At 69.9% G+C, this 109,146-nt stretch carries 117 protein-coding genes, 3 tRNA genes and 2 pseudogenes (2 of these 122 running past the window's edge); 50 read left to right on the forward strand and 72 right to left on the reverse strand.

All coding sequences use genetic code 11. From position 1 onward, the window contains the following. The 3 genes from Adu01nite_RS33435 to moaA all read right to left on the reverse strand — a co-directional run. A protein-coding gene (locus tag Adu01nite_RS33435; RefSeq protein ID WP_203733330.1) for a metallophosphoesterase crosses the window boundary here: on the reverse strand, window positions 1-1,058 show its 5' portion. Its footprint begins 280 nt before the window's first position; the window shows 1,058 of its 1,338 coding nt (coding positions 1-1,058); its start codon is at window positions 1,056-1,058; the stop codon falls past the left edge of the window. Between the two features lie 382 nt (window positions 1,059-1,440). Then, a complete protein-coding gene (locus Adu01nite_RS33440) occupies window positions 1,441-1,695 on the reverse strand; it encodes a MoaD/ThiS family protein (RefSeq protein ID WP_379138305.1) in 255 nt (84 codons plus the stop codon). After that, window positions 1,695-2,702: a GTP 3',8-cyclase MoaA gene (gene moaA / locus Adu01nite_RS33445; protein WP_239132883.1), complete on the reverse strand. Its 1,008-nt coding sequence runs from the start codon at window positions 2,700-2,702 to the stop codon at window positions 1,695-1,697. Before moaA ends, Adu01nite_RS33440 begins: the two co-directional genes overlap by 1 nt. A 236-nt stretch (window positions 2,703-2,938) precedes the next feature. Here moaA and Adu01nite_RS33450 point away from each other — a divergent pair, with 236 nt between their 5' ends. Then, entirely contained in the window at window positions 2,939-3,697 is a 759-nt protein-coding gene (locus Adu01nite_RS33450) for a class I SAM-dependent methyltransferase (protein WP_203733023.1), read from the forward strand. 27 nt (window positions 3,698-3,724) lie between these two features. On the opposite strand, the gene Adu01nite_RS33455 is transcribed toward Adu01nite_RS33450, so the two are convergent. Then, window positions 3,725-4,606: a fructosamine kinase family protein gene (locus Adu01nite_RS33455; RefSeq protein ID WP_203733031.1), complete on the reverse strand. Its 882-nt coding sequence runs from the start codon at window positions 4,604-4,606 to the stop codon at window positions 3,725-3,727. A gap of 56 nt (window positions 4,607-4,662) precedes the next feature. Between Adu01nite_RS33455 and Adu01nite_RS33460 the strand changes: the two genes are divergently transcribed. Together Adu01nite_RS33460 and Adu01nite_RS33465 are read left to right on the forward strand one after the other, a co-directional pair. After that, complete coding sequence (locus Adu01nite_RS33460; protein ID WP_203733032.1) at window positions 4,663-5,166, forward strand: GNAT family N-acetyltransferase; 504 nt, start codon at window positions 4,663-4,665, stop codon at window positions 5,164-5,166. 99 nt (window positions 5,167-5,265) lie between these two features. After that, the gene (locus Adu01nite_RS33465) at window positions 5,266-6,306 is read left to right on the forward strand and encodes a DUF4192 domain-containing protein (protein ID WP_203733034.1); all 1,041 of its coding nucleotides are present in this window, start codon (window positions 5,266-5,268) and stop codon (window positions 6,304-6,306) included. A gap of 17 nt (window positions 6,307-6,323) precedes the next feature. Here the strand turns inward: Adu01nite_RS33465 and Adu01nite_RS33470 are convergent, their stop codons facing one another. Together Adu01nite_RS33470 and fdhD are read right to left on the reverse strand one after the other, a co-directional pair. Beyond that, on the reverse strand, window positions 6,324-7,982 hold the full coding sequence (locus Adu01nite_RS33470) for an alkaline phosphatase D family protein (protein WP_203733036.1): 1,659 nt from the start codon (window positions 7,980-7,982) through the stop codon (window positions 6,324-6,326). A 70-nt stretch (window positions 7,983-8,052) separates the two neighbouring features. Then, window positions 8,053-8,880, reverse strand: coding sequence for a formate dehydrogenase accessory sulfurtransferase FdhD (gene fdhD / locus Adu01nite_RS33475; RefSeq protein ID WP_203733038.1), 828 nt, complete (start codon window positions 8,878-8,880; stop codon window positions 8,053-8,055). A gap of 139 nt (window positions 8,881-9,019) precedes the next feature. Here fdhD and mobA point away from each other — a divergent pair, with 139 nt between their 5' ends. The 3 genes from mobA to Adu01nite_RS33490 all read left to right on the forward strand — a co-directional run bounded on the left by mobA (window position 9,020) and on the right by Adu01nite_RS33490 (window position 11,031). Further along, window positions 9,020-9,601 (forward strand): molybdenum cofactor guanylyltransferase, encoded by a 582-nt coding sequence (gene mobA, locus Adu01nite_RS33480; protein WP_203733331.1) that lies wholly within the window; start codon window positions 9,020-9,022, stop codon window positions 9,599-9,601. A gap of 66 nt (window positions 9,602-9,667) precedes the next feature. Then, entirely contained in the window at window positions 9,668-9,907 is a 240-nt protein-coding gene (locus tag Adu01nite_RS33485; protein ID WP_203733040.1) for a DUF6457 domain-containing protein, read from the forward strand. A gap of 38 nt (window positions 9,908-9,945) precedes the next feature. Further along, window positions 9,946-11,031, forward strand: a complete 1,086-nt coding sequence (locus tag Adu01nite_RS33490) for a T3SS (YopN, CesT) and YbjN peptide-binding chaperone 1 (protein WP_203733042.1) — start codon at window positions 9,946-9,948, stop codon at window positions 11,029-11,031. Here the strand turns inward: Adu01nite_RS33490 and Adu01nite_RS33495 are convergent. Continuing rightward, the gene (locus Adu01nite_RS33495) at window positions 11,028-12,818 is read right to left on the reverse strand and encodes a beta-propeller domain-containing protein (RefSeq protein WP_203733044.1); all 1,791 of its coding nucleotides are present in this window, start codon (window positions 12,816-12,818) and stop codon (window positions 11,028-11,030) included. The genes Adu01nite_RS33490 and Adu01nite_RS33495 overlap by 4 nt on opposite strands. 43 nt (window positions 12,819-12,861) lie before the next feature. Continuing rightward, window positions 12,862-13,320, reverse strand: a complete 459-nt coding sequence (locus Adu01nite_RS33500; RefSeq protein ID WP_203733046.1) for an Lrp/AsnC family transcriptional regulator — start codon at window positions 13,318-13,320, stop codon at window positions 12,862-12,864. A gap of 67 nt (window positions 13,321-13,387) precedes the next feature. Here Adu01nite_RS33500 and ddaH point away from each other — a divergent pair, with 67 nt between their 5' ends. Both ddaH and Adu01nite_RS33510 read left to right on the forward strand, forming a co-directional pair. Then, window positions 13,388-14,215, forward strand: a complete 828-nt coding sequence (gene ddaH, locus Adu01nite_RS33505) for a dimethylargininase (RefSeq protein ID WP_203733048.1) — start codon at window positions 13,388-13,390, stop codon at window positions 14,213-14,215. A 35-nt stretch (window positions 14,216-14,250) separates the two neighbouring features. Next, window positions 14,251-14,826, forward strand: coding sequence for a bacterial proteasome activator family protein (locus Adu01nite_RS33510; RefSeq protein WP_203733050.1), 576 nt, complete (start codon window positions 14,251-14,253; stop codon window positions 14,824-14,826). On the opposite strand, the gene Adu01nite_RS33515 is transcribed toward Adu01nite_RS33510, so the two are convergent. The 4 genes from Adu01nite_RS33515 to Adu01nite_RS33530 all read right to left on the reverse strand — a co-directional run bounded on the left by Adu01nite_RS33515 (window position 14,823) and on the right by Adu01nite_RS33530 (window position 18,594). Beyond that, entirely contained in the window at window positions 14,823-15,620 is a 798-nt protein-coding gene (locus tag Adu01nite_RS33515) for an HAD family hydrolase (protein ID WP_203733052.1), read from the reverse strand. The two genes, Adu01nite_RS33510 and Adu01nite_RS33515, sit on opposite strands and share 4 nt — an antisense overlap. Beyond that, window positions 15,620-16,432, reverse strand: coding sequence for an HAD family hydrolase (locus Adu01nite_RS33520; protein WP_203733054.1), 813 nt, complete (start codon window positions 16,430-16,432; stop codon window positions 15,620-15,622). Before Adu01nite_RS33520 ends, Adu01nite_RS33515 begins: the two co-directional genes overlap by 1 nt. Before the next feature lie 109 nt (window positions 16,433-16,541). Further along, window positions 16,542-17,804: a serine--tRNA ligase gene (gene serS, locus Adu01nite_RS33525; RefSeq protein ID WP_203733056.1), complete on the reverse strand. Its 1,263-nt coding sequence runs from the start codon at window positions 17,802-17,804 to the stop codon at window positions 16,542-16,544. A gap of 61 nt (window positions 17,805-17,865) precedes the next feature. Beyond that, entirely contained in the window at window positions 17,866-18,594 is a 729-nt protein-coding gene (locus tag Adu01nite_RS33530) for a hypothetical protein (protein WP_203733058.1), read from the reverse strand. A gap of 66 nt (window positions 18,595-18,660) precedes the next feature. On the opposite strand from Adu01nite_RS33530, the gene Adu01nite_RS33535 reads away from it, so the two are divergent. The 3 genes from Adu01nite_RS33535 to Adu01nite_RS33545 all read left to right on the forward strand — a co-directional run bounded on the left by Adu01nite_RS33535 (window position 18,661) and on the right by Adu01nite_RS33545 (window position 20,376). Beyond that, window positions 18,661-19,089: an OsmC family protein gene (locus Adu01nite_RS33535; RefSeq protein ID WP_203733060.1), complete on the forward strand. Its 429-nt coding sequence runs from the start codon at window positions 18,661-18,663 to the stop codon at window positions 19,087-19,089. 111 nt (window positions 19,090-19,200) lie between these two features. After that, the gene (locus Adu01nite_RS33540; protein WP_203733062.1) at window positions 19,201-19,563 is read left to right on the forward strand and encodes a metallopeptidase family protein; all 363 of its coding nucleotides are present in this window, start codon (window positions 19,201-19,203) and stop codon (window positions 19,561-19,563) included. 75 nt (window positions 19,564-19,638) lie between these two features. After that, complete coding sequence (locus Adu01nite_RS33545; protein WP_203733064.1) at window positions 19,639-20,376, forward strand: AIM24 family protein; 738 nt, start codon at window positions 19,639-19,641, stop codon at window positions 20,374-20,376. Window positions 20,377-20,386: 10 nt separating this feature from the next. Here the strand turns inward: Adu01nite_RS33545 and pheA are convergent, their stop codons facing one another. From pheA to Adu01nite_RS33570, 5 genes are all read right to left on the reverse strand, one after another. After that, window positions 20,387-21,331 carry a prephenate dehydratase gene (gene pheA / locus Adu01nite_RS33550; RefSeq protein ID WP_203733071.1) on the reverse strand — a complete coding sequence of 315 codons (945 nt, stop codon included), beginning with the start codon at window positions 21,329-21,331 and terminating at the stop codon, window positions 20,387-20,389. 30 nt (window positions 21,332-21,361) lie between these two features. Then, window positions 21,362-21,955, reverse strand: coding sequence for a hypothetical protein (locus Adu01nite_RS33555; protein WP_203733072.1), 594 nt, complete (start codon window positions 21,953-21,955; stop codon window positions 21,362-21,364). A 25-nt stretch (window positions 21,956-21,980) separates the two neighbouring features. Continuing rightward, entirely contained in the window at window positions 21,981-22,370 is a 390-nt protein-coding gene (locus Adu01nite_RS33560; RefSeq protein ID WP_203733080.1) for an ACT domain-containing protein, read from the reverse strand. A gap of 73 nt (window positions 22,371-22,443) precedes the next feature. Continuing rightward, a complete protein-coding gene (locus Adu01nite_RS33565; RefSeq protein ID WP_203733082.1) occupies window positions 22,444-22,902 on the reverse strand; it encodes a hypothetical protein in 459 nt (152 codons plus the stop codon). Between the two features lie 91 nt (window positions 22,903-22,993). Continuing rightward, window positions 22,994-23,722, reverse strand: a complete 729-nt coding sequence (locus Adu01nite_RS33570) for a hypothetical protein (RefSeq protein ID WP_203733083.1) — start codon at window positions 23,720-23,722, stop codon at window positions 22,994-22,996. Window positions 23,723-23,996: 274 nt separating this feature from the next. On the opposite strand from Adu01nite_RS33570, the gene Adu01nite_RS33575 reads away from it, so the two are divergent. Next, window positions 23,997-25,193 carry an arginine deiminase gene (locus Adu01nite_RS33575; RefSeq protein WP_203733085.1) on the forward strand — a complete coding sequence of 399 codons (1,197 nt, stop codon included), beginning with the start codon at window positions 23,997-23,999 and terminating at the stop codon, window positions 25,191-25,193. Here Adu01nite_RS33575 and Adu01nite_RS33580 read toward each other — a convergent pair. From Adu01nite_RS33580 to Adu01nite_RS33620, 9 genes are all read right to left on the reverse strand, one after another. Beyond that, window positions 25,186-25,917: a glycoside hydrolase family 16 protein gene (locus Adu01nite_RS33580; RefSeq protein ID WP_203733087.1), complete on the reverse strand. Its 732-nt coding sequence runs from the start codon at window positions 25,915-25,917 to the stop codon at window positions 25,186-25,188. The genes Adu01nite_RS33575 and Adu01nite_RS33580 overlap by 8 nt on opposite strands. A 5-nt stretch (window positions 25,918-25,922) precedes the next feature. Then, on the reverse strand, window positions 25,923-26,801 hold the full coding sequence (locus Adu01nite_RS33585; protein WP_203733089.1) for a DUF5926 family protein: 879 nt from the start codon (window positions 26,799-26,801) through the stop codon (window positions 25,923-25,925). A 38-nt stretch (window positions 26,802-26,839) separates the two neighbouring features. Further along, the gene (locus Adu01nite_RS33590; protein ID WP_203733091.1) at window positions 26,840-27,976 is read right to left on the reverse strand and encodes a sensor histidine kinase; all 1,137 of its coding nucleotides are present in this window, start codon (window positions 27,974-27,976) and stop codon (window positions 26,840-26,842) included. An 84-nt stretch (window positions 27,977-28,060) separates the two neighbouring features. Next, complete coding sequence (locus Adu01nite_RS33595; RefSeq protein WP_203733093.1) at window positions 28,061-28,843, reverse strand: glycerophosphodiester phosphodiesterase; 783 nt, start codon at window positions 28,841-28,843, stop codon at window positions 28,061-28,063. Beyond that, complete coding sequence (locus Adu01nite_RS33600) at window positions 28,840-29,175, reverse strand: rhodanese-like domain-containing protein (RefSeq protein WP_203733095.1); 336 nt, start codon at window positions 29,173-29,175, stop codon at window positions 28,840-28,842. The genes Adu01nite_RS33595 and Adu01nite_RS33600 overlap by 4 nt, the downstream gene beginning before the upstream one ends. 22 nt (window positions 29,176-29,197) lie before the next feature. After that, a complete protein-coding gene (locus Adu01nite_RS33605; protein WP_203733097.1) occupies window positions 29,198-30,298 on the reverse strand; it encodes an LCP family protein in 1,101 nt (366 codons plus the stop codon). 101 nt (window positions 30,299-30,399) lie between these two features. Then, window positions 30,400-32,076 (reverse strand): monocarboxylic acid transporter, encoded by a 1,677-nt coding sequence (locus Adu01nite_RS33610; RefSeq protein ID WP_203733099.1) that lies wholly within the window; start codon window positions 32,074-32,076, stop codon window positions 30,400-30,402. After that, entirely contained in the window at window positions 32,076-32,420 is a 345-nt protein-coding gene (locus Adu01nite_RS33615; protein ID WP_239132886.1) for a DUF485 domain-containing protein, read from the reverse strand. Before Adu01nite_RS33615 ends, Adu01nite_RS33610 begins: the two co-directional genes overlap by 1 nt. Before the next feature lie 121 nt (window positions 32,421-32,541). Next, the gene (locus Adu01nite_RS33620) at window positions 32,542-33,027 is read right to left on the reverse strand and encodes a flavin reductase family protein (RefSeq protein ID WP_203733333.1); all 486 of its coding nucleotides are present in this window, start codon (window positions 33,025-33,027) and stop codon (window positions 32,542-32,544) included. 145 nt (window positions 33,028-33,172) lie between these two features. Here Adu01nite_RS33620 and Adu01nite_RS33625 point away from each other — a divergent pair, with 145 nt between their 5' ends. The 4 genes from Adu01nite_RS33625 to Adu01nite_RS33640 all read left to right on the forward strand — a co-directional run bounded on the left by Adu01nite_RS33625 (window position 33,173) and on the right by Adu01nite_RS33640 (window position 34,843). After that, entirely contained in the window at window positions 33,173-33,400 is a 228-nt protein-coding gene (locus tag Adu01nite_RS33625; RefSeq protein WP_203733107.1) for a hypothetical protein, read from the forward strand. 122 nt (window positions 33,401-33,522) lie between these two features. Then, window positions 33,523-33,912, forward strand: coding sequence for a VOC family protein (locus tag Adu01nite_RS33630; RefSeq protein ID WP_203733113.1), 390 nt, complete (start codon window positions 33,523-33,525; stop codon window positions 33,910-33,912). Continuing rightward, the gene (locus Adu01nite_RS33635; protein WP_203733115.1) at window positions 33,906-34,184 is read left to right on the forward strand and encodes a DUF433 domain-containing protein; all 279 of its coding nucleotides are present in this window, start codon (window positions 33,906-33,908) and stop codon (window positions 34,182-34,184) included. The genes Adu01nite_RS33630 and Adu01nite_RS33635 overlap by 7 nt, the downstream gene beginning before the upstream one ends. Next, window positions 34,181-34,843: an HAD family hydrolase gene (locus Adu01nite_RS33640; protein WP_203733117.1), complete on the forward strand. Its 663-nt coding sequence runs from the start codon at window positions 34,181-34,183 to the stop codon at window positions 34,841-34,843. Before Adu01nite_RS33635 ends, Adu01nite_RS33640 begins: the two co-directional genes overlap by 4 nt. 195 nt (window positions 34,844-35,038) lie before the next feature. Here Adu01nite_RS33640 and Adu01nite_RS33645 read toward each other — a convergent pair whose 3' ends face one another. The 10 genes from Adu01nite_RS33645 to Adu01nite_RS33690 all read right to left on the reverse strand — a co-directional run bounded on the left by Adu01nite_RS33645 (window position 35,039) and on the right by Adu01nite_RS33690 (window position 46,122). After that, window positions 35,039-36,640, reverse strand: coding sequence for an ABC transporter permease (locus Adu01nite_RS33645; protein WP_239132887.1), 1,602 nt, complete (start codon window positions 36,638-36,640; stop codon window positions 35,039-35,041). Further along, the gene (locus tag Adu01nite_RS33650; RefSeq protein WP_203733121.1) at window positions 36,637-37,416 is read right to left on the reverse strand and encodes an ABC transporter ATP-binding protein; all 780 of its coding nucleotides are present in this window, start codon (window positions 37,414-37,416) and stop codon (window positions 36,637-36,639) included. The genes Adu01nite_RS33645 and Adu01nite_RS33650 overlap by 4 nt, the downstream gene beginning before the upstream one ends. 71 nt (window positions 37,417-37,487) lie before the next feature. Further along, window positions 37,488-38,144, reverse strand: a complete 657-nt coding sequence (locus Adu01nite_RS33655; protein WP_203733123.1) for an SCO2207 family protein — start codon at window positions 38,142-38,144, stop codon at window positions 37,488-37,490. Window positions 38,145-38,225: 81 nt separating this feature from the next. Beyond that, window positions 38,226-39,851: a sodium/solute symporter gene (locus Adu01nite_RS33660; protein ID WP_203733125.1), complete on the reverse strand. Its 1,626-nt coding sequence runs from the start codon at window positions 39,849-39,851 to the stop codon at window positions 38,226-38,228. Continuing rightward, window positions 39,848-40,231, reverse strand: coding sequence for a DUF485 domain-containing protein (locus Adu01nite_RS33665; RefSeq protein WP_203733127.1), 384 nt, complete (start codon window positions 40,229-40,231; stop codon window positions 39,848-39,850). Before Adu01nite_RS33665 ends, Adu01nite_RS33660 begins: the two co-directional genes overlap by 4 nt. A gap of 30 nt (window positions 40,232-40,261) precedes the next feature. After that, window positions 40,262-41,815, reverse strand: a complete 1,554-nt coding sequence (locus Adu01nite_RS33670; protein ID WP_203733129.1) for a DUF4153 domain-containing protein — start codon at window positions 41,813-41,815, stop codon at window positions 40,262-40,264. A 309-nt stretch (window positions 41,816-42,124) separates the two neighbouring features. Then, window positions 42,125-43,135: a HAMP domain-containing sensor histidine kinase gene (locus Adu01nite_RS33675; protein WP_438871109.1), complete on the reverse strand. Its 1,011-nt coding sequence runs from the start codon at window positions 43,133-43,135 to the stop codon at window positions 42,125-42,127. Then, window positions 43,132-43,812, reverse strand: coding sequence for a response regulator transcription factor (locus tag Adu01nite_RS33680; protein ID WP_239132888.1), 681 nt, complete (start codon window positions 43,810-43,812; stop codon window positions 43,132-43,134). Before Adu01nite_RS33680 ends, Adu01nite_RS33675 begins: the two co-directional genes overlap by 4 nt. A gap of 219 nt (window positions 43,813-44,031) precedes the next feature. Then, entirely contained in the window at window positions 44,032-44,775 is a 744-nt protein-coding gene (locus tag Adu01nite_RS33685) for a LytR/AlgR family response regulator transcription factor (protein ID WP_203733131.1), read from the reverse strand. A 153-nt stretch (window positions 44,776-44,928) separates the two neighbouring features. Continuing rightward, window positions 44,929-46,122: a sensor histidine kinase gene (locus tag Adu01nite_RS33690; protein ID WP_203733133.1), complete on the reverse strand. Its 1,194-nt coding sequence runs from the start codon at window positions 46,120-46,122 to the stop codon at window positions 44,929-44,931. Window positions 46,123-46,290: 168 nt separating this feature from the next. Between Adu01nite_RS33690 and Adu01nite_RS33695 the strand changes: the two genes are divergently transcribed. Next, entirely contained in the window at window positions 46,291-47,178 is an 888-nt protein-coding gene (locus Adu01nite_RS33695; protein WP_203733135.1) for an alpha/beta hydrolase family protein, read from the forward strand. 127 nt (window positions 47,179-47,305) lie between these two features. Here the strand turns inward: Adu01nite_RS33695 and Adu01nite_RS33705 are convergent, their stop codons facing one another. After that, window positions 47,306-48,895 (reverse strand): sugar transferase, encoded by a 1,590-nt coding sequence (locus Adu01nite_RS33705; protein ID WP_203733137.1) that lies wholly within the window; start codon window positions 48,893-48,895, stop codon window positions 47,306-47,308. A 182-nt stretch (window positions 48,896-49,077) separates the two neighbouring features. Further along, window positions 49,078-49,938, reverse strand: a complete 861-nt coding sequence (locus Adu01nite_RS33710; protein WP_203733144.1) for an Fpg/Nei family DNA glycosylase — start codon at window positions 49,936-49,938, stop codon at window positions 49,078-49,080. A gap of 66 nt (window positions 49,939-50,004) precedes the next feature. Between Adu01nite_RS33710 and Adu01nite_RS33715 the strand changes: the two genes are divergently transcribed. After that, on the forward strand, window positions 50,005-51,174 hold the full coding sequence (locus Adu01nite_RS33715; RefSeq protein WP_203733146.1) for a glycosyltransferase family 4 protein: 1,170 nt from the start codon (window positions 50,005-50,007) through the stop codon (window positions 51,172-51,174). A 7-nt stretch (window positions 51,175-51,181) separates the two neighbouring features. Here Adu01nite_RS33715 and Adu01nite_RS33720 read toward each other — a convergent pair whose 3' ends face one another. The 4 genes from Adu01nite_RS33720 to Adu01nite_RS33735 form a co-directional block, all read right to left on the reverse strand. After that, entirely contained in the window at window positions 51,182-51,352 is a 171-nt protein-coding gene (locus tag Adu01nite_RS33720) for a hypothetical protein (RefSeq protein ID WP_203733148.1), read from the reverse strand. 95 nt (window positions 51,353-51,447) lie between these two features. After that, the gene (locus Adu01nite_RS33725; protein ID WP_239132889.1) at window positions 51,448-52,206 is read right to left on the reverse strand and encodes a CDP-alcohol phosphatidyltransferase family protein; all 759 of its coding nucleotides are present in this window, start codon (window positions 52,204-52,206) and stop codon (window positions 51,448-51,450) included. Between the two features lie 4 nt (window positions 52,207-52,210). Next, window positions 52,211-53,272, reverse strand: a complete 1,062-nt coding sequence (locus Adu01nite_RS33730) for an iron-containing alcohol dehydrogenase family protein (RefSeq protein ID WP_203733157.1) — start codon at window positions 53,270-53,272, stop codon at window positions 52,211-52,213. Then, window positions 53,260-53,991 (reverse strand): phosphocholine cytidylyltransferase family protein, encoded by a 732-nt coding sequence (locus tag Adu01nite_RS33735; protein ID WP_203733337.1) that lies wholly within the window; start codon window positions 53,989-53,991, stop codon window positions 53,260-53,262. The genes Adu01nite_RS33730 and Adu01nite_RS33735 overlap by 13 nt, the downstream gene beginning before the upstream one ends. Window positions 53,992-54,115: 124 nt before the next feature. Here Adu01nite_RS33735 and Adu01nite_RS33740 point away from each other — a divergent pair, with 124 nt between their 5' ends. The 3 genes from Adu01nite_RS33740 to eccB all read left to right on the forward strand — a co-directional run bounded on the left by Adu01nite_RS33740 (window position 54,116) and on the right by eccB (window position 57,898). Next, complete coding sequence (locus Adu01nite_RS33740) at window positions 54,116-55,210, forward strand: aminotransferase-like domain-containing protein (protein WP_203733159.1); 1,095 nt, start codon at window positions 54,116-54,118, stop codon at window positions 55,208-55,210. A 102-nt stretch (window positions 55,211-55,312) separates the two neighbouring features. Then, a complete protein-coding gene (locus Adu01nite_RS33745; protein WP_203733161.1) occupies window positions 55,313-56,440 on the forward strand; it encodes a magnesium and cobalt transport protein CorA in 1,128 nt (375 codons plus the stop codon). A gap of 45 nt (window positions 56,441-56,485) precedes the next feature. Continuing rightward, the gene (gene eccB, locus Adu01nite_RS33750; protein ID WP_203733173.1) at window positions 56,486-57,898 is read left to right on the forward strand and encodes a type VII secretion protein EccB; all 1,413 of its coding nucleotides are present in this window, start codon (window positions 56,486-56,488) and stop codon (window positions 57,896-57,898) included. Between the two features lie 55 nt (window positions 57,899-57,953). Here the strand turns inward: eccB and Adu01nite_RS33755 are convergent, their stop codons facing one another. Further along, the gene (locus Adu01nite_RS33755; RefSeq protein WP_239132890.1) at window positions 57,954-58,550 is read right to left on the reverse strand and encodes a hypothetical protein; all 597 of its coding nucleotides are present in this window, start codon (window positions 58,548-58,550) and stop codon (window positions 57,954-57,956) included. Window positions 58,551-58,714: 164 nt separating this feature from the next. On the opposite strand from Adu01nite_RS33755, the gene Adu01nite_RS33760 reads away from it, so the two are divergent. Next, window positions 58,715-59,248, forward strand: coding sequence for a peptidylprolyl isomerase (locus Adu01nite_RS33760; RefSeq protein ID WP_203733175.1), 534 nt, complete (start codon window positions 58,715-58,717; stop codon window positions 59,246-59,248). 14 nt (window positions 59,249-59,262) lie between these two features. Continuing rightward, window positions 59,263-60,174: a rhomboid family intramembrane serine protease gene (locus tag Adu01nite_RS33765; protein ID WP_203733177.1), complete on the forward strand. Its 912-nt coding sequence runs from the start codon at window positions 59,263-59,265 to the stop codon at window positions 60,172-60,174. On the opposite strand, the gene Adu01nite_RS33770 is transcribed toward Adu01nite_RS33765, so the two are convergent. Next, window positions 60,171-60,578 carry a PH domain-containing protein gene (locus Adu01nite_RS33770; RefSeq protein ID WP_203733179.1) on the reverse strand — a complete coding sequence of 136 codons (408 nt, stop codon included), beginning with the start codon at window positions 60,576-60,578 and terminating at the stop codon, window positions 60,171-60,173. The two genes, Adu01nite_RS33765 and Adu01nite_RS33770, sit on opposite strands and share 4 nt — an antisense overlap. Window positions 60,579-60,689: 111 nt before the next feature. Here Adu01nite_RS33770 and Adu01nite_RS33775 point away from each other — a divergent pair, with 111 nt between their 5' ends. Further along, a complete protein-coding gene (locus Adu01nite_RS33775) occupies window positions 60,690-61,124 on the forward strand; it encodes a hypothetical protein (protein ID WP_203733181.1) in 435 nt (144 codons plus the stop codon). Between the two features lie 3 nt (window positions 61,125-61,127). Here Adu01nite_RS33775 and Adu01nite_RS33780 read toward each other — a convergent pair whose 3' ends face one another. Next, a complete protein-coding gene (locus tag Adu01nite_RS33780; RefSeq protein ID WP_203733339.1) occupies window positions 61,128-61,997 on the reverse strand; it encodes a transketolase family protein in 870 nt (289 codons plus the stop codon). Then, window positions 61,997-62,683, reverse strand: coding sequence for a thiamine pyrophosphate-binding protein (locus Adu01nite_RS33785; RefSeq protein WP_203733183.1), 687 nt, complete (start codon window positions 62,681-62,683; stop codon window positions 61,997-61,999). Before Adu01nite_RS33785 ends, Adu01nite_RS33780 begins: the two co-directional genes overlap by 1 nt. Before the next feature lie 46 nt (window positions 62,684-62,729). Between Adu01nite_RS33785 and soxR the strand changes: the two genes are divergently transcribed. After that, a complete protein-coding gene (soxR, locus tag Adu01nite_RS33790) occupies window positions 62,730-63,170 on the forward strand; it encodes a redox-sensitive transcriptional activator SoxR (protein ID WP_379130285.1) in 441 nt (146 codons plus the stop codon). Here the strand turns inward: soxR and Adu01nite_RS33795 are convergent. Both Adu01nite_RS33795 and Adu01nite_RS33800 read right to left on the reverse strand, forming a co-directional pair. Then, window positions 63,154-64,341, reverse strand: a complete 1,188-nt coding sequence (locus Adu01nite_RS33795; protein WP_239132891.1) for a sensor histidine kinase — start codon at window positions 64,339-64,341, stop codon at window positions 63,154-63,156. The two genes, soxR and Adu01nite_RS33795, sit on opposite strands and share 17 nt — an antisense overlap. Before the next feature lie 30 nt (window positions 64,342-64,371). Next, a tRNA-Ser gene (locus tag Adu01nite_RS33800) sits at window positions 64,372-64,456 on the reverse strand. A 217-nt stretch (window positions 64,457-64,673) separates the two neighbouring features. On the opposite strand from Adu01nite_RS33800, the gene Adu01nite_RS33805 reads away from it, so the two are divergent. The 6 genes from Adu01nite_RS33805 to Adu01nite_RS33830 all read left to right on the forward strand — a co-directional run bounded on the left by Adu01nite_RS33805 (window position 64,674) and on the right by Adu01nite_RS33830 (window position 71,531). Then, window positions 64,674-66,533, forward strand: a complete 1,860-nt coding sequence (locus Adu01nite_RS33805) for a ricin-type beta-trefoil lectin domain protein (protein WP_203733186.1) — start codon at window positions 64,674-64,676, stop codon at window positions 66,531-66,533. Then, window positions 66,530-67,933 (forward strand): ricin-type beta-trefoil lectin domain protein, encoded by a 1,404-nt coding sequence (locus Adu01nite_RS33810; RefSeq protein WP_203733188.1) that lies wholly within the window; start codon window positions 66,530-66,532, stop codon window positions 67,931-67,933. The genes Adu01nite_RS33805 and Adu01nite_RS33810 overlap by 4 nt, the downstream gene beginning before the upstream one ends. Before the next feature lie 92 nt (window positions 67,934-68,025). Continuing rightward, window positions 68,026-68,988: an NAD(P)H-quinone oxidoreductase gene (locus tag Adu01nite_RS33815; protein ID WP_203733190.1), complete on the forward strand. Its 963-nt coding sequence runs from the start codon at window positions 68,026-68,028 to the stop codon at window positions 68,986-68,988. Between the two features lie 176 nt (window positions 68,989-69,164). Next, window positions 69,165-69,728: a DUF4352 domain-containing protein gene (locus Adu01nite_RS33820; protein WP_203733192.1), complete on the forward strand. Its 564-nt coding sequence runs from the start codon at window positions 69,165-69,167 to the stop codon at window positions 69,726-69,728. A gap of 462 nt (window positions 69,729-70,190) precedes the next feature. Beyond that, window positions 70,191-70,847, forward strand: coding sequence for a C40 family peptidase (locus Adu01nite_RS48090; protein ID WP_239132892.1), 657 nt, complete (start codon window positions 70,191-70,193; stop codon window positions 70,845-70,847). Between the two features lie 42 nt (window positions 70,848-70,889). Next, window positions 70,890-71,531 carry a GNAT family N-acetyltransferase gene (locus Adu01nite_RS33830; RefSeq protein ID WP_203733194.1) on the forward strand — a complete coding sequence of 214 codons (642 nt, stop codon included), beginning with the start codon at window positions 70,890-70,892 and terminating at the stop codon, window positions 71,529-71,531. On the opposite strand, the gene Adu01nite_RS33835 is transcribed toward Adu01nite_RS33830, so the two are convergent. After that, window positions 71,521-72,717 carry a GAF domain-containing sensor histidine kinase gene (locus Adu01nite_RS33835; protein WP_203733202.1) on the reverse strand — a complete coding sequence of 399 codons (1,197 nt, stop codon included), beginning with the start codon at window positions 72,715-72,717 and terminating at the stop codon, window positions 71,521-71,523. The genes Adu01nite_RS33830 and Adu01nite_RS33835 overlap by 11 nt on opposite strands. Window positions 72,718-73,058: 341 nt before the next feature. Between Adu01nite_RS33835 and Adu01nite_RS33840 the strand changes: the two genes are divergently transcribed. Next, window positions 73,059-73,589, forward strand: a complete 531-nt coding sequence (locus Adu01nite_RS33840) for a YbhB/YbcL family Raf kinase inhibitor-like protein (protein WP_203733209.1) — start codon at window positions 73,059-73,061, stop codon at window positions 73,587-73,589. 71 nt (window positions 73,590-73,660) lie between these two features. Here Adu01nite_RS33840 and Adu01nite_RS33845 read toward each other — a convergent pair whose 3' ends face one another. Then, window positions 73,661-74,374 carry a class I SAM-dependent methyltransferase gene (locus Adu01nite_RS33845; RefSeq protein ID WP_203733211.1) on the reverse strand — a complete coding sequence of 238 codons (714 nt, stop codon included), beginning with the start codon at window positions 74,372-74,374 and terminating at the stop codon, window positions 73,661-73,663. A 265-nt stretch (window positions 74,375-74,639) separates the two neighbouring features. Between Adu01nite_RS33845 and Adu01nite_RS33850 the strand changes: the two genes are divergently transcribed. Beyond that, window positions 74,640-76,628, forward strand: coding sequence for a DUF6311 domain-containing protein (locus Adu01nite_RS33850; protein ID WP_203733213.1), 1,989 nt, complete (start codon window positions 74,640-74,642; stop codon window positions 76,626-76,628). Between the two features lie 4 nt (window positions 76,629-76,632). Here the strand turns inward: Adu01nite_RS33850 and Adu01nite_RS33855 are convergent, their stop codons facing one another. Continuing rightward, the gene (locus Adu01nite_RS33855) at window positions 76,633-77,166 is read right to left on the reverse strand and encodes a hypothetical protein (RefSeq protein ID WP_203733215.1); all 534 of its coding nucleotides are present in this window, start codon (window positions 77,164-77,166) and stop codon (window positions 76,633-76,635) included. Window positions 77,167-77,308: 142 nt separating this feature from the next. Here Adu01nite_RS33855 and Adu01nite_RS33860 point away from each other — a divergent pair, with 142 nt between their 5' ends. Continuing rightward, window positions 77,309-78,289: an aldo/keto reductase gene (locus Adu01nite_RS33860; RefSeq protein WP_203733217.1), complete on the forward strand. Its 981-nt coding sequence runs from the start codon at window positions 77,309-77,311 to the stop codon at window positions 78,287-78,289. Between the two features lie 91 nt (window positions 78,290-78,380). Here Adu01nite_RS33860 and Adu01nite_RS33865 read toward each other — a convergent pair whose 3' ends face one another. Further along, window positions 78,381-79,097 (reverse strand): IucA/IucC family C-terminal-domain containing protein, encoded by a 717-nt coding sequence (locus Adu01nite_RS33865; RefSeq protein WP_203733342.1) that lies wholly within the window; start codon window positions 79,095-79,097, stop codon window positions 78,381-78,383. A 366-nt stretch (window positions 79,098-79,463) separates the two neighbouring features. On the opposite strand from Adu01nite_RS33865, the gene Adu01nite_RS33870 reads away from it, so the two are divergent. Further along, entirely contained in the window at window positions 79,464-80,999 is a 1,536-nt protein-coding gene (locus Adu01nite_RS33870; RefSeq protein ID WP_203733343.1) for a peptide deformylase, read from the forward strand. Here the strand turns inward: Adu01nite_RS33870 and Adu01nite_RS33875 are convergent. Beyond that, complete coding sequence (locus Adu01nite_RS33875; protein WP_203733219.1) at window positions 80,996-82,111, reverse strand: globin domain-containing protein; 1,116 nt, start codon at window positions 82,109-82,111, stop codon at window positions 80,996-80,998. The genes Adu01nite_RS33870 and Adu01nite_RS33875 overlap by 4 nt on opposite strands. Window positions 82,112-82,242: 131 nt before the next feature. Between Adu01nite_RS33875 and Adu01nite_RS33880 the strand changes: the two genes are divergently transcribed. After that, window positions 82,243-83,010 carry a CPBP family intramembrane glutamic endopeptidase gene (locus Adu01nite_RS33880; RefSeq protein ID WP_203733221.1) on the forward strand — a complete coding sequence of 256 codons (768 nt, stop codon included), beginning with the start codon at window positions 82,243-82,245 and terminating at the stop codon, window positions 83,008-83,010. 101 nt (window positions 83,011-83,111) lie between these two features. Here Adu01nite_RS33880 and Adu01nite_RS33885 read toward each other — a convergent pair whose 3' ends face one another. Then, window positions 83,112-83,735, reverse strand: a complete 624-nt coding sequence (locus Adu01nite_RS33885; RefSeq protein WP_203733223.1) for a hypothetical protein — start codon at window positions 83,733-83,735, stop codon at window positions 83,112-83,114. Between the two features lie 1,355 nt (window positions 83,736-85,090). Here Adu01nite_RS33885 and Adu01nite_RS33890 point away from each other — a divergent pair. Both Adu01nite_RS33890 and Adu01nite_RS33895 read left to right on the forward strand, forming a co-directional pair. Further along, a tRNA-Ser gene (locus Adu01nite_RS33890) sits at window positions 85,091-85,181 on the forward strand. A gap of 35 nt (window positions 85,182-85,216) precedes the next feature. Further along, window positions 85,217-85,289: transfer RNA gene (locus tag Adu01nite_RS33895), tRNA-Arg, on the forward strand. Between the two features lie 77 nt (window positions 85,290-85,366). Here Adu01nite_RS33895 and Adu01nite_RS48095 read toward each other — a convergent pair. The 5 genes and pseudogenes from Adu01nite_RS48095 to Adu01nite_RS33915 all read right to left on the reverse strand — a co-directional run bounded on the left by Adu01nite_RS48095 (window position 85,367) and on the right by Adu01nite_RS33915 (window position 89,286). Beyond that, window positions 85,367-86,104, reverse strand: a complete 738-nt coding sequence (locus Adu01nite_RS48095) for a site-specific integrase (RefSeq protein ID WP_307836669.1) — start codon at window positions 86,102-86,104, stop codon at window positions 85,367-85,369. A 21-nt stretch (window positions 86,105-86,125) separates the two neighbouring features. Further along, window positions 86,126-86,836 (reverse strand): site-specific integrase, encoded by a 711-nt coding sequence (locus Adu01nite_RS48100; RefSeq protein WP_239132893.1) that lies wholly within the window; start codon window positions 86,834-86,836, stop codon window positions 86,126-86,128. A gap of 473 nt (window positions 86,837-87,309) precedes the next feature. Beyond that, window positions 87,310-88,023 carry a DUF4386 domain-containing protein gene (locus Adu01nite_RS33905; RefSeq protein WP_203733225.1) on the reverse strand — a complete coding sequence of 238 codons (714 nt, stop codon included), beginning with the start codon at window positions 88,021-88,023 and terminating at the stop codon, window positions 87,310-87,312. 27 nt (window positions 88,024-88,050) lie between these two features. After that, window positions 88,051-88,311: a putative antibiotic biosynthesis monooxygenase gene (locus Adu01nite_RS33910; RefSeq protein ID WP_203733227.1), complete on the reverse strand. Its 261-nt coding sequence runs from the start codon at window positions 88,309-88,311 to the stop codon at window positions 88,051-88,053. 48 nt (window positions 88,312-88,359) lie between these two features. Continuing rightward, a pseudogene (locus tag Adu01nite_RS33915) lies at window positions 88,360-89,286 on the reverse strand (NAD(P)/FAD-dependent oxidoreductase). A gap of 69 nt (window positions 89,287-89,355) precedes the next feature. Between Adu01nite_RS33915 and Adu01nite_RS33920 the strand changes: the two are divergent. Further along, complete coding sequence (locus tag Adu01nite_RS33920; RefSeq protein ID WP_203733229.1) at window positions 89,356-89,949, forward strand: helix-turn-helix domain-containing protein; 594 nt, start codon at window positions 89,356-89,358, stop codon at window positions 89,947-89,949. 45 nt (window positions 89,950-89,994) lie between these two features. Here Adu01nite_RS33920 and Adu01nite_RS33925 read toward each other — a convergent pair whose 3' ends face one another. Together Adu01nite_RS33925 and Adu01nite_RS33930 are read right to left on the reverse strand one after the other, a co-directional pair. Next, entirely contained in the window at window positions 89,995-90,771 is a 777-nt protein-coding gene (locus tag Adu01nite_RS33925; RefSeq protein WP_203733231.1) for a sulfite exporter TauE/SafE family protein, read from the reverse strand. A 178-nt stretch (window positions 90,772-90,949) separates the two neighbouring features. Next, window positions 90,950-91,324 carry a thioredoxin family protein gene (locus tag Adu01nite_RS33930; protein WP_203733233.1) on the reverse strand — a complete coding sequence of 125 codons (375 nt, stop codon included), beginning with the start codon at window positions 91,322-91,324 and terminating at the stop codon, window positions 90,950-90,952. Between the two features lie 231 nt (window positions 91,325-91,555). On the opposite strand from Adu01nite_RS33930, the gene Adu01nite_RS33935 reads away from it, so the two are divergent. After that, on the forward strand, window positions 91,556-91,927 hold the full coding sequence (locus tag Adu01nite_RS33935) for a rhodanese-like domain-containing protein (RefSeq protein ID WP_203733235.1): 372 nt from the start codon (window positions 91,556-91,558) through the stop codon (window positions 91,925-91,927). 57 nt (window positions 91,928-91,984) lie between these two features. Here the strand turns inward: Adu01nite_RS33935 and Adu01nite_RS33940 are convergent, their stop codons facing one another. From Adu01nite_RS33940 to Adu01nite_RS33955, 4 genes are all read right to left on the reverse strand, one after another. Continuing rightward, window positions 91,985-93,121 carry a methyltransferase domain-containing protein gene (locus tag Adu01nite_RS33940; RefSeq protein WP_203733237.1) on the reverse strand — a complete coding sequence of 379 codons (1,137 nt, stop codon included), beginning with the start codon at window positions 93,119-93,121 and terminating at the stop codon, window positions 91,985-91,987. A gap of 103 nt (window positions 93,122-93,224) precedes the next feature. Then, window positions 93,225-93,830: a rhodanese-like domain-containing protein gene (locus tag Adu01nite_RS33945; RefSeq protein WP_203733239.1), complete on the reverse strand. Its 606-nt coding sequence runs from the start codon at window positions 93,828-93,830 to the stop codon at window positions 93,225-93,227. A 108-nt stretch (window positions 93,831-93,938) separates the two neighbouring features. Further along, on the reverse strand, window positions 93,939-95,303 hold the full coding sequence (locus tag Adu01nite_RS33950) for an MBL fold metallo-hydrolase (protein ID WP_203733241.1): 1,365 nt from the start codon (window positions 95,301-95,303) through the stop codon (window positions 93,939-93,941). A gap of 31 nt (window positions 95,304-95,334) precedes the next feature. Continuing rightward, on the reverse strand, window positions 95,335-95,658 hold the full coding sequence (locus Adu01nite_RS33955) for a rhodanese-like domain-containing protein (protein ID WP_239132894.1): 324 nt from the start codon (window positions 95,656-95,658) through the stop codon (window positions 95,335-95,337). Between the two features lie 172 nt (window positions 95,659-95,830). On the opposite strand from Adu01nite_RS33955, the gene trxA reads away from it, so the two are divergent. The 3 genes from trxA to Adu01nite_RS33975 all read left to right on the forward strand — a co-directional run bounded on the left by trxA (window position 95,831) and on the right by Adu01nite_RS33975 (window position 97,444). Further along, window positions 95,831-96,202: a thioredoxin gene (gene trxA, locus Adu01nite_RS33960; RefSeq protein ID WP_203733245.1), complete on the forward strand. Its 372-nt coding sequence runs from the start codon at window positions 95,831-95,833 to the stop codon at window positions 96,200-96,202. A 73-nt stretch (window positions 96,203-96,275) separates the two neighbouring features. After that, window positions 96,276-97,103 carry a response regulator gene (locus Adu01nite_RS48105; protein WP_239132900.1) on the forward strand — a complete coding sequence of 276 codons (828 nt, stop codon included), beginning with the start codon at window positions 96,276-96,278 and terminating at the stop codon, window positions 97,101-97,103. A 71-nt stretch (window positions 97,104-97,174) separates the two neighbouring features. Further along, entirely contained in the window at window positions 97,175-97,444 is a 270-nt protein-coding gene (locus Adu01nite_RS33975; protein WP_203733247.1) for a metal-sensitive transcriptional regulator, read from the forward strand. Window positions 97,445-97,499: 55 nt separating this feature from the next. Here the strand turns inward: Adu01nite_RS33975 and Adu01nite_RS33980 are convergent, their stop codons facing one another. From Adu01nite_RS33980 to Adu01nite_RS48985, 3 genes and pseudogenes are all read right to left on the reverse strand, one after another. Further along, on the reverse strand, window positions 97,500-97,922 hold the full coding sequence (locus Adu01nite_RS33980; protein ID WP_203733249.1) for a DUF302 domain-containing protein: 423 nt from the start codon (window positions 97,920-97,922) through the stop codon (window positions 97,500-97,502). A 46-nt stretch (window positions 97,923-97,968) separates the two neighbouring features. Continuing rightward, window positions 97,969-98,655: a ferritin-like domain-containing protein gene (locus Adu01nite_RS33985; protein WP_203733251.1), complete on the reverse strand. Its 687-nt coding sequence runs from the start codon at window positions 98,653-98,655 to the stop codon at window positions 97,969-97,971. Window positions 98,656-98,896: 241 nt separating this feature from the next. After that, window positions 98,897-99,583, reverse strand: a pseudogene (locus Adu01nite_RS48985) (NAD(P)/FAD-dependent oxidoreductase); the annotation flags it as partial. A 265-nt stretch (window positions 99,584-99,848) separates the two neighbouring features. Between Adu01nite_RS48985 and Adu01nite_RS33995 the strand changes: the two are divergent. Both Adu01nite_RS33995 and lgt read left to right on the forward strand, forming a co-directional pair. Beyond that, on the forward strand, window positions 99,849-100,292 hold the full coding sequence (locus tag Adu01nite_RS33995) for an OsmC family protein (RefSeq protein WP_203733258.1): 444 nt from the start codon (window positions 99,849-99,851) through the stop codon (window positions 100,290-100,292). A 316-nt stretch (window positions 100,293-100,608) separates the two neighbouring features. Continuing rightward, window positions 100,609-101,505 (forward strand): prolipoprotein diacylglyceryl transferase, encoded by an 897-nt coding sequence (lgt, locus tag Adu01nite_RS34000; RefSeq protein WP_203733261.1) that lies wholly within the window; start codon window positions 100,609-100,611, stop codon window positions 101,503-101,505. A 123-nt stretch (window positions 101,506-101,628) separates the two neighbouring features. Here lgt and Adu01nite_RS34005 read toward each other — a convergent pair whose 3' ends face one another. Further along, complete coding sequence (locus tag Adu01nite_RS34005; protein WP_203733263.1) at window positions 101,629-102,897, reverse strand: MFS transporter; 1,269 nt, start codon at window positions 102,895-102,897, stop codon at window positions 101,629-101,631. Further along, window positions 102,894-104,645 (reverse strand): FAD-dependent oxidoreductase, encoded by a 1,752-nt coding sequence (locus Adu01nite_RS34010; protein ID WP_203733265.1) that lies wholly within the window; start codon window positions 104,643-104,645, stop codon window positions 102,894-102,896. The genes Adu01nite_RS34005 and Adu01nite_RS34010 overlap by 4 nt, the downstream gene beginning before the upstream one ends. A 139-nt stretch (window positions 104,646-104,784) precedes the next feature. On the opposite strand from Adu01nite_RS34010, the gene Adu01nite_RS34015 reads away from it, so the two are divergent. The 5 genes from Adu01nite_RS34015 to trxB all read left to right on the forward strand — a co-directional run bounded on the left by Adu01nite_RS34015 (window position 104,785) and on the right by trxB (window position 108,193). Next, entirely contained in the window at window positions 104,785-105,156 is a 372-nt protein-coding gene (locus Adu01nite_RS34015; protein WP_203733267.1) for an ArsR/SmtB family transcription factor, read from the forward strand. Between the two features lie 77 nt (window positions 105,157-105,233). Next, the gene (locus Adu01nite_RS34020; protein WP_203733269.1) at window positions 105,234-105,923 is read left to right on the forward strand and encodes an arsenate reductase/protein-tyrosine-phosphatase family protein; all 690 of its coding nucleotides are present in this window, start codon (window positions 105,234-105,236) and stop codon (window positions 105,921-105,923) included. A gap of 96 nt (window positions 105,924-106,019) precedes the next feature. Continuing rightward, window positions 106,020-106,772, forward strand: a complete 753-nt coding sequence (locus Adu01nite_RS34025; protein WP_203733271.1) for an aquaporin — start codon at window positions 106,020-106,022, stop codon at window positions 106,770-106,772. Window positions 106,773-106,823: 51 nt separating this feature from the next. Beyond that, on the forward strand, window positions 106,824-107,237 hold the full coding sequence (locus Adu01nite_RS34030) for an arsenate reductase ArsC (protein WP_203733273.1): 414 nt from the start codon (window positions 106,824-106,826) through the stop codon (window positions 107,235-107,237). Then, window positions 107,234-108,193, forward strand: a complete 960-nt coding sequence (gene trxB, locus Adu01nite_RS34035) for a thioredoxin-disulfide reductase (protein WP_203733275.1) — start codon at window positions 107,234-107,236, stop codon at window positions 108,191-108,193. The genes Adu01nite_RS34030 and trxB overlap by 4 nt, the downstream gene beginning before the upstream one ends. Before the next feature lie 234 nt (window positions 108,194-108,427). On the opposite strand, the gene Adu01nite_RS34040 is transcribed toward trxB, so the two are convergent. Continuing rightward, entirely contained in the window at window positions 108,428-108,676 is a 249-nt protein-coding gene (locus Adu01nite_RS34040) for a thioredoxin family protein (RefSeq protein WP_203733277.1), read from the reverse strand. A gap of 69 nt (window positions 108,677-108,745) precedes the next feature. After that, window positions 108,746-109,146, reverse strand: partial view of a permease gene (locus tag Adu01nite_RS34045; RefSeq protein ID WP_203733279.1) — the 3' end only. The gene runs 685 nt beyond the window's last position; the window shows 401 of its 1,086 coding nt (coding positions 686-1,086); the start codon falls outside the window, past its right edge; the stop codon is at window positions 108,746-108,748.

The following is a 109,146-nucleotide window of genomic DNA, read 5'->3' on the forward strand; positions in this document are numbered from 1 at the left end:
TCGCCGAGCGCCTTCGCGAAGTCCGGCCCGTCCCCGTATTGCGTACCGCCAAGGTCGTTGACCCCGGCCAGATCCAGCCCGTTGATCTCAACCCGCTCGTTGCGCAGCGGCCGCACACCCAGCCGCGACACCTCCTCCACCCACGGCTCGTACCCCGAGTAGTACTCGTGGTTCCCGGTCACGAAGTACGCCCCGTGCCGCGACTCGATGTCGGCGAGCGGCGCCGCGAACCGCCCCAGTTCCGCAACGCTGCCGTCAACCAGATCACCGACGACGCACACGATGTCCGCCTGTACCGAATTGATCAGGTCGACGATCCGCTCCAGATGCCGGGTCCCGGTGAGCGGCCCGAGGTGGATGTCGGACACCACGGCGAGGCGCGTCTGGTCCATGCCGCGGGGCAGCTTCGCCAGCGGCAACGAGAACCGATCAAGCTGAGGCGCCCCCAGCGCGGTCTTGACGCCATATCCCGTGATCCCCGCGGCCGTGAGCCCCGCAAAGATCGCCATCCCCCGAGCCAGAACCAGCCGCCGATCCACTCCGTCGGCGCGCTGTTCGCCGTCCGCATTGCCCGGTTGATCCGCAGGCCGGTCCTGCACCCCGACCGGGTTGCTCTCCGCGGTCGCGCCGGCCATTTCGGCCGCATTCCCAAAGCCTTCTCGGTGGCCCGAAATCCCGGCTTTCAGCGCGACGGAGTCGCGCATATCGCTTTGCGTAGCCGCTCGGTCACCGTCGGTCTCATTCCGAGCGTTTTCTTGCGTACGCGACCGCAGCTTCCACCAACGCAAAACGACAGCTCGCGGAATCTCCAACAAAATGAGCGTGACGAGCAGATAGAACATCAACGCCAGCCAGAGATATCCCGGCCAGGCCAACCACTCAGCGTGACCGGTCCGGGTCCCGATCAGCGTCGCCGGGACAAGCAGCGCAAGCGTCGGTGCCACCACGGCAGCCGCCCGCCGCCCCCACCGCGACCGGATCGGATCTTTGAGGAGCCGCTTCCAGAGATAAAAATGGATCAGCCCAATGACGATAAAGACCAAACCGACAAAAACGATCAAAACGTCCTCCTAGCCACCACCGAGACGCTAAGTCTCCCCGCCCCAACCACACGCCGCGCCGCCCACCGCAAGATCCGGCCCTCCCGAGCGCACGGCCCCACCCGGTCTGCCCGCCCCGACCACACGCCGCGCCGCCCACCGCAAGATCCGGCCCTCCCGAGCGCACGCCCCATCCGGCGACGAGGCCGCCGGATACCGCCGCAGCCGAGGCCGACCATTGCCCGGTTGGCTGCCGTCCGGCCTTAGCTGGCTTCCGGCACTTCCAGCTGACATGCGGAAGCTTGCAGCCGCGCCGCTCGAGGCGGCGGGTCCTTCCTGCTCGGCTGGGATCGGCCGAGAAGACGTGCCTCCGGCTGCAGTTGGAGGCGCAGCGGACGGGTCAGCCGCCGGCGAAGGGTGGGAGGACGTCGATCGTTGCGCCCGCCGGGAGCGGAGCACGGCGGTCATGGCAGGACAGGCCGTCCACCAGGAAGCTGGCCGACTTCAGGACCAGGCCGAGCCGTTCGCCGTGGCGGTCGGTCAGGTGCTGGGTGAGCTCTTCGAGCGACGTGGCCTCGGCGGGCTCGGCGGAGACACCGCCGGCCGCGGCGCGGGCACCGGCGAAAAACCGGACGGTCAGGCGGGCGGGCACGATCACCCTCCGATCGCGGACATCGGGCGGGCGGGCTGCAGGAAGCTGGGATCGTCGATGCCGTGGCCGGCCCGCTTGCCGCGCATGGCGATCTGCCAGGCCTCGGCGATCTCCTGGTCGGGCGCGCCGGTGCGGAGCAGCTTGCGTAGATCGCTCTCGTCGGTGGCGAACAGGCAGTTGCGGATCTGGCCGTCCGCGGTCAGGCGGGTGCGGTCGCAGTCACCGCAGAACGGCCTGGTCACGCTGCCGATCACGCCAACCCGGGCGGGCTCGCCGGCCGCATCCAGATGACCGGGAACGAGCCAGGTCTCGGCCGGCGCTGTTCCACGTGAAACCGGATCTGCCTGCAGGTTGAACGGCTCCAGCGTCGCGAGGATCTCCTCGGCGGTAACCATCGAGTGCCGATCCCACCGATGCTGCGCGTCCAGCGGCATCTGCTCGATGATCCGCAACTGATAGCCGTGCGCCAGCGCAAAACGCAACAGAGCCGGCGCCTCGTCGTCGTTGATCCCCCGCATCAGCACTGTATTGATCTTCACCGGAGTCAGCCCCGCGGCAGCCGAGGCCGCGAGCCCACGCAGCACGTCGGGAAGCCGGTCGCGACGGCTCAGCGCCCGGAACCGCTCCGGATCCAGCGTGTCCAGCGAGACGTTGACCCGATCGAGCCCGGCGTCACGCAGCGGCGCGGCCAGTCGCTCGAGACCGATCCCATTGGTGGTCAGCATCAGCCGGGGACGCGGCGAAAGAGCAGCCGCCGCCCGCACGATGCCGAGCAGCCCGCGCCGCAGAAGCGGTTCGCCGCCCGTGAACCGCACCTCGGTGATGCCCAGCTGGGTCACCCCGATCCGAACGAGCCGCCCCACCTCGTCATCGGTGAGCTGCTCCTCCCGGGGAAGCCAGGCCAGCCCTTCTTCAGGCATGCAGTAGGTGCACCGAAGGTTGCACCGGTCGGTCAGCGACACCCGAAGATCAGTGGCCACCCGCCCGAACCGATCAGCGAGCTCAATCACGGGCGACACCTACCGCCACGGATCTTCTAGGCTCGCTCATGTACCGACCCTAGCTGCTGATCGTGACAGTTGCCCTGGTGGATTTCGGGCTGTGGACAACGCACTCGCGCTGGGCTCCCCGGCCCGACCGGTCTCGCGTGCGCCGGCGCCCCGATGCGCCGTAGCTTGCGGGTGACCTCCCGCGCGATGAGGGAATCCGGTTGATCGAGTCCGGGGCCGGCTGCAAAGGTCGGCGGATGGCGTCGTTCGAGGAGTTGGTGGCCGAGGGTGAGTCCGTCCCGGTGGAGGGATGGGACTTCTCGTGGTTCGCCGGACGGGCCACCGAGCAGCGTCCGTCGTGGAGATACGCCCGGCTGATGGGCGACCGGATGGCGCAGGCGGAACGAGCCCTCGACCTGCAGACCGGCGGCGGCGAGGTGCTGGCCGGCATCCCCAAGGCCCCGCCGGTGCTGATGGCCACCGAGGGCTGGCCACCGAACGCGGCCCTGGCCCGCACCCGACTCGCCCCGCTGGGCGGCCAGGTGGTCGAGGTCGGCGAGAGCGACGACCTGCCCTTCGACGACGGCTCGTTCGACCTGGTGGTCAGCCGCCACCCGGTCACGATCCGATGGGACGAGGTGGCCCGGGTGCTCGCCCCCGGCGGCACCTACTTCTCTCAGCAGGTAGGCGCCGGCTCCGTTCACGAGCTGACCGACTTCATCATGGGCCCGCAGCCCATCAGCCAGGTCCGAGACCCTGAGCGTGCCCGCAGTGCCGCCACCGCCGCCGGCCTGACCGTCCAAGAGCTGCGCTCCGAGGCACTGCGAATGGAGTTCTTCGACGTCGCGGCGGTCATCGTCTTCCTCCGCAAGGTCATCTGGACCGTCCCGAGCTTCACGGTCCGCGCCTACTACGACCACCTGCAGGCCATGCACGCGCACATCGGCAACCACGGCCCCTTCGTGGCGCACTCCCAGCGCTTCTTGATCGAGGCCCAACGCCCATCCCGTCGATAGCGAGCCAACTCGGCGCCGCCTCGTCGGTCAGAGCGCTTGCAGGGCGTTCGTCGCGGCCGTGACCACCGCGGTCCGGTAGGAGGCGCCGAAGGCCGCCGTGTGCACCAGCAACAGGTGGAGCTGGTGCAGGGGGATCCGCGCGCGCCAGCCGTCGGCGAGCGGATGCACCTCTTGATAGGCCGCCAAGATGCTGTCGAGGTGGGGCGCGCCGCCGAAGAGGTGGAGGTTGGCCAGGTCGGTTTCGCGGTGGGCGCCGTGGGCCGCGGGGTCGATCAGGTAGGGCCGGCCGTCGTCGGACCACAGGATGTTGCCGGGCCACAGGTCGCCGTGGGTGCGGCAGGGCGGCTCGTCGTCGGTGGCGTGGGCGAGTCTGTCGAGAACGCGGCCGACGTGGACGGCGTCCGGTGGGGTCAGGGCGCCGTTGTCGGTCGACGCCTTCAGGTAGGGCAGTAGGCGACGCTCGGCGAACCAGGCCGGCCACGGGCCGCGGTGCGGCGTGTTGTCCAGCGGCAGGGGGCCGATGAAGCCGGGCCACGGTGCGCCGAAGGTGTCGGCGGGGGTGTCGTGGAGGGCGGCCAGGGCCCGGCCGAGACGCTCGGCGGCCTGCGGAGTCGCCGGGCCGGTGTCGATCCATTCCAGCGCGAGGATCTGGGGGAGCGCCACCAGCAGCTCGGGGGTGGGGATGCCGGCCTCGGCCAGCCAGCGCAGGCCGCTCGCCTCGGCCTCGAAGAATCCCGGCGGTGGGTCGCCGGCCGACCAGGTCTTGGCGAACAGCGAAGTGCCGTCGTCCAAGGTCAGGCGGCTCGCGGTGGAGACGCTGCCGCCGCCCACCGGCGTCTCCCGGATGCGCTGGTGGGTGAGAAATGTCGGGAGATGCTCGGGGTGCGCGCGCAAGTACGCCTGGTCCACGGGGTTATCTTCCACTTCGGCTTACGGACGCCCGGAATCGGAGTCAAAATGTCGGCATGAGCCCTGTCACTGTGCGTTCGTACCGTCCAGGTGACCACGCCGCAGGTCGACGACTGTGGTCCGAGCTGACCAACCAGCACAACCGGATGTACGGAGAGCCGACCGACGACGGGGGCGAAGGGTTCGAGGAATATCTGACCCGGCTCGATCTGAGCGGGCTCTGGGTGGCCGACCACGCGGACGACGGGGTGATCGGGCTGGTCGGCATCATCATGAGGGGCCGGGCCGGCGTGGTGGAGCCGATCGTCGTCACGATCTCTCACCGGCACAAGGGCGTGGGGCGCAAGCTGCTGCGACACGTTGCGAGCGAGGCCAAGAGGCGGAACATGACCGCTCTGACGATCTCGCCGGACTCGCGGAACGTGGACGCCATCCGCAGCCTGCACGCTGCCGGCTACGACGTTCTTACCTCTATTGAGTTGACGCTCGACCTGGGCCGCAATGCGCATGAGCGGCACCAGGAGGGGCTTGAACTGCACGATATGCAGTTCCGCTCGTAGGCTGCGCAACTTTCTTCGAGCCTGTGGATAACGAGCGGTTGTCCACAGGCTCAGCTTTTGGCACTTCCCCGGTCGGCCCGCCCCGCCAAGCTCTGCGGCATGACCCCGGATTGCACGATCACCGTCCGTTCCCCGGCCGAAGCCGTCGCCTACACGCCCTACGTGCTCGGCTTCCACCCGACCGAAAGCCTGGTCGTGCTCGGCCTGGCCGGGAAGCTGGTTCTCGTCGGCATGCGCTACGACCTGCCGCCCCCGGTCGCCGCCTACGAGGATGTGGCGGAGCTGATCGCCCAGCAGGGGGTGCCCGAGGTGATGGTGCTCGGCTACGGGCCACCCGGCCTGGTCACCCCGGCGGTGCTCGGCCTGGTGGGGGCGCTCAGGTCGGCGGGTGTCCGGGTGCAGGACGCGCTGCGGGTCTTCGACGGGCGCTGGTGGTCCTACACCTGTTCCGACGCGGCGTGCTGCCCGGCCGAGGGCACGCTGTGCCGCCCCGACCTGGCCGCCGAGGCGGTCTTCCGCGGCATGGTGGCGCTGCCCGACCGTAAGGCCCTGGTCGCCAAGGTGGCTCCGGCCGAGGGCGCGGTTCGGCGGGAGATGGTGGCCGCCACCGAGCGGGCTCGCGCCCGATTCACCGACCTCTCCGCGGAGGATGTCGTGGCCGCGCGTGGCGGCCGGTGGGTGCGCAAGGCCGGCCGGCAGGCGATCCGGGAGGCGGAGCGGGTCGCGCGGGCCGGCGGGGTGCCGTCGCACGACGAGATCGCGTGGCTGGGTGTGCTGCTCCTCGAGCCGGTGGTGCTCGACTACGCGCTGGATCGCTGGGGGCCGGACGAGTGGCGCCTGCGGCTGTGGACCGAGGTGCTGCGCCTGGTCGAGCCCCTCTTCGCACCGGGGCCGGCGTGCCTGCTGGGGTTCGCGGCATGGCGGTCCGGCGACGGGGCGCTCGCCCGGGTGGCGCTCGACCGTGCGCTGAGGTCAAACCCGGGGCACCGGACGGCGGGGGTGCTCGACCGGGTGCTGAGCGCGGGGATCGGCCCGCATGCGCTGGTGGCACTGACTCCACCGACAGCGGCGGGGCATCGGCGGCGGGGGACCGACGGCGGGCGGCGGATACGTCGCGGCACCCGCCGCCGGTCGCTGTGACCGCGGCTGGGCACCGGTCAGGGACGTTCCGTCTCCTGACGCACGGTGTCCGAGCCGTCCCCGGCCGTCGAGCGGAGAGCCGGAGCCGGAGCTGGGGTCGGGGTCGGGGTGTCCGCGGTCTGCTGCAGGCCGGGCACCCGGTCCTCGACGACGAAGGTGGCCCGGGTGTGGGCCGCGGCGCCGGGCGTGGTGACGAAGGGCAGCACCCGGAAGTCCGCGGTCATCGCGCTCGGCGTGATCCGGGTGCGGACGTAACCCCGCTGGTTGCTGTAGAAGCGCAGGTGGGGGTTCCAGGCCGCCCACGGGTGCGTCGCCGGCGCGCTGTCGGCACCGTTACCGCCGGAGGTGATCGACGAGCAGACCAGCTCGGTGCCGACCGTGCGGGTGGTCGGGTCCCGATAGTCGAGCTTCAACTCGTCGGCCCAGTGCGCGTGCACGTCACCGGTCAGCACGACCGGGTTGCGCACCCCGGCGTCCACCCAGCCGCGGGTGATCCGCTCGCGCGACGCCACGTAGCCGTCCCAGGAGTCCATGCTGGTCACCACGGCCGGGCCGGCGTTGTTGTCCCGCTGGCCGAAGAAAACCTGCTGGCCGAGGATGTCCCACTGGGCGGTCGACCGGCGGAAACCGTCGAGCAGCCACCGCTCCTGCTCGGCGCCGGTGATCGAGCGACCCGGGGCGTAGGCGTCGGCGCATTCCTTGTGGCCGTCGCCGCAGGCCTGGTCGTCGCGGAACTGCCGAGTGTCGAGCATGTGGAAGGTGGCCAGCCGTCCCCACTGGATCCGGCGGTACAACTGCATGTCGATGCCGCGCGGGATCGAGGTCCGGCGCAGCGGCATGTTCTCGTAGTAGGCCTGGAAGGCCGCGGCCCGCCGGGCCAGGAAATCGGGGTCGGGTCGCTCGGGCGTCTCGTCCGCCCAGTTGTTCTCGACCTCGTGGTCGTCGAAGACCACCGCCCATGGCGCGACGGCGTGCGCGGCCTGCAGGTCCGGGTCGGCCTTGTACTGGGCGTGGCGCTGGCGGTAATTGGCCAGCGTCACGGTCTCCGGCCCGAGGTGGTCACGCGGGTTCCCGCCGGGGATGACGTAGTCGCCGGCCTTGTATTCGTACTGGTAATCGCCCAGGTGCAGGATCAGCTCCGGCTCGTCCTCGGCCACCCGACGGTAGGCGGTGAAGTAGCCATGCTCGTACTGCGAGCAGGAGACGAAGGACATGGCCAGGCTGTCGCACCGGGCCCAGCGCGCGGGTGCGGTGCGGGTGCGGCCGACCCGGGAGACATAGCGCTCGGCCCGGAAGCGGTAGAAGTATTCGCGCCCGGCGAGCAGGTGGGTGAGCTCGACGTGGACCGTGTGCGCGGCGGCGGCCCGGGCGATCGTGACGCCCCGGCGCACCACGCGGCGGAAGCGTTCGTCGGCGGCGATCTCCCACTCGACCGGGACGTCGCGCGACGGCATGCCGCCGAGTCCGTCCTCGGCGAGCGGGGTCGGTGCGAGCCGGGTCCAGAGCACGAATCCGTCCGGCTCCGGGTCGCCGGACGCGACACCGAGCGTGAACGGGTCCGAGCGCAGCGGCCCACGGTAGGCAGTCGCGGCGGCGGACAGCGGCAGGGTGGTGGCCGCACCGGCGGCGCCGACGGCCGCGGAGCTGAGCAGCAGGGTGCGTCTCGTGAGAGCCATGCGGGCAGCCTCGCGACCATAGATGGCCGTAGATCGCGGCGAGGCTTACGGGCCGCGGAAGCTCACGTGTTCAGACGGTTACGCGGTGTGCCGAAGAGTAGACGTTCATGGTGGCGCCACGAAGAAATCCGACAAGCGTCATGCCGGCCTCGTCGGCCAGCTCGGCGGCCAGCGTGCTGGGTGCCGAAACGGCCGCGAGCAACGGGATGCCGGCCATCCACGCCTTCTGGGTCAGCTCGAAGCTGGCCCGGCCGGACACCAGCAACAGGTGGCCGGCGAGCGGCAGCCGGCCCTCGCGCGCGGCCCAGCCGATCACCTTGTCGACCGCGTTGTGCCGGCCGACATCTTCGCGCAGCACCAGCAACTCGCCGGCCGCCGTGAACAGTCCGGCCGCGTGCAGGCCGCCGGTGCGCTCGAAGGTTCGCTGCGCCGCCCGCAGCCGGTCGGGCAGCTCGGCCAGCGTGGCGGCCGGCACCGTCATCGGGTCGCCGGCCACGTCGAAGCGGGACCTGGTGCGCACCGCGTCGATGCTCGCCTTTCCGCACACACCGCAGGAGCTGGTGGTGTAGAAGTTCCGGCTCAGGTCGGTGACCGGCGGTGGCACATCAGCGCCGAGGACCACGTCGACCACGTTGTACGTGTTCGGGGTGTCGGTGCCCGCGCACAGCTGGGCGGTCACCACGTCGTCGGCCGCGCGGATGATTCCCTCGGTGAGCAGGAACCCGATGGCCAGGTCGATGTCCTGGCCGGGAGTGCGCATGGTGACCGCGAGCGGCTGCTTGCGCAGCCGGATCTCCAGCGGCTCCTCGGCAGCTAGCTCGTCGGGACCGCGCCGCGGATCGCCGGCCGAGTCCAGGTTGATCTTCAGGACCGGTCGTCGGATCGACGTGCGCGCCATGTCCCGAGCGTAGGCCGCAACCGCCGAAGGGTGGATCGGCGAGCGGTCAACCGATAGTGATCTACGACCGCGAAGTGAGCGCGCGGTCACGCTCGACACGCGCTCGGGATACGGTACGTACGTGGGAGGGTTTGCGGCGGTGGTTCTGGCCGGTGGCGCGGCACGGCGGATGGGCGGCGCGGATAAGCCGACTCTGCCAGTCGGCGGTCAATCCATGCTGACTCGTGTCCTGGCCGCGGTGCATGATGCCGACCCCAGGATCGTGGTCGGCCCGGTGCCGCCCGACCTGCCGGTTCCCGTGCATTCCACCCGGGAGCAACCGCCTGGTGGCGGTCCGGTCGCGGCCACCGCGGCCGGTCTCGCGCTGGTGCCGGAGGGCGTCACGTTCACCGCGTTGCTCGCCGCCGACCTGCCGCTGCTGACCGGCGAAGCCATCGATGTGCTGCGGCTGACCGCGGAATCGGCGCCGATGCAGGGCGCCGTCTACCGCGACGCCGAAGGCCGCCGGCAACTGCTGTGCGGGGTGTGGCGGACCGCGGCGCTGCGCGAGGCGGTGGAGCGGCTCCGGGAAGCGCGTGGCGATCTGCACGGTGCGTCCGTCCGCGAGCTGATGGAATACCTGCGCGTGGCCGAGGTGTCCTGGCGACGCCCGGGCCCGCCGCCATGGTTCGACTGCGACACCGACGACGACCTGCGCACGGCCGAGGAATGGGCCCGATGAGCGACCTGTGCACGGCCGAGGAGCGGGCCCGATGAGCGACCTGTGCACGGCCGAGGAGCGGGCCCGATGAGCGACCTCGCGGCCTGGGTCGAGGCGGCCGGGCGGGAGCTCGGCCTGGACCCGGCTGACGTGCCGGTCACGGCGGTTCTCGACCTGGCGAAGGACGTCGCGCACGGTGTCGTACGCCCGGGAGCGCCCGTCTCGGCATACCTCATGGGTGTCGCGGTAGGCCGCGGAGCGGACCCCGCGGACGTGGCCGGACGACTCAGTCAGCTCGCGCTCTCGTGGTCGAAACCCACCGCCTGAAGTCTCTCGATAGGGTGGCGGAGACGGAGGTGCCGATCATGACGGTAGACAGCGCCGCAGGCGAGTCGAACGACAACATCCTGCTCGACGAGCCGACCACGGCTGACCTGCGGGCCAAGGTGACTGAGGCCTGGCGGGAGTTCGCCGGCGCGCTGGCCGCGCTGTTGCCGACGCTCGCCCCGGGCGGGCATATCGATGTCACGCTCGACCCGACCGCCTCGGGCACCGGCCTGGCGGTCTATTCGGTGAGCATCCGCGTGCTGCCCGACGGCGTCGTGGAGGCGCTCGCGGTCGGCAACGCCGAACTGCCCGAGGGTTTCCGGATGGATCGGGCCGCGGTCGCCGACCTGGTCGCGCTCGGCTGGTCGCCGCCGGGTGTGCTGCCGGGCTCGGGCGATTCGTTCGGTCTGCGCTCGTCCGTCGACAAGTCGAGCAGCCTGGCCGCGATCGTCAGCCGCACGCTGCGTGACGTCTACGGCGCGCCGCACCCGGCCTTCCTGGTCTACCTGGTGCACGACGAGGACGACGAGCCGATCGAGACCGCCCCGCTGGCCACCGCCCGGCACGAGCCGGGCATCGGCAAGGTGCTCGACCTGGATGACCTCGACGAGGACGGCGAGTTGTCGGCGGCGCTGGCGAGCGCGGCCGACGAGGTGGTGCCGCTCGAGGAGCGGGTGCGCACGGTGGTCGCCACGATGTCCAAGACGACGATCGACCAGCTGCAGGTCGACACGGACGGTGACATCGGCATCCGGGCCGGCTCGGCGATGGTCTTCGTCCGGGTTCGCGACAATCCGCCCCTGGTGGATGTCTTCTCGCCGATCCTGACCGAGGTGGAGCCGACCGAGGAGCTCTACGTCAAGCTGTCCGAGCTGACCAACCGCATGCCGATCGGCCGCCTCTACTGCGCGCAGGACACGGTGTGGGCGTCGATCCCGGTCTTCGGCCGCAACTTCCAGGCCACCCACCTCATGCTGGCCGTGCAGGTGATGACCGGCCTGGCCGACGAGCTGGACGACCGGCTGCACGGCGAGTTCGGCGGCAAGCGCTTCTTCGTCGAGGGCGACAAGCCCGCGCCCGCGAAGCAGCCCACCGACGACCACCGCCCGGGCATGTATCTCTAGAAAGCCACCGACCCGATCGGCTCCAGGGTGGACAGCGCGGCGACGTTCATGCCGTTCTCGCCCAGGGTCCACAGGTCGTCGCCGATCACCAACGATCGGTTCACGTAGCCGTTGATGCGCCCGGCGGCCTTGAGGCCGCCGGCGTCGACCCGGAAGGCGAGCGCGCCGTCGAAGGCGCCCTTCACGGGTACGACGAGGAGCTTGGTCGCCGGCCACCACAGCAGCGCGTGCGGATCGAACTCGGCGTTCGACACAGCGTCCGCGAGCACCCGTTGATCGAGCCGGCTCGGCCGAGCAGGGTCAGCAACATCAAAGAGCGAAACCTGCAGCCCTTGCCGTACGCCCCTGGTGCTGGCCTCCTGTCCGACGCCGACCAGAAGGTCGTCGCCGACCTGTTGCAGGTGTGCCGAGTAGCCGGTGATCTTCAGCTCGCCGGTGACCCGCGGGGCGGCCGGATCGCTGAGGTCGAGGCTGTAGAGCGGATCGGTCTGCCGGAAGGTCACCACATAACCGCGCGACCCGAGGAACCGTACGGAGTAGATCCGCTCGCCCTTCCCGAGCCCGTCGACCACCCCGGTCTGCACGAGTTTCCCGCCGGTGGCGCTCAGCACCCGCACGGCCGACGACGAAGACGAAGCGGTGGTGGTGGTCGCGACCCGCAACCGACCGTCCCATTCGGACATCGAGTACTGGTTGAGAAGCGTCCCGGGCACGTTCCCGGAGGCGGTCAGCACCGGTTTGCCGGCGCTGGTCAGGGCGAACTGGAAGATCTCGGTGCTGAGGTCGCCGGCACCGGTCATGGCGTTGAGCCGCCACTGCTGGTCGTTGGCGACGTAGAGGCTGCTCGGCGTGCCGTAGACGATGTCGCCGTCGCTGACCACCGCGACCGGATCGCCATCGGTCAGCGCCGGCGCGGTCACATCGAAGGTGAGCACGGTGAGCATCCCGGCCCCGGAGAACGATTGGGGCCGGCTCACCGCACCGCAGTCCAGGCGCCCCGAGGAGACGGACGTGCCGGTGGTGACCTGCCAGGACGGCAGCCAGGCGTCGAGCGGCGCCGCGGTGACCGCCTGCCGGTTGTCGCGCAGCAGGTCGTCGGTGTCGGTCGCGGCGGACGGGAAGTCGATCCGCGGGGTGGAGCTGAGAACCACGCGGGCGATGTTGCCGGTCTGCCGGGCGTCCACCACCCGGCCGATGCCCTGGTAGCGGCTGATGATGCGGGGCGGGCCACTCAGGTCGACCAGGATGAGGTCGGCGTCGCCGCCCGATGGCCGGAACGAGGCCATGCGCCCGTACAACTGCGGATACGAGGACGAGAGCACGAGCGCGTGATCGCCGGCGAGCAGCAGCTGACCGTCGGCGGGAGTGCCCAGCTCGAGCTGCCCGGTCTGGGTGCGGGTGGCAGGGTCGATGACCCGGAGAACGCCGCGGTCGACGGTGACGATCCGCCGGCCGTCGGTCTTGATGATGTCGGGCTCGTCGGCACCGACCTCGTGCACGTTGGTGCCGGAGTAGGCGGTGGCGGGGGCGGCCATGCCGGCGTCGGCCCGGCTCCCGGCGATCGACGCGTTGGCGGGCACGGCCCCGGACAGGCCGTACGGGCTGATGCTTCGCCGGGTGGCCGCCCGTAACTCGGTCAGCAGCCGGTCACAGGACTCGAAGGAGACGAGACCGAGTTTGGCCGCCGGCACCGTGACCGGCGACTCGAGGATCTTGGTGGGCGGCCGCTCGGTGCAGCCGGCGAGGGCGAGGGCGGCGACGGCACAGAGCAGGATTCGACGGCGCATGTGCGCTTGGACGCCGCCCTCTGACGGTCGGTTCCGGGAAGGGCTATTCCGGGGCGGGCACCACGGTCGGGGTCTCGACCAGCCGGGACAGCACGATCATGCTCCGGGTCGAGGTGATGAACGGTTCGGCCCGCAGCCGTTCGAGGGCCTGTTCGAGGTGTCCGATGTCGGCGGCCCGCAGATGCACGAGCGCGTCGGCCTGGCCGGACACCGTGTAGGCGCCGATCACCTCGGGGTGCCGCCGGGTGGCCACGGTGATCTGCGCGGGGGTGGTGCGCCCGGTGCAGAACAGCTCGACGAACGCCTCGGTGGTCCAGCCGACCGCGGCCGGGTCGATGACCGCGGTGAAGCCCTTGATCACCCCGGTGGCGCGGAGCCGGTCCACCCGGCGCTTCACGGCCGGGGCGGAAAGAGCGACCTTAGACCCTATCTCCGCGTACGACGCGCGTGCATCGGCGACCAGCAACGCAATGATTCGCTGATCAACCGGGTCCATCTGCAACGATTCGCCTCCAGCACACAAGATTTATCGCTGTTTCGTAAGCCCGAGCCTACCTACGCTTTACCTCATGAGCCAGACGGAGCGCTTGCCGCGAACCAGGACATATCTCATGTGTCCGCCGCAGCATTTCACGGTCGAGTACGCCATCAACCCGTGGATGGACACCACCGCCCCGGTCGATGCCGCGCTGGCCGTCGAGCAGTGGGACCTGCTGCGCACCACCCTTGTCGATCTCGGCCACACCGTGCACGTGCTCGACCCGGTCGCCGGCCTGCCCGACATGGTCTACGCGGCCAACGGCGCGTTCTCGGTGGACGGCACCGTCTACGGCGCTCGCTTCCGCTACCCGCAGCGCGCCGACGAGGCCGTCGCCCACCGCGCGTTCTATCAGGACCCGGCCTGGCGCTTCGCCGATCCGGAGCACGTCAACGAGGGCGAGGGCGACTTCGCCTACCTGCCCGGCGCGCACGGCGGCGTGATCCTGGCCGGCTACGGCTTCCGCACCGAGCCGGCCGCTCACGCCGAGGCCCAGGAGATGCTCGGCCGCCCGGTCGTCTCGCTCCGCCTGGTCGACCCCGCCTTCTACCACCTGGACACGGCCCTGGCCGCACTCGACGACCACAACGTCACCTACTACCCGGCGGCGTTCTCGGCGTCCGCGCAGCGGGTTCTCGCCCAGCTCTTCCCGGACGCGGTGCTCGCCGACCGGGCCGACGCCGAGGCGTTCGGGCTCAATCTGGTCAGTGACGGCCGGCACGTGGTGCTCAACACCGAGGCGATCGCGATGGCCGAGAAGGTGCGGGCGGCCGGTTATCACCCGGTGCACGTCGAGCTGACCGAGCTCAAGCGCGGCGGCGGCAGCGTGAAGTGTGCGGTGGCCGAGCTACGCCGGTGACGAGTCACTGGAAGCGGTGCGGGAAGATGGAACACATGACCGACGACAACCGCACCGCGGAGAAGCAGGAAGACGGCTCCGTCATCGTGGTGGGCCCCGATGGGCGTCCGATGGGCACGGTCGAGCCCGACGGCACCCTCACCCCGGAGGAGCCGGGCAACCTGATCGAGCAGCCGGCCAAGGTCATGCGGATCGGCAGCATGATCAAGCAGCTCCTCGAGGAGGTGCGGGCCGCACCGCTCGACGAGGCGTCGCGCGGCCGGCTCCGTGAGATCCACCAGCGGTCGATCACCGAGCTCGAGGACGGCCTCGCCCCCGAGCTGCGGGACGAGCTGGAGCGGCTGTCGCTGCCGTTCGAGGGTGACACCCCGCCGAGCGAGAGCGAGCTGCGCATCGCCCAGGCCCAGCTGGTGGGCTGGCTCGAGGGCCTCTTCCACGGCATTCAGGCCGCGCTGGTCGCCCAGCAGATGGCGGCCCGGCTGCAGCTGGAGCAGATGCGGGGCGGCGGTGCCGGCCGCCCGGCCCTGCCGATGGGCACCGGCGCGATCCCGGGCATGCCCGGCCAGCAGCCCGGCCCGGGCGGCGAAGGCCGCACCGGCCAGTACCTCTAGAGGTCGAAGGCGTCGCGGAGGTAGCGCGCCACCCCGTCCTCGTCGTTCGTGAGACCCACCTCGTCGGCCACCGCGCGGACGGCGGGGTGGGCATTGCCCATCGCCACCGAGTGACCGGCCCAGGTCAGCATCGGGATGTCGTTGGGCATGTCGCCGAAGGCCAGCACATCCTGCGCCTCGAAGCCCTCCTGCGCGCACAGCCAGGCCAGGCCGGCCGCCTTGGTCACCCCGGCCGCCGAGATCTCCACGAGCGCGCTCCTCGACGAGTGGGTCACCGTGGCGATCTCGCCGAGCAGGCCACTGACCAGCTCCGCGAATTCGTCGGCGCCGTGGTTGGCCGAGCGGGCCAGCAGTTTGACGGCCGGTGCCGAGACCAGCTCCTCGGTGGTGGTGAGCACTCGGACCTCCTCGTGCTCCGGGTCCCAGCGGAGTGGCCAGGCCTCCTCGTACCAGAAACGCCGCCCCTCCTCGACCTCGACGGCCATGGCGATGTCCGGAATGGCCGCCCGCAGCTTCTTGGCGACGTCGAGCAGCAGGTCGGCCGAGAGATTCTCGCAGCGCAACACCTTGTCGGTGTCCGGGTCGTAGATGACGGCACCGTTGGCGCAGATCGCCGGCACCGGCTCCGGCATCTGGTCGTAGAGCTGCCGGAGCCAGCGGACCGGGCGGCCGGTCACCAGCACGAAGGGGACGGGGAGGGCATGGATCACGTCGATGGTGCGCTTGCTCAGCGTGCCGTCGTGGTGGATCAGGGTGCCGTCGATGTCAGAGGCGACAAGCCGAAAGGGATGCATCACCTCGACAGTAACTTGTCGAGATAGACCGCCACCCCATCCTCATCGTTGGACAGAGCCACCTCGTCGGCCACTGCCAGCAGGGACGGATGTGCGTTGGCGACCGCCACCCGGCTCCACCCGGCCCAGGCAAACATCGGCAGGTCGTTGGGCATGTCGCCGAAGACCAGGACGTCCTGCGGATCGACCCCGACCGCCTCGGCGACCACCGACAGGCCGGTGCCCTTGTCCACGTTCGCCGGGCAGATCTCCACGTAGTCGAGGCCGGCCTGGGTGACCGAGGCCACGTGCGGCGGCACGATCCGCCGGGCCACCTCGAGCAGGTCGTCGACCTGGTAGTCGAAGGACCGGGCGAACGCCTTGATCACGTCGCCGGTGAGGCACGCGGCGCGCTCCCGCCGCTCGACCACCACCGGGTAGCGCCAGGTGGGGTCGTAGTCGCCCCACAGCGGGGAATCGTCGTGCTCGAGCGCCTCGACCATCACCGACAACCGGCCGACCTCGGCCTCGAGATCGGCCAGCACCGTCGACAGGGTCGAGCCGGCAAGCCGGGACCGCAGCAGGTAGGCCGACTCGGCCTGGTCGAGGACCCAGCCGCCCTGGGCCAGCACCAGGAAGTCGGCCACCCGGATGTCGTTGCGGGTGAGTGACATCAGGCGCGGCCCACGGCCGGTGGCGCCCACGATCCGGATGCCGGCGGCGCGGACGCGTTCGAGAACCTCGTGGGTGTAGGCGGACACGGTGTCATCGCTGCGCACCAATGTGCCGTCGAGATCCGTCGCGATCAGCTTGGGGAGTCCAGGCTTGACCATCGGTCACCTCCGAGGGTGGGCGGACCCCCGCGGAGGGCGGAAGGAAAACGTTACACCTGCCCAGCTAGCTGCGGCTATGACTTCTGGTGACGGACGGATGGCCAACCCGTTAGCGCGCGGGTTCGAGGATGTCCCGTCCGCCGAGGTACGGCTGGAGGGCCTTCGGCACCCGCACCGAACCGTCCGGCTGCTGGTGGTTTTCCAGGATCGGAATCAGCCAGCGGGTGGTGGCGAGCGTCCCGTTCAGCGTGGCCGCGGTCTGCGGCTTGCCGTCCGCATCGCGGTAGCGGATGTTGAGCCGCCGCGCCTGGAACGTCGTGCAGTTCGATGTCGAGGTGACCTCGCGATAGCGGCCCTGCGACGGCACCCACGCCTCACAGTCGAACTTGCGCGCCGCGCTCGAACCGAGGTCGCCGCCGGCCACGTCGATCACCCGGTACGGGATCTCGACCTTGGCCAGCATCTCCTCCTCCATCGCCAGCAGCCGCCGGTGCTCGTCGGCGGCCTGCTCCGGCTTGCAGAAGGAGAACATCTCCACCTTGTCGAACTGGTGCACCCGCAGGATGCCGCGAACGTCCTTGCCGTACGACCCGGCCTCCCGCCGGTAGCACGACGACCAGCCGGCGAAGCGGCTCGGCCCGGCTTCGAGATCCAGGATCTCGTTCGAGTGGTACGCCGCGAGCGCGACCTCCGAGGTGCCGACCAGGTAGAGATCGTCGGCCTCGAGCCGGTAGATCTCGCTGGCATGGGCGCCGAGGAAGCCGGTGCCCTCCATCGATTCCGGCTTGACCAGGCTCGGCGTGATCGACGGGGTGAAGCCGTGCTCCACCGCCTGGGCGATCGCCATCTGCAGCAGGCCGAGCTGGAGGAGCGCGCCGACGCCGGTGAGGAAGTAGAACCGCGAGCCCGACACCTTGGCGCCGCGCTCGGTGTCGATCGCCCGGAGGGCCTCACCGATCTCGAGGTGGTCCTTCGGGTTGTCGATGGCCGGCCGGTCGCCGACCTCACGCAGCACGATGAAGTCGTCCTCACCGCCCGGCGGGACGCCGTCCTGCACGACATTCGGCAACGCGAGCTGGGCCAGGCGCAGCGTCTCGTCGGCGGTCTTCACCGCGGCCTCGGTCGTCTTGACCTCGGCGGCCAGGTCCTTGGTGCGGGCCAGCAGCGCCGTCTTCTCGTCGCCGGAGGCCTTCGGCACCTGCTTGCTCAGCGATTTCTGCTCGGCCCGGATCGCCTCGAACCGCTGCGTGGCGGCCCGGCGCTCCTCGTCGGCGCGCAGCAGGTCGTCCACCAGCTCGGTGGATTCGCCGCGCAGTCGCTGGCTGGCACGGATCAGCTCGGGGTCCTCGCGGAGCAGGCGCAGGTCAATCACGATTGACGAGCCTACCGGCGGCCCAGTCCGGTCAGCACCCGGATATCCCCTCTCGTCCCGATCAGCTGGGCTTGTCGCGGTCGCCGCCCAGCAAGGTGAACGGTTTGGCCGGACCGACGGTGAGGTCGAGCGGCTCCTCATGAGCCGTGGACTCGGGGACGGCGGGCGGCCGCCGCCAGGTCCAGGCGTCCGCCGGGCCGTGCCGGTCGGTCAGGTAGAGCGCGATCATCGCGAGGACCAACCCGGCCAGCGCACACCACAGGCCCCGGCCGTAGGCGATGTCGACCTGATCCGGCTCCAGCGAGATGGTGTAGAGGTTGGGCACCACCCGGCTCTGCTCGCCGATCGAGACGGTCAGCGCGAAGTGCAGCGCGAGCAGGGTGCCGCCCACGCTGAGCCCGGTGAGCCGCACCCACCGGCGGGCGGCCGGCGGGCCGAACATGGTCAGCACCACCGCGGCGACCAGCGGGAACAGGCCGACCAGGAATGCCGTGCCGAACGCGCCGAGATCGTTGAGGTCGGTCGGCACCGCGTGGTCGCCGAAGTCACCGTCGCCGCCGAAGACGGCCGCGTCGACGGTGGTGACCTGCCACTCGGAGACGAGCGACGCGAGCAGGGCGACCGCGGCCAGCGCCGCGGTCAGCGGGACCAGCCGCCGGTCGCCGACCAGGCTGTGGCCGAGGCCGGACGCGTTCCAGCGGCGCCGGCGCGGCGCCGTCTCCGCGCCGAACTCGACCACCGACTCGGGCGGCGATGGGTCGAGATCGATGGACTGATGCTCGGGAGGCATGTGACCAATGATGGCCCGTGCCCGGTCGCCCGGCTACCGGCCGTCCGATGGACTAGCGTTTCCGACATGCCTATTCGCACTGCTACGGCCCACTGGGATGGGAACCTCACCGAAGGTTCCGGCACCATCAAAACCGGCAAGGGCGGTTACCAGGGGAACTACTCCTTCAAGTCGCGCTTCGAGGAGGGCGAGGGGACGAACCCGGAGGAGCTGATCGCCGCCGCGCACTCCGGCTGCTTCTCGATGGCCTTCTCCAAGGCGCTCGCCGACGCCGGTTACACCGGCACGTCGGTGGAGACCGTCGCCAAGCTTCACTTCGACAAGACCGACGCCGGCTTCAGCGTCACCCGGATCGACCTCGAGACGGTCGGCACCGTGCCCGGCATCGACGACTCCGAGTTCCAGAAGGTCGCGCAGGCCGCCAAGGAGGGCTGCCCGATCTCCCGGCTGCTCGCCCCGGGCACCGAGATCATGCTCTCCGCGAAGCTCGCCTGATCGACCCGGCCGAACCTGATCGACCCGGCCGACCCGCCGATGCGGGCAGGGGTTGTTGTCGGATCCCTGACCGCATCGGCGGCATCGGTGTGCGCGCGACTCTGGCGCACAATGGTCACTGTGCCGGTCGAGATGAGTCGCCAACGCTTCGAGGAACTCGTCGGTGAGGCGCTCGACGAGGTGCCCGTCGAGCTGCTGACGATGATGAACAACGTGGTCTTCATGGTCGAGGACGCGCCGCCGGACGGCAACGACGACCTGCTCGGGCTGTATGAGGGAACGGCGCTGACCGATCGGGGCTGGGATTACGCCGGCGTGCTGCCCGACCGGATCACCATCTACCGGCTGCCGACACTGCGGGTCTGCGACAGCGAGACCGACGTGATCGACGAGGTCGCGATCACCGTGGTGCACGAGATCGCCCACCATTTCGGCATCGATGATCATCGTCTGCATGAACTCGGCTGGGGCTGAATCCGGCCTAAAAGCTGGTCCCCCGCTTGTTGACGGCACCTACCCTGGTGCCACATCGCACACAGGAGGACGTTCATGCGCAGCGAGCTCTTTTCGGCGGAAAACCTGGAGAAGGAATCCGCCCAGCCCGGGTTGCGTCTGCAGAATTCCAAGCTGCTCAAGGCCGAGCTGAACGGCGAGTTCATGGCTCGTCAGGGCTCGATGGTGGCGTACCAGGGGAATGTTCAGTTCGAGGCGCTCGGTTCCGGCGGGATCGGCAAGTTCATCAAGTCGAAGCTCACCGGCGAGGGCGTGCCGCTGATGAAGGTCCGCGGCACGGGCGACGTCTTCCTTGCTGACAAGGCCGCCGACGTTCACCTCATCGACCTGGAGCCGGGCGACGCCCTCTCCATCAACGGGACGAACGTGCTGGCGTTCGACTCGACCCTCAACTACGACATCAAGATGGTCGGCGGCGCCGGCATGATGTCCAACGCGGGCCTGTTCAACTGCGTCTTCTCCGGCCACGGCCGGATCGCGGTCACCACCAAGGGCACCCCGGTGGTGCTCAGCGTCGACCAGCCCACCTACGTCGACCCGCAGGCCGCGATCTGCTGGTCGGCCAACCTGCAGACCGGCTACCACCGCGCCGAGCAGCTGGGCCTCGGCACGCTGCTGGGCCGCACCACCGGCGAGCGGTTCACGATGAGCTTCGCGGGCCAGGGCTTCGTGGTCGTGCAGCCCTCTGAGGAGCCCCCGGCTGGCCTGGCCGGCACCGGAAGCGGCGGCCAGCAGGGCCAGGGCGGCCTCCTCGGCAACCTGCTGGGGAACTAAAGCGGGGGACCTACAGCGAGCCGGATCGGAGGCGTGCCAGCCACGCCTCCGAATCGGCGAAGTCGGCGTCGGACAGGCCGGGCGGGGACGGGACCGGGTCCTCGCGGGTGAGCCGGTGCCGGGGGTAACTGCCGAGGAAGCGCACCTCGGCGCAGATGCGGTGCAGCCCCTGCAGGGCCTCGCCCATCCGGGCCTCGGCGACGTGCCCGGTGCAGTCGAGGAAGAAGAAGTAGGTGCCGAGCTGCTCGCCGGTCGGCCGGGACTCGATGCGGGACAGGTTGACCCCGCGGACGGACAGCTCGGTCAGCACCGCGAGCAGCGCCCCGACCTGGTCGTGGCGGATCGAGACGGCCAGCGAGGTCACGTCGTCGCCGGTCGGCTCGGTGGCCGGGCCGGGCCGGGTGAGCAGCGCGAAGCGGGTCACCGCGTCGGCGTGGTCGGCGACCTTGTCGGCCAGCACGGTCAGCCGGTTGCGCGGCACCCCGATCGGGGCGCACAGCGCCGCGTCGAACTCGCCGGCGGCCGCGGCGATCGCGGCGGCCGCGTTGGAGAGCACGTCCACCACCACGGCGTCGGGCAGGTGGGCGAGCAGCCAGTTGCGGCACTGGGCGGACGCCTGCGGATGCGCGGCCACCGTGCGGACCTGGTCGAGCGGGGTCGGCCGGCGGGCCGCGAGCACGAACTCGACCGGCAGGACGACCTCCCGCGTGATCACCAGCGGGCTGCCGGTGACCAGCTCGTCGAGGGTGACCGGGATGGCGCCACCCACCGAGTTCTCCAGCGGGACCAGGGCGGCGTCGGCGTCACCGGCGCGCACCGCTTCCAGCGCCTCGGGCACGCTGCGGGCCGGCGTACGCACCCCGCGCTCGGCGGCGGGCAGGGTGCGCAGGGCGGCCTCGGTGAAGGTGCCCTCCGGACCGAGGTAGACGTAGCGAGCAGGCGGCGTTCCGGGCATGCCGTGAGTCTAGGACGTGCCGCGGGATGGTCAGAAGCCGCAGGCCAGCACGCGGATGCCCGGTGGCGCCTCGGTCTGCACCCGGTCGATGCACACGTCGGAGCCGGCCGCGACCAGCGCGAGCGTGGTGTCCTTGCCGGTGGTCACGACCATCAGCGGTTCGAGCTGGTCGGCGGACTCGCCGGACACCTCGACCGTGCTGAACGACCAGATGCCGGAGCAGTACGGCCCGTCGTTCACCAGCAGCGTCTTGTTCGGAATGCCGGGCTTCCCCCTGATCAGGGCGAGGAGCTGGGCATTCGTGGGTGAGCCGGTGCAGCGGGCCGCGTGCGACGGGGTCGGCGTCGGCGAGACGGTGTTCGGCGCCAGGGTGGTGGCCCGGGTCGTCGGATAGGCGTAGGTCGGGTAGGCCTGGGTCGTCGCGTTGCCCGGCAGCGTCGGCAGCGGCTGCTGCGGCTGGCCGGGGAACAGGGACGGCGAGAGCGTGATGGGGGCCGCGCTCGGGCTGACATACCGAGGTGGGGACGTCGACGGCGGCTTGGGCGGCGTGCCACAGGCGCCCAGCGGTAGTAGGGCGCCGAGGAGAACGGCGCCGAGGGGGATCAGGCGTGTGCGGGGGGACACGCCGGACATGTTAGGCCGAACTGCCTCAGGAGGCGATGCGGTGCCCGACGGCAGTGAGGGTGTCCACCGCCTCGGTCAGCCGGACCGTCGGCACAAGCAGGTAATCCGTGGTGAATGTCGAGAAGGTCACGATATTGACGCGGGCGTCGGCCAGCGGGCCGATCAGCGAGGCCAGCACCCCGGTCAGGGCCAGGTCGAGCGGTCCGACAATGCGCAGACATCGCCAGGCCGTGTCGGCCACCGCGCCGTCCGGCACCCGGTCGGCCGGGCAGATGATCGACAGCTCGTCGGGCGCCCAGCTGAGCGAGATGACGCTCTTGTCATCCGGACCCGCGGCCAGCGAAGCCGGGATCGGCGAGCCGGCCGGCAGCCGACACACCGCGTACTCCTCCGGTAGCAGATCTAGATCCAGCATGAGGGCAGACTACGTTTCCGGATCAGTCCTTGCCCAACCCCTGTCGGTGCGGCAAACGCCACACCAGGGTTTTTCAGCGCACCGGAGAGAAGAACGTCAACGAACCGGCCACCCGGTCGTTGTGCAGCAGCGGCGTCGAGATCGCGTCGACGGTCAGCGGCGGGTCACCCGGCGTGGGCACCACGCGGAGAAGGCCGCGGGCCAGCCGCTCGCTGCGGATGGCCAGCAACGGCGGAATCTTGTCCGCGTCGGACTCGTCGAGCTCACCGGCACCGGCGGTGAAGTCGATCAGGCGCAGGACCGCGCCGAGCGGTTGATCGATCGCCTCGATCGGCTTGCCCAGCCCGAACAGCTCGCTGCACGAGGCCGAGAGCGCCAAAATCTTGGTGGCGGTGTCGATCACCAGGCATGGTTCGGCGGCCGCGGCCACCGTCGATGTCCAGCGGTCGACGCTCGGGACGAACTCAGCTTCGGCCGGTGTCCGCGCCTGGGGCACGAACGCTCCCGAGAGGGAGAGCTCGATGTGACCCACCCCGTCCTCCTCGCTCCGGCGGATGGGGGGCAGACACCACGGCCGCAATCAAGCGGCCGCGGCGTCAACCCGCCGTTGAACGGAAGGAACGTTACCGGCGTGCCGGACGCTTGTCAGCGGCCGTTTGTCCGTCAGGGTGCCACCGGTAGTCCCCAGCCGGGCGATAGGGCGCGTTTGCCCAGGTCCCGGGGTGATGTGCGACGGCTGAGAGCTTGCTGGCGGTGGCCGGCGAAATGCGCGCGCCACCCGCGATGAGGAGCCGGTCGAGTTCCTTGTCCGTCGAGACGAGGACCTCCTTCGGCAAACCGTGCACGCTGATCACGCCGGAACCGACGAACGTCAGCACCGGAGTGACCGGCACGGACAGGCCGACCGCGGCGGAAAGGGCCTTGCTGGCGCGGCGTGCCTCCCGGCGGGCCTCGGCGATGTAGGCCGGGCGCTTGCCGTTGATCTGCACGACGTCGCCCGCGATCAGCACGCGGGCCCGACCGTGATCAGCCACGGTCACGGCGTAGACGCCGCCGGGGCCGATCGCGAGGAATCCGGCGCGGTCGTCGGCGAGGTCGGGCTCGCCCAGGGCGTCGGTGCGTGGCCAGTCCACGATGTGCCAGTTGGGGCCGAGCCGATCGAGTCGGGTCAGCGCCCGTGTCCCGGCGGCTTCGAGGCGACGCGCGTCACGGTCGGCGCGACGGCGACGGGCCCACTCGGCGGGCGACGGGCGAGCTGGCGGGTCGAGCGGTGAGGGTGGGGCGACGGGACGATCGAGGGTGGGTAGCGCCTTAGCATGAACAGGCAGGGCAGGGCGCGGGAAGACAGTCACAACGACCTCCGGCAAAAGGTCTCTTCGGGCTCTCTTTTCACTACCGTACGTGTACGACCCCACACGGAGGCAAGACATCGCGGCAAAAGAGGGGCGAGTGAGTGGGGATGAATGCCGCATTCACGCACAAGTTTTTCTTGCGGATAGTGCATCGCGGCGTTCTCTCCCCCGGTTCGGCAGCTTCAAGCACAAAGTTAGCCTCGCCTTCGCTCCCGCGCACCGATGTCTCATGATCTAGTCAGAACGTCATGGTTCGAACGCGAGGAGTGCTCGGGTGAACTACGTCGACAGTGAAGTCAGCCCACTCCGTACGGTCCTGCTCCACCGGCCGGGCGCCGAGCTGGCCCGCCTGACGCCGCGGAACAACGACTCGCTCCTCTTCGACGGGATCCCCTGGGTCGGCCGGGCCCAGGAGGAGCACGATCGCTTCGCCGGGGCGCTGCGTGAGCGCGGCGTCGAGGTGCTCTACCTGGCCGAGCTGCTGGCCGAGACGCTGGCCGTGGCGGAGGCGCGTGACGAGCTGACCAGGGCGGTGCTCGACGACCGCCGGCTCGGCGACACCCTGCGCGACTCGGTCGGCCGCTATCTCGCCGACCAGGATCCGCGCCGGCTCGCCGACGTGCTGATGGCCGGGCTCGCCCACAAGGAGCTCAAGCCGGGGCCGGCCGGCCTGGTCTACGAGCTGATGGACGATCACGACTTCATCATCGATCCGCTGCCCAACCTGCTGTTCACCCGGGACTCCTCGGTGTGGGTGCGCGACCAGGTGGCGGTGACCAGCCTGGCGATGCCGGCCCGGGCTCGGGAGACCACGCTGACCAGGGCGATCTACCGCTATCACCCGCGCTTCGCCGGGGTGCAGCTGCTCTACGACCCGGCGCTCGAGCACGTCGAGGGCGGGGACGTCCTGGTGCTCGCGCCGGACGTGCTGGCCATCGGGGTCGGCGAGCGGACCACACCGGCCGGGGCCGAGCGGCTGGCCCGGCGGGTCTTCGCGGCCGGGCTGGCGAGCACCATCCTGGTGGTGCCGATCGCCCAGGAGCGGGCCACGATGCATCTCGACACCGTCTGCACGATGGTCGACGTCGATGCGGTCGTGATGTACCCGAACGTCGCCCACTCGCTCCGGGCGTACACCGTCAAGCCGGATGCCGGTGGCGAACCGCGCGCCCTGGCCCCCCGCCCGTTCCTCGAGGCCGCCGCCGAGGCGATGGGCATCGAGCGGCTGCGGGTGATCGATACCGGTCTGGACCCGGTCACCGCCGAGCGCGAACAGTGGGACGACGGGAACAACACCCTCGCCATCGCGCCGCGGCTGTGCGTCGCCTACGAGCGCAACATCGAGACCAACGCCCAGCTCGAACGGGCCGGGATCGAGGTGGTCCGGATCAGCGGATCGGAGCTCGGCAGCGGCCGCGGCGGGCCACGGTGCATGAGCTGCCCGGTCGAAAGGGCACCCCTGATCAGCTGACCGAGACCTCGGAGACGATCAACTCGGGCACCGGCACGCCGTCCACCAGGTCCGCTTTGTCCGGAAAATCAAAGACCGCGAGTTCCAGCTGTACGGGGTACGAAGGCGCCTGGTCGACGTGCTTCACCACGTCGCCGTCGACCGAGAAGTTCAGCGAACCGGGCCGCCATTCCACGGCGTACACATGGAAGGCGGAAACGTCGATCGGAAGATCGACCACCGACCAGTCCTCGGTCAGGCTCGGGTCGCGGAAGCGGTGCAACCCCATGCCGACGCTCTGCGGGGCGGTGCCGAAGACCTCCATCACGCAGATCTCGCCGGACCGCGACGGGTCGTCCTCGACGCCGGAGAGCCAGAACGCCACCATCGACCGCGGAGTGATCACGCCGCGCATCCGGATCGAGATGGTGCCATGGAGCGGCGTGCAGCCCCAGAACTCCGGTTGCTCCTCGCGCACCCGCTGGCCGTCGAGGAACGGCTGGCCGCCGATCGTGCTGCCGACCGGCCCGGAGAAGTTGGCACTCTGGATGCCGGACACCCGCAGCGGCGTCTCGTGCACGCCCTCGGCCCACAGCGGCTGGTCGGCCGGGATGCTCAGCCGAAGCTCACCGCCGCCGACCTGATAGGTGGCGGCGGACTGCGCCCGCGAGCTCCAATGTGGCAGATACCACGGAACCCACACGGAGCGGTCCAGCTCGTTGCCCTCGAACCGCTCCGTCAACATGGCGGCTAGCGCAGCGTGAGCTGGCGGCCGATCAGGCCCTGCTTGGCGCGACGGGCGTCGGCGTTCAGCGGGCCGGTCTCGGCGAGGATGTCGGCGTAGCGCTTCGCGAAGTCGGCGAGCGGGGTCTCCCACTCGGTCGACTCCGGCTCGCCGGGAATGTCCCAGACCGGGACGAGGAGACCGTGCGCCCGGAACATGCCGGCGAACTTGGTCTTCTCGCCGAGCAGCAGGTCACCCGAGGCGGACAGCCGGGCCAGGGCGTCCAGTGCCTGGTCCTCCGGCTCGGGCAGCACCCACCGGACGTGCCCCTTGTCCGGCGCGACCCGGCACCAGTAGGCCGCCCGCCCGGCGGCCAGCCGCACGGTCGGGTAGATCGAGGCGTTGGCCCGCTCCAGCGAGGCCTTCACGTTCGGGTCCTCGGCCTGCTCGGCGTCCAGCCAGTACTCGAAACCGTCGTGCATGGTGATCTCGAGCGGGCCGTCGACCAGGATGTCCTCCAGGCGCGGGCCCTGGCCGGGCAGCGCCGGCACGGACACCGTGCCGCCGGGCTCGGTGCGCAGCGCGGCCAGGATCGCCACCGTCAGGTCGCGGGAGACGTCGCCGGACTGCACGTGCCGCTGCAGGCCGATGAACACCCGCCCGTCGCTGCGGGTCATCGCGGGCCAGGCCATCGGCAGCACGGTCGACAGCGTGACCGGGCGGTCGCCGTACTCCTCGATGATCTCGGGCTTGAGGGTCAGCGGCGCCGAGGCGGCCGGGACCAGCTCGCGCAGGGCGATCCACTCCGGCTCGTCGGCGAGGCCCTCGAACGGCCGGGCGACGAAGATGTCGCGCACCTTCTCGCGCTTGGGTGCGGTTTGGCGTTGGTTGCGACGCTTGCTCACGGCGAGACAGCCTAGGCGTTACGCCCGCAAAGAGAAATTCAGGCGCGCGGCAGACGGACCTCGGCGGTGGTGCCGCCGCCCTCGCGTGGGCGCAGCGACACCCAGCCCTGCTGCCGCTCGACGAGCCGGCGCACCAGGTAGAGGCCGAGCCCGGCGCCCGGGTGCCGGCGCTGCTCGCCGCCCTCGGCCTGCCAGTAGCGCTCGAACGCCCGCTCGACGTTCTCGAGGCGGATGCCGGCGCCCCGGTCGGTGATCCGGAAGCGCAGGGTCTCCTCGTCGGCGGCCGCGCACAGCTCGATCGGGCTGTCCGGCGGTGAGTTCTTCTCGGCGTTGGTGGCCAGCTCGGTGAGGATGGTGGCGATCGAGTCGCGGTCCCCGTACGCCTTCGGCAGCTCGGCCGGCAGGGAAGTCACCTGGATCCGGCGGCGAAGGTCTTCCGGAAGCTCCTCGACGGCGGCGCGCAGTGTCTCCGGCAGGTCGAACGGGCCGGCCGCCGCGACGCCGATCTCGCCGTCGTCACTGATCGCCGAGAGCAGCCGGTCGACCAGCCGGGCCAGCTCGCCGGCCCGGGCGCCGACCACCCGGACCGCCTCCTGGCGGCCCTGCTCGCCGAGGGTGTCCCAGTGGTTGGTGAGGGTGTCCGCGTAGCCCTTGATGACGGTCACCGGGGTGCGCAGCTCGTGACTGGTCACCGCCACCCACAGGTCGCGGTTTTCCTGGCGGCGGGACTGGTCGCCGTCGCCGTTGCGCTGGGCCGCGTAGAGCCGGCACAGGAAGCCGCCGAGCAGTTCGAGGACGCGGTGGTGCTCCGGGCCCGGATCGGCGCTCTGCGGGCCGAAGGAGACGTGCAGCGACCCGACGCTGGCGTCGCCCGCCTCGCAGCGGACGCCGAGCACCCGGCGGGGGTCGCCGAAGACCTCGTTGAGCTCGTTGAGCGGCAGGTGCTCGCGATCGATCCGCCGGCCGATCGCCGGGGTGCAGGCACCGCTGGCGGCCACCACCCGGCCGTGGCCGGTCGCGTACTCGACGAAGCCGGCACCGAGGCCGCCCAGCACCTCCTCGGCGAGCCGGACGATCCGCTGCACCACGGGCAGACCCGTCTCGCCGGCATTGAGCCGATCGAGGACCGCGAGCTGACCCTGGGTCAGCGCGGCGTAGTCGGGACGCTCCGGCATGTCTGCGAGTCTGCCTCGCTTCCTGAGTTTTGGGCAGATGGGTAGACGCGGATCTTGCTCGGAATCACCGTACCGTGGCGGACGTCACACCTGGGCCAGCCTGTCCTGCACGAACTTCGGGCGGTCGGTGATGACCCCGTCCACCTGGTGTTCCAGCACCAGATCCAGTTGGTCGGGCTCGTTCACGGTCCACACGTACACCTGGTGGCCGGCCTCCCGCAGAGCCGGCACCAAGCTGGGTTTCGAGCGCACCAGGCCGACGCCCGGCCCGGCGATCCGCGCGCCGAACGGCAGCCGCCCGCGCCCGACGCCGGGCGGCAGGATCTCCAGCAGGTAGACCGTGGGGATGGCCGGCGCGAGCGCACGGACCCGGCGCAGCGCCAGCGCCGCGAACGACATCACCGTCACCTGGACCGGATTGTCCGGCCGGTTGTCGGCGAGACCGTGCCGGCGGAGCAGCTCGACGAGCTTGCGCTCCACCTCGGCGCCGTAGCGTGACGGATGCTTGGTCTCGATGAGTAGGCGCACCGGGCGGCCGTAGTCACGCACCGCGGTCAGCAGCCGGTCGAGGGTGAGCAGCTTGCTGAACTCGGGCAGGTCGTCGTCACCCGGGTAACCGGGGTGCCAGGAGCCGAAGTTCAGCGGTTCGAGCTCGGCCAGCGTCTTGGTGCTGACCAGGCCACGACCGTTGCTGGTGCGCTTGAGGTTGCGGTCGTGCACGCACACCAGATGGCCGTCACGGGTGAGCCGGACATCGCATTCGAGGCCGTCGGCTCCCTCTTCGAGGGCGCGCATGTACGCCCCGAGTGTGTGCTCGGGAAGAGCATCCGCGCCCCCTCGGTGCGCGAAGACGAGTGGTCTGGTCATAGAACGTGGGCCGGTTGCCCGTTCTCGCTGACCACCTCGCGCCCGCCGGCCGCCCACATCTGCATGCCGCCATCGAGGTTGCGGACGTTGTCCCACCCGTTGTTCATCAGGTAGGAGACGACCTGGCCGGAGCGCCCGCCGGAACGGCAGACGACCACGACCTCGACGTCGGTGGGCACCTCGGCCATCCGCGGCGGGATCTCCATCATCGGCAGGTGGTGGGCGCCCGGCGCGTGGCCGGCCGCCCACTCCTCGGGCTCGCGAACGTCGAGCAGGTAAGCGTCGACGGGCACCTCGGCCGGCGTCACGCTGGGTACTTGTGGTCCGAACACGGCAATCAGCCTACGGGGTCCGCTACTTCTTCACGTTCGCTGACATCCACTCGGTCATCTTGTCGCCGGCAACCGCCTGATAGAGAGCGAGTGCCTTCTCCCGGTCGGAGACCACGACCGACTGGCCGGAGATGGTCTCGCTGCCCTTGTTGGGGCTGGTGATGAAGGTGAGGTTGTCGCCGCGGATGTCCCGGAACTCGACCGCGGCGTCGGTCAGCGAGAAGTCGTTGTCGACGGTGACGGCCGCGGTGACCGCCTTGAGGAAGGCGTTCAGCTTGGCCGGGTTGGTGATCGTGCCGCTGGTCGTCGCCTTCTCCATCAGGGCCTTGAGGAACTCCTGCTGGTGGCGCTGGCGGTCGAAGTCGCCGCGGGGGAACTGGTAGCGCTGGCGCACCCAGTCGAGGGCCTGCTCACCGTTCATGTGCATCATGCCCTTGGTGAACACCCGGTGCGGCTTGTGGATCGACGTGATGGTCTTGTCCACCTTCAGGTCGACGCCGCCGACCGCGTCGGTGACCTCCTTGAAGCCGCCGAAGTCGATCGCCATGACGCTGTCGATGTGCACGTCGGTGAGGCACTCGACGGTGTGCACCGCGCGGGGCAGGCCACCGAACGCGAACGAAGCGTTGATCTTGGCCCGGCTGCCGTCGCTGCACTCCGCGCTGTTGCTCTTGGGCACGACCACCCACAGGTCCCGGGGGATCGAGATGAGCTGGGCGGACTTGTGGTCGGCCGGCACGTGCATGAGCATCAGCGTGTCGGCGCGCCAGGCATTCGCCTCGTCGTCCTTGGTGTCCGGATCGCGCGAGTCGCTGCCGACCAGCAGGATGTTCTGCGCACCCTTCACCGCCTTGGCCGGGCGGTCGCCGGTGAGCTTGGAGAACGCGTCGGTGCGCTTGAGGTCGTCGTCGAGGCTGTTCGCGTAGCCGTACAGCGAGATGCCGGCGATGACCGCGATGATCAGGACGGCGAGGCCGCCCAGCAGGGCGATGCGGCCCCAGCGGGGCCGGAGCTTCTTCTTCCCGCTGTACGGGTTGCCGCGCGGCGGCATTTGCTGGGGACCACCGGGGTACGCCCTCGGCTCCCTGGGTGGAACGGCAGCTCTACCGGTGGTCTGCGACATGGGACCCAGATTACGTACCCACTCGCGTTCCGCCCGATCATCGACACCCCAACGGCACAAAGGGGGGAGTCATGGTTCGACTCCCCCCTGTCACCGGACGATCAGTGCGCGCCGTGTCCGGTCAGCGCCCGGACCTCGAGCTCGGCGAACTTGTCGGAGTCGTCCTCCTTCGAGATCACCGTGCCGATCCAGCCGCACAGGAACCCGATCGGGATCGAGATGATGCCCGGGTTGTTCAGCGGGAACCAGTGCCAGTCGTCGTTCGGGAACATGGCCGTCGCCGTGCCGGAGACGACCGGCGAGAAGAAGACCAGAACGACGGCGCTGATCAGGCCGCCGTAGATCGCCCACAGCGCCCCGGACGTGTTGAACCGCCGCCAGAACAGGCTGTAGATGATCGCCGGCAGGTTGCCGGACGCGGCCACCGCGAACGCCAGCGCCACCAGGAACGCCACGTTCAGGCTCTGCGCGTAGATCGACAGAGCGATGGCGACGGCGCCGATGACCAGGGCGGCGATCCGGGCGACCCGGACCTCGTCCCGCTCGGAGGCGGCACCCTTCTTGATCACGCTGGCGTAGAAGTCGTGCGCCACGCTCGACGACGACGCCAGCGTGAGGCCGGCGACCACGGCGAGAATCGTGGCGAACGCGACCGCCGCGATCACCGCCAGCAGGATCGAACCGCCGGTGTCCCCGCCGAAATACTTGATGCCGAGCGCCTGGGCCAGCTGCGGCGCGGCCGTGTTACCGGCCTTGTCCTGCGCGGTGATCGCCTTACCGCCGACCATCGCCGCCGCACCGAAGCCGAGGGCCAGGGTGAACAGGTAGAAGGTGCCGATGATGCCGATCGCCCAGAGCACGCTCTTACGGGCAATCCGGCTGGTTGGCACCGTGTAGAAGCGGGTCAGGATGTGCGGCAGACCGGCCGTGCCGAGCACCAGCGCGATACCCAGCGAGACCAGGTCCATCTTGCTGTAGAACGTCTTCGTCGCATCCCCGGCCGTCTCCACGCCGTAGCGCAGACCCGGTTCGAGGAACTTCGCGCCCTTGCCGGACTGCGCGGCGGCGTCACCGAGCAGCGACGACAGGTTGAACTTGTAGTGCGCCAGCACCAGGATCGTCATCAGCAGGGCGCCGGTCATCAGCATGATCGCCTTGACGATCTGCACGTACGTGGTGCCCTTCATGCCGCCGACCACGACATAGACGATCATCAGGGCGCCGACCAGAATGATCGTGGCGACCTTGGCGGTGTCGGCGTCCATGCCCAGGAACGTGGTGCCGGGCTTGATCCCGAGCAGCAGCGAGACCAGCGCGCCCGCGCCGACCATCTGGGCGATCAGGTAGAAGATCGACACCACGATGGTGGAGACGCTGGCCGCGGTCCGCACCGGCCGCTGCCGCATCCGGAACGCCAGCACGTCGGCCATCGTGAAGCGGCCCGAGTTCCGCAGGAACTCGGCGACCAGCAGCAACGCCACCAGCCACGCCACCAGGAAGCCGATCGAGTAGAGGAAGCCGTCGTAGCCGTACAGGGCGATGATGCCGGCGATGCCGAGGAAGGACGCGGCCGACATGTAGTCGCCGCCGATCGCCATGCCGTTCTGGAAACCGGAGAACTGCCGGCCGCCGGCGTAGAAGTCGGTGGCCGTCTTGGTCTGCCGGCTGGCCCAGATGGTGATCGCCAGCGTGATCGCGACGAAGACCAGGAACAGCGTGATCGTCAGCCCGCGGGAGCCGGAGGTCGAGGCCTCGGCGGCGAAGGTGTGACTCTGCATCACTTGTCACCCTCTTCGTTCAGCTTGTTGCGGATGCTGTCGGCGATCGGGTCCAGCTCCCGGTTGGCGTACCGGGAGTAGTACCAGGCGATCAGGAACGTCGACGCGAACTGCAACAGGCCGAAGATCAGAGCGACATTGATGTTGCCGACGATCTTGGCGCTCATGAAACCGCGGGCGTATGCGGAGAGCAGGACGTACAGCAGGTACCAGAGGAAGAACGCAACGGTCATCGGGAAGATGAAGTTCCGCAATTTGCGGCGCAGGCGCTGGAAATCCTCGGACTGCTGGACGGCCCGATATCTCTCGGTGGAGGACGAGGCGGGCACTTCTTCTGTCGTCACCGGGATTCACCACCTTCGTGGGGGCGGACTTTTCCGGGAACGTACGAAGACCTTGAGGGTTGCGGCAGAGCCCGGTCGGACCCTGCGCCGAGTGGTGGTCTGACTGCGCCGAGTGGGGGGCTCAGGGCAGCTCGCGGTATCGACCGCGGTAGTGGATCAACGGCGGCTCGACCGTATCGACGGTGATCGTCTCGATCACCCCTTCGACCAGCACGGCCCAGCCACAGGGCCGGCTGCTGACCAGCCGGCATCCGGCCCACAGCGCCCTACCGACCGGCCCGTAGGCCGTCTCCGTCCAAGATCCACCGGCGAACAGCCCGCCCGCCGCCGGCATCAACCCGGCAAATCGGTCGGCCAGCTGCCGATCCCCCGGCCCGAGCGGCGCCACCGTGAAGACCTCCTTCTCGGCGATCGCCTCCCAGAGATCACTCTCCTCGTCAAGAAGGCCCAGCACCCGCCCCGGTTCACCGTCTGCAACGAGCATCGACGACACGGTGAGTCCGGCCGGCCCCGGCGCCGTCCACAGCGTGACCGGCGCGGCGAGCCGCCCGCGCAGCCTGCGCACCGGCGACTTCTCCTCCTCCGGCGTGGCGAAGGGGTCGCTCATATGAATCCGGCCGCCCGGCAGGTCACTGGTCACCGGTTCATTCTCGTACGGACACTTTCGGTTACAACTTTTTACACTGTTTGTGTAATCTAATCCCCTCCGTCGGGGGGGGGTACGTACTGGGCGACATGGGGAGTCAATCCGGATGACCGAGGCGTTGCCGCAGCCGGGCGACGTCCTCTTCGTAGGCGGCGCCGCCAGCGTCCAGTTCCAGGGCGCCCGTTCGCTGACCTTCCGGGTGATCCGAGTGGACCCGCGCAACACCTACGACGGCTGGCTGTGGATAGACGGCTACGTCCTCGGCCCGGCCGGCGACGCGATCGAGCGCCGGGTCATCTTCGTGCGGCGAGAAGGTCTCCGAAAAAAGCAATAACCCTTTTTGGGTACGCATCCGCCACTTCCCCAACCGCACCAGCCCAGTCCCCGCCGCAGGGAACGGCCACCTGCAACACCGGGCCGTTCCCCGCTTCCGGCGGCCCGGGTAAGAAGAACAGCGTGCTCCGAAAAATCGACTGCGTAATGCTGCGAGTGGACGACCTGACCACCGCCGCCGCCTTCTACACCGATGCGCTGGGCTTGACCGAGCTGTGGCGAGACGACACGTCGGTAGGAATGGGCTTCCCGGAAACCGACGCCGAGCTGGTCCTGCACACCATGCACCTGCCACCGGACTGCACCGTCCACTACCTGGTGGACGACGTGGCGCAGGCGGTGGCCGACTGGCCCGGCCGCACCCGAATGCCACCTTTCGAGATAGCGGTAGGCCAGTGCGCCATCCTCGAAGACCCGTTCGGCAACCCGATCTGCATCCTCGACCTGACCAAGGGCACGCGCCCGGGGTCGAGTTCTACCTCGTGTCGGTCATCAATGATCAGACCATGTTGACGCAGCCCGGCGAGGCATTCGTCCAGCGCGTCGAGTGGGACGGCGACGTCGCCGTCTCCTACCGACCCGATCCCCACCCGCGGTCACCGGTGCGGATCGATCCGGACGTCCGGTTCGGCAAGCCGTCCATCATGGGCATCAGCACCGGGGTGATCTGGGAGCACGTCGACGCCGGCGAGGACGTAGAGACCAGCGCCAAGATCCATCAGCTCGAGGTCGCCGACGTGCGCTGGGCGCTGTCCTACGAGAACGCACAACGAGCGGTGGCGTGACCGCGTACCGGTTCGGGGCCGGGCCTCTGCTTCTGGACTTTGACGGGCCGGTTTGCTCGGTGTTCTCCGGTTATCCGGCTTCGCGGATTGCTGCGGAGCTTGTTGGCCTTCTTGACCAGGTCCGGGTTGCTGTTCCCGATCGGGTTCGACGGGAACGGGATCCGATGGCTGTCCTGCGGTGGGTCGGGGATCACGCGGAGCGGCGGGTCGTGGTGGCGGTGGAGGATGCGTTCTGTGCGGCGGAGCTGGCGGCGGTGGGCACTGCCGAGCCGACGCCGTTCGGGCATCAAGTCATTCTCAATGCCGTTCGGCGGGGCAATGCGGTGGGCGTGGTCAGCAACAACTCCGCGGTGGCGGTCGAGGCCTACCTCGATGTGCATGGGCTGACCTGCCACGTTTCGCCGGTCATCGGGCGTGCCTATGCCGACCCGGCCCGGATGAAACCGAACCCGGAGCCGATCCTCACTGCCGCGCGGATTCTCGGGGTGGCGCCGCAGGAGTGCGTCCTGGTCGGCGACTCGCTGTCGGACATCGAGGCGGCCCGGGCGGCTGGCGTCGGCATCATCGGCTACGCCAATCGGCCTTGGAAGGTCGACGCCTTCCGTGCCGCGGACCACACGGTCACATCTATGCAGACAATCGCCGAGGCGCTGGCCTGACGGGTTCGAGCAAGGTGGGCCAACGCGTCACTCGGAGTAGGCTGACGAGCAGGAAGTCAGTGGCTTCCGAACCCGCCTTAGGCCCCGCCATCGTGCGGGGCCTTCGTGCATCTCAGGTGCTCAGCGCGCGGAAACCAGCAATGCTTCGGTGAGCCGGGCGCCGTCGTTTCGATCGAATGATCTGCCGACCGCGGGTTACGAGCGGTTGGGGGTGATGGTGGCCAAGAGTTCGGGCATTCGTTTGTCGAGCTGGTCGGCGGCTACTCCGGAGCCGATCAAGTAGCCGGCTGCGCCGTAGGCGATGCCTACCGGCAGGCCTATCCACAGCCAGATCGGGCCGATGAACAGGGCTATCAGCTGTAGCGGCAGGCTGATGATCACGGCGGCTATCAAGACGCCCATGGCCAGCAAGCCCTTTGCCGGGCCGCCGCCTGAGGACATCGCGAACGGGTTTGTCGACTCGGGTAGGGCGTACGCCGCTCGGACCGAGAGCGGGAGGACCAAGCCCAGGCCTACCCCGTAGGCCGCGATCAGCAGGCCGAACGTGCTGGGGATCCGAGCGGGGTTGGCGGACAGGGCGCCGATCACGGCGGCCACCGCTATCAGGAGCGGGATCGTGAAGATCGCGTGTGCGGTCGCCCTTGAGTTGATCTCTACTCGGCCGGGGACTCCGGTGGTGATGTTGGTGGCGTAGGCCGTGCCGTCGAAGCCGAACTGGTTGGCCAGCGCCAGGGAGGCCAGGGCTCCGACGAAGATGGTCATGCTTCCCGGTGAGCCGGCGCCCAAGGTCAGGGACACCGGCAGGAACAGCGCGGCCATGGAAAAAGTGACCAGGCTTGCCCGGCGTCTTGTCTCGCGCCACCAATAGCGGATCTCGCGGGACACCAGGGCGCCGAAGCGGGTGCGTGGGGCCCGGCGGAACAGCAGCAGGTCGACCGGGGGGCGGGTGGTGTCGGCGGTGGTCTTGCGACGCGGGCCTGCGGTGGCACCCACCATGGCCGACTCCACCGTGGTGCTCCACCACCACAGCAGGGCGACGATGGTGGCCAGGGCGATCAGCAGCTTCAGCGGGATCTGCCAGGTGCGGCCCTCGGCGACGTCCAGGCCGATGGAGTACGGGGCGCCTACCGGTGTCCATGCGACCACCCGAGCCACCGAACCGACCGTGTCCCAGTCGGCGCGCTGGGCGCCGGCCAGCGCGGCCAACTGCAGGGGGCCGATCGCGGCGGCCAGCAGGGCCAGCGTGATGGCGGCCAGGTCGCGGGAGCGGCGGGACCGCAACGCCGTGGCGAAAGCGCTGGTCACCGCGCGGCTCACGGCCACGCACAGGAACAGGCCCAGCAGCACCCCGGCGGCCTGGGCCGTGGCCGCGACCGGGCCGCCCAGGCGGGCCGCGGAGTCGACCATGCCGGCCGTGGCCGCCAGCGTGGCCAAGGCCGGGAGGCCGGTCAGAGCGGCGGCGAACAAGCCGGTGATCAGGGTGCGGCGGGGCAGCGGCAGCAGGGCGAAGCGGGCCGGGTCCAGGGACTCGTCGACGCCGAAGAAGATCAGCGGAAAGAACAGCCAGCCCAGGATCACGGCGGTGCCGCCGAGCGGGAGCAGCATGCCGGCCACGTGCGGGTCGTCGATCACGCCGGGGACGGCGAACGAGGCGTAGCCGACGATCGCGAAGAAGCCGGCCAGCAGGACGCCCAGCACGAACAGGACGATCCTGGTCGGGCGGCCGCGCAGGCCGTTCGCGGTCAGGCGCAGCTTCAGGCGGACGAACGGCCAGACGCCGACGGCCTTCGTGGTCACAGCCACGCCAGCTCGGAACCGGTGGCCACCCGGCCGCCGACCACCTGGACGAAGACCTCTTCGAGCGAGCGGTCGCCCTTCACCTGGGCGAGCGTGCCGTGCATGCGCAGGACGCCGGACGACATGATCGCGACGTGGTCGCAGAGGCGTTCGACGACCTCCATCACGTGGCTGGAGAAGACGACGGTGCCGCCGCCGGCCACGAAGCGCTGCAGGATGTCGCGGATCAGCGCGGCCGAGACCGGGTCGACGGCCTCGAACGGTTCGTCGAGGACCAGCAGTCGCGGGGCGTGCAGGAGGGCGCAGGCCAGGCCGATCTTCTTCTTCATGCCGGCCGAGTAGTCCACCACCAGGGTGCGGTTTCCCGACCCGAGCTCGAGGACTTCGAGCAGCTCACGGGCGCGCTGGTTGACGGTGGCGGCGTCCATGCCGCGCAGCAGACCGTGGTAGGCGAGGAGTTCCGGACCGGTGAGGCGGTCGAAGAGGCGTACGCCGTCGGGCAACACCCCGAGCCGGGCTTTCGCGGTCGCGGGGTCGGCCCAGACGTCGTACCCAAGAAGGAAAGCGTGACCCTGATCCGGGCGCAGGAGGCCGACGGCCATGGACAACGTCGTGGTCTTGCCGGCCCCGTTGGGGCCGAGGAGGCCGTAGAAGGACCCGGCGGGGACTTCGAGGCTGACGCCGGCGACGGCGAGCTTGGTATCGAAATGCTTGACCAAGCCGTGCAGCGACATGGCCGCGACCTGCTCATCCGTGCGTTGCCTCGGCACCGTCATGCCCCGAAGGTATCGGTAGGCAGCCAGCCCGGACCACCCCCATTGGGCAGGGATGATCCGGGCTTATCCGATTACTTCACCCGTTCGATCACGGCTCGCCGGATGAGGAACTTGCCGGGCTCGCGGACCTGATCGAAGGCCGCGTTGTTGAGCAGTACGCAGCTGCCGGATGTCGTCTCGACCTTGACGGTGATGCTCTTGTTGTTGTCGAGGTTCGTCACCTTGAGAACCGTGCCGAGCGGGAAGGTGCCGCTGGAGGCGAACGGCGCGCCGCCCTCGCCGGAGAGCGTGACCGTGGAGCCCTTGCAGACGACCTCGCCGGTGCCCGTCCCGGCCGCGGGCGGAGCGGCGGGAGCGGTGGTGACGGGCGGCTTGGTGGCGGGAGCCCGAGTGGCCGGCGGCTTGGTGGCGGGAGCGGTGGTCGCCGCGGCCCCGGGAACTGCCACGTTCGCGGTGCAGCCCGCGACCGCCCGGCGCTGGTTGATCAGGTCGACGACGGCCTGCCGGTTGGCGATCCGGGCGTCGGAGAGCGCATCCGGCGCCGACCGCTGGGCGGCGATGAACTGAAGGTTCTGCCGGAGCGCCTGGTCGAGGCCGACGCAGTTCTCGCCCGCGCTGCTCACCCCGGTGCTGATCGCGAACGCTCCGCCGGCGATCGCGATGGCGACCCCGCCGATGATCAGCTTCCGGGTGCGTCCGATCCGAGAATTCCGCCGGTACCGCTTCATCGACCTGCTCCTTTGCTCGGTGGCTGCCCTGAACTACGCGGCTGCCCCGAGCGAGGGATGGGGGCCTTACCTTAAACATCCTTAAATGCGGAGCGACTCCGGAGCGTGCAGCCGGAGCATGGTCGCGCCCACGTCGGCCGGGACGCGGCGGCTGGTCACGAGCGAGCCGATGATCATCACGAGGAAGGCGAGCGGGACGGTCCAGGCGGCCGGCTGGCCGATCAGCTGGGCGGGCCATCCGCTCAGCGGCGGCCCGAGCACGGTGATCAGCACGGCCGCCACCGCCGCGCCGCCGCCGACCACGATGCCGGCGGCCGCGCCGAGATCGGTCAGGCCGCGCCACCAGATGCCCAGGACCAGGAGCGGGCAGAAGCTGGAGGCCGCGACCGCGAACGCCAATCCGACCACCCGCGAGACATCCATATTAGAGACATAGAGCGACAAAACGACGGGTACGATCGCCGCCAGCAGCGTCGCCACCCGGAAATCGCGCACCGATCCGGTCCGCCCGGCGCGCAGCACGTCCGTGAAGACCACCCCGGCCACGCTGGTGAGCAGCCCGGACGAGGTGGAGAGAAACGCGGCCAGCGCGCCCGCGGTGACCAGGGCGCCGAGCAGCCGCCCGAGATGTCCGCCGCCGAGCGCCGCCTCCGGCAGGGTCAGCACCACCGCATCCGTGCGCCCGGTCATCAGCAACTGCGGTGTGTAGACCCGCCCGAGCACCCCGTACAGCGTCGGGAGCAGGTAGAACAGCCCGACGAGCGCCAGCACGACGAGCGTTGTCCGCCGGGCCGAGGCGCCGTCGGGATTGGTATAGAAGCGGACCAGGACGTGCGGTAACCCCATGGTTCCAAGAAATGTCGCCAATATCAGCGAATAGGTGGCGAAGAGCGTGTTGTCGCCGCCGCCGGGCAGCAGCCAGTCCGGCCCGAACGTCGCGTCGACCGTGCTGACCGCCGGCACCGCCGCGCCCGCGTCGAAGTGCAGCTCGTCTCCCTTGTGGACGGCCTGCCCGTCGATCACCGCATCCTCGGAGACGACCACCGAGGTCGCGACCGGAAAGGTGGCTCCGGCCGGCGGGGTGATCGGCGGCCGGCCATCCGACTGCCACTGCAAAATCAGGAAAATTACCGGTACGGCGAGGGCGGTGAGCTTCAACCAGTACTGAAATGCCTGCACGAAGGTGATCGCCCGCATGCCGCCCAGCGCCACGTTCGCGGTCACCACCACCCCGACCAGCAGCGCGCCCCAAACGTAGGAACCGCCGGTCACGGTCGTGAAGGTCAGCCCGGCCCCCTGCAACTGCGGAACCAGGTAGAGACAGCCGATGAACACCACGAACACGGTGGCCAGCCGCCGCAGCAACCTCGACCGCAGCCGCACCTCGCAGAAGTCGGGCAGGGTGAAGGCCCCCGACCGGCGCAGCGGCGCCGCCACGAACAGCAGCAACGCGAGATAGCCGGCCGCGAAACCGACCGGGTACCAGAGCACGTCGACCCCGTAGCGCAGGATCAGCCCGGCCACCCCGAGGAACGACGCCGCGGAGAGATATTCGCCGCTGATCGCGGCCGCGTTCCAGGACGGGCTCACCGAGCGGGACGCGACGAGGAAATCCGAGGTGGTGCGGGCGAACCGCAGGCCGTAGACGCCGATGCCGACGGTCACCAGGATCACCACGATCAGACCCGGGATCAGGTACGGATTCACTGGTCCGGCTTTCGGATCAGTGCCATGAAGTCCTGCTCGTTGCGTTCCGCCCAGCGCACGTAGGCCCAGCCCACGCCGACCAGGAACGGGAACGACAGCACCCCGAGCAGCAGCCACGGCAGGTTGACCCCGAGCACCTTGACCGTGCCGAGGCCGGGCGCGGCCGCGAACAGCAGCGGCAGCGCGCCCAGCCCGGTCACCACCACCAGCGCCAGGCGCAGGGCGAGCGCGAGCTGGGCGCGGACCAGGCCTTTCACCAGCGCCTCACCCACCGGGGTCTGCTCCGCGAGGTCGGCGTGGGAGCGGTCGGTGGGGCGGCGCCGGGCGGCGACCTCACCCAGCACCACGCGGGTACGCCGTTGCCCCTGATCCCCGTCCATCCCCGGAGTCTCGCGATCCGGGCGGCGATGTCAAGGGCAGGTGTAGGGCAGGCCGGATAGATCGCGGGCAATGATCTTGCGGGCCTGGGCGCGGCCGAGGTTCCAGCCGCGCCAGTCGTCCGGGTTCCGGTCCATCGTGTTCCGGAGCTGGCCGAGCACGCATTCCCGGCGGGCCGGGTCGAGATCGGCCAGGCCCGGGACCGCGTCGGGGGACAGCTGACCCAGGTAGACGAGGTCGACCGTGCGGTCCTGCCGGATGTTGTGTTCGGCGATGACCCGGTCGGGGTTGGCGGCGGCCAGGCCGAGCAGGGCCAGCACCCCGGCGGCGATCGCGACCCGCGGCAGCCAGGGCGCCCGGATGCGCAGGCCGGCCACCAGCACCAGCAGCAGGACCAGGCCGAACCAGGCCTCGCAGAGGGCGACCAGCAGCCGCAGCCGGGTGAGGCCGTACGTGTCCGCGTACAGGTTCATCCGGTGCAGCGAGGAACCGACGATGACCAGGGTGAGCACGGACAGCGTGCCGAGCACGATCCGCAGCAGCAGGCGGTCGGCCGGCTTCTCCCGCGGCGCCCAGCGGGCCGCGCCGGCCAGCACCACCAGGGTGAGGCCGGTGACCACACAGAGCTGCCAGAAGCCGCCGCGGGCGTACTGCGCGTAGGTCAACCCGTCGGTCTCCAGCACGTGCCGGTTGCCGCCGAACAGGACGGTGAGCTGCACCGTGACGAACCCGGCGAAGAGCAGGACCAGCAGGCCGAGCGGCACCGCCCACTCGAACCGGGCGACCTTGCGGCCCTCGGTGCCGTCCAGCGTGCGCAGGTCGGGCGGCGCGGCGCGCAGGAACGCGGCACCGCCGAGGGCGAGACCGGCGATCACGAAGACGAACACCCAGCGGACCACGGTCGGGGCGCTCACGTCCGGGGACAGGTGGGACAGCGCCCCGGCGAACGCGGCGTCAGCCGAGGCGAACAGCGCGCCGAACACGGTGAGCAGCGCGATCGAGACCGCGACGGTGGCGGCGACCCGGACGTTCGCGGCCTCCTCGGCCTTACCGCGCAGCCGGGCCGCGCCCTGGCCGAGCCAGCGCACCGAGCGGAACGCGGCCAGCGGCGGCATGGTGGCGCCGGCCGCGATGCTGCGCAACGACTCGCCGCCGGCCAGCGCGAGCGCGCCGGTCAGGACGGCGGTGACCAGGCACAACGCGAACAGCCAGCCGGCCGAGCGGAAGGTGCCGACGGCGATCAGGGCCACGGTCGCGGCCGCCCAGGCGTAGCGGTCCAACCGCCGCTTCGACGTCGGGCGGGTGACCAGGGCTGCGGGCGCGCCGCTCGGCCGGTCCGGGACGATCGCGCTCACGCCCAGCGCCACGATCCCGGCGACGATCGCGACCAGCCAGCCGATGCCGGCCCGGTCGAGCGGCAGGCTCGCCGCGGCCACTACGGCCCCGAGCAGCACCGCGGCAACGGTGGCGGTGGTGGCCGGCCGCGCGGCGCCCGGCCACTGCCGCGCCCACGGCGAGATCGACGGCCAGGGGCCGTGCGGCGCGAGCAACTGGCCGGAGTGCCGGCCGGCGGGCGGCGCGGCCATGACCGTCCCGGCCCGCGCCGGACTACCCGGGGCAGGACGGCCGGGTGGGGTGCTGCCCGGCGGGGGCGGCTGAGGTGCGTTGAACCAGGTCGGGTCGGCCGGGTGCTTCTCGGGCGGTCGCGGGCCCACCGGCGGCTGGGAGTTTCCGGGCGGACGCGGACCTACCGGCGGCTGGGAGTTGCCGGGCGGTCGGGGGCCCTCGGGCGGCTGGGACTTTTCGGGCGGCTGGGGGTTTTCGGGCATGGCGGAACCTCCGGTGGGCAGCATCGGATGGCCCGGGGAGCCCGGGCCTGGCGAAAGAGGGTTGGGTCAGGCGGCTTGCAGCGGGAGTGTCACGTGGATGTGGCAGCCGCGGAGATCAGGTTCCGGGTCGACCACGGCGATGGTGCCCTGGTGCATCTGGACCACCCAGCGAGCGATGGCGAGGCCCAAGCCGGTCCCGCCGCCGGCCGGCCGCTCGCCGCGGGTGAAGCGCTCGAAGACCCGGTCGCGTTCGGCCGGCGGGATGCCTTCGCCCTCGTCGGCCACCGCGACCAGCAGGTGGTCGTCGCGGCGTTCGGCCCGGACCAGCACGGTGCCGCCGGGCGGGCTGTGCCGGACCGCGTTGTCGAGCAGGTTGGCGAAGACCTGGTGCAGCCGCTCGCGGTCGCCGGGCACGACCACGTGCGGGGCGGCGATCTTGAAACGGACGTCGCGGCCGGCGCCGGCCGCGTTCACCCGGGCCTCCGCGACCACGTCGTCGAGGAAGTCGGGCACGTTGATCGGGGCGCGGTCGAGGGGGATCACGCCCGCCTCCACCCGGGAGAGATCGAGCAGCTCGGCGACCAGGCGGCCGAGTCGTTCGGTCTGGGCCAGGGCGGTCTGCATCATCGCCGGTTCGGCCTCGGCGACCCCGTCGACGATGTTCTCGAGGAGGCCGTGGAGCGCGGTGATCGGCGTACGCAATTCATGCGAGACATTCGCGATCAGATCTCGCCGCTGCCGATCGGCGGCCGCCAGGTCGGCGGCCATCTGGTTGAACGCCTCGGCCAGCTGACCCACCTCGTCGCGGGAGGTGGCCCGGACCCGCCGGGTGTAGTCGCCCTGCGCCATCCGCCGCGCCGCGGCGGTCATCTCCCGCAGCGGCGACGTCATGCCGTGCGCGAGGAACTGCAGCGTGGTCAGCGCGACGATGATCGCGGTGACCGACGTCCAGAACGGGAACCAGCCGAGCCACAGCCAGAACCAGGTCATGCCGGCCGCACCGGCGCCGATCAGGTTCATCCCGATCTTGATCTTGATGGATCGGACCGGGTCGAGCGGCCGCGGGAGGCTCCTCACCGTTCGACCTCAAGGGCATAACCGACCCCATGGACGGTACGGATCAGGTCGGAGCCCAGCTTGCGACGCAGCCCCTTGATGTGGCTGTCGACGGTGCGGGTGCCGGATGCGTCGGCCCAGCCCCACACGTCGGCCAGCAGCCGCTCCCGGGGCAGCACCGTGCGCGGGTGCGTCGCCAGGTGCACGAGCAGGTCGAACTCGGTCGGCGTCAGATGCGCCTCGACCCCGGCCCGCAGCACCCGCCGCTCGGCCTGGTTGATCTCCAGGTCGCCGAAGCGCAGGGTCGGCGGCCCGGCCGGGACCGCGGCGCCCTTGGCGGCCCGGCGCAGCAGCGCGTGCACCCGGGCGGCCAGCTCGCGCATCGAGAACGGCTTGACCATGTAGTCGTCGGCCCCGACCGCGAGCCCCACCAGCAGGTCGGTCTCGTCGTCGCGGGCGGTGAGCATGAGGATCGGCACCGGTCGTTCGGCCTGGATGCGGCGGCACACCTCGAGGCCGTCGAAGCCGGGCAGCATGATGTCGAGCACGATCGCGTCGGGCGGGTTGCGGCGCGCGGCGGTCACCGCGCTCGGCCCGTCCCCGGCGACCTCGACCGCGAAGCCCTCGGCCCGCAGCCGGGCCGCGACGGCGTCGGCGATGGTCCGCTCGTCCTCGACGACGAGCACCTTCTTCTCCACCGATGCCACCTCCAGCCTGCTTGCGATCTAACCGAGTATGCGCAAGCCGGGCCGGTCAGCCCCCGTCCCCGACCGGCCGGGCTTGCGACGAGGAGCTTATTGATCACCCGTGCAGGCACGGCGGTGAGTTTGTGAACAACCTGTGGAGATGCCGTGCCTGTGGATAACTCTGTGGAAAACCCGGTGGGGCTGTGGACAACTGTGTGGATTGGCGGTGGATTACCTGGTCCAGTCGTGTTTTGCGGCCCTGATCAGCTTGTCCTTCAGCTCTCGGGTGTGCCGGCGGCTCACCGGCAACTCGATGCCGTCGACCGCCACCACATAGCCGGAGCCGGTCAGGCGCAGCTCGGAGATGAGCCGGATCTGCACCAGGTAGGAGCGGTGGATGCGGACGAAACCGGCGTCCGCCCAGCGGTCGGCCAGCGTCGCCAGCGAGACCCGCACCAGGTGGGAGGCGTCCGAGGTGTGCAGCCGGGCGTAGTCGCCCTGGGCCTCCACCCAGCGCACCGACGATCGGGGCAGCATCCGGGTGGTGCCGGCCAGCTCGACCGGGATGGCCGGCTCGTCCGTCGGGCCGGCCGGCGCCGGGGCCGGGGTGAGGCGCGAGCCGGCCACCCGGCGCAGCGACTCGCCCAGCCGCTCGGCGCGCACCGGCTTGCGGACGTAGTCGGTCACCCCGAGGTCGAAGGCGTCCACCGCGCCGTCGTCGTACGCCGTCACGAAGACGATCGCCGGCGGGCGGGCGAACCGGCGCAGGATGCGGGCCAGCTCCATGCCGTCCAGGCCGGGCATCCGGATGTCCAGGAAGACCGCGTCCACCTCGGTGTCGCGCAGCACCCGCAGCGCCTCGGTGGCATCGCCGGCCCGGTGCACGTACGCCACCCGCCCGTCGGCGTTGAGCAGATAGGCGAGCTCGTCAAGGGCCGGCGGCTCGTCATCGACCGCGAGAACGACCAGCGTCACGCTGTGCCTACCTCGCCTTCGACGCCGTCGTTCGGTGCGGCTGGGTGCCGCTCGGTGCAGGCGGTCATGCTGTGCCTACCTTTGGCATGCCCTTCTGGCCCTCGCCTTCGACGCCGTCGTTCGGTGCGGCTGGGTGCCGCTCGGTGCAGGCGGTCATGCTCTGACCCCCGGATGGAATTTCGGCACTCGCATGCTCACCTTCGTCCCCGCGCCGGGCGCGGTCTCCACCACCAGACCGAAGCGATCGCCGAAGACCGAGCGCAGGCGTTCGTCCACATTGGTGAGTCCGACGTGCTGCCCGTCGTCGGACTCCGCACTGCCGGACGCGAACACCGCCGGATCCATCCCGACGCCGTCGTCCTCGACCGTGATGTGGCACTCGGCGCCCGCGTCCCGAGCTTCGATGCTCACCATACCGACGCCCGGCTTTCGGGACAGGCCGTGCCGGACCGCGTTCTCCACCAGCGGCTGCAGGCAGAGAAAGGGCAGGCTGACCGGCAGTACCTCGGGCGCGATCTGCAACCGGACCTGCAGGCGGTCGCCGAAGCGGGCCCGCTCGATGGTGAGATAGCGGTCGATCGAGCGGAGCTCCTCGGCGAGCGTGGTGAAGTCGCCGTGCGCCCGGAACGAGTAGCGGGTGAACTCGGCGAACTCCAGGATCAGCTCGCGGGCGCGCTCCGGGTCGGTGCGCACGAACGAGGCGATCGCGGTGAGCGCGTTGTAGATGAAGTGCGGGCTGATCTGCGCCCGCAGCGCCCGCACCTCGGCCCGGGCCAGCCGCTCCCGGGACGAGTCGAGCTCGGCCAGCGCGATCTGCGACGCGGCCCAGCGCGCCGCCTCCAGGGTGGCCTGCACCAGGCCGGGGACCGGATGGTCGTCGGCCACCGCGACCAGGGCGGCGGTGGCCCGGCCGTCCGGGCCGGCCAGCGGCGCCACCACGGCCCCGCGGACCACGCAGTCGACCCGGTCACAGGGCAGGTCGGCGGCGGCGAGCACGACCGAGCGGTGGGTGCTCAGGGCGCGCTTGGCGGCGGCCGTGAACTGCTCGCCGTGGTGACTGCCGCGCCCGTCGAAGGCCAGGCTGCGCTCGCCGTCGTCGATGGTCAGGCCGACCGCGCCGACCAGGGCCCGCAGGTGCCGGGCCGCTTTGCCGGCGCTGGCCGCGGTCAGGCCGCCGCGCAACGGCTCGGCGGCGAGGGCGGCGGTGTGCAGCACGTCGTAGGTGGCCCGCTGCATGGCGGTGGCGATGCCGCGCCGGGCCCGCAGCCGGACGACGGCGACCACCGCGGCGGCCAGAGCGGCGATCACCGCGACCACCGCGAGAGCGCTCCCCAGCTGTCCGGCCACGCTGGAGATGTTATGGCCACGAAACACGGCCATAACTTGTTGGCAGGGAGCCAATTGGGATTACCAGGTGGTAACAATTTTTAACAGCATCGAGACATCTCGATTCAGCGAGGTCAGAAGCCTCGATGGATCTCCTCGCAGCAGTACCCACACCCTGGGGAGAGCTAGATGTCCACACCGACCCGGCGAAATAGGGGCACCGTCCGTAATGCCCTGATCGCCGTGTTCGCCATGATCCTTGCGTTCGTGGCGGCTCCCACCGCACCCGCTCTGGCCGCGAATCCGTACGAGCGTGGCCCGGCCCCGACCAAGGCGAGCATCGAAGCCACCACCGGCTACTTCGCCACCGCCAAGGTCACGGTCGCCAAGTCGAGCGTCTCCGGCTTCGGCGGCGGCACCATCTACTACCCGACCAGCACCACGTCCGGCACGTTCGGCGCCATCGCCCTCGTGCCCGGCTTCACCAACGTGCAGTCGGCCGTGGCCTGGCTCGGCCCGCGCGTCGCGTCGCAGGGCTTCGTCGTGTTCATCATCGACACGAACAGCGTCTACGACTCGCCCGACTCCCGTGGCACGCAGCTGCTCGCGGCGCTCGACTACCTGACCAACACCAGCACGGTGAAGAGCCGCGTCGACGCGACCCGGCTCGGCGTGATGGGTTACTCGATGGGTGGCGGTGGCGCCCTGTCGGCCACCAAGACCCGGACGTCGATCAAGGCCAGCGTGCCGATGGCGCCTTACCACAGCACCAAGACCTGGACGACGGTCAAGACGCCGACCCTGATCGTCACCGGCCAGAGCGACACCACCGCGCCGCCGGCGTCGCACGGCCTGGCGTTCTACAACAGCCTGTCGACCTCCATCGACAAGGCCTACATGGAGCTGAAGGGCGCCGGGCACAGCGCCCCGACGTCGGCGAACACGACGATCGCGAAGTACAGCATCTCCTGGTTCAAGCGGTTCATCGACGACGACACCCGCTACGACCAGTTCCTGTGCCCGAACCCGACCGACACCACCATCTCGTCCTACAAGAGCACCTGCAACTACAGCTGATCTAGCGGCGTAGGCCGTCGGTCAGCAGATCGAGCAGGCGAGAGGCAAGTTCACGCTGGTGTTCCTCGGCGGCGATCAACGTGATCCCGTCGAGGGACATCAGCAGATCGTTCGGATCCACCCCGGGTCAGTAGGCGCCCTTGCGCTTCAGGACGACCCAGATCGTGCGCCAGAGGATGCCCAGGTCGTAGGTGAGTGACCAGTTGTCGACGTAGTAGAGGTCGAGCCGGACCGCCTCGTCCCAGGACAGGTCGGAGCGGCCGGAGACCTGCCACAGGCCGGTCATGCCCGGGCGGACCAGCAGGCGGCGGCGCACGTCACCCAGGTAGTCGCCGTCCTCGGCGGGCAGCGGGCGCGGGCCGACCAGCGACATCTCGCCCTTCAGCACGTTGATCAGCTGGGGCAGCTCGTCCATCGAGGTGGCCCGCAGCTTCTGCCCGAAGGAGAAGATCCGCGGATCCTCCTTCATCTTGAACATCATGCCGTCGGACTCGTTGAGCTCCTCGAGCGTGGCCTTGCGCTCCTCGGCATCCACATACATCGTCCGGAACTTCCACACCCGGAAGGTGCGGCCCTCGTGGCCGACCCGGGGCTGCCGGAAGAACACCGGGCCGGGGTCGGAGAGCCGGATGCCGAGCGCGATGACCGCCAGGAACGGGCTGAGCAGCAGCAGGCCGAGGCCGGCCGCGACCCGGTCGAGCAGGTTTTTGGTCAGCCAGCCGGGGCCGGAGAGGGTCGGCTCCTCGACGTGCAGCAGCGGCAGACCCTCGATCGGGCGGATGTGCACGCGCGGGCCGGCGATGTCGGTGAGCTGCGGCGCGACCACCAGGTCGACGCCGGTGCCCTCCAGCTGCCAGGCCAGCCGGCGCAGCTCGCCCGGCTCGGCGCTGGCCGAGCCGCACACCGCGATCGTGTCCGCACCGACCTCGCGCACCAGGGACAGCAGGTCACGGGTCGCGTAGACCGGGACCGGGGTCTCGATGCCGCGGGCCGCCGCGTAGCCGTCGGTCAGGTGGATGGCGACCGGGATCAGGCCGGCCGCCGGGGAGCGGGTGACCGCCGTGTAGACCTCGAGGGCCTCCGGCAGCGTGCCGACCAGGATCATCCGGTGCGCGCCGTGGCCGTACCGCCGGCGGGCCAGGTGCAGCACCTGCCGCGCGGCGACCCGGTCGAAGATGAGGAAGAAGAGAGCGCTCACCGAGACCATCGCGACCGTGCCGCGGGACAGGCCGGTCTTGGTGGCGAACGCGAGCAGCGACACGCAGGCCACCACGGTGACCGACGTGCGGACGATCCGCTTGAACTCCTCGCTGCCCAGGCCCAGATAGCGGCGGTCGTAGGTGCCGTTCGCCCAGAGCAGGATCAGCCAGCCGAGCGGCAGCACGAGGTAGGCGAAGAACGAGAACAGCTCGCCGCCGTGCAGGAACCAGAGGCTGCGCTGGTCGAAACCGGACTTCGACTTCTCCAGCAGGGTGGAGGCGAGATAGCTGGCCAGCAACACCGCGAGAAGATCAAGAATAACCAGGGCCAGCGTGTACGGCCGGTGCCAGCGGGACAGGCGCTTGTGCGTCCGGTTCCAGGCCGACCGGGCCACGCCGTTGCTCGGCGGCTGGTCCGGCTGCCACTCGAAGCTGTCGTACGGCACGGGTTTGCTCCGGCTGCTGTCGGTAACCGGGCGTCGCAGGCTTGTCGTCACGTCGCCTACGTCCTCCCGCATCCGGAAAAGATTACGCACCGCCACGAGCTTTCGGGTCTCGGCCAGTGCGGCCGTCACCCGTCGACCCCGTCTGGGTTGCCTGGGACCGGGCCACTATACCGATGGAACCGGGAGAACGGAGTGCACGTCGCGCAGCCTGTACCGCGCCGAGTTGCTTGTGTACGCAGAGTAACGAGTGGGTGCTATCGAATCAGCTTGGAGAGGCGCCGGTCGGCCAGCGGTTTGCCGCCGGTCTGACACGTTGCGCAATACTGCAGACTCTTGTCGGCGAAGGAAACTTCACGCACCGTATCCCCGCAGATCGGGCAGGGCAGACCGGTACGCGCGTGCACCCGCATCCCGGCCCGCTTCTCGCCCTTGAGCGTGGCCGCCTTCTGCCCGACCGAGCGGGCCACCGCATCCGTCTCGACCTCGCGCATCGCCCGGTAGAGCTCGGCCATCTGCTCGTCGGTGATCTTCCCGGTGAGCGCGAACGGCGACATCTTGGCGACGTGCAGGATCTCGTCGGAGTACGCGTTGCCGATGCCGGCCAGCACCTCCTGGTCGACCAGCACGCCCTTGATCTGGCCGTTGCGCGACCGGATGCGCTCGGCGAACTCGCTCTCGGCGAGGGCCAGCGCGTCCGGGCCGAGCCGGGCCACGCCGGGCACCGCGGCCGGGTCGCGCACCAGGTAGGCGGCGAGCGACTTCTGGGTGCCGGCCTCGGTCAGGTCGAACCCGGAGCCGTCGTCGAGCCGCATCCGCAGCGCGATCGGGCCGCTGCCCGGCTTGAGCGGCGCCGGCGACTTGAACGCGTCGCGGTAGTGCAGCCAGCCGGCCCGGGCCAGGTGGACGACCAGATGAAGGTCGTCGCCGAGCCCGATGTCCAGAAATTTGCCGTGCCGGCCGGCGTCGCGCACGGTCATCCCGGCGACGGCGGAGGCGGGCGGGTCGTAGGTCTTCAGCGCGCTGAACGAGGGCACCTCGAGGCGCTCGACGGTGTGGCCGACGGCCCGCTCGCGCAGATAGGCGGCGAGGGCCTCGACCTCGGGAAGTTCCGGCACGACATCCACGGTAGCGGTTTCCGCCGCGAAGAAGGGGTGAGCGATGCGGCCAGTAGGCTCCCAGCCGTGAAGGTCGTGGTTGCGCACAACCGTTATCGCGAGGCTGTTCCCTCCGGCGAGAACGTCATCGTGGACACCGAGATCGCCCAGCTGCGGGCGGCCGGCGTCGAAGTGCTGCCGTTCCAGCGCAGTTCCGACTCGATCGGCGACCTGCCGGCCGTGCAGAAGGCGCTGCTGCCGATCTCCCCGATCTACGGCGGCCCGGCCCAGCGGGACCTCGCGAAACTGCTCGCCGACGAGCGTCCGGACGTGCTGCACCTGCACAACCCGTACCCGTTGCTGTCGCCCTGGGTTATTCGCACTGCGCACGCTCACGGGGTGCCGGTGCTGCAGACCGTGCACAACTACCGCCAGGTCTGCTCCTCGGGGCTGTATTTCCGGGACGGGCACAACTGCCAGGACTGCCGGGGCAAGCTGGTCGGCTGGCCGGCCGTGAAGCACAAGTGTTACCGCGGCTCGGCCGCGCAGAGTGCGCTGATGGCGACCACCCTGGCCGTGCACCGGCCGACCTGGCGGTCGGTGGAGACGTACATCGCGCTCACCGACCGGATCGCCGCCCACCTGCGCGATTACGGCATCGCCGACGAGCGGATCGTGGTGAAGCCGAACGCGTACCCGGATCCGGGTGAGCCGCAGCCGCTCGGCACCGGTTTTCTGTACGGCGGTCGACTCTCGCCGGAGAAGGGCCTCGAACTGCTTCTGGACGCCTGGCGGCAGCATCCGGACGGGTCGCTGGGCCCGCTGCGGATCGCCGGCGACGGCGAGCTGCGGCCGCTGGCCGAGCGGGCCGCGGCCGAGCGTTCCGACGTGACCTATCTGGGCATCATCGACCGGCAGCAGATGACCGAGGAGCGCCGCTCGGCGGCCGTGGTGATCGCGGTGCCGACCTGGAACGACACGCTGCCCACGGTGATCCTGGAGGCGATGGCCGACGGCCGGCCGGTTCTCGGCACGGCGGTCGGCGGCATCCCGTACCTCGTCGGGGAAGTGCCGGGCGAGACCGCCGGCTGGCTGGTCCCGCCGGAGCCGGCGGCGCTGGCCGCCGCCCTGCCGGTGGCCCGCGACGAGGCCGCCGGTCTCGCGAAGAGTGCCCGGAGTCGCTACCTGAGCGAATTCCACCCCGATGTGCTGACCGCCCGGCTGCTCGACATCTACCGCGAGATCACGCTCCGGTAGCCCGCGGTCAACGGCAGGCCGGGCCGCCGATCGGCCGGTTGGATCGGGGCGGGACCCGCAGCGGCCGGACCTCGTCGGTGCCGACGCCGCGGCGTCGGCGATCCGGACAGGCCTGTCCGCCGGCCAGCGGGCCGGCCGCCAGGAGGACGGCGCCGAGCAAACGCAGTTGAGACTTCATCCGTTTCCTGCTCCCCCGTTGATCATCACCAGGAAAGCACGATAGTCACCGCCCTGGCGGGATACCGCCCCGCCGGACGAGTCGGATATATCAGGTCAGTCGCGCAGAGCGGCCCGGGCCGCGAAGACCACACTGGCCGCCAGGAAAGCCGCGTTGACGCAGGTGAACAGGCCGATGAACCAGATCGTCCACTGTGGCGCCACGATCAGCACGAGCCCGGCCAGGGCGATCACCGCGCCGTAGTCGCGGACCAGCTTGACCAGCCGGATCGGCATCGAACGGCTGGTCACCATGCTTGCCGCCTGCTCGCCGCCCTGCATCACCGACGTGACGAGGTTCACCATCCAGGTGCCGGCGAACGCGGCCAGCAACCAGGCCGGGGTGTCGGACACCTGCGCCTTGGCGGTGGCGGCGAGCGCCGAGACCAGCGAGATCTGGACGGCCACGTCGCAGAGCACGTCGAGCCGGCCACCGGCCGAACTCGTCCGGTGGGTGACCCGGGCCAGCTGGCCGTCGGAGCAGTCGAACGCGTACGCCAATTGCCAGCCGACCAGCGCGATCAGGCCGATCGGCCAGGCCCACACCCGGCCGTCGGCCACCGGGCCGGCCGCCGCGATGACCACGAACGAGACCAGGCAGCCCAGGCCGAGATTCATGACGGTGAGCACCGACGGGGCGATGCCGCGCTTGTTAGCGCCGACCGCGATCCGGGCTCCGATGTGCTGACTGACAGCCTCGCTGAACAGTCCGCCCCCGCGATTCACCGCGTAATAGTCGGCCGCGGTGGGTGCGGCCGCAACCTTGCCCGCGCCCGGCTCACCGGGCGCCGCGGGAAATTCGGGAGGCTTGGACATGGAATCAGCGGTCTGTGACGGCTTCGACATATTCGGCCAGCTTTCGACGTATCTCGTCCGGGCTCATGGCCAGGTGCTCCAGGATCGTGTAGCGGTCGGGGCGGGTGCGTGGAGCGAACGCGACGGCCTCGACGAACTGGTCGGCGTCGAGATCGACGTCGGCCGGCAGGCGCGGCAGCTGATGCCGGCCCAGACACGCGGACATCTGCGCGAAGCGACGCTCGTCGCCGCGCAGGAAGGTGCAGAACAGCGCGCCCAGCCCGGCCAGCTCGCCGTGCGAGCCGGTGCCGGGGAAGAGCGAGTCGATGGCGTGCATGATCTCGTGGCAGCCGCCACTGGCCGGCCGGCTGCTGCCGCAGACCGCCATGGCCAGGCCGCTGGAGATCAACGACTCGGCGAGGACGGTGACGAACGCGTCGTCGGTCATGTCGCCGGGCATGGACAGCATGGCCTCGGCGCCCATCCGGGCCAGCGAGGAGGCCAGCCCGTCGACCGGCTCGCCGCGCACCTCGCGGGCCAGCTCCCAGTCGGCGAGCGCGCTGATGTTGCTGATCACGTCGCCGATGCCGCCGCGGTTGACCCGGTCCGACCCGTTCTCCACGAAGTCCAGGTCGACGATCACGCCGAACGGGATGTGCACCCCGTACGAGCCCTTGATGCCGTCGTGGACCAGGCTCGCCACCGGGGAGGCGATGCCGTCGTTGGCGAGGCTGGTGGCGACCGAGATCATCGGCAGGCCCCAGCGGTTCGCCGCATATTTCGCGGTGTCGACCGTGGTGCCGCCGCCGATCCCGACGACCGCGTCGTAGCTGCGGGCCCGCAGCTTGCCGGAGAGCTCGAGCGCGGCGTCCAGGGTGCCGCCGCTGGTGGTGTAGACGTCCGCCGAGCCCAGCGTCGGCCGGATCAGGTTAACCACCCGTTCACCCAGACCCGGTCCGACCACGACCGCCACGTCGCCGCCCGCCGAGATGCGGCCGTCGGCGAGGATGCGGCCGAGATCGGCCACCGCACCCCGACGAACGTCGATGTGCAGGGGCGTCTGGATGCTGCGGGCTAGTAGCGGCATGCGATCTCCCGCGCCTTGGTCAAGTCTTCGTGGTTGTCGACCTCGACCCAGCTGACCTGGCCGATCGTGGCCGCACGCACCTCGCCGCCGCGGTTCGCGTACTCCTGGAAGCCGTCCTCGTAGTAGAGGTTCGGGTCCCGCTCGAAGGTCGTCTTGAGCGCGTCGGCGAGATCGGCGGCGGCCGAGGCTTCGATGATGTTGGCGCCGATGTACTCGCCGAACGCGTCGGCCGGATCCATCAGCTTCGTGATTTTGGCGAGCTGTCCATCTTCTCGGAAGACTGTCTTCATCTCCTCGTCAGCCAGCTTCTTCAGATTGTCGATGGCGAGCAGGATGCTCGGACCACGACTCGTAAGGAGGGTCTGCTCGACGCTCACGGGATGCACGGTGTCGCCATTGACCATCAACGCGCCCTGCGCGAAGTGGTCACGGGCGAGCCAGAGAGAGTAGGCGTTGTTCCATTCCTCAGCTTTGTCGTTGTGTACGAGGCTGATCTTGACGCCGTACTTCTCCTGGAACGCGGGCACCCGCTCCTCGACAGCGCCGGCGCAGTATCCGACGACGATCGTTACGTCCGTGAGTCCGGCCGCGGCCAGATTGCGTAACGAAATATCCATGATCGTGGTGTCGCCGTCCACCGGGACGAGCGCCTTGGGCAGCGTGTCCGTGTAAGGGCGCAGCCGACGTCCAGCGCCCGCGGCGAGTACAAGTCCGATCATGAGTTCCGGTTCTCCTGTCGAGGGGCACACGTGTGACCCCGCGAGGATAACGGTCGGTGTCCCATCGTCCGGACCGCACGAGGCAGAGGAAAATCCTATAGAGGCTGCTCGTAAGCTGAGAACCATGACCGCTGAGCAGCTGATCTCTTTTGCCCGTGGCGCTCCGTCGCTGGACATCATCGACGTCGAGGGCCTGAAGGCCGCCGCGGTGCGCGCCTTCGAAACCGACCCGGCCGGCATGACCGCTTACGGCACGTCCGTCGGCTATGTCCCGCTTCGTAAGTGGATCGCGGCCAAGCACGGGGTCTCGGCCGATCAGGTCATCGTGACGAACGGCTCGCTGCAGGCGGACGCCTTCCTCTTCAACCACCTGGTGCAGCCCGGCGACACGGTGATCGTGGAGAAGCCGACCTACGACCGCACCCTGCTCAGCCTGCAGGGTCTGGGCGCGAAGGTGCACCAGGTCACGCTGCGCGAGGACGGCATCGACACCGACGAGCTGCGCGCGCTGCTCGAGTCGGGGGTCCGCCCGAAGCTCGCGCACATCATCCCGAACTACCAGAACCCGGCCGGCATCACGCTGTCCGAGGAGAAGCGGCGCACCCTCGTCGCGCTCGCCGTCGAGTTCGGTTTCACGATCTTCGAGGACGACCCGTACGTCGACATCCGGTTCCGCGGCGACGCGCTGCCGTCGATGCTCTCCATCGACAGTGACAACGTGGTCGTGCACGCCTCCAGCTTCACCAAGACGGTGTGCCCCGGCGTCCGCGTCGGCTACCTGGTCGGCCCGGCCGCGCTGATCGACGCGATCGCGAAGAAGGCCACCAACCTCTACATCTCGCCCGGCATGGTCTCCGAGGCGATCGTGCACCAGTTCTGCCTGTCCGGCGACATCGAGCGCTCGGTGCAGACGGTCAGCACCGCGCTCGCCGAGCGGGCCTCGGTGCTCGCCGACTCGCTGCGCAAGCACATCCCGGGCGCGGTCTTCACCGAGCCGGACGGTGGCTACTTCCTCTGGGTCGACCTGCCCACGGACGTGGACGTGGACAAGCTCTTCCCGGCCGCGATGAAGAAGGGCGTGGCTATCGTCAAGGGCACGGACTTCCTGCTCGAAGGCGGCAAGAGCTCGGTGCGCCTGGCCTTCTCGGCGGTCACCGTCGACCAGATCGACGAGGGCGTCCGCCGTCTCGCCGAGGCGATCGACGAGGTCCGGGCCTAGTGTTTCGGTCGCGCCGGGCGGGAAACCGATCCCGCCCGGCGCCAGCCGCGCGGTGAGCTAGCCTGCTGCGGGCCCAGCGTGCGGTGAGTGGGGGAGGTCGTCATGAGCGACGAGCGTGAATCCGGTGCATGGAGCCGGAGCAAGCCGTTGTCGCGAGCCTTCGCCGCTCCGGTGCGGGCGATGAACCGTTTCCTGGGCACGACCGACGGCCACGCCGCCGGTGCCGGGAAGCCGGTGGCCGGCAACTCGGTGGTCGACTGCGGCGTCTACGCGGGCGGCGTCCGCCTCCCCGGTGAGTTCACCCCGGACGAGGCGCTGCGGGTGGCCTGCGCCCGCGACGACGCGTTCGTCTGGCTGGGCCTGCACGAGCCCGGCGAGGACGAGATGACGTCGGTCGCGCACACCTACGGCCTGCACGAACTGGCCGTGGAGGACGCGGTCAAGGCCGAGCAGCGGCCCAAGCTGGAAAACTTCGGCTCGGTGCACTTCCTGGTCATGCGGACGGCCCGCTATGTGCCGCACCGCGAGCTGACCGAGACCTCGCAGGTGGTCGAGACCGGCCAGATGATGATCTTCGTGGGCGAGCAGTTCGTGATCACCGTGCGGCACGGCGACGCCTCCGAGCTGGGTTCGGTCCGCACCGACCTGGAGACCGAGCGGGCCGCGCTGCTGGAGCAGGGCCCGTGGGCGGTGGCGTACGCGGTGACCGACCGGGTGGTCGACCACTACGTGGCGGTGGCCGACCAGGTCGAGGCCGACCTCGACATCATCGAGGAGGGCGTCTTCTCCCGGGGTGCGGCCAGCCCGATCCAGGCGATCTACCAGATGAAGCGGGAACTCGTGGAGTTCCGCCGCGCGGTGGTGCCGCTGCAGCGTCCGCTCGCCACGGTGGTCGCGATCGTGCCGAAGCGGATCGGCAAGTACTTCCGCGACGTCCAGGACCACCTGACCCGTACGGTCGAGCAGGTGTCCTCGTACGACGATCTGCTCAACTCGATCCTGCAGGCCCGGCTCGCGCAGGTCACCGTCGACCAGAACAACGACATGCGCAAGATCGCCGCGTGGGCCGGCATCGCCACCGCCTGGGCCGCGGGGGCCGGCATCTACGGGATGAATTTCCCCAACATGCCGGAATTCCGGTGGACCTACAGCTACCCCGCGTGGTGGGCACTCATCGTGCTGGTCTCGGTTCTGCTCTACCGCGCGTTCCGCCGCAACGACTGGCTCTGAAGGGGCCGCCCCCTACGCATCGACGCAGGCCCCTAAAGTGATGGGGTGCCGTCGCGTCAGGATCAGCTGCATTCGTACCAGTACTCGCTTCAGCGGGTGGTGGCCGCGCTGGTCACGCACGACCCCGACCCGTCCAAGTCGCCGCTGCGCCGGGCCGGCACGACGGCCCTGATCAGCCTGCTGATCGCCAGCCTCGCGGTGGGCGCTTCGGCGATCTACGGCATCCTCACCGGACACAGCAGCGTGAGTCCGAAGGACACCACGGTGGTGTTCCAGGAGAAGGGCTCCGGCGCCCGCTACGTCTACCTCGAGTCCGACGCCAAGCTGCACCCGGTGCTCAATTTCACGTCCGGCCTGCTGCTGGCCAGCGGTGAAGCGCCGAAGCTGAAGAGCATCGCGAGCGACAAACTGGCCGGAGTGGCGCTCGGTGCTCCGCTCGGCATCCCGGACGCCCCCGACTCGCTGCCGTCCGACGACGCGCTGATCACCGAGCGCTGGACGATCTGCACCGACAACCAGGGCGAGCAGGGCACCGCGCGCAGCACGCTGCTGATCGGCGACAAGCTCACCGACGGCTCGATCGCGACCCGCACCGGCGAGGCGCTCCTGGTCAAGGACGAGTGGGAAACCGACCTGATCTACGAGAACCGCCGGTTCCCGATCCCGAACGACAAGCTGCTCGCGACGGTCCGGATCTTCGGCTGGGGCGCGCAGGATCCGTGGCCGGTCTCGACCGCCTGGCTCAACGCGGTGCCGCTCGGCGGCGACCTGCTCCCGCCGGCCATCTCCGATGTGGGCTCCGGCTCACCGGTCGGCGACCTCCGGGTCGGCCAGCTGGTGACCGGCCCGACCAAGGAAGTCTCGATCATCCTGAAGGACGGCGCGGCCGACCTGACCCCGATGCAGGCCAAGCTGATGCAGGCGGCCGGTCGGGGCAGCCCGCTCGACATCGGTGACGACTACCTCGGCATGGCGCGGTCGGGCACCAAGCTGAGCGACGCCAACAAGCAGAACGGCCTGCCCGCGGCGGTGCCGACGCTGCACACCGCCACCCCGGGGGTGGCCTGCATGACGCTGCCGGTGGAGGCGAAGAAGGGTGACGCGAAGTCGATCGACGGCCTGCGGATCGACCCGACCCTGCCGACCGGTGCCGAGGCGGTCGACCCGACCGGCACCCCACCCAATCGGGTGCTTGCCGACTTCGTGCACGTGGCCCGGGGCAAGGGCGTCCTGGCCGAGGTGGCCGCATCGCCGACCGCACCGGCCGGCAGCGGGACGATCAGCATCATCACCGACACCGGCCGCAACTACCCGCTGGCGAGCCGCACGCTGATGACGAAGCTGGGCTATGGCGGCAGCAAGGCGCAGCCGATCCCGTCGGTGCTGATCTCGTTGCTGCCGACCGGTCCGTCACTCGACCCGGCGCGTGCCCGGGAGAGCGAAGTGACCAAGCAGTAGACATGACCGTGGGCGGGTCGCCTTGCGGCGCCCGCCCGGGTCATTCAAACGTTCGTTACCGGGGGCTTTGCTTCGCCGGGTCCGACACCGTGCCGTTCGGCGTGGTGTAGGCCGAGGGCTCGGCCGGCTCGAAGGCGGCATCGTCGGCCCCGCCGACCTGTGCGGTCGGGGAAGCCGGGTCGTATTCGTCCCACTGAGCGGCCTTGCGGCGCTTGGCCACGTACGCCGCGCCGACCCCGACTGCGGTGCCGAGCAGCGCGAATCCCAGCAGACGCGACTTCTTGCGGCCCTGCTTGCGACCGACCGCCGCGTTCGCCCGCTTCTGCAGGTTCTGCGCATTGCGCTTGTTCTGCTTGGCGGTCTTCTTGGCCTGCTTCTTGCTCACCTTGCCGGCATACCGGACGTTGTCCGTCGCGGCCGCGACCAGCGGAGTGATCGTGGCAACAGCGCTGTCCCAGCCGCTCGACGCCGCGTCCTTGGCCTTGGCTGCGGCCGGCTGAACCCGATCCACGGCCGCGGCCAGGGTCGGACCAACGGTCGAGCTGGTCTCCTGAGCCGCGAGCGTGGCCGCACGCTTGAAGTGATCCACACTCTGGCCGAGCTCGTTCTTCATCCGCCGGCTACGGCGCTTGCGGCGCATCGTTGCGAACACCAGTGCCCACCTCCCTGTGGTTCTCTCCCACGTCATGGTGCCCTCTATGGGTACCCCGGCGCTGCCGGATCAGACACATGGGGGAGGATCCGAATGGCAAGAGAACTGTCCCATCGCCCCTTAGAGGTACCGAAGGGACGACCGCGACAACGACAGGAGTACCCGTGGCTGAGACTCTTTACGCCACCCTGCACACCAACCACGGTGCGATCCGGCTGCAGCTGTTCCCGGATCACGCTCCGGCGACCGTGCGCAACTTCGTGGAGCTCGCGGAGGGCACCAAGGAGTACACGGACCCGCGCACCGGCGAAGCGGGCAACGGCCGCCCGTACTTCGACGGCACGATCTCGCACCGGGTCATCGCCGGCTTCATGGTCCAGCTGGGCGACCCGACCGGCACTGGCCGCGGTGGCCCGGGCTACAAGTTCGCCGACGAGTTCCACCCGGAGCTCCAGTTCGACCGTCCGTACCTGCTGGCCATGGCGAACGCGGGCCCGGGCACCAACGGCTCGCAGTTCTTCATCACGGTCGGCCCGACCCCGCACCTGAACCGCCGGCACACCATCTTCGGCCAGGTTGCCGACGAGGCGTCCGCGAAGGTCGTCGACTCGATCGCCAACACCAAGACCGGCCCGGGCGACCGTCCGGTCGAGGACGTCGTGGTCGAGCGGGTAGAGATCGAGCGCGTGACTGCCTGACGTACCTTTGACGCATGAGTGAGGCTCCCTCGACGGCACCGGTCTGCTATCGCCACCCGTCGCGGGAAGCCAACATCCGGTGCACCCGCTGTGACCGGCCGATCTGCCCCGATTGCATGCACGAGGCGTCGGTCGGCCACCAGTGCCCGGAATGCGTGGCCGAGGGCAAACGAACCCAGCGGCCGGCGCGGACCGCTTTCGGCGGCAGCCGCGTCGGCCGGGCGGGCTACGCGACAAGGGCCCTGATCGGGGTGAATGTCAGCGTCCTCGTCCTGTCGGCGCTCCTCGGCGGCGCCAAGGCGATCGCCGGTTCCGGCGGCTGGTTCGGCCTGCTCGGCGCCTCGACGTCGGTGACGCAGTGGGGCGAGGTGCTCGGCTACGCGCCCTACACGCTCGGCGGCGAGGTGCACGGCATCGCGGCCGGCGAGTGGTGGCGGCTGTTCACCGCCATGTTCCTGCACTACGGCATCCTGCACCTCGGGCTCAACATGATGCTGCTCTGGCAGCTGGGCCGCTATCTCGAGGCGCAGCTCGGCCCGATCCGGTTCACCGCGCTCTACGTGCTCGCCGGTCTGGGCGGCAACGTCGCGGCGTATGTCTTCACCCCGCAGAACCAGCCCGCCGCCGGTGCGTCCACCGCGGTCTTCGGCCTGGTCGCGGCGATGTTCATCGTCAACCGGCGGCTCAAGCTCGATGTCACCGCGCTGATCCCGCTGCTGGTGATCAATCTGCTCTTCACGTTCACCGTGCCGAACATCTCGGTGGCCGGCCACCTCGGCGGCTTGCTCGCGGGCGCCGCGGTGGCCTTCGTCCTTGCGTACGCTCCGGCCGTGCGCCGGGCTCCACTGCAGGCGGCCGGTTGCGCCGTAGTTTTCCTGGTGCTGATCGCCGCGGCCGTGGTGCGCACGCAGGGGCTGCTGGCTTAGGACGCGACCCGCAGGTCGGCCAGGACGGCGGCCACCTCTTCCGGGAGTGCGCCCAGATCGTTCGCGCTGAAGACGTAGATCGCGTCGCCGGCGTCCAACTCGAGCATCTCGCTGCGCAGCCCGCGGTGGGTGCGTTGATCCACGCGTACCCGCTCGATCGCCGCCCAGGGCAGATGCCGGCGGCGGGCGAACCCGGCCACCACCGTCACCCCGGTCGGATCCGCCGCCAGGCGGACCGGCGCGAGCAGATCGCGCAGCGCCCAGACGAGCAGGGCCGCCGCGGCCACCACCGCGATCCCCCAGCGAATCGGGTCCCGCCCGCCGAACGCGGCCGCCAGCACCACGACCGCGACCGCACCCATCAGTTTGGTGACCGGCAGGACCGGTTTGATACGCCACTGCATGCGCCCACTATTCCAGTCGCATGACCGCGTAACGATCGTCGCAATCCTGTAATTCGACATTCATCGCCTGGTGGCCGCTGCCTCATCACCCGGGCGTCAGTTGAAAACTACATGGACGTGTTTGACCGTACGTTCCTTCCCGCCGCCGCCGAAGCCGGCGTGGCGATCCCCTCCGTGAGCCGGCACATGCCGATCTTCCGCCGATGCCTCGAAGCCGACGACACGACGGTGCTGGTCAGCCGCTGTTCCCGCCCGGAAGCGCCGATGTCCGGCGATTTCATGTTGCTGCTGACCCACCGGCGGCTCGTGGTGATCCAGGAGACCAAGGTCTTCCATCGACTGCGACTGCATCTCAACGCCAATCTCCGGCACCTGAGCAACGTCTCGTGGAACCCCGACCTGGCCCACTCCGTGGTCGAGGTGGCCGCGACGGCGGTGGACGGGGTCCGCGAGCGTTTCCGGCTGAAGGTCGCCGAGCCGGATGCGGTGTGGCGCTTCGATTCGCTGCTGGAGCACGTGTTCCGGCCGTCGCGCGCCGTCGCCTGAGGTTCACCACAGGAACTCCGCGATCTTCGCGCGGAGGCCGGCCGGATCGAGGCCGTGCGCCCGGGCGTGGTCCTGCCACGTGCCGTAGCGCCGGATCTCGGCGCGGCCGACACCCAGGTGCAGCACCCGGTGCGGCCGGCCGCCGAGCGCCTCGGCCACCTGCCGGGCCGACGTGCCGGCCAGGTACGGCTCGACCATGACCAGCTCGGTGTCGGCCAGCTGCCGCAGGCCCTCGGCGTCCAGTGGGCGCGGGGTGTTCGTGTATGCCACCGTGACGTCCAGGTCGCGGGTCGCCTCCAGCACCGGGTCGAGCATCGGGCCGACCGCGACGACCAGCGGGCCGCCCCGGCGGATCACCCGCAGCCGGCCGCCGTCCGGGTAGGCCTGGCTGTTCTCCTGCTCGGCGAGCCGGATATAGACCCGGTCGTCGTGCCGGGCCGCGGCTCGCAGCAGCGCCGCGACCTCGTCCGGGTGACCGGGCACGTGCACGGTCCAGCCCTCGAGCGTGTCCAGCAGCTCCACGTCGCCCGGCGACTGGTGGGTGTAGCCCTCGGCCGCGCCGTCGTAGGACGCGCCGATGCTGACCAGCACGGCGCCGACGTCCTGGTGGCCGAGGTCGAGCTTGATCTGCTCGTAGGCCCGGTCGATCAGGAACGGCGCGTAGGAGTGCACGTACGGCCGCAACCCGGTCAGCGCGAGCCCGCCGGCCACCCCGGTCATCAGCTGCTCCCGGATGCCGACGTTGAGCACCCGGTCGGGGTGCCGGCGCATCGCCGGGCGGAACGCGTCCGCCGAGATGTCGGCGAGCACGACCGCGGTCCGCGGGTCCGAGGCCAGCAGCTCGGTGGTCGTGTCGACGAAGGTCTGCCGCATCATCGGTCGCTCCACTTCGGTGCCACGGCGGCCACCACCAGATTGGGCCGGTCGTGCCGGCGGGTCAGGGCGTTCTCGATCTGTTCGTGGTCACGGCCGTCGACGTGCGCGGCGTCCCAGCCGGGGAAGCGGGCGGCGATGCCACCGGGCCAGCCGTGCGTCGCCGACTGGTTGTCGATGACGACGGCGGTGAGCGGCAGCTTGATCGCGCCGGCGTAGGCGATCGCCTCGTGGTTGCTGCCCTCGTCCAGCTCGGCGTCGCCGACCAGCACGAACGTGCGGGCGTCGGCGAAGCCCTGGGCGCGCAGGCCGAGAGCGGTGCCGACGGCGAGGCCCAGACCGTGACCGAGCGATCCGGTGCCGACCTCGACACCCGGGATGCGCAGCCGGTCCGGGTGGTGCCCGAGCGGGCTGTCCCAGCCGCCCAGATCATCGAGCCACTCGGCCGGGAAGAAACCCTTTGCGGCGAGTACGGCGTAGTAGGCGGCCGGTCCGTGGCCTTTGGAGAGCAGGAACCGGTCGCGGTCCGGCGCGTCGACGGTGGCCGGGGTGACCCGCAGGACCCTGTCGTAGAGCACCCAGAGCACGTCGAGAGTCGAGTGCGAGCTGGGTTCGTGCTTCTCGTCCCCGGTCAGCCGGCGGATCAGCGGCCGGAGCGGGTCGGGCGGCAGCGCGGTGATTGTCATGGCGATAGGCTGCAACTTAAAGTTCACTTCAACTCAAGGGATTGTGGTGGAGACCCTCCCCATCGGTGATTTCGCGGCCCGCAGCGGCGTGGCGCCGTCAGCCTTGCGGTATTACGAGCGCGAGGGCCTGATCAGCTCCACCCGCACCGGCGGCAACCAGCGGCGATACCTGCGCTCGGAGCTGCGGCGGGTGGCCTTCATCAAGATCGCGCAGCAGGTCGGGGTGTCCCTCGACGAGATCCGCGACGCGCTGGCCGAACTGCCGGAGAACCGCACCCCCACGAAGGCCGACTGGGCGAAGCTGTCGGCCCATTGGCGCGGCCGGCTGGAGGAGCGGATCGCCATCATGGAACGGCTGCGCGACCAGCTGACCGGCTGCATCGGCTGCGGCTGCCTCTCCCTGCAGCGATGCAACCTGATAAACCCGGCCGACCGCCTGGCGGCCCGCGGCGCCGGCCCGCAGATGATCGTCAACCCGCCGCGGTGACCGCCGGCAGGTAGGCGGAGATGCCGGTCCCGCCGCCGGGTTCCGACTCGATCCGCAGCGTGCCGGCAAGCTCTTCGATCCGCTGGCGCATGCCGACCAGACCGAACCCGCCACCGTTGTCGGACGCGGGCGGCGCGGCCGGATCGAAGCCGCGACCGTCGTCGCGCACGTCGAGCGCCACGTCCCGGTCCATGTAGGACAGGGTGATCCCGACCCGCGTCGCCGCGGCGTGCCGGGCAACGTTGGCGAGCGCTTCCTGCGCCGTACGCAGAAGAGCCGCTTCCGCAGCCGCCGGCATCGCACGGGCCGTTCCCGTCGTGGTGACCTCGGCGGTGACGCCGTGCCGGTCCGACCAGCGGGCGGCGACCTCGGCGAGAGCCTGGTCGAGCCGCCCGGTCTCCAGCTCCTTCGGACGCAGCTCATGCACTGAGCGCCGGGCTTCGGTGAGGCTCTCCCGGGCCAGCGCGATCGCCGCATCGTGGTGCCGCTGCCACTCAGCTCCCGGCGCCGCCTGCAGCTGGGTGATGATCCCGATCAGACCCTGGGCGAGGGTGTCGTGGAGCTCCCGGGCCATCCGCTGCCGCTCGTCCAGCACGCCGGCCGCCCGCGCCTGATCGAGCAGTTGCTCCTGCAGGTCGGCGTTCTCGGCCAGCGCGGCCGCCAGCCGCTGGTTGGCGGCGTTGGTCTCGGCCTGCGCTGCTTCCCTGATCCGCATCAGCCAGGCCAACCCACACATCGGCACGGCGTTGGCGAGCACGGTGGCTCCCCAGCCGAGCGCCCCCAGCCAGGTGCCGAGATCAAGGTCGGCCACCTGAGCGGTGCCGGCGACGAGCCCCGCGCCGGCGATGAAGTACAGCTCGGCGGGCCACCCGATGATCCGGAAGGCGTAGAAGTAGCAGGCGGCACTGTAGAACCCGAACCACGGGTTGCGAACGACCAGCACCAGCGTGATCAGCAGAAGCCCGGCCAGAAAGACCCGCATCACGAGCGGCCGATCCCGCCAGGGCGGATGCACCGTATAGAGCCCGAAAATCCAGAGCGCCGCGAGCGCACACAGCACAAGATCGAGCCGGTCCTGCCCGGTGACAGCGGTGACGGCGGCGAGAATCGCGAGCAGGACATACGGCGCAACGGTGGTCAGCCAGCCGAGCCGGCTCTGCGCGACATCCACCGAGACAATCTAGGCCCGTTGGGCTTGAAGCGGAGGGCGTGGGATTCGAACCCACGATGAGTTTCCCCATACCGGTTTTCAAGACCGGCGCCATCGGCCACTAGGCGAGCCCTCCCGTGTGCGCTCCCAGTTTGCCAGACCCGGTCACGTCGCTTGGCAGGACCTCTTAACCGAAACTTGTATTAAGAGTCTTAACAGGCTTCCGAGCTGGGGAAACTCGGCATTTTCCGAGTTGCTCCACGGTTGACAAGGCATCGACATGAGTGTTTATTGTTCACTTGCCTTACCAATCCCGGCCACGGCCCCCACCTCGGCAAGGGAGTCCCCAACTCATGTCCATCCCCAACCGGAGAAGAAAGACGCTGGTCGTTGCCGCCTCGGCGGTCCTGCTCAGCTCGGCCGTCGTGGTCGCGGCTCCGCAGGCCTTCGCGGCCGGTGAAGCGGTCAACGTCTACCTCACCACTACCAGTGACAGTGGCGGTCGTACCGTCACCCGCGGGCTGCAGCAACAGACCCCCATCTCGTTCGCGAGCAGCAGCGGCAGTGCCAACCAGACGATCACCGTCAACGAGGGCACCACCTATCAACCGTTCGAAGGTGCTGGCGCGTCGATGACCGACACCGCCGCTTTCGATCTGAAGGGCTCAGGTGCGCTCTCCGCAGCAACGCAGAGCGACGTCCTGACCAAGCTGTTCAGCAACTCGGGCGGCATCGGCGTCAGTGCGCTGCGCAACGTCATCGGGTCGTCGGACCTGGCGCAGAACAGCTACTCGTACGACACCACCTGCTGCGACGTGAACGACTTCTCGTTGTCGCGGGACGCCGACATCCTGGCGTTGACGAAGCAGGCGTACGCACTGAATCCGTCGATGTTCGTGATGGGTTCGCCCTGGTCGGCACCGACCTGGATGAAGGACAACGGCGCGTACAGCCAGGGGTATCTGCAGTCGCAGTACTACGCGGCCTACGCCCAGTATTTCGTCAAGTACATCCAGGGCTATCAGGCGCAGGGCGTGCCGATCCGGTATGTGACCGAGCAGAACGAGCCGGGTTGTTGCGCCGGCTACCCGTCGATGCAGTGGACCACGTCGGGGCTGCAGTATTTCGCCAAGACGAACCTGCTGCCGGCGCTGGCCAGTGCCGGGCTCAGCACGAAGCTGCTGGTCGGCGACTGGAACTTCGACACGTACGACACATGGGTGGCGCCGCTGCTCGCGGACACCGCGATCCGCAACCACCCGAATTTCGGTGGCATCGCGTGGCACGACTACGCCGGGTCGCCGTCGACGGCGACCACCGTCCACAACCAGTACCCGTCGGTCAACGCCTACATGACCGAGCACTCGGGTGGCACCTGGGTCGGCAACCAGCACGCCGATGACATGGGTGACCTGATCGACTACTTCCGCAACTGGGGTCGTAGCTGGACCAAGTGGTCGCTCGCCGTCGACGAGGCGATGGGTCCGCACAACGGCGGTTGCGGCACGTGCACCGGCCTGGTGACCGTGCACCGCAACGACGGCCGCAGCGGCCAGGTCGACTACACCATCGAGTACTACACGATGGGTCACCTCACCAAGTTCGTGAAGCCGGGTGCGGTGCGGATCGACTCCAGTGCCAACTCGACCGTCCCCAACGTCGCGTTCAGGAACAGCGACGGGTCGAAGGCGTTGATCGCGTACAACACCAGCGGCAGCGCCCAGTCGATCAAGGTGAACTGGGGTGGGCAGTCCTTCACGTATTCGTTGCCCACCAAGACGTCGGCGACCTTCACGTGGAGTGGCGCCACCACCACCCCAACCGACAGAACGGGCGCGATCACCGGTCTCGGTGGCAAGTGCCTCGACGTCACCGGCGGCTCGACCACCAACGGCAACCAGCCCCAGCTGTGGGACTGCGTGGCCGGCAGCGCCAACCAGCAGTGGACGGTCGGCGCCGACGGCTCGGTCAAGGGCCTCGGCAAGTGCCTCGACGTGGCGAACAACTCCACTGCGGACGGCGGCACGGTGCACCTCTGGGACTGCTACTCGACCGTCGCTTCGCAGAAGTGGACCGCGTCCGGCGGCACGCTGATCAACTCCGCGTCCGGCAAGTGCCTCGACGTCAAGGACAACAACTCCGCCAACGGGGCCAAACTGCAGATCTGGAGCTGCACCGGCGCCGCCAATCAGAAGTGGCAGGTTCCGGCATGAAAAGGCTCCTAGCAATCCTCGGCGGCGCCGCGGTGGTCGCCACGATGGGCGTTATCGGCATCACGACCGCGTCGGCGGCCAGTGCCGGCACCCTGGTCAGCGGGCTGAACGGCAAGTGTCTCGACGTCACCGAGGGTTCGACGGCCAACGGCAACCAGCCGCAGCTGTGGGACTGCGTGGCCGGCAGTGCCAACCAGCAGTGGACGCTGGCTGACAACGGTTCGGTGCAGGGCAAGGGCAAATGCCTGGACGTGGCGAACAACTCGACCGCGGACGGCGGCGTCGTGCACCTCTGGGACTGCTACGACACGGTGGCGTCCCAGAAGTGGACCCTGTCCAACGGCGCTCTGGTCAACACGGCGTCCGGCAAGTGCCTCGACGTCAAGGACAAGAACACCGCCAACGGCGCAAAACTTCAAATCTGGTCGTGTACGGCTACGTCGAACCAGAAGTGGACATTCGGCGGAAGCACGACACCCCCGACCACCAGCCCGACCACCACTCCGCCGTCCACCGGCGGCCCGGGGATCAAGGCGGTCGCGCCCTACTACTACACCGGTTGGGGCAACCCGCCGAACCTCACCACGGTCACCCAGACCACCGGGGTCAAGTGGTTCACCATGGCGTTCATGCTGAACAGCGGCAACTGCGACCCCAAGTGGGACGGCAGCCGGGCGCTGACCGGCGGGGCCGACCAGACCGCGATCAACACGATCCGGGCCAACGGGGGTGACGTCGTCATCTCGTTCGGCGGTGCTGCCGGACCGTGGCTCGAGCACACCTGCTCGAGCGCGTCGGCGCTGGCCGCGGCGTACCAGAAGGTCATCAACGCGTACGGGCTCAAGGCCATCGACATCGACATCGAGGGCACGCCGTACGACACCGCGGCCGACCAGCAGAAGACGGTCGACGCGCTGAAGACCATCAAGGCCAACAACCCCGGCATCACCACCTACATCACGCTGGGCAGCTACACGACCGGGCCGGACGCCTCGCTGATCAACCGGGCGGCCGCGGCCGGCCTGGTGGTCGACGGCTGGGGCATCATGACCTTCGACTGGGGCAGCACCGGCAACAACCAGGGCGCGCTGACCATCCAGGCGGCGGACGGGCTCAAGAACCGGCTCAAGACGGCGTACGGCTGGTCGGACGCGGAGGCCTACAAGCACGTCGGCATCTCCTCGATGAACGGCATCACCGACGAGAACGCGGTGGTCACCCTCGCGGACATGCAGACCATCACGGCGTACGCCCAGCAGCACACGATCGCCCGGCTCACCTTCTGGTCGCTGAACCGCGACCGGCAGTGCTCCGGCGGCTACCCGAACGACGACACGTGCAGTGGCGTGTCCCAGTCGGCGTACCAGTTCACGAAGATCATCGGCGCTTACAAGGGCTGATCTTCGACGGGCGAGGGGCTCGCGAGCAGCGGTGGGCGCTGCTCGCGGGCCTCTCTCGTTTTTTGTCGTACGCCTCGGGCAAGCTAAAGCCCATGCAAGCGATCGTGATCGAAGACAAGCAGCTGGTCCTGCGCGAGGTGCCCGATCCGGTGCCCGGCGACGGCGAGGTGGTCGTCGACGTCACCGCGGCCGGCGTCAACCGGGCCGACATCTCCCAGCGGCAGGGTTTCTACCCACCACCACCCGGCGCCTCCGCCTATCCCGGCCTCGAGTGCGCCGGCGTGATCAGCGCGGTCGGCCCCGGCGTCACCGGCCGGCACGTGGGTGAGCGGGTGTCCGCCCTGCTGGCCGGCGGCGGCTACGCGGAAAAGGTGGCGGTCCCGGCCGGTCAGCTGCTGCCGGTGCCGACCGGCCTGTCGCTGCAGGAGTCGGCGGCGCTGCCCGAGGTCGCGTGCACGGTGTGGTCCAACTCGATCGACCGCGACCGCCTGCGCAAGGGCGAGACGCTGCTGGTGCACGGGGGTGGCAGCGGCATCGGCACGTTCGCGATCCAGCTCGGCAAGGCGCTCGGCGCCACCGTGATCGCGACCGCCCGGGCCGGCAAGCACGACAGGTTGCGCGCGCTCGGCGCCGATCTGGTCGTCGACTACTCGACCGACGATTTCGTGGCGGCCACAAAGGACTTCACCGATGGCGCCGGCGCCGACGTGGTGCTCGACATCGTGGGCGCGAAATACCTGACCCGCAACATCGAGGCCCTCGCGCCGAACGGCCGGATCACCGTGATCGGCTTCCAGGGCGGCCGCACCGCCGAGCTCGACCTGACCCAGCTGATGGCCAAGCGCGGCTCGATCTCGTCCACGTCGCTGCGTGCCCGGCCGGCCGCCGACAAGGCCCGCATCGTGGCCGGCGTGCGGCGCGAGGTGTGGCCGCTGGTCGAGGCGGGCGCGATCAAGCCGATCATCCACGCGACGATGCCGCTCGCGGCCGCGGCGGAGGCGCACGACCTGATGGAGTCGAGCGACCACCTGGGCAAGATCCTGCTGCTGCCGTAGCGAAAGGTAGCACTTTTGAGTGGATCTGGTCGGAGTTTATGACCGGATAGGTCCGTTATGCGGCGAGTCGACACCCGGTAGCAGCCCGCGGTGCTCAGCATGGTGGCTCGCGACCCGGAACGTGAGCCGGGGTCTGAGGTCGCGTGCCTGTCGCCGAGTCCGGTTCGGGAGCACCCATGACCAAGTCGCTGAACACCGCCCGGTGGCCCTGGCCGGCCGCTGTGACGCTCGGCGTGGTCGCGCTGGGTTCGGTTGCCTTCGCCGTCTCCCGGGACGGCAGCGGAGCCAGTGCGGCTCCGGTCGCGGTTGTCTCGGCGACCGCCTCGGCGCGGGCCGAGGGCGGCACCCGGCTCACCCGGGTCGGTGCCGACGGTGCCCTGATCGTCTCGGTGGCCGGGCTGCGCTGCGGGGTGGCCGCGATCGGGCCGGCCGACCTGCGGCAACGGGCCGGCGGCGAGTTCTGCCTGGCCGACGTGGCGGTCGAGAACGCCGGCCAGGAACCACGACTGTTCGACGGCAGCGCACAGCGTGCCGTCGACGTCCACGGCCGAGCCTATGCGACCGACGATCGCTCCGCGGCGTTCCTCAACGATCGGGTGCCGTCGCTGCTCGACGAGATCCCGGCGGCCACCACGGTGCGCGGCGTGCTGCCCTTCGACGTGCCGGCCGGAACCCGGCTGTCCGCGCTGCTCGTGCACGAGTCCGCGGATAGCCGAGGCGCGCGAATCGCACTGAACTGACGGATCCGACACGCCGGTCGGAGGGCAATCTCGGAAATCTAACTACGGCGATCGACAGCTCAAAATCCATTCCTTTCCTCGATTGGGCGACAGTGATTGTGTGAATTCGCCCGCGAAGCATTCCGGTTGTGTGCTGGCATGGTCGACGGAAATGACGAGTTGTCCGGGTTCCCAATTACCGTCCATCGCCGGGCGGTTACGGAACGGCTGGCGTTATGGCCGTACCGATGGGATTCGCGTGAGTGCCCCGGGCCGATATCGGAGGCAACGCTGCACCGTCCGTCCGCTAGTCGGGCCCTGACCGCCGGCGCTCTTGCGCTGGCCGTGGTCACCCCGGTCCTAGAACCCGTCGAACAGGCTGTCGCCGTCCAGGCGGCACCGGCGGCATCCCCGGTCAGCGAAGACCGGGCGCGTCCCGAATCGGCCCGTATCGACCAAGAGTCCGCTTTCGCCACGCGGGCGGTGCTGGCCGAGCGCGCCTCGCGCGCCGACATCCGGCGGGCGGCTCTGCGCCCGACGGGGGCCCGGCCCGGCGTCACCTCCGCCTCTCGCCGTCCCGCTCGCCCGGCCGGCCGCCTTGCCCGGGTCACCGAGCAGCGGCGGACCACCGAGCGTCAGGCCCGACCCGAGCAGGGCCGACCCGAGCAGGCCCAACGGCAGCGGGCTGAGCCGCGCCGGGTCACCCGCAGCGTCCGGGTACGCACCACCAGGGTCAACCGGACCCGGCCGGTGGCCCGTGCCATCACCCGGCACGCGTCGGCCCCGCGCCGGCAGCGGGTGATGCGACTGGGCAACATGACCGCGGTGGTCGCGTACGCCAAGTCGCAGATCGGCCGGCGCTACGTCAGCGGCGGTGAGGGCGGGAGCGGCTTCGACTGCTCCGGGCTCACCAAGCAGGCGTACGCCCGAGCCGGGATCAGCCTGCCGCACTCCTCCGGCGCCCAGGCGGCCCGGGCCCGCCGCATCACGCGGAGTCAGGCCCGAGCCGGCGATCTGGTGGTCGGACGCGGTCATGTGGGTATCTACATGGGCAACGGGATGATGATCGATGCGGGCAACCACCGCACCGGAGTCGTGTATCGCAAGCTCTATTCAGGGCTGAGCGTGGAGCGTCTGTAAATCGGTTCGCCCGCGGCGGGTCCAGCGGTGACAATCGCGTTCATGATTGTCGATAATTGGCCGCTGTTCGGTCTCGTGCTGCGGACCCCGCGCCTCGAATTGCGGTTGCCAGATCTCGCCCGGCTCGCCCGGCTGGGCGAGATCGCTGCCGCCGGTGTGCACGATCCGGCGGTGCAGCCGTTCGCCGCGGAATGGACCGATCAGCCGCCGGCGAAGGTCGCCCGCAGCGTGCTCCAGTGGCAGTGGGGCACCTGGGCGTCGTGGCAGCCGGACAATTGGTCGCTCGGCCTGGTCGCGACCGCCGACGGCCGGGTCGTCGGCACCCAGAGCGTCGACGCGACCCGGTTCGCGGTGCGGCGCGAGGTCGGCACCGGCTCCTGGATCGGCCGCGATGACCACGGCCGGGGCTACGGCACCGAGATGCGCGCGGCCGTGCTCGAGCTGGCCTTCACCGGTCTGGACGCGCAGTTCGCCACCTCGGAGGCGTTTGCCGACAACCACGCCTCGTACGCGGTCTCCCGCAGGCTCGGCTACGCCGACGACGGCATCGCCCGGCACGTGATCCGCGGCGTACCCGTCGTCGGCCGCCGCCTCCGGCTGGACCGGGAGTCCTGGCTGGCGGCCCGCCGCATCCCGGTCGAGATCGAGGGCCTGGCCGGCTGCCGGGAGATGTTCACCGGTTAGACAGCGTCAGCCGCACGGTCGTGCCGACCCCCGGCACGCTGGCCAGGTGCACGCTGCCGTGGTGGGCCTCGATGATCGACTTGACGATCGCGAGGCCCAGGCCCGGACCCTGCACGGCCATCACGTCGGCCGACGCGCAACGGTAGAACCGGTCGAACACGTGCGGCAGGTCCTCGCTGGGGATGCCGACCCCGTTGTCGGTGATCGTCACCTCCGGCTCGCCGTCCGCGGTCGCGTCGACGATGATCTCGCCGCCCTCGCCGGTGAACTTGATGGCGTTGACGACCAGGTGGTTCAGGGCCTGGGTGAGTCGCTTGGCGTCGCCCCGGGCCGGCACCGGCGCCTTGGTGCGGTCGCGCACCTGGACGTTCTTGTGCTCGGCCAGCGCCCGGCATCCGGTGGTGACCTGATGGGCGATGTCGGCGAGGTCCAGCTCGGTGATGTCGAGCTCCATCGCCTCGTCGGTGAGCCGGGCCACCAGCAGCAACTCGTCGATCAGCCGCAACAGCCGGTCGGAGTTGCGCTGCATGACGGACAGGAACCGGCGGGACGTCTCGCCGTCGAAGTCGCCCTCCAGCAGCATTTCCAAGTAGCCGCGGATGGTCGACAGCGGCGTACGCAGCTCATGGCTGACGGTGGCCAGGAACGAGTCCTTCATCCGGTCGAGCTGGCGCATCCGGTCGGCGATCTCGCCGGCGTGCCGGGCGTAGCGGCGCAACTCCAGCTGCACCGCGGCGTGCCGGGCCAGGCTGCGCAGGGCTCGCCGCTGTGCCTCGGTCAGCTCGCGCGGCTCGTGGTCGATCACACAGACCGTGCCGACCGCGAAGGTGCCGTCCAGCACGACCGGCGCACCGGCGTAGAAACGAAGCCCACCCTGCACGTACGGGTTGTCGGCGAACCGGATGTCCTGGGTCGCGTCGGGCACCTCGAGCAGGTCGTGACTGTTGATCGCGTGCGAGCAGAAGGAAAGCTCCCGGGGCACCTGGGTCAGCTCCAGGCCGACCTTGGCCTTGAACCACTGGCGGTCGTTGTCGACCAGGCTGACCAGGCCCATCGGGGTGCCGCAGATCTCCGACGCGAGCAGCGCGATGTCGTCGAAGTCCTCCTCCGGGGCCGTGTCGAGGACCCCGGCGTCGTGCAGCGCGGCCAGCCGGGCCGGCTCATCGACGGGCACAGGGGCTTTCATCCACAAATATTCTCATTCCGGGCGGCACGCCACGATGCATTCCGGATACAGCAGTCGGCACCCGCCCCGTGGGGCGAGTGCCGACTTGCTGATCACCGATGATCGCTTCCGGCGACCGATCACGGCCAGGCGCGGGGATCTCTGCCACACGCACCCGATCGGATGTCGGACAGAAGCATGACCCGATCCCCTCTTACCGCCCCGCACCACCTGTGCGTTTCCCCGTTCGAGTGACCGAGGGCCGCAACGGGGCCGCAAGCTCGGCGTCATCTCGGGCGGTTAGTCTCGATCGGGTAGGGAACACAGAGAAGGTTTGAGCCATCTCGCCGGAGGACATCGCCATGAGTCTCGACCGCGCCGTAGCCCCGGATCCGTACGACATCCTGCCCCCGGTCCCGTCCTTCACGGTGACCAGCACGGACGTCACGGACGGGCAGCCGCTCGACGATTTGTTCGCACACACCAGCGTGGGCGGCAAGAACCTGTCACCGCAGCTCGCCTGGTCGGGTTTCCCGGCGGAGACGCGCGGCTTCGTGGTGACCTGCTTCGACCCGGATGCGCCGACCGGCAGCGGCTTCTGGCACTGGGTGCTGGTCAACCTGCCGTCGTCGGTGACCGAGCTGGAGCGCGGCGTCGACCAGCTGCCCGGCGACGCGTTCTGCGTCCGCAACGACTACGGCGAGAACAACTACGGTGGCTCGGCGCCGCCGCCCGGCGACCGCGCCCACCGCTATGTCTTCGCCGTGCACGCGATCGACGTCGACAAGCTCGAGGTGAGCCCGGCGGCGTCGCCCGCCTACGTCGGCTTCAACCTCGCCTTCCACACCCTGGCCCGGGCCACCATCCGCCCGACCTTCCAGGTCCGCGGCTGACTTCCCGCTCGGGAAACCACAAAGCCGCCGGGCGCTGCCCGGCGGCTTTCGTGTGTCCCGTCTTACTGCGGTCAGGCCGGCGTACGCGCCACCACGAAGACCGACTGGCCGAACGGCGGCTTCACGATCGACTCGGCCGCCTTGGTCACCGGCAGCACGAGCGAGTCGTACACCTTGACCATCGGGCCTTCCTTCGGCGCCAGCTTGAAGATGCTGGTCGCGCCGTAGTAGCCGATCAGGCCGAGCGCGTTGGCGTAGTGCAGCTTCTCGATCTGCAGGCCGGCCTCGTCCATCGCGGCCCGCATCGACTTCTTGGTGTACCGCCGGATGTGACCGGTGGCGATGTCGACCTGGCTCATCGCGAACATGAAGGCCGGGACGATCAGGATGATGCGGCCGCCGGGGCGGACCAGCTCGGCCATGCTGCGCAGCGCGCCGACATGGTCCTCGATGTGCTCGAGCACGTTGTACGACACCGCGGCGCTGTATTCCCCCGCGGCGTCGGCCGACGGGAGCAGCATCTGCCGGACCTCGATGTTGGCGTGCTCGGCCATCCGCTCCTTGAGCAGCACCAGCCGGTCGGGGTCGGCTTCGGTCGCCGTGAACCGCGGAAGGTGCTCAGCCCACTCGATCGCGTAGTCGCCGAGACCGCTGCCGATCTCGATCGGATTGTCGCCCAGGTACGGGAGCGCGAGCTCGACGAACCACCGACGGTGGTTGACGGCCGTGGCGAGGCCTTCGAGCACTTCGGACTGGATCCGCTGGTCTCCAGTGATGTCTGCCATAAGTAGAGTTCCCTCGTCTTGCCGGTCGAAGCTGACAGCGGGACCGAACGAGTTAACCATCCAGCGCGCTGAACCGAAAGTTGAGCGACCCTTGGCCGCTCATTATTTGCCTGATTGAGACATAGCCAGGCCGGGTAGTGGGCATCGTTGCACTCCATGTCCAGCAAGCTGCGGATGCCCGGAATACAACCTTCATATCGGGTCGATCACGCATGGGGCGCTCGACACAACACTGTTACCAACCTCGGTTAGGCTCGCCGATGCTATGACGATTACGGGTATTGACGCGACTGGCCAGTCGGCCGGCGGGAACGTTCTGCCGCCGCGCCAAGTGACCGACACCGAGGACCTGGACGCCGAGCTGCGCGCCCTGGACACGGACGTCGAGACCGTTGCACCGGTCTCCGTCGTTCCCGATGTCGCACCGGCCCCTGAGCAGGAGCGGGAGCCCGCTGAGCCCAGCCGGCGCCGACGCTGGCTCACCTGGCGGGACGTCCTGGCGATAGCCACGTTCATCGCGATAGCGCTCTACCTCACGTCGCCGCTCTGGCTCAATCTTGATCATGAGTCGCTGGACGATCCACAGGATCAGGCATTCTTTGAGTGGATGTTGGCGCACGGCGCCCGAGTGTTCACCGACGGCGTCTATCCGTTCTTCTCGGATCGTATGAATTACCCCGATGGGGTGAACATGATGGCCAACACCTCGGTGTTGGCCGTTTCCTTGCCACTGGCTCCGGTGACTCTGCTGTTCGGCGCACATGTGTCGTACAACCTTTTCTTGACGCTGGCTTTGGCGTTCACCGGCATCTCATGGTATTTGGTCCTCTCGCGTGAGTTCGTCAGTTCTCGCCTCGCCGCCTGGGTGGGTGCGTTGTTCTGCACATTCGCGCCGAGCATGGTGTCGCACGCGGGCGGTCATCCGAATATCGCTTCGCAATTCCTGGTGCCGCTCATCATTTGGCGGACACTGCGGTTGCGGGAGGCCGGCCGAGCCGTTCGCAACGGGCTCGTCCTCGCCGTGCTGTTGATCTGGCAGGCCTTCATCAACCTCGAGATCCTGTTCATGACCGCGGTCGGTCTCGGGGTGTTCTGCGCGGTCATGGCGGTCGTCCGGCGCAAGCGCCACCCCGGTGAGGTGCGCGGATTCGTCCGCGGGCTGCTGGTGGCCGCGGCCGTCGCGGTGGCCGTGCTGGCCTATCCGCTGTCGGTTCAGTTCTTCGGACCGCAGAGCTATCAGGGCCTGCCGCAGTTCGTTCGCAACTTCGGCGCGGATCTTGCTTCGTTCACCTCCTATTCGAGTCGGTCGGTCGCCGGAAACACCGTCCTGGCCGAGCGGCTCTCCCAGAATCCGCAGGAGGAGAACGCATTCTTCGGCTGGGGACTGGTCATTCTGTTCTTCGGCTTGATCGTCTGGATGCGGCGTACTGCGGCCGTCGTGGTGCTCGGTGGGGTCGCGCTTCTCTTCGCCGCGATGTCACTCGGACCGCGAATTTTCCTGAATGGGATCAACACTGGTGTTCCGGGCATCTGGGCAGTTCTGCACAGCGTTCCGGTGCTCAACTCGGCCGTTCCCACCCGTTGGGCGATGGCGATCGCCCCGGCCGTCGGCATCCTGCTCGCGCTCGGCGTGCAGCGGGCCACCGACCTCGTCCGGGCGCAACCGTCGGCCCGCGGCCCGGTCCGGGTGGCGATGATCACGGCGGTGGCGATGGCGCTGGTGCCGCTGGTGCCGACCCCGCTGGCCACCAAGCAGATGGTGCCGACGCCCGAGTTCGTCACCTCCGGCACCTGGAAGCAGTACGTCGACGACAACCACACCGTGGTGACGCTGCCGCTGCCCGACTCCGGCAACCCGGACCCGATCCGGTGGAGCGCGCTGACCGGGCAGGACATGCGGATCGCCGGCGCGTACGCGTTGCTGCCCAACCAGAACCCGCTGAACCCGACCGACCGCACCGCGATCTTCTCGCCGCCGTGGCGGCCGACGAACGGCCTGATGGCGTCGATCCGGCAGGGCAACCCGATCCCGGAGATCACCGACACCCGCCGCGAGATGACCCTCGCCGACCTCCGCTACTGGAAGGCCGGTGTGGTCCTGCTCACCCCGCAGGTCCACGACACCGAGATGCTGCGTGCGATGACCGACCTGCTGGGCTTCTCGCCCACCTGGACCGGCGGCGCCTGGATCTGGGACGTCCGGCACCTGGTCGACGACCCGACCGCGGTGCTGACCGGCCCCGACATCGACTGACGGATCAGGCGCGGCGGCCGGGGCGGGTGCCGTCCGGGCCGGCCACGGCCAGGGACAGGCCGGTCAGCAGCATGGCGGTGAAGCCGGTCCAGAAACCCCAGCCGACGCCGGTGTTCAGGCCGGGGCTGGCGTAGGTGTTCAGGTCGTCGCGGCGCAGCCAGGCCGCGGCCAGCGAGCCGACCGGATCGGGATCGGGGCCGACGGTCAACTGGATCGTCGACTCGCCTCGGGTCGGGGCGGCAAGCCACTGCTCGGAACGGTCGCGCTGGTCCAGGGTCAGGAAGACGGCGACCACGACGGCGGCCAGGAGCAGGAGCCAGACCGGCCGCGCCACGCGGCCACGGACCGACCGCCAGGTCAGCCAGATCGCCGCGGCGGCAAAGACGATCAGCACGGCGACGGTCCAGCGGGTGGAGATCTGCCAGGCCGAGCCGCTGTACGTCTCGATCCGGCCGCCGTTCGCGTCGCGGACCCGCACCCGCACCGCCCACCAGGGCAGCGCCGCGCTCGCCAGGACCAGTAGGCCCGAGACCGTCACGGCACTTTCCCGCCAACCAAAGCCCATACCGGGACCCTAGGCAAATATCGCGCGGCCAACGGGGTAATGGCCTGCCCTCCCACGTCGGTACGGAACGGGGTTAGCTGTTCACCGGACGATCCAACGGTGGAAGGGGACGGGCATGCGCGGGACCACTCTGGGTGGCGGCGGACCCGAGGTCGGCGTCATCGGGCTGGGCTGCATGGGGATGACGCACGCCTACGACATGGGCGCCGAGCGGGACGATGCCACCTCGATCGCGGTCATCCACGAGGCGATCGACCTCGGCATGACGCTGATCGACACGGCCGACGTCTACGGGCCGCACACCAACGAGGAGTTGGTCGGCCGGGCGCTGGCCATCGGCGGCTACCGGGACCGGGCGGTGCTGGCGACCAAGGTCGGGCTGGTCGACGCGCTCGGCGGCAAGCCGAGCAGGACGTCGCCGGGCGCGGTCAAGAACGGGCGACCGGAATACATCCGCCGGTCGATCGATGACAGTCTGCGGCGGCTGCGGACCGATCACGTCGACCTCTACCAGCTGCACCGGGTCGACGAGGAGGTGCCGATCGAGGAGTCGTTCGGGGCGATGGCCGAGGCGGTGGCGGCCGGCAAGGTGACCCGGATCGGGCTGTCCGAGGTCAGCGTCGACGAGATCAAGCGGGCGCAGGCCGTGCACCCGGTGGCCTCGGTGCAGTCGGAGCTGTCGCTGTGGACCCGGGACGCACTGGCCGAGGTGGTGCCGTACTGCGAAGCGCAGGGCATCGCGTTCCTGCCGTTCTCGCCGCTCGGGCGCGGCTTTCTCGCCGGGCGGTTCGCGTCGATCGACGACCTGCCGGCCGATGATTTCCGGCGGCGGTTGCCGCGGTTCCAGGAGGAGACGATCGCGGTGAACCAGGCGATCGTCGACCGGGTGCGGGTTATCGCCGAGCGGGTGGGCGGCACGCCGGCGCAGGTGGCGCTGGCCTGGGTGCTTGCCCAGGGCCGCTACGTGGTTCCGATCCCGGGCACCAAGACGCCGAAGTACCTGGCCGACAACGCCGGAGCCGCGGGCCTCGTTCTCAAAAAGTCCGATTTGGCCGAGTTGGACGCGTTGCCCACTCCGGCGGGGACGCGTTACTGAAAGCCACCCAGGCCCGCCCGGTAGCGGCGGCAGAGGGGGTGACCAGCGACGGCGCCGGGCGAAGCAGCGGGGACTTATCAGACCCGTACTCCTATTTGATGCAACAGCCGCTGCAGACCTTGGGCTTGGGCAGCGTGAATGCCAGGCAGCAGGTCTTTCGTTGGACGTCGACCCTGCCGCTCGCGTCGGTGACCAGCTCGACCAGGTCTTCGACGCCGAGGGCGCGCTGCAGCCGGTCGACGGTCTCGGCGGAGGGGCCGGGGACGGCATCGGCCGAGCGGAGGACGCCGTAGGCGACGCCGGAGGCGAGGGAGCCGAGCAGCGTGCGCTTGCCCAGCCGGACCTTGGCGTGGATGGCGTCGAGGAGCGGCGTCAGGTGGTTGTCGAGCAGCGCGCGGCGGAACTCGGCGAGCAGCGCTTCCTCATCCGGCACCACCCGGACCCGCGGGTCGCCGACCAGCGCAAGCGGATCGGTCGGCAGGACCGCGACCGGGATGTCGGCGCGCAGGCCGAGGGTGAGCAGCGGGCGCGGGTCGTTGAAGTGCACCAGGACGTTTTCGCTGCTCACCAGGGGGACGCGGCGGGCCGAGGCGAAGCCGAGGACGGCGGGCAGGGCCGCCCAGTAGGTGTAGGCCTTCCAGGCGAGCGCGGCGGCGGCGTGCGGCTGGGCGTTCCAGCGACGACCGGCGGTCTCCAGCAGGAGATCAAGCTTGGTGTCGCTGAGTTCAGTGGCGGGCGCCCAACCGGCCGGCTGGTGGACCAGGAGGTCGGGGGCGAGGCCGGCGATCTCGGTGCTGGTGCCGAACATCGCGGTCAGCGTCGCGGTGACCGGGGTGAGGGGCGCGAGGATCGGCGATGTAGTGGTCGTGGTCACTGATCGCTACCACTCCGCGGCGACGAAATCTGCCTGGTCACCGCTCTCACCTCGTCATACCTCGTTACACAGCCCTGTGTTCGGGGATCCCCAAGACGACTCACCGTACACCTCTAAGGCTAGCCTAACCAACCCGCACAACCCGATCTTTCGGGCGAATACCCTCGGCGAGGGTTGCCTAACTGTGCGTTTTCGCGTTGCCGGAATCGTCAAGGTATCTGTCGGCTACGCGCTACTAGCACCTTGTGGACATCGAGCGGCGGCGACACTTAATTTCCCGTCGCGAAGGGGACATCGATGATGACCACCTCGCCCGTCGAGCGGGCCGCTGATCAGTTCGTAACGGCGCTGGCGCACTGGCGGGTCGAGCGCGGCATGAGTAAGAAGCAGCTCGCTGCGCGCATGGGTTTCGACCCGTCCTACGTCAGCCACGTCGAAGGCCGCCGACATAAGCCCACCGAGGACTTCGCCCGGCGGGCGGAAGCGGTCCTCGGTGCCGGCGGGGTGATCTGGCAACGCTTCCGAGAGTACGACGAACTCCGCCACGCGCGGGGCAGTACCGCTCTGCATCGTGACCCGCCGGTGCCCGTCCAGTGGATGCCGCCCGGCACCGGCCTCATCGTCGAGCAGGAGGTCGCCGAGCTGACCTACACCGACGGCGTCTACCGCTGCCGGGTCCGCCGCAACCTCTACAACGCCGGCTCCGAGCCGGTCACCCGGTACCTCGTGAAGATCTCCGTGGACCGGTACCCGCACGACCCGGCCGGTTCCAACCGGCATCATCGGGAAAACCCGCTCACCTTCGAAGAGATGAGCATCGAGGCGCTCGCCGGTGAGGGCGGCGCCGTCGAGCCGATGCAGTGGCGGGTCAAGCTCGACCGGGACGCGGCCAAGGAGGTGTGGCTGCTCTTCGCGAACGAGCGCGGGCAGTTCCCCCTCTACCCGGGCGACCGGACGACGATCGAGTACGCGTACACGGTCGGCGGCGAGAAGTGGGGCCAGTGGTTCCAGCGGGCCGTGCGCCTGCCCACCCGGCGGATCACCGTGCGGCTCAACTTCCCGACCGGCTTCGACCCGCAGGTGTGGGGGGTCGAGACGTCGCTGGCCGCCGAGGTGCCGGTGCGCACCCCGCTCGAACGGCACAACGACGGCGACCGGGCGATCTTCGAGTGGACCAACGACGCGCCGCTGCTCAACGCGCGCTACCGCCTGGAGTGGCGGTTCCGCGGCAGCGGCGCCCCGTCGTACGCCGAGTTCGCCCCCAGTGAGCAGAACGGAAAGCCGCGCGCCTCCTCGGCCATGCGCGGCATCGGCATCGTGCAGCGCGGCTCCGACCTGCTGCGCCAGCGTGCCCGGCACTTCCAGCTGCCGCGCGAGGCGACCGAGGCCCGCGAGGCGGTCAGCGCGCTGCTCACTTCGCTGCGCCGGCTCGAGGAGCTGCACGACTTCAGCAAGGGTGTCGGGCTGGCCGCGCCGCAGATCGGCCGGTCGGTGGCGGCCGCGGTGGTGCGCCCGGCCGACCGCGGCGCCGACCCGGTGGTGCTGCTCAACCCGCGGATCGTCGGCGAAGCCGGTGACCGCGACGAGCAGTACGAAGGGTGTCTGTCCTTCTTCGACTACCGGGGGCTGGTGCGCCGGCCGCTGCGGATCGAGGTGGAACACGCCCGCTACGACGGCGCCCGGGTGATCACGTCGTTCGACCGGGCGATGGCCCGGCTCGTCGCGCACGAGATCGACCACCTCGAGGGCCGCCTCTACGTGGACCGGATGCACGCGGAATCCAACCTGGTGCCGGTGGCGAACTATCACCAGACGGGCCGCCCCTGGAATTACTAGCCGACGTCCGTGAAGCTGTCGTACTTCACCCGGACCGACGGCACCTGCATCTCGGCCAGGGTCTTCAGGGTCGACTTCACCATCAGCCCGGAGCCGGACACGAAGAAGTCGTGGTTGTTCCACGGGCCGTAACGGGCCACCACGTCCGAGATGTTGCCCTGCTCGCCCGGGAACGTCGGGTCGTCGCTGCAGGCGGTCACCACCGACAGCCACGGGTAGCGGGCGGCGAGCCGGTTCAGCTCGGCCAGGTCGTAGAGATCCTCCCGGTTGTTCGCGCCGAAGAAGACGTGCACCCAGCGGGTCCGGTTGTACCGGGTCAACTCCTCCAGCAGCGACTTCACCGGCGCCAGGCCGGTGCCGCCGGCCACGAACACCGCATCCCGGGTCGACCGCCGGTCCAGGTTCATCGACCCCATCGGGGCGGCCATCTTGATCATGTCGCCGACCTGCAGCCGCCGCACCAGCGCGCTCGACACCCAGCCGGCCCCCAACGCCCGCACGTGGAACTCGAGCGTGTTGTCCCGGCGGGGCGCGTTCGCCACCGAGTAGGTGCGCCACAACCGCGGCTGGTACTTGGTGCACTCGATGCTCAGATACTGCCCGGCCCGGAAGTCCAGCTGCTGCATCGGCTGCACGGTGAAGACGGCGATGTCCTGGGAGCGACGCTCGTGCGCGACCACCTCGCCGTACCAGTACGGCGGGTTGGTGTCGGCGTCCGCGCCGGCCAGCATGCGCGCGGCGATCACCGCGTACGCGTCCGCCCAGGCCTGGTCGTACTCGACACCCCACTGCTCACCCGCGTACGCCCGCATCGACTCGATCAACGCGCCCCCCACCACCTCGTAGTGTTCTGGTTCCACGTGAAACTTTTTGTGATCACGACCGAGCGCTTTCAGGTACTCGTCGAACTTCTCCGGGTCGTCCAGGGTCTGCACCGCGGTGACGATCGCGTTCAGCAGCCGGGAGCGCTGCACATCCATCTGCACCGGGAACAGCTCGCGCAGGTCCGGGTGGGAAAGGAAGATCCGCGCGTAGAAGTAGCCGGCTACCTTGTCCTGCTGCTCCTCGACGAGCGTCCAGCTCTCTTTGAGCAAGCGTGCGAGGTCTCCCATGCATTCAGGGTGGTCACGTCAGTCACCAACCCGACGCACGAAAAGTGCGACTCGTCTCAGTGTGTGCGGCACAAGCGGCGCGTCGCTTGCCCGGATAGGTCCGTTTGTGCTTAGCCGCCTATGGTTGCCGGGTGGCTCTAGATCGAGTTGCGCCCAGCCGGCGCCTGCTCACCGTCGAGATCGTCATCGTGCTGTTCCTGTCGCTCGGCCAATCGGCGGTCTATGCGGTGGTCTCGCTGATCGCCAAGCTGACCGCGGGCAAGCCGTTGTCGTCGCAGGCCGCGGTCCTCAACGCGTCCCGCTCACCACGCCCCTACCTGGACCTCACCTACCAGCTGCTCGAGATCGGATTCGCACTGATCCCGGTCGCGCTGGTGCTCTACCTGCTCATGCGCGACCACATCCCGGTGCGGCAAACCCTCGGCCTGACGGCCGATCGACCCGGCTTCGATTTCGGCTGGGGCACGTTGCTGGCCGCCTGCATCGGAATTCCCGGGCTTGCTCTTGTGTACGTCGCGAAGCTGCTCGGCCTTAACGCGCAGATCGTGCCCGCGGCGCTGCAGTCGGTGTGGTGGGCAGTGCCGGTGCTGGTGCTGTCCGCCATTCAGAACGCCGTCCTCGAAGAGGTCATCGTCGTCGGCTATCTGATGACCCGGCTCTGGTCGATGTCGGTGCCCTACGTGTGGATCGTCGTCGCGTCGGCCGTCCTCCGCGGTTCCTACCACCTGTACCAGGGGTTCGGCGCCTTCGTCGGGAACGCTGTCATGGGCGTGGTGTTCGCGCTGTTCTTCTTCCGCTCCAAGCGGGTGATGCCGCTGATCGTGGCGCACAGCATTTTGGACATCGCGGCATTTGTCGGCTACACGCTGCTGCCGGCATCCTGGCTGACCTGGCTGTAGGTCGGTTCGGAGTTGGTGTGCGCTGCGGCGTGGTGTCGCGCGCCTAGCCGGAATCGGATTTATCGCCTGGCGGGCGTCATGTCAATTATGTGCGGAACGCGCTAGGCCGGAGTGCGAGCTGCCTTGTAGTAGGCCTCGGCCCGGGCGGCGACACTCTGGGCCGAAGCGGTGCCGGTCAGCGCCGCCGCGAGCAGACTCGTGCCCGGGAAGACACGGTTGGCCAGCCGAAGCACCGCCCAGCCGCCGGTCCGGGCGGCGACCATCCGGCCGAAACGCCAGGCCGCGTCGCTGAAGCCGCCATCCTCGTAGGCAGGCCGGAGCGCGGCGGCGAGCGCAGCTTCCGCATCCGCCCGCGTCGGATGCACCCGAGTGATCACCAGCAGGTCGACCGCTCGCTCCGGTTCCGTCGGATCCAGACCATAGGCGGCGGCCGTGTGCAGAACGATCTCAGTGTGCGTGACCGCAGCCGTGCCGAGCAGGGTGATCGGAGCAAACGACCCGGCAACCGCCCCGACGACGCTGCCCAAGCTGCCGAACCGAGTGAACTGCTGCTTAGCCAGCCTCGCCAGCGCCCGATCGGAGGCCGCCGGATAGGAGCCACGAATCTCAGCCGCCCAGTCCCGGGCCCGAGGCCCAAAGGTCTGAACAGCCGCCAGCGCCAGCAGTTCCGGCGCGTGCCCCGGGTCAGCAATCAGCTTGGCCCAGGGCTCGGCGCGCTCGGCCATCGCAGCCACCGGTACAGCGGTCGCGAGCTCATGCTCATCCTCGACCAAAGACGGCGGAGGCAGCTCCTTCGGCTGCGCCGCGGTCGGCTGAGACGCGACCGGTCGAGGCGCCGGCGGCGGTTGCGGGGCGGCTTCCGGGGCTGCTGGTTCGAGGGCTGTGGGTTCAGGTGCTGCCAACCTGTCGGCCGATGCCTCCGGCGCAGTCGCCTCGGAATCTGCCGACTGGGGGACCGTCTGCTCGGGCTCGGCCGCGGTGGGCTCGGCCGCGGTGGGCTCGGCCGTCGCAATGATCGGCGAGTCGGGCGAAGGCGAGTTTGTGGCCGTCTCGATGCTTGCGGTCGTTTCGCCGGGTTCCGCAGGCGCGATGGCGGGAGCGGGTGCGGCAATGGGCACGGGTGCCGTAGCCGGCGTGGGCGCCGCAGCGGAATCGGTCGCGTTGGTTGCCGCCGCTTTGCGGGGTGCGCGCTTAGCCGGAGCTGCCTTTTTGGCGGGCGCGGCCTTCTTCGCCGGAACTCGCCTCGCGGGAGACCGATCCACCGCGGAGGCCGTCGACTCGTCGCGAGCGCGAGGAGGAGTTGCGTCCTGCGGCGCCGATTCTTCCTGAGCGGAAGGCGGACCTGCAGCCAGGGCCGTCGGCTCGTCCCGGGCGGGAGGCGCAGTTGCGGCCTGGGCCGGCGGCGTGGCCTGAGCGGGAGGCGCAGTTGCGGCCTGGGCCGGCGGCTTGGCGCGATCCGGAGGCGGGGTCGTGGCCTGAGTTGTCGATCTGGCCTGGGTGGCGGGCCGCGCTGTGGGCGTGGCAGGCGTGGTGGGTGGCACGGCAGGCTTCGGCTTTGCGATTGCCTCGGCGGGCGGGGCCGGGTGGGGCGACCGCGCGGCGGGGCGTGCCTTTCGGGGCGTCGGCTGCGCAGAAGGCTGGGTGGCGGCCTGATCGGGCCCGTCGGATGGTTGGGCGGGCGGCCGGGAAGGCGTACGGGAAGCGGGCTTTTGGGACGAACGGCCTGATCGTTGGGCAAATGCCGCACCCTCGACCGGGTGATCCTCCGCACTCGGCGGCCGGAAGGTGACCACCGGAGCCGCCTTCGCGGCGCGGCGTGGAGCCGGCGCGGCCGGTTGTTCCTCCGACTTGTCCTGCTCAGGCGCGCTGAACGCGGGCGGGGCGGACCGCGCACGGGGCGCACCCCGGCGCTCGCTGGGCGGCTTCTCCTCCATGCCGTGGCAGCCTAGCCGTAACGAGCGCATTTCACCTGCTGGAGTCCGGTGCGGCGCCCGCGCCGCGCGCAAGTGGGCAACCTCTTTGTGCGGCCATGACCGGGTCCGGTATCCTCAACCGTCGGTGGCCTGCAGAGGCCGCCGGGGGAGACTTCGCCTAGTCTGGTCTATGGCGCCGCACTGCTAATGCGGTTGGGGTTTTATAGCCCCTCCCGGGTTCGAATCCCGGAGTCTCCGCGTGTTTCGCCGGTGTGTATGCTGGCACAGCACGAGCGCCCGTAGCTCAATGGATAGAGCATCTGACTACGGATCAGAAGGTTAGGGGTTCGAGTCCCTTCGGGCGCACAACATCATCAGGGGTCTGGACTGCAGTGATGCGGGCCGGACCCTTCTCGCTGTCTGTCGTATTCGGACGGTGGGTGTCACGTGGGTGCGACCGGGGTGCCACCTCCAAAACGGTGTTTTCGCGGGCTGACCGCGTCGCGACCTGCGGCTTTACGGCCGGCTTCCGCTTGGCCGAGGCCGAAGCACCTGTTTTCGGTTTCGCCGGGGCGGGAGCCGCTGTTTTCGGTCCGCGGTCCGGGCGGTTCTTGCGGGCCTTGGTCTTGATCTTCTTGCGGGTGCGGCGGGCGGCGGTCAGGACCAGTTGGGCGGTGGCGTCGGCGCAGCGGCGCTGGATCTGGGGCAGGACGCTTGGTGTAGGTGTCGGCGGTGACCACGATGCTGGAGTGCCCGAGCAGGTCCTGCAGTGTCTTCAGGTCCGCGCCGGCCTCATGCGCCAGCGACGCGGCGCCATGGCGCAGGTCGTGGAGCCGGACCGGGGGCAGGCCGGCGCGGCGGGCGAGGATCCTGAACCGGGTGGTGGCGTAGTTCGGGTTGATCGGCAGCCCGTCCGGACGGATGAATACGTAGCCGGTGTCGGTCCACGTTTTGCCGTTCTCGGAGGCCTCGGCCTTGCGGTCCTGTTCGTAACGGCGGTGTACGCGCAGGATCTGCACGCTGCGTTTGTCCAGGGCGACCGCCCAGGGTCCGGCCGGGGTCTTCGGGTCGCCCTCGACGACCTGGTAGCCGACGGTCGTGCGGTTGCGTTCGATGGTGAGTACGCCTCGGTCGAGGTCGATGTCGGACCAGCGCAGCCCGCACAGTTCGCCGCGGCGCAGGCCGCGGAGGCCGGCGAGCCATCAGAGGGCGAACAGCGGGTCGTCGTTGACGCTGCCGAGAAACTCGGCAAGCTGGTCCGCGGTCCACACCGCCACCGCCGGGTGAACCCCGGTCTGCTCCCAGGACTCGACCCGGGCGTCGGTCCACACCTTCGCGTGCGGCTGCTGATAGCCCTTGATCTCGATGTGCCGGGCTGGATTGCAGTCCAGCACGCCTTCCTTGACGGCCAGGTTGAGCGCGGCGCGCAGGGTGGTCCGCAGGTGGCTCATCGCCGCCGCGGACTGCGGTCGGCCTTTGGTGTTGCGGGTATCGGCGATAGCGGCGAACACGGTGCGCAGGAGTTGGGCGTCGAGGTCGGCCAGCCGGTACCGGCCGAGATACGGGATCAGGACGGCGTCGACGTCGCGGGTGTAGTGGAAACGGGTCGTCGCCCGGATGCTGGTCCGGGAGTCGAGCCAATGCCGCAGCCACCGCTCGACCGTCCAGCCCTGCGCGGTGCGGTCCGCCGCGCCGGCGGACAGGAACTCGTCGCGGGCCTGCCGGGCGGCGGCCTGCGACGGGTAGCCGCCGCGCCGGGCCCGTTCCCGGCCGCCGAGCAGGTTGGTCGCCGAGCAGTGGAAGTACCAGGTGCCGTGGCCGCGCTCGCCGAGCTGGGGGCAGGACTGCTCGAGGCGCCGCCGGTCGGCGTCGCGGCATCCGCATCGTTTGAAGATCACACCCGGACCCGACATGACGCACCACCTTGCTGGTCACTGACTTGGAGGCACCGACTTTGCTTCACGGTGCGCCTCCGGCTCGGCGGAAGGCAGTCACTCGCCGGGGTGATCCCGGCGGGCACTCCCCACTCAGGCGGAAACGATCTCAACTCTCGCTCTGGGTGATGGCAAGCGTAGTGATCAGCCGCGCACCTGCGAGTCGATGCGAGCGCATGTGCTGCGGGTGCCGGCCACCGGGCCGCGGAGTCGACCGGTGGTTCCCGGAGCCGACGGAACGGGTGGGCCGCTCGGTCGGGTCGCCGGAAAGGATCCGTGAGGTGTCATCTGGCTCATCCGCAAACCGATCCGCTGGCGGGGCTCGGCGTGAACGCTGTTCGGCTGGAGTCGGGCCTGCTCACTCGCCGTGTTGGTCATCGCCTGAGTTGCGGTCGGGGAGGGGCGCGACGCCTGGCGGGCGATGGCCGCTCCGATGGTCGGCCCCGTCGTGGCTACGAGCCCGTTTCGGGTGCTACCGGTTCGCCCGCGGCCCGAGCTGGGATCGGGGACGCCTTGAAGCCTTTGACGATGAGGTAGATGCCGAACGACAGTTCCCAGATGAACTCCGGGATAGTCGCGATGCCCTGTAGTGCGGACCCGCGTTCGATGACGTTGAACATGACGGCGATTCCCGAGGCGGCGACCAGGGGGCCTCCGATGATTCCCAGCATCGCCATGCCTCGTGGCAGCAGCCCGGACCGGTACATCAGGGAGCCGAGGATCATGCCGTTCGCGACGCCGGCGAGGATGCCGGGCCCGACCAGGAACGCCCGGTCGTAGATGGCGACGAACGCCTGTCCGAGAGCCGGTTCGGTGCCGGCCGTACCTTGCTGCCGCATGAAGACGAACGTGAGGAGGCTGACGATGCCGATGGCGATGAAGGTGCCCTCGACGAGGCGGGCCGCGACGTAGCCCAGGGCGAGGCTTTCGCTGTATCGCCTGAACAAGGCGTACGGCACGACGGCGGTGCCGACGTTGGCGATGATGAGGATGAGTTCGAGGGCGGCGCCCAGGGCCACGCCGGCGGTGGGGTCGGCGCCGCTTCCGGTGATCAGGCCGGGGTTGTCCCGCACCGGGGCGTAGAGGATGAAGTACGCCGGGATCGAGGTGACGAAGGTGACGACCATCAACCAGCCGGTCAGCGTGGCGATCTTCCTGGTGTCCACGAGACGATCTCCTTTCTGGTGGGTGTCTCAGCGGCTCGCGATGCGGGTCAGGAGCCGGCGGCGGAGTCGGTGTAGCTGCGGCATCAGGCCGTAGATGACGATCGGCACCGCGATGGTGGCGAGCACGAACGTGCGCACGACCGGGGTGAGCGTGCTCAGCCAGTCACCGAGGGCGAAGTTGAGGGCGAGGAGTGTCGGGAAGACGGCCAGCCAGATCATCAGGGCCAGTTGGTGCTTGCTCGGAGGTCCAGGCTGGGCGGTGCGGGGATTCGAGGTCGGGTGGGTCATGGTGGCTCCTTCGGGTACGCGTTGGTGGTCTGGTCTGGTCTGGTCTGGTCAGGGCAGTTGGTGGTGGTCGGCGTCGTGAACAGCGGTGCGCACGTCGTCGTCGACGAGGTCGGTGTTGAGCGCGATGGCCGCCGCGGAACCGGCACCGGCGGCGGTGATGACCTGGGCGCGCGGGTCGATGACGTTGCCGGCGGCCCAGACTCCAGGAACGCTGGTACGTCCGGTGGTGTCGGCGGTGACCCAGCCGTCGCCATCGACGTCGCAGCCGAGGCCGACCAGGAGGCGGTTGTTCGGCATGAAGCGGGGCGGCACGAACAACGCGTCGCAGGCCACGACACAACCGTCGTGCAGTTGGACACCGCGAAGCCGGTCGTCGTCGATGACCAACTGGTCGATGGCGCCTTCGACGACGCCGATGCCACAGGCGGCCAGCCCGGTCCGATCGACGGCGGTGAGGGTGCCGGGTGCGGTGAAGTAGACGAGGTCATCGCTCCACTGGCGGACAATCTGCGCGTACCGTACGGAGCCCGCGGTCCCGCCGAGGACGCCGAGCCGGCGATCGCGGACTTCGTAGCCGTGGCAGTAGGGGCAGTGCAGGACGTCGCGGGCCCACCGCTCCCGCAAGCCCGGCAGTTCGTCGCGCAGGCCGGTCGTGATCAGCAGCCGCCGTGCCGAGATCCGCTGCCCGCCGGCGAGGGCGACCCGGAACCCGCCGCGGCCGTCCGAGGCCAGGTCGGTGACCGTGCCATCGAGGATTCACCGCCGTAGTGTTGGACCTCCTTGCGGCCCGACAGGAGGAGTTCGCCGGGTGGGAGGCCGTCGCGGGACAGGTAACCGTGCATGTGGCTGGCCGGGGGCATTGCGCGGTGTCCCGGCGTCGACCACGATGACCTTGCGGCGGGCCCGGGACAGGACCAGTGCCGCGGATAATCCGGCGGCGCCGCCACCGATGACTGCTACGTCGTACTTGCTCATGCCCACCACGCTGGACCCCGTCCGAGCGCTTGCCAACGAACGTTGCTGTTCCTGGGAAATCAGAGTGGGATGAGCGTCGTGGATGACACGTCGGCGGCGATCACCGCCGCGCTCGAGCAGGTCGGGCCCCGACTCAAGCGGATCCGTACGCAACGCCGGATCACCCTCACCGGCCTCGCCGACACCACGGGTATCTCGAAGAGCACGTTGTCGCGGCTGGAGACCGGGCAGCGGCGGCCGACCCTGGAACTGCTTCTCGCGCTGTCGCAGGCCTACCGGGTGCCGTTGGACGATCTGGTCGGCGCGCCCGAGGTGGGTGACCCGCGGATCCGGCTCAAACCCGGCCGGGTCAAGGGCCGGGCGGTCATCCCGCTGACCCGCCAGCCCGACGGCATGCAGGTGTGGAAGATCGTCATCCCGACCGGCAAGGTCAACCCGCAGCGGCGCGGACATGACGGTCACGAATGGATCTATGTGCTGTCCGGCCACATGCGTCTTGTTCTCGGTGACCAGGACTGGGTGCTCGGGCCCGGCGAGGTCGCCGAGTTCGACACCCAGGTGCCGCACTGGTTCGGCAGCGCCGGCGACGAACCCGCCGAGATCCTCAGCATCTTCGCCCGGCCAGGCGAACGCATGAACGTCCGAACGACCCCGGCTACCTAGCCGGCCGACGCGGTCTCTGCTGCTGAGGGCCGCCGACGGGGGTGGTCAGCCGGTGTTCGGGTTGACGATCGCCTGGATGATCACGAACGCGGCGACGGCGAAGACGAGGTAGGCGAAGGCTCGCTGCAGTCGCCGGGCGGGCAGGCGGCCGGCGAGCCGGCCGGCGGCGAGGGAGCCGGCGACGGCGGCGACGGTGAAGGCGGCGGCGATGCGGTAGTCGATGGGGGCGTCGCCGGCGTGGGCGGCGAACCCGGCCGCGGAGTTGATGACGATGATGGCCAGGGAGGTGCCGACGGCCAGGGGCATGGGCAGGCCGAGGAGCAGCACGAGGGCGGGGATGATCAGGAAGCCGCCGCCGACGCCGAACAGGCCGGTGAGGAACCCGACGGCGAGCCCGACGGCGACGGCTTTGGGTAGGCAGCCGCGCCAGTTGATCCCGCCGCCGGGCAGCGCGCAGTCACCGCCGGCCTCGTCCTGATCACGCAGCATCCGGATCCCGGCGGCGACCATGAGCACGGCGAACCCGACCAGGACGATGCGGGGGTCGAGCAGGCGGTTGACGGCGGCACCGGCGAACGCGGCCACGGCGCCGGCGCCGCCGACGATGCCGGCGAGGCGCCACTGGATCTGCCGGGCCCGCAGCCGGGGAAACACGGCGGTGGTCGAGGAGATCCCGACGACCAGCAGTGATGTCGGGACGGCGGCGGCCAGCGGCAGTCCGGTGCCGTAGACGAGGGCGGGGACGGCGAGGATGGATCCGCCGCCGCCGAGCAGCCCGAGCAGGACGCCGATGATCGCGCCGAAACCGATCGCGGCGATCATGTCCGGCAGCCGGTCGCGGACCGGTGCGATCGCGGCTGCGCGACGTTATGCGGGAGGGAGTGCGGGCCCGCGGTACCGCCGTTGTGGATCATCTGGTGGCTGCTCCCCGTTTGATCGGTGTGGATCGGACAGTTGCTCGCACACCCCCGGTGCCGTGCCGGCACGCTGAAGGCCGGGGTCAGCCCGCCGTGGGCTGGTTGCGTTCGGCCTGCGCGGCGCGGATCTGGTCCATGTCGAGGTCGCGTACGGACTGGATGATCTGTTCCAGGGTGGCGGCCGGGAGGGCGCCGGGCTGGGAGAACACCAGCACGCCGTCGCGGAAGGCCATCAAGGTCGGGATCGAGGTGATCCGGGCCGCTGCGGCCAGTGCTGTCTCGGCCTCTGTGTCGATCTTGCCGAAGACGATGTCCGGGTGCTTCTCGCTGGCGCGCTCGAAGACCGGCGCGAAGCTGCGGCAAGGGGTGCACCAGGCGGCCCAGAAGTCCGCGAGCACGATCCCGCCGTCGCCGATCGTCTTCTCGAAGTTGTCCTGCTTCAGGGCCGTGCTGGCCATGCTGGTCCTCCTGCCGTCGCGGGTCTCGTCTCCAGTCAAGCATACCCCTGGGGGTATAGATTCCGGGTTCGGTGGGTGATTCAGGTCATCGGCGTTACGGGGGTCAACTCGACGGCGTACGTGGCTATGGTGAGACTTAGATACCCTGGGGGGTATCAGGTAGTGTGGTGGAGCTGATCGCTTCGGCTTGGTCACCGCGAGACCTTCCACGACGACAAGCAGGGGAGCTTCATGAACGCAGCCGGTTTCTTCACCAAGGTGTTCGGTAAGCCGTATCGCACCGTCGACCCGCAGCAGGCCGCGGCGATCCTGGCCGCCGGCGGCGTGCTCGTCGACGTCCGGGAGGCGACGGAATGGCGGGCCGGGCACGCCCTCGAGGCGCGGCACATCCCCCTCGCCCAGCTCGCCGACCGGCTCGGTGAGGTGTCCTCCGACCGTCCGGTCGTCACTGTCTGCCGCTCCGGGGCACGGTCGCGGCAGGCCGCCGCACTACTCGCCCGCAACGGCCGTCAGGTCCACAACCTGCGCGGCGGCATGCACGCCTGGATCGCCGCCGGACACCCGCTGCGGGCCAAAGGCGGCCGCCCCGGCCAACTGATCTGACCCCGCCGCGGCCGCGCCGGACAGCGCCGCCCGGGACCGCTCGGCGTCCCGGGCGACTTAACGCCGGTGCGCGACGACCAGGGTGTCGATGGCCTCGACGGTGCCGTGGTCAGTGGTCACCGGCCGCCGGACCCGCCCGGCTCGCACGATCCGCAGCTCGGGCAGCGCGGCGCTGATGGTCTCGGGGGTGTAGAGGATGTCGGCGTTCTGCGGGCCGCCGGTCCCGTCGCGCAGGTTCGTGACGTCGTGGCCGACCACCATCAGCAGTCCGCCCGGTGCCACCGCGGCGGCGGCGCGGGCCAGGACGACCGCGAGGTCGGCAGGTGCCAGGTGCAGGTAGGCGACGATGACCGCGTCGTACGCCGCCGCGTCCGGGTGGTAGTCGCGGAGGTCCGCCACGATCCAGTGCACCTGCAGTCCCCGATCGGCGGCTGCCTGCCGCCCCCGCTCGGCCGCGACGGCGGAGAAGTCGACGGCGGTGACCTCCCAGCCCTGGGTCGCGAGCCAGGTCGCGTTGCGACCCTCGCCGGCTGCGAGGTCGAGGGCGCGGCCCGGCTCGGCGGTCGCGAACTGCTCGGCGACGAACCGGTTCGGTTCGCCGCCCCAGACCGAGGTCGTCGCCGCGTAGCGCTCGTCCCAGGTGCTGCTGTCCATGCTGTCGCCCCTGGGTGCGGTGGTGTGCCAGGCGTGGCGTCGCCACGCTGTCAGACACCGTAGCGGGCGGGGTACCAGCCGCGAGGTGGCCTCGGCGTAGGTCCGGTAGCCGGGGAACCGGGCGGTCAGCGCGGCCTCCTCGACACCGGTTTTGATCAACAGCAGGGCGAGCAGGGCGATCCAGACCCAGATGCGGCTCAGCCGCCCGCCGAGTACCACGAAGGCCGCGCCGCCGAGCAGCAGGGCGCTGTAGATCGGGTGCCGCATGCAGGCGTACACGCCGTTTGTGCGCAGCCGGGCGGCAGGGGACGGGAGCGGCGAGGCGGTCAGGCCGCGTCCGAGACCGGCGAGCCCGGCGACCGCGATCAGCGCGGCGATGGCGACGACGACAACGGCGGTGACAACCGCCCACGTCGGCGGCGTCCAGATCCGCGGACCGGGCAGCCACAGAATCCCGGCGAGCAGTATCAGTTGGCCGGCGACAAGCGACCAGGCGGTCACCTGCCTGGTCGCCGGGTACCCGTTCGGCGATCGGACCACCTGGCCTTCGCCGGATCGGCGCTCGATGCTGTGGTTCTCGGACGCCGCGGATCCGTGTCGTATGCGGTGGGGCTTCGACACTATGCGCCTTTCCGGGCCGGAGTCATGGCCGGTTGCCGGCCGGGGCGGTGTCGCGTAGCTGTCCGACGATGGTGTCGAAGTCGCAGCTGCTGCCTCGGTTGTAGGGGAGTTTGCCGAGCAGCATCCCCATGGCGCAGGTGTTGGTCAGGGCGGCGCCGGCGAGGCCGGCGCCGAGCAGGGCGGCGATCCATTTCAGGGCGGGTACGGCGATTGAGCTCAGGATGCTGATCAGCACGATGGTGCCGGCGATGAGGCGGACCTGGCGTTCGAGGTCCCAGCGGGGGCGGCCGTGGTTGACGGGGGCGTGTGCGGCCTGCCAGGCGAGGATGCCGCCGGTGAGGACTTTGACGTGGGGCAGGCCGGCGTCGGCGAGGGTTTGTCCGGCCTGGGTTGCGCGGGCGCCGGAGCGGCAGACCAGGATCACGTCCTCGTCGAGGTGGCCGCGTAGTTCGGTGCGGTGTTCACGGAGAACGTCGAGGGGGACGTTGTAGGCGCCGGGGATGTGGGCCGTCTCGAACTCGGCCGGGGTGCGGACGTCGATGATGCGCGGGCCTGCGCCGGTGGTGAGTTGCTCACGCAGGTCCGCGGTGTCGATGGTGGCGGGTCCGTGCGGGTGGGGACTGGTCATGTCTCCTCATCGGATGGGCCGGGCAGGGTTCAGCCCGCACCGGTACGGCGGCGGTGCTGGAGCCGCGGACCAACGCGGGGCTGCGGGCCGCGTCGCGCCTGCGGTGGATCAGCGTCCGGCGCCGCGGACGATGGGTAGCCCAGCGTCGGCGGCCTTGCTGAATTCGTCGTCGACGGCCACGACGTGGCGCCCGGCCCGGGCGAGCAGGGCGGCGGCGATGGAGGCGCGGTAGCCGGCGGCGCAGTGCACCCACAGCTCGCCGTCGGGAATCTCGCCGAGACGCTGCGGCAGCTCGTGCAGCGGAATGTGGACCGCCGCCTCGATACGCGCTTCGGCGACCTCGAGGTTGCGGCGGGTGTCGAGGACGACGACGGGCCGATGGTGGCGGACCTGGGCCAGGTCGGCGAACGTGGCCCGGGGATAGCTGGCGAGATCACCGTCGCCGTTCCAGTCGGCGGGGCTGCCGACGGCCTGGGTGGCGGGCCGGTCGATGCCGATGCGGACGAGTTCGCGCTGGGCCTCGGCGATCTGTTCAGGGGTATCGGCGAGCAGGGTGAGCGGGGTGCCCCATGGGATCAGCCAGCCGAGGTAGGTGGCGAAGCTGCCGTCGAGACCGAAGTTGAGGGTGCCGGCCACGTGCCCGGCGGCGAAGGCGACCCGGTTGCGCAGATCCACGACCCACTCGCCGTCGGCGAGACGCTTGCGGATCTGCTCGGCGTCGGCGTGTTGCGGGGTGGTCAGGTCGGGTTCGCTGGGCCCGGCCGAGTTGGCGGGTGCCATGTGGGCGTAGTAGGCGGGCCAGGCGTCGAGGCCGGCCAGCAATTCGTCGACGAACGTCTGCTCGTCGCGGGTCAGCGCGGGGTTGACCCGTTTCTCCTGGGCGATGGTCGACGCGGTGGCGTCGCTCTGGGTGGCGGAGCAGAAGCTGCCGAAGCCGTGGGTGGGGAAGACCTCGGCGGTGTCGGGCAGGGCGGCGAGCCGGTGGGCGGAGGCGTACTGGTGGCGGACCAGGTCGTGGGTGTGCGCGGGGCCGAGCAGGTCGGGGCGGCCGACCGAGCCGTAGAGCAGCGACCCGCCGGAGAAGACCGCGACCGGCTGGCCGGCGTCGGCCAGGGCGTAGGACAGGTGGGTGAAGGTGTGCCCGGGGGTGGCCATCACCTGCACGGTCATGGTGTCGCCGACGGCGATGACGTCGCCGTCGGACACTGCGACGCGGTCGAAGGTGACGGGGTCGTCGCCGTTGACGTGGTAGGCGGCGCCGGTGCGCTGCGCGAGGGCGTACCCGCCGGTGACGTAGTCGTTGTGGATGTGGGTCTCGAAGACGTGGGTGATCCGCACGCCGTGGGTAGCGGCGAGGTCGAGGACGCGGTCGATGTCGCGTTGCGGGTCGACGACGAACGCGACCTGGCCGTCGTGCACGAGGTAGCTGCGGTCGCCGAGCGAGGGTGTGTCGATGGGCAGGATGGACGGCATGGCCGGGGCTCCTTGAGGTGTGGGCAGGTACTCAGGCGGTGGTGCGAGCGCCGCGGACGATGCGGTGGCCGGCGCGTAGCCAGGCGGCGGTGCCGCCGGCCACCGACCGGGCGTCGACCCCGGCGCGGATCAGGTGGTCGGCGGCGGTGAGGCTGCGGTTGCCGCCGGCGCAGATCACATAGACCGGTACGCCGCGGGGCAGCTCACCGACGCGGGCGGTGACCTGCCCGAGCGGCATCGGCACCGCACCGCTGACGTGGCCGGTGACGTACTCGGACGGTTCGCGGACGTCGATGACGAGAGCGCCGTCGCGGTGCGCGGCGGCGAAGGTGGGCAGGTCGACTTCAGGTCGCACGAAGAGCCTCCAGAATATATACCCAGGGGGGTATCCGAATTCCACGATAGCTGGCGTTTCCCTAAGCCTGTCAACCCGCCGACCGAGTGCCGCACCTCTCGGAATATATACCCCGGGGGGTATATTGAACTGGATATCAGGAGATGGCGATACGACGGACGGAGACACGACCATGGCTACCGTGGCATTGACCAGGAGCGGCTTCACCGCTGCGGTGAGCGGGACCGGCATCGTGCTGGTCGATTTCTGGGCCGGCTGGTGCGGGCCCTGCAAGCGCTTCGCCCCGGTCTTCGAGCGGGCCAGCGAGCAGTACCCGGACGTCGTGTTCGCGAAGGTGGACACCGAGGCTGAGCAGTCGCTTGCCGGCGCCCTTGGGATCTCGTCGATTCCGACGCTGGCGGTGTTCCGCGACGGCGTGCTGGTCTTCGCCCAGGCCGGGGCGTTGCCGTCCGCGGCGCTCGAAGAGGTGATCACCGGGGTGCGCGCGCTGGACATGAACAAGGTCCGCGCCGAACTCGCCGGCGAGAAGGCCCCGGTCGCCTGATAGCAACGGCGACCGTTGAAGTGGGCCCGTCCGGCCCTGACCGGCAGGCGGTTCGCGGGAGGAGGCTGCGGTGATGGCGGGTGCGGTGCTGGTCGTCGAGGACGACCGCGAGTTGCGTGACCTGGTGCGCCGTTACCTGGAACGGGCCGGGCACGCGGTGTACACCACCGGCTCCGGCGCCGAGGCGCTGCGGCTACTGGACACCGCCGACCCGGTGGCGATGGTTCTCGACCTCGGGCTGCCCGACATCGACGGGCTGACCGTGCTGGCCGCCGCCCGCGACGGGCGTCAGGTGCCGGTGGTGGTACTGACGGCCCGCAGCGCCGTGGAAGACCGGATCGACGGCCTGCGCCGGGGCACCGACGCCCCGGGCGAGTTGGGGGAGGTGATCGTGGCGTTCGACGCGATGGCCGACGAGGTGGTCCGCGCGGACGCGGTGCGCCGCCGGCTGGCCGCCGACGTCGCCCACGAACTGCGCACACCGCTGGCCGCACTGCAGGCCGGGCTGGAAGAGCTGCGCGACGGACTGCGGGCCGCGGATTCCGAACGCCTGGCCGCTCTGCACGACCAGGCGTTGCACCTCGGCCGGGTGGTCGGCGATCTCGCGGCGTTGTCCGCCGCGGAAGCCGCCACACTGTCGCTGCATCCGGTCGACACCGACCTGGCCGGGGTCGCACGCGCCGCCCTCGACGCTCAGCGTCCCCACCTCGATGCCGCCGGCCTGCGTATCGACACCGACCTGCCGCAGGCGCTGATCGTGCACGCCGACCCGGACCGTCTGCACCAGAGCATCGCCAACCTGCTCACCAACGCGGCCCGCTACCCCGGCCAGGGAACGGTCATCACCGTACGGCTGCCGCTGGCGACTGCCGGGACACATGCCGTGACCGGGATCGCCTGATCGTCCGAGCTGGCAGGCGTACCCGTGGGGGTATATTTTCCAGGGTAGGCGAAGAGTGCAGGAGGCACAGCGTGCAGATCGACCAGGACGCTCTCGGAGACGTCATCAAACGGCTACGACGCGCCGAGGGGCAGATCCGCGGGGTGATCGCAATGCTGGAGGACGGCCGCGACTGCGCCGACGTGGTGACCCAACTCGCCGCCGTGTCCAAGGCCCTCGACCGCGCCGGATTCAAGATCATCGCCAGTGGGCTGCGGCAGTGCGTGAAGGCCGAGGAGAACGGCGAGGAGCAGAGCCTCGACGTGGCGAAGCTGGAGAAGCTCTTCCTGTCCCTGGCCTGACGACGTAGCGGCGCGCCCGGTGGCCCGGGGACCCAACCGGGCGCGCGTCAGCGTCTCAGCCGCCGAGCGTGGCCAGCGCCGCCTGCAGTCGGGCCGCGGCGTCGTCGGCCACCTCTTTGAGTTCCGGCCGGCCGGTGATCTGGACCATCGTCTGCGGGTCGAGGGCCTGCACGAGGGTCGTGCCGGGGCCGTCGCTGCGGACCACGACGTTGCACGGCAGCAGCAGGCCGATCTCCCGGTCGATGCCCAGTGCCCGGTGCGCCAGCGGCGGGTTGCAGGCGCCGAGGATCAGGTAGTCCTCCATCTGCTCGCCGAGCTTCTCGCGCAGGGTCGCCTGGACGTCGATCTCGGTGAGGACGCCGAATCCCTGGTCCTTGAGCGCGTCACGGACCCGGGCGACCGTCTCCGGGAACGACCCTGCCACTCGTACCGTCATCGCGTACGCCATGCCGATCATCGCCTCTCTCCGTCGTTCCATCGCCTCCAGGATACCGCTGGGGGTATCTGGAGGCGGTGGGATGTGGCTACCGGGTCGCCCAAGTGGTGAAGGCAGCCAGGTGTTGCTGGGAGTCTGCCAGCAGGTGCTGGTACGCCTGCGTGGCGTCGGGGGCGGTCAGGCCGGTGAGTGCCTTCCGCAGATCGGCGATGTCCGTGCGTTCCACCTCCTGGCCGACCTGCAGTGCGGCACTCTGGCTGATGGCGCCGCGGGCCAGCAGCCGATCGTAGGTGGCTTGCGTCGCCGGGTCGCTGAACGTGCCGGCGGCCACGCCGGCGGTGGGGTCGCCCACGGCGTAGCGTTCGAGCAGCGTGCGTACCGTGGCCAGGTGCCGGGTCTCGGCCGTCGCGATGCGGTCGAAGATCGGCAGCGGGTATTTGCCGGCGAACGCCGCATAGACGTCGTGGGCGAGCTTCTCCTCCTGCGCCATCGCGGCCAGGGTGCTCTTCTGCTGGTCGCTCAGAGTGCCCTGCGCGGCGGTCACGTCGAGGTTGAGGCAGGTGCCGTCGCGCATCCCGGTGCCCATTCCCGCGCCCATCCGAGATCCGACGCCATAGCCGTTGCCGCCGGGGCCGCCCTGCTGGGTGACTGCGGCCTTGCCGGTGTGGAAGATGCCGGTGCCGGCCAGGGCCGGGCTCGCCGCCGCGAGCCCACCCAGACCGAGCGCGCCCGCGGTGACCAGAACCACTGCCCGGCGCTTCGTGGTGACCTTCATGATCGCTCCTTCGTCCGTTTCCTTCCTGCAGCGTCGCGGCGGCGGATGGGCACGGTGTGCGTCTGGTGTGGAGAGGCGATGGAGAACGCGGACTGGCCGGGTCCGCCAGCGGACCGGCTTTGACCCAGTCCGGAGCGCTCTGCGGTGGCACGGCGTGCATCATCGCGATCTCGACGGCTTCCTTGGTGCCGGTGGTGTTGTCCAGCAGAACGGCCCGGTGGCCGGGTCCGTCCACCTCCACCAGTTGGGTGTCGTGGCGCACCTCGATGCCGTAGTCGGCGGCGATGCCCCGCAGGACCTCACCCCAGGCCGGCTGGCTGAACATCGCCGCCGTGGGCAGCGCCAGGATGACCCGCATGTCACCGAGCACCCCCTGCCGCCGCCACCAGTCGGCGGCGAGATAGGCGATCTTCTGCGGCGCCCCGGCGCACTTGACCGGGCCGGGCGGCATGGAGAACAGCGCCGTTCCCGATCGGGTCTCCCGGATGAACCGCCAGGTCGCGGGCGCGAGGTCGTAGCGGTAGTTGCTGGAGACCCCATCGCGGCCGAGGGTATCGGCCAGGCCCGGCACCGCGTCGAAGTTCAGTTGCAGGCCCGGCGCCAACACCAGGAACTCATACGCCAGGGTCGACCCGTCGGTCAGGGTGACGCGGGCGGCCTGCGGATCGACGGCGGCTGCCGCCTGCCTGATCCAGGTCACGCCCGTCGGCATGACGCGGGCCTCGGCCCGCGCCGTGCGTTCCTGCTTCGCGAGTCCGGCACCGACCAGCGTCCACAGCGGCTGGTAGTAGTGCTGCTCGGACGGCTCGATCACGGCGATGTCGGTGACCCCGGCACGCCGCAGCCGGGCGGCCACGGTGATGCCGGCGGTGCCGCCACCGACGATGACGACCTCGTGATGGCCGGTTCCAGGTGTTGACGACTTCATGACGGCGTTCCCTCCGATCGGCCATGGATACCCCAGGGGGTATAAGCGACTGTATCCAGCGGCGGATGCCGCGGACAAGGCGGAACCGCCGTCGGGATCGGTCGGTGTACGCGCGTCCGGGGTTCGTCCCGGCCGTGACCAATGGCCCTACTTCATGCTGGTCAACGGGATACCGTGGGGGGTATCAGGTGGCGGTCGTGGTCGACCCCACGAGCACCCGCGGCGGTGCGGATCGCGCCGCCGCTTCAAGGACATGAGGTGGGACATGGCCAGCGAGGCCGGTGTTGTCAGAGACGACGATGTCGCGACCGCAGCGGATCATCTCGACGTCGACTACCTCAGCGGCGAGCAGTACGAGATCACCGTCCGCGGCCATCGCGTACGCGTGGACCAGCCCACCGGATCCGGCGGCGCCGACGAGGCGCCGACCCCGACGGAACTCTTCGTCGGCGCGCTCGCCGCGTGTGTGGCGTTCTACGCGGGCCGCTACCTGACCCGCCACGGCTTCGACCGCGACGGCCTGCGCGTGCGGTCCGACTTCGTGATGGCCACCGACCGGCCCGCACGGGTCGCGACGATACGCATCGTCGTACACCCGCCGGCGGGCTTCCCCGCCGAGCGGACGGCGGCTCTCGCCGCCGTCGCGAGCCACTGCACCGTGCACAACACGATGCAGCATCAGCCGGAGATCACCGTCACGGTCGGTTGAGCCGCCACGGTACGGCCGGGCGGTCGCGGACAAGCCGACCTGCCAGCCCTTCATGGGCGTGGCTTCGCCCGGATACCGCCGAGGCCGACCGGCATCCGCCGATGATCCGTCGGACGGGCATTCCCATTTGCCACCGTCACCCACGGGCCGGGGCCGAGGTCAGCGGGCAGGTCGACGTCGTCAAGCGCGAGTGCCACCTGCGCCCCCGAGTGAGCAATCCCCGCAGGCCCGCTCACCTGGGTGGCAACCCGTCCATGGTGAGTCTCTTCGCGGACCGCCGGGGTAGCATCGCCGACTGGCGCGGCGAGCGCGCCTCATGAGCGGCCGGGCTGGCCGGTGGTCAGTTGTTGGAGGAGTCGTCGCGCTGAGCTATTTGCCGAGCCCTTCGCAGGGTGTCTGGCACCTGGGTGTGTTCCCGATCCGGGCGTACGCATTGTGCATCGTGGCCGGAATCATCGTGGCCACGGTGATCACCCGCCGCCGGTGGGCCGCGCAGGGCGGCCGGGTCGACGACGTTCTGGACGTGGTGACGTGGGCGGTGCCGTTCGGCATCCTCGGCGGCCGGCTCTACCACGTGATCACCGACCCGGAGCTGTACTTCGCCGCCGGGCGTGAACCGATCCGCGCGCTGTACATCTGGGACGGCGGCCTGGGGATCTGGGGTGCGGTGGCCCTCGGCGCGGTCGGCGCATGGATCGGCTGCCGACGGCGCGGCATCTCCCTGCCGGCGTTCGCGGACGCGCTCGCTCCCGGACTCGTGATCGCGCAAGCGATCGGCCGGTGGGGCAACTACTTCAACCAGGAACTGTTCGGCAGACCCACCACCCTGCCATGGGCGCTGCACATCGACCCGGCGAACCGCCCGGCCGACACCCCCGAGATCGCCTTGTACCACCCGACGTTCCTGTACGAGTGCCTGTGGGACCTAGCCGTGGCCGGCCTGCTGGTCTGGGCGCAGCGACGGTACCGGCTGACCAACGGGCGCTTGTTCGCCCTGTACGTCGCCGCATACACGGTCGGCCGGGGATGGATCGAGGCGCTACGCGTCGATCACGCCAACCACATTCTCGGCCTGCGCCTCAACGACTGGACATCGCTGATCATTTTCATCGCCGCCGTCGCATACCTGTGGAGGGCGCCGTACGGCCGCGCCGGAGACACCGCCCCAGAGCCGGAGCAGAACCCCACCACCACCCGCGCCGAGCGCGTCTGACCGCGCTACGGATCGGTCCAGTCGTCTCCGCCAAACGTCGTCCAGGCCGCCTGCGTGCCGGCCTGAACCTCGCGAGGATCACGGATCGGCTCAGACGGCTGCCTCCTAGCTTTGGGCAGGACATCACGAGAGCGGAGTCGTTGACGGCCTGGGGGTGCCCATGGCGGGGACCGCGATCAGCGCGGCCGCGGCGATGAGGCAGATGAGCGCGGTCGCGGCGAACACGCTGGCATATCCGTGGGTGGTGGTATGTAGCCAGGCTGCTGCGAGGGGTGCCGTGGCTTTGGCGATGGTCATCGGGACGACGAGGATGCCGGCGATGGTGGCGTAGCGGCGGGTGTCGTAGCGGTGGGCGAGCAGGACAGGTTTGGCGATGGCGGCGACGCCGAAGCCGAGCCCGAAACCGGTTACCGCCACGACCGCGGCTACCGCGTTTCGTCCGGCGACCGGCAGTGCGGCGACGGCGACCGCTTGGACGGCGAAGATGGCGGCGACGATCGAGGTGGTGCGGTAGCGGCGTTGCAGGCCGGTGGTGGCGAGCCGGCCGGTGACCGACAGGATGCCGAACAGACCGGCCACGGTGGCGGCGAACGGGGCCGGGTGGCCCCAGCTGATCAGGGCGGCGACCAGGTGCACGGTGACGACGGCGATCGCGGCGGTGTTGGCGGTGAAGCTGACGGCCAGGAGCCAGAAGCCAGAGTCGGTGACCACCGAGCGCAGCCGCACCGGAGGCGTGGACGTTCGTGCGTCGGCCCGGCGCGGTGCGGCGCGCACCACGAGCAGGTGCAGCGGGATGGTGAGCACGGCCTGGATTGCCGCGAGGATCAGCAGGGCGGTGCGCCAGCCGTAGGCGTCGATGAGCCGGCCGGTCAGCGGCAGGAAGATGCTGCTGGCGAACCCGGCGACGATGGTAAGCGTCAGCAGGGCTGAGGATCGCCGGTCGGGGCTGTGCCAGGCGATGATCACCGCGAAGGCGGCCTCGTAGAGGCTGGCGGCGCCCGCGACGCCCAGTCCGATCTGGACCGTGTACAGCTGGCCGAGGGTGTGCACCTGGGACCAGGCGAGCAGCAGCAGCGCGCCGAGCAGCGACCCGCCGGTCATGAGGGCCCGGCCGCCGCGGCGGTCCAGCCACCGGCCGACCGGGACGGCGAGCGCGGCGGAGGCGAGGACGGAGGCGGTGAACGTGCCGGTCACGGCGGTGGTGGAGGTGTGCAGGGTGGCGGCGACCGGGACGAGGAAGACGGCGAAGGCGTAGTAGAGGGTGCCGTAGCCGACGGTTTGGGTGATCGCCGGCGCGGCCACGATCGCCCGGTTGCTCTGTGGTGTTGCGCGCCGGTGCCCGCCGGTGCGTGGACCGGCGGGCACCGTGGCATCGGTGGCGGGTGGGTTCACGCGCAGCAGCTACCGCCGGCCGACGAGGTGAGGCTGATCAGCCCGGCGACGCTGGGCAGTGCCCCGGGCTGCTCGGTCAGGGCGGCGATCTGCAGCGCGACCTGCTGGTCCAGGCCGATCTTGTCGGCGGCGGCGCGGACGGCGTCGCTGGTACTGGCCGCAGTGGGTAGCAGGTCCATGGTGGTGGTGGCGAGCAGGATCGGGACATCGGGGGTGAGGCCGAAACGGGCGGCGATCTGCCGGGAGGCGTTCTCGGCGACGAGGTTGGAGCTGCACACGCCGGTTTCGGGCAGGTCGAGCTGCACGTCGTCGGCGGCGTCGAAGTCCCCGGCCAGGGCGGCGGCGATGGAGCGGACCTGCTCGTAGCCGGTGGCCATCAGGAAGGTGGGTGCCCGGCCGTAGGACTTCATGCCCACGGCGTAGTAGTTCGGTTCGGGCTGGCCGAGTTCGCGATAGCCGTGCGGGGCGACGGTGCCGCAGGAGTGCTCGTTGGGGTCGATGAGGTCGGCGAGGGTACGGGTGCAGCCGAGGATCGGGTCGAGGTCCAGGCGCAGTTCGCCGGCGATGCTGTGGTCAGGGCGGAAGCCGGTGGCGGAGACGACCCGGTCGCCGGTCAGGGTGCGCCCGTCGGCGGCGACCAGCTCGATGCCGTCGGCGGAGCGGCGCACGGTGTGCACGCCGAAGCCGGTCACCAGGGTGACCTGGCCGGTGTCGACGAGGGTGTGCAGGCCGCTGCCGAGGGCGCCGCGGGCGGGCAGTTCGTCGGCGTCCTCGCCGCCGAAGGCGCGGCTGGCGGATTCGCCGCGGACGGCCCAGGTGATGCGGGTGCCGGGGGCGGTTTCGGCGAGCCGGGCGAGGTCGAGCAGGGTGTTGGCGGCGGAGTGCCCGGAGCCGACCACGATGGTGTGTTTGCCGGCGTGGGCGTCGCGGTCGCCGCCGAGGACGTCGGGCAGGGCGTGGTCGATCAGGTCGGCGTTCTCGGGTTCGCCGTGCGCGGGCAGGCCGTTGGCACCGAGCGGGTTGGGGGTGCGCCAGGTGCCGGAGGCGTCGACGATCGCGGCGGCGGTGAGTTCGGTGCCGTCGGCGAGGCGGATCACGAAGGGCAGGTCGGCGCGGCCGGCGGTGCGGACCCGGTCGGCACCGACCCGGCTGATCGCCGCCACCGGTGCGTGGAAGCGCAGGTGCGCGGCGATGGCGGGCAGCTTGGCCAGGGGCTGCAGGTAGTCCTCGACGAGTTGGCCGCCGGTGGGTAGGCCGTCGTCGTGGGGTGCGGCCCAGCCGGCGGCGTCGAGCAGCCGGCGAGCGGCCGGGTCGATGTCGTAGCGCCACGGGCTGAACAGCCCGACATGCGACCATTGCCGCACCGACGCGCCGACCTGATCGCCGGCTTCCAGGACGAGGAACGGTACGCCTTGTTCGTGCAGGTGCGCGGCGGCGGCCAGGCCGACCGGGCCGGCGCCGATCACCACGACCGGCAGGTCCTCTGGCCGCCCGTCGGTGGTGAGTGCGGGGCGCGCGGCCGGGGTGGGCAGGAACTCGACGGCGCTGACTGTGGTGGCCGGTCCGCAGCAGCTCGCCCCCAGCGCGCCGGACTCTGCGGCCGGGCCGCAGCAGCCCGCGTCGTCGGCGATCGATTCGGTCTTGGCAGCGGGCGCGCAACACGCGCCGGCCGCGGTGGCTGCCTCGGCGGTGCCGCAGCACGGATCCTGCCCGGCGGCCGGGTCGGTGGGGGACGTATCGCTACTCATGGCGGAACTCCTCGTGTAGTCACGCGGGACGGGCCGGCGGGATCGGTCCGACTCACCGTACGCGGATTCGAGACTAGTCGAATCCGATGACTGTCAAAACCAGCTTGCACGCGGATGCGACATCCGTCAAACTCGACACATGTCAAAGCCAGCGACGGCGTCCCCCATCGACCTCGGCCCGGCGCCCTGCTGCACGCCCCTGGCCCAGGAGCGCATCCCCGCACCGGTGGCCGGCGTCCTCGCGCACGCCTTCAAGGCGCTCGGGGATCCGATCCGGCTACAGCTGATGTCGATGATCGCGTCCGCGCCCGGCGGGGAGATCTGCGTCTGCGACCTGACCCCGGCGTTCACGATCTCCGGGACGACCGTCTCGCATCACCTGAAAGTGCTGCGCGAGGCCGGCCTGGTCGACGCCGAACGCCGCGCCAGCTGGGTCTACTACCGCGCCCGTCCTGTTCTGATGCGCCAGCTTTCCGCCCTGCTCGCCGTCGACGCCCCCGTGCCAGCCTGACCGAGCCTGGCTTCCCGGGGCGGTGATCCACCGGCGCCGTCTTGACTCCACCAAGAGGCTCAGTAAGTATTGAGTCAATGAACGGCGAATCTTCCTCGTTGCCGGCGAGGGCACGGATCCACGCCGCGCTGGGCGACCCGGCGCGGCTCGCGATCGTCGACGCACTGACCCTGGGCGACGCCTCGCCGGGCGAGATCGGCCACGACCTGGGCATGCCGACCAACCTGGTCGCGCACCACCTGAAGGTGCTACAGGACGCCGGGCTGCTCGTACGGACCCGCTCCGAGGGTGATCGCCGCCGCACCTACCTGCGGCTGCTACCCGACGTGCTGGCCACGCTGACCCCGCCGCCGCTACGCGACGCCGACCGGGTGGTGTTCGTGTGCACCCACAACTCGGCCCGCTCCCAGCTCGCCGCGGCGCTGTGGCGTGACCGGGTCGGCGGGCAGGTCGCCTCCGCCGGCACGAAACCCGCCGCCCGGGTGCACCCCCGCGCCGTGAAGGTCGCCCACCGCCACGGCCTGCAGCTGGACCCGACCGGTACGGCGCGCGTCGCCGACGTCGTACACGACGGAGACCTGGTCATCGCGGTCTGCGACAACGCCCACGAGGACCTCACCGGCCAGGTTCGGCCCGCGCTGCACTGGTCGGTGCCCGACCCGGTCCGGGTCGACACCGACGACGCGTTCGAGACCGCCTACACCGACCTCGCCGACCGCATCGACCGGATCGCGCCCATCGTCCACCAGGCGACCGGAGGGAACTGACCGTTGCCCCGCCCGGCACGCCGGGTCTGCGGTGAAATCAACACCGCAGCGACCGTTCTCGCCCGTCCTCGCCGCACAGACCGGAGTCCTGCTGTCATGCCCGCACCCGCCCTCTGGCGCCGCCTGCTCGCCGAGTCCGTCGGCACCGCGCTGCTCGTGACCGCGGTCGTCGGTTCCGGCATCATGGCCACCACCCTCTCCCCGAACGACGTGGGCCTGCAGTTGCTGGAGAACTCGGTCGCCACCGCGTTCGCGCTCGGTGCGCTGATCCTGACCTTCGGCCCGGTCTCCGGCGCCCACTTCAACCCGGTCGTGTCGGCCGCCGACTGGTTCCTCGGCCGCCGCACCGGCACCGGCCTGACCGGCACCGACGTCGCCGCGTACACGATCGCCCAGGTGCTCGGTGCGATCACCGGGTCGATCCTGGCGAACCTGATGTTCGCGTTGCACCCGGTCACTTTCTCCACCAAGGACCGCGCGGCAGGGCACCTGTGGCTCGGCGAGGTCGTCGCCACCGCCGGCCTGCTCCTGCTGATCTTCGCGCTGGCCCGCTCCGGCCGCGCCGCCGTCGCACCCGCCGCGGTCGGCGCCTACATCGGCGCCGCGTACTGGTTCACCAGCAGCACCAGCTTCGCCAACCCGGCCGTCACCGTCGGCCGCGCGTTCACGAACACCTTCGCCGGCATCGCCCCGGCCTCTGTGCCCGGGTTCGTCGTCGCCCAGTTCGTCGGGCTCCTCGCCGGCGTCGGCCTGCTTCTAGCGCTCTACCCCGACGTCGGGGCGACCGCCGATCAGGTCGTCGTCGACCACGACGCCGCCACCATCGACAAACCCACCCGAACACGCTGACCCAACTCGACCGTCCTTCGACTCCCACCCTCACCGAAAAGGGATCACCTCATGAGTGACAAGCCCAGCGTCCTGTTCGTCTGCGTGCACAACGCGGGCCGCTCCCAGATGGCCGCCGGATGGCTACGCCACCTCGCCGGCGACCAGATCGAAGTCCGCTCCGCCGGGTCCGCCCCCGGCAAGACGATCAATCCGGCCGCGGTCGAGGCGATGGCCGAGGTCGGCATCGACATCACCGACCAAACCCCGAAGCTTCTCGAGTACGAGACCGCGCAGGACTCCGACGTCATCATCACCATGGGCTGCGGCGATGCCTGCCCGATCTTCCCCGGCAAACGCTACGAGGACTGGAAACTCGACGACCCGGCCGGCCAGGGCGTCGACGCCGTCCGCCCGATCCGTGACGAGATCAAGACCCGGATCGAGGCACTGCTGGACGACCTGCTCCCGGCGGGCAAGCCGTGACCCCGGCACGGGATCTGATAATCATCGGTTCGGGACCGTCCGGATACACCGCGGCCCTGTACGCGGCCCGGGCGAACCTGAAGCCGCTGGTGATCGAGGGCGTGCAGTCCGGTGGCGCGCTGATGACCACCACCGAGGTGGAGAACTTCCCCGGTCACCGGGACGGGATCATGGGCCCTGAGCTGATGGACAACATGCGCGCGCAGGCCGAGAAGTTCGGCGCCGAGTTCCTCACCGACGACGTGACCCGCGTCGAGCTCGGCGACCGGCCCACCGAGGCCGGCACCGAGGGCCTCAAGACGGTCTGGGTCGGCGAGAAGGAGTACTTCGCCCGCGCGGTGATCCTCTCCACCGGCTCGGCGTGGCGCCCGATCGGCATCCCCGGCGAGCAGGAACTGCTCGGCCACGGCGTCTCGTCCTGTGCCACCTGTGACGGCTTCTTCTTCCGCAACCAGCACATCATCGTGGTGGGCGGCGGCGACTCGGCGATGGAAGAGGCCACCTTCCTCACCCGGTTCGCCGAGACGGTGACCATCGTGCACCGCCGCGACGCGTTCCGGGCCAGCAAGGTCATGCAGGTACGCGCGTTGACCAACCCGAAGATCAAGGTCGAGTGGAACTCCGCGGTCGAAGAGGTCCTCGGCGACGACGGCAAGGTCGCCGGCGCCCGGATCAAGAACCTGCAGACCGGCGAGACCAAGGTCCTCGACGTGACCGGGGTGTTCGTGGCGATCGGTCACGACCCGCGCAGCGAGTTGTTCAAGGGCCAGGTCGAGCTCGACGACGAGGGCTACGTGAAGGTCGACTCCCCGTCGACGCGCACCAACATCGCAGGTGTGTTCGCGGCCGGCGACCTCGTCGACCACACCTACCGCCAGGCCATCACCGCCTCCGGCACGGGCTGTGCCGCGGCGCTGGACGCCGAGCGTTTCATCGCCTCCTTCCTCGAACGCTGACGCCATGTCGGATTCGTCGCTGGGTGACTTCCCGCTGCTGGATGTGTACGACATCCTGGCCCAGAACGCGCAGCGGACTGGCTCGACGAGAACGTCCTGGAGGCGTTGGGCGAGTGGGACATCGACGACATCGACACCCGGTCCCGGCATTGATCGACGAGTTGACGGCTGCAGCTAACCGGTGACCCGCCTGCCACAGGTGCTGCCGGCCGGTGTCCACGCGCAAGGCCCGTGTCAGTGACCGGTGTTCGCCGCGGTAAGCAGGCCGGTGATCTGGGCTTTGGTGGGCACGTGCCCGGCGGCGACGACCTGTTCGTCGATGACGAGGGCGGGGGTGCTCATCACCCCGTAGCCGGCGATGGTGGGGTAGTCGGTGACGGCGCTGATCTCGGCGGTCAGGCCGAGATCAGCGACGGCTTCACGGGTCCGGCGTTCCAGGGCGTGGCAGTTGGCGCAGCCCGGTCCGAGGATCTTGATGTGCATGGCGTTCTCCTGGTGCGTGAGTGAGGACGGTGGTCCGGAATGAGCCGGGATCCTGCCGGTTCCCGGTCGCTAGAGGATGGCGTTGAACAGGTAGCCGACCGCGGTGATGCCGGTGGCGACCACCCCCAGGTAGACGGCGATCAACGGGGGGCGCAGGACCCGGCGCAGCAGGATCATCTCCGGCAGGGACAGGGCGACCACGGCCATCATGAAGGCCAGCAGGGTGCCCATCGGCAGGCCCTTGTCGTGCAGGGCCTGCACCAGCGGCATCACCCCGGCGGCGTTGGAGTACAGCGGGACACCGACCAGGACCGCGATCAGCACCCCGAAGGGGTTGTCCGCCCCGGCGTAGCGGGCGAAGAAGTCCTGCGGTGCCCAGCCGTGGATCACCGCGCCCAGGCCGATGCCGACCAGCAGATACGGCCAGATCTTGCGCAGGATCGTGCCGACTTCCTCGCGGCCCATCCGGA

The sequence above is a fragment of the Paractinoplanes durhamensis genome (genome assembly GCF_016862175.1).
GTDB lineage: Bacteria > Actinomycetota > Actinomycetes > Mycobacteriales > Micromonosporaceae > Actinoplanes > Actinoplanes durhamensis.

Coding starts and splice junctions, on each gene's coding strand:
- Adu01nite_RS33450 (WP_203733023.1), top strand. CDS start 2,939: ATGGCGTCGTTCGAGGAGTTGGTGGCCGAGGGTGAGTCCGTCCCGGTG.
- Adu01nite_RS33460 (WP_203733032.1), top strand. CDS start 4,663: ATGAGCCCTGTCACTGTGCGTTCGTACCGTCCAGGTGACCACGCCGCA.
- Adu01nite_RS33465 (WP_203733034.1), top strand. CDS start 5,266: ATGACCCCGGATTGCACGATCACCGTCCGTTCCCCGGCCGAAGCCGTC.
- Adu01nite_RS33470 (WP_203733036.1), bottom strand. CDS start 7,982: ATGGCTCTCACGAGACGCACCCTGCTGCTCAGCTCCGCGGCCGTCGGC.
- fdhD (WP_203733038.1), bottom strand. CDS start 8,880: ATGGCGCGCACGTCGATCCGACGACCGGTCCTGAAGATCAACCTGGAC.
- Adu01nite_RS33485 (WP_203733040.1), top strand. CDS start 9,668: ATGAGCGACCTCGCGGCCTGGGTCGAGGCGGCCGGGCGGGAGCTCGGC.
- Adu01nite_RS33490 (WP_203733042.1), top strand. CDS start 9,946: ATGACGGTAGACAGCGCCGCAGGCGAGTCGAACGACAACATCCTGCTC.
- Adu01nite_RS33495 (WP_203733044.1), bottom strand. CDS start 12,818: ATGCGCCGTCGAATCCTGCTCTGTGCCGTCGCCGCCCTCGCCCTCGCC.
- ddaH (WP_203733048.1), top strand. CDS start 13,388: ATGAGCCAGACGGAGCGCTTGCCGCGAACCAGGACATATCTCATGTGT.
- Adu01nite_RS33510 (WP_203733050.1), top strand. CDS start 14,251: ATGACCGACGACAACCGCACCGCGGAGAAGCAGGAAGACGGCTCCGTC.
- Adu01nite_RS33515 (WP_203733052.1), bottom strand. CDS start 15,620: ATGCATCCCTTTCGGCTTGTCGCCTCTGACATCGACGGCACCCTGATC.
- Adu01nite_RS33520 (WP_203733054.1), bottom strand. CDS start 16,432: ATGGTCAAGCCTGGACTCCCCAAGCTGATCGCGACGGATCTCGACGGC.
- Adu01nite_RS33530 (WP_203733058.1), bottom strand. CDS start 18,594: ATGCCTCCCGAGCATCAGTCCATCGATCTCGACCCATCGCCGCCCGAG.
- Adu01nite_RS33535 (WP_203733060.1), top strand. CDS start 18,661: ATGCCTATTCGCACTGCTACGGCCCACTGGGATGGGAACCTCACCGAA.
- Adu01nite_RS33540 (WP_203733062.1), top strand. CDS start 19,201: ATGGTCACTGTGCCGGTCGAGATGAGTCGCCAACGCTTCGAGGAACTC.
- Adu01nite_RS33545 (WP_203733064.1), top strand. CDS start 19,639: ATGCGCAGCGAGCTCTTTTCGGCGGAAAACCTGGAGAAGGAATCCGCC.
- pheA (WP_203733071.1), bottom strand. CDS start 21,331: ATGCCCGGAACGCCGCCTGCTCGCTACGTCTACCTCGGTCCGGAGGGC.
- Adu01nite_RS33560 (WP_203733080.1), bottom strand. CDS start 22,370: ATGCTGGATCTAGATCTGCTACCGGAGGAGTACGCGGTGTGTCGGCTG.
- Adu01nite_RS33580 (WP_203733087.1), bottom strand. CDS start 25,917: ATGTTGACGGAGCGGTTCGAGGGCAACGAGCTGGACCGCTCCGTGTGG.
- Adu01nite_RS33590 (WP_203733091.1), bottom strand. CDS start 27,976: ATGCCGGAGCGTCCCGACTACGCCGCGCTGACCCAGGGTCAGCTCGCG.
- Adu01nite_RS33595 (WP_203733093.1), bottom strand. CDS start 28,843: ATGACCAGACCACTCGTCTTCGCGCACCGAGGGGGCGCGGATGCTCTT.
- Adu01nite_RS33605 (WP_203733097.1), bottom strand. CDS start 30,298: ATGTCGCAGACCACCGGTAGAGCTGCCGTTCCACCCAGGGAGCCGAGG.
- Adu01nite_RS33610 (WP_203733099.1), bottom strand. CDS start 32,076: ATGCAGAGTCACACCTTCGCCGCCGAGGCCTCGACCTCCGGCTCCCGC.
- Adu01nite_RS33620 (WP_203733333.1), bottom strand. CDS start 33,027: ATGAGCGACCCCTTCGCCACGCCGGAGGAGGAGAAGTCGCCGGTGCGC.
- Adu01nite_RS33625 (WP_203733107.1), top strand. CDS start 33,173: ATGACCGAGGCGTTGCCGCAGCCGGGCGACGTCCTCTTCGTAGGCGGC.
- Adu01nite_RS33635 (WP_203733115.1), top strand. CDS start 33,906: ATGTTGACGCAGCCCGGCGAGGCATTCGTCCAGCGCGTCGAGTGGGAC.
- Adu01nite_RS33650 (WP_203733121.1), bottom strand. CDS start 37,416: ATGACGGTGCCGAGGCAACGCACGGATGAGCAGGTCGCGGCCATGTCG.
- Adu01nite_RS33655 (WP_203733123.1), bottom strand. CDS start 38,144: ATGAAGCGGTACCGGCGGAATTCTCGGATCGGACGCACCCGGAAGCTG.
- Adu01nite_RS33665 (WP_203733127.1), bottom strand. CDS start 40,231: ATGGACGGGGATCAGGGGCAACGGCGTACCCGCGTGGTGCTGGGTGAG.
- Adu01nite_RS33670 (WP_203733129.1), bottom strand. CDS start 41,815: ATGGCCGCGCCGCCCGCCGGCCGGCACTCCGGCCAGTTGCTCGCGCCG.
- Adu01nite_RS33695 (WP_203733135.1), top strand. CDS start 46,291: ATGTCCACACCGACCCGGCGAAATAGGGGCACCGTCCGTAATGCCCTG.
- Adu01nite_RS33705 (WP_203733137.1), bottom strand. CDS start 48,895: ATGCGGGAGGACGTAGGCGACGTGACGACAAGCCTGCGACGCCCGGTT.
- Adu01nite_RS33720 (WP_203733148.1), bottom strand. CDS start 51,352: ATGAAGTCTCAACTGCGTTTGCTCGGCGCCGTCCTCCTGGCGGCCGGC.
- Adu01nite_RS33725 (WP_239132889.1), bottom strand. CDS start 52,206: ATGTCCAAGCCTCCCGAATTTCCCGCGGCGCCCGGTGAGCCGGGCGCG.
- Adu01nite_RS33730 (WP_203733157.1), bottom strand. CDS start 53,272: ATGCCGCTACTAGCCCGCAGCATCCAGACGCCCCTGCACATCGACGTT.
- Adu01nite_RS33735 (WP_203733337.1), bottom strand. CDS start 53,991: ATGATCGGACTTGTACTCGCCGCGGGCGCTGGACGTCGGCTGCGCCCT.
- Adu01nite_RS33740 (WP_203733159.1), top strand. CDS start 54,116: ATGACCGCTGAGCAGCTGATCTCTTTTGCCCGTGGCGCTCCGTCGCTG.
- Adu01nite_RS33745 (WP_203733161.1), top strand. CDS start 55,313: ATGAGCGACGAGCGTGAATCCGGTGCATGGAGCCGGAGCAAGCCGTTG.
- Adu01nite_RS33765 (WP_203733177.1), top strand. CDS start 59,263: ATGAGTGAGGCTCCCTCGACGGCACCGGTCTGCTATCGCCACCCGTCG.
- Adu01nite_RS33770 (WP_203733179.1), bottom strand. CDS start 60,578: ATGCAGTGGCGTATCAAACCGGTCCTGCCGGTCACCAAACTGATGGGT.
- Adu01nite_RS33775 (WP_203733181.1), top strand. CDS start 60,690: ATGGACGTGTTTGACCGTACGTTCCTTCCCGCCGCCGCCGAAGCCGGC.
- Adu01nite_RS33780 (WP_203733339.1), bottom strand. CDS start 61,997: ATGCGGCAGACCTTCGTCGACACGACCACCGAGCTGCTGGCCTCGGAC.
- Adu01nite_RS33785 (WP_203733183.1), bottom strand. CDS start 62,683: ATGACAATCACCGCGCTGCCGCCCGACCCGCTCCGGCCGCTGATCCGC.
- Adu01nite_RS33805 (WP_203733186.1), top strand. CDS start 64,674: ATGTCCATCCCCAACCGGAGAAGAAAGACGCTGGTCGTTGCCGCCTCG.
- Adu01nite_RS33810 (WP_203733188.1), top strand. CDS start 66,530: ATGAAAAGGCTCCTAGCAATCCTCGGCGGCGCCGCGGTGGTCGCCACG.
- Adu01nite_RS33815 (WP_203733190.1), top strand. CDS start 68,026: ATGCAAGCGATCGTGATCGAAGACAAGCAGCTGGTCCTGCGCGAGGTG.
- Adu01nite_RS33820 (WP_203733192.1), top strand. CDS start 69,165: ATGACCAAGTCGCTGAACACCGCCCGGTGGCCCTGGCCGGCCGCTGTG.
- Adu01nite_RS33830 (WP_203733194.1), top strand. CDS start 70,890: ATGATTGTCGATAATTGGCCGCTGTTCGGTCTCGTGCTGCGGACCCCG.
- Adu01nite_RS33835 (WP_203733202.1), bottom strand. CDS start 72,717: ATGAAAGCCCCTGTGCCCGTCGATGAGCCGGCCCGGCTGGCCGCGCTG.
- Adu01nite_RS33840 (WP_203733209.1), top strand. CDS start 73,059: ATGAGTCTCGACCGCGCCGTAGCCCCGGATCCGTACGACATCCTGCCC.
- Adu01nite_RS33845 (WP_203733211.1), bottom strand. CDS start 74,374: ATGGCAGACATCACTGGAGACCAGCGGATCCAGTCCGAAGTGCTCGAA.
- Adu01nite_RS33850 (WP_203733213.1), top strand. CDS start 74,640: ATGACGATTACGGGTATTGACGCGACTGGCCAGTCGGCCGGCGGGAAC.
- Adu01nite_RS33860 (WP_203733217.1), top strand. CDS start 77,309: ATGCGCGGGACCACTCTGGGTGGCGGCGGACCCGAGGTCGGCGTCATC.
- Adu01nite_RS33865 (WP_203733342.1), bottom strand. CDS start 79,097: ATGTTCGGCACCAGCACCGAGATCGCCGGCCTCGCCCCCGACCTCCTG.
- Adu01nite_RS33870 (WP_203733343.1), top strand. CDS start 79,464: ATGACCACCTCGCCCGTCGAGCGGGCCGCTGATCAGTTCGTAACGGCG.
- Adu01nite_RS33875 (WP_203733219.1), bottom strand. CDS start 82,111: ATGGGAGACCTCGCACGCTTGCTCAAAGAGAGCTGGACGCTCGTCGAG.
- Adu01nite_RS33885 (WP_203733223.1), bottom strand. CDS start 83,735: ATGGCCGAGCGCGCCGAGCCCTGGGCCAAGCTGATTGCTGACCCGGGG.
- Adu01nite_RS48100 (WP_239132893.1), bottom strand. CDS start 86,836: ATGTCGGGTCCGGGTGTGATCTTCAAACGATGCGGATGCCGCGACGCC.
- Adu01nite_RS33910 (WP_203733227.1), bottom strand. CDS start 88,311: ATGACCCACCCGACCTCGAATCCCCGCACCGCCCAGCCTGGACCTCCG.
- Adu01nite_RS33920 (WP_203733229.1), top strand. CDS start 89,356: ATGAGCGTCGTGGATGACACGTCGGCGGCGATCACCGCCGCGCTCGAG.
- Adu01nite_RS33925 (WP_203733231.1), bottom strand. CDS start 90,771: ATGATCGCCGCGATCGGTTTCGGCGCGATCATCGGCGTCCTGCTCGGG.
- Adu01nite_RS33930 (WP_203733233.1), bottom strand. CDS start 91,324: ATGGCCAGCACGGCCCTGAAGCAGGACAACTTCGAGAAGACGATCGGC.
- Adu01nite_RS33935 (WP_203733235.1), top strand. CDS start 91,556: ATGAACGCAGCCGGTTTCTTCACCAAGGTGTTCGGTAAGCCGTATCGC.
- Adu01nite_RS33945 (WP_203733239.1), bottom strand. CDS start 93,830: ATGACCAGTCCCCACCCGCACGGACCCGCCACCATCGACACCGCGGAC.
- Adu01nite_RS33950 (WP_203733241.1), bottom strand. CDS start 95,303: ATGCCGTCCATCCTGCCCATCGACACACCCTCGCTCGGCGACCGCAGC.
- trxA (WP_203733245.1), top strand. CDS start 95,831: ATGGCTACCGTGGCATTGACCAGGAGCGGCTTCACCGCTGCGGTGAGC.
- Adu01nite_RS48105 (WP_239132900.1), top strand. CDS start 96,276: ATGGCGGGTGCGGTGCTGGTCGTCGAGGACGACCGCGAGTTGCGTGAC.
- Adu01nite_RS33980 (WP_203733249.1), bottom strand. CDS start 97,922: ATGGAACGACGGAGAGAGGCGATGATCGGCATGGCGTACGCGATGACG.
- Adu01nite_RS33985 (WP_203733251.1), bottom strand. CDS start 98,655: ATGAAGGTCACCACGAAGCGCCGGGCAGTGGTTCTGGTCACCGCGGGC.
- Adu01nite_RS33995 (WP_203733258.1), top strand. CDS start 99,849: ATGGCCAGCGAGGCCGGTGTTGTCAGAGACGACGATGTCGCGACCGCA.
- lgt (WP_203733261.1), top strand. CDS start 100,609: ATGAGCGGCCGGGCTGGCCGGTGGTCAGTTGTTGGAGGAGTCGTCGCG.
- Adu01nite_RS34010 (WP_203733265.1), bottom strand. CDS start 104,645: ATGAGTAGCGATACGTCCCCCACCGACCCGGCCGCCGGGCAGGATCCG.
- Adu01nite_RS34015 (WP_203733267.1), top strand. CDS start 104,785: ATGTCAAAGCCAGCGACGGCGTCCCCCATCGACCTCGGCCCGGCGCCC.
- Adu01nite_RS34020 (WP_203733269.1), top strand. CDS start 105,234: ATGAACGGCGAATCTTCCTCGTTGCCGGCGAGGGCACGGATCCACGCC.
- Adu01nite_RS34025 (WP_203733271.1), top strand. CDS start 106,020: ATGCCCGCACCCGCCCTCTGGCGCCGCCTGCTCGCCGAGTCCGTCGGC.
- Adu01nite_RS34030 (WP_203733273.1), top strand. CDS start 106,824: ATGAGTGACAAGCCCAGCGTCCTGTTCGTCTGCGTGCACAACGCGGGC.
- Adu01nite_RS34040 (WP_203733277.1), bottom strand. CDS start 108,676: ATGCACATCAAGATCCTCGGACCGGGCTGCGCCAACTGCCACGCCCTG.